The sequence below is a fragment of the Rahnella sp. R3(2024) genome, assembly GCF_042920125.1.
Classification (GTDB): domain Bacteria; phylum Pseudomonadota; class Gammaproteobacteria; order Enterobacterales; family Enterobacteriaceae; genus Rahnella; species Rahnella rivi.
Window position 1 is genome coordinate 4,435,731 of the sequence record NZ_JBHGBU010000001.1, and the last position, 99,381, is coordinate 4,535,111.

86 protein-coding genes and 3 pseudogenes (1 of these 89 cut by a window edge) are annotated in these 99,381 nt (G+C 54.7%); 49 read left to right on the forward strand and 40 right to left on the reverse strand.

Annotated features, from left to right (window positions below; genetic code table 11):
- The 5 genes in view from ABSH60_RS20120 to ABSH60_RS20140 are tightly spaced (each overlapping or abutting the next) and all read right to left on the reverse strand, a layout consistent with a single transcriptional unit that may run on beyond the window.
- Positions 1-303: the beginning of an ABC transporter ATP-binding protein gene (locus ABSH60_RS20120; protein ID WP_056770682.1), read on the reverse strand. The gene continues 483 nt to the left of window position 1, outside the view; the window shows 303 of its 786 coding nt (coding positions 1-303); its start codon is at positions 301-303; its stop codon lies off the left edge, out of view.
- Positions 300-1,130, reverse strand: coding sequence for an ABC transporter ATP-binding protein (locus ABSH60_RS20125; protein ID WP_056770680.1), 831 nt, complete (start codon positions 1,128-1,130; stop codon positions 300-302). Before ABSH60_RS20125 ends, ABSH60_RS20120 begins: the two co-directional genes overlap by 4 nt.
- Positions 1,130-2,056, reverse strand: a complete 927-nt coding sequence (locus ABSH60_RS20130; RefSeq protein WP_183847070.1) for an ABC transporter permease — start codon at positions 2,054-2,056, stop codon at positions 1,130-1,132. Before ABSH60_RS20130 ends, ABSH60_RS20125 begins: the two co-directional genes overlap by 1 nt.
- On the reverse strand, positions 2,053-3,066 hold the full coding sequence (locus tag ABSH60_RS20135) for an ABC transporter permease (protein WP_122095310.1): 1,014 nt from the start codon (positions 3,064-3,066) through the stop codon (positions 2,053-2,055). Before ABSH60_RS20135 ends, ABSH60_RS20130 begins: the two co-directional genes overlap by 4 nt.
- Complete coding sequence (locus ABSH60_RS20140) at positions 3,063-4,658, reverse strand: ABC transporter substrate-binding protein (RefSeq protein WP_056770667.1); 1,596 nt, start codon at positions 4,656-4,658, stop codon at positions 3,063-3,065. Before ABSH60_RS20140 ends, ABSH60_RS20135 begins: the two co-directional genes overlap by 4 nt.
- A gap of 250 nt (positions 4,659-4,908) precedes the next feature.
- Here ABSH60_RS20140 and ABSH60_RS20145 point away from each other — a divergent pair, with 250 nt between their 5' ends.
- Positions 4,909-6,021, forward strand: coding sequence for a dipeptidase (locus ABSH60_RS20145; protein ID WP_056770665.1), 1,113 nt, complete (start codon positions 4,909-4,911; stop codon positions 6,019-6,021).
- 95 nt (positions 6,022-6,116) lie between these two features.
- Here the strand turns inward: ABSH60_RS20145 and ydgH are convergent, their stop codons facing one another.
- The gene (ydgH, locus tag ABSH60_RS20150) at positions 6,117-7,070 is read right to left on the reverse strand and encodes a DUF1471 family protein YdgH (protein ID WP_056770662.1); all 954 of its coding nucleotides are present in this window, start codon (positions 7,068-7,070) and stop codon (positions 6,117-6,119) included.
- Between the two features lie 537 nt (positions 7,071-7,607).
- Between ydgH and pntA the strand changes: the two genes are divergently transcribed.
- Complete coding sequence (gene pntA, locus ABSH60_RS20155) at positions 7,608-9,137, forward strand: Re/Si-specific NAD(P)(+) transhydrogenase subunit alpha (protein WP_217202927.1); 1,530 nt, start codon at positions 7,608-7,610, stop codon at positions 9,135-9,137.
- Between the two features lie 10 nt (positions 9,138-9,147).
- Complete coding sequence (pntB, locus tag ABSH60_RS20160) at positions 9,148-10,539, forward strand: Re/Si-specific NAD(P)(+) transhydrogenase subunit beta (protein WP_056770657.1); 1,392 nt, start codon at positions 9,148-9,150, stop codon at positions 10,537-10,539.
- An 87-nt stretch (positions 10,540-10,626) separates the two neighbouring features.
- On the opposite strand, the gene uspE is transcribed toward pntB, so the two are convergent.
- From uspE to ABSH60_RS20180, 4 genes are all read right to left on the reverse strand, one after another.
- Entirely contained in the window at positions 10,627-11,586 is a 960-nt protein-coding gene (gene uspE / locus ABSH60_RS20165) for a universal stress protein UspE (RefSeq protein WP_056770655.1), read from the reverse strand.
- A gap of 134 nt (positions 11,587-11,720) precedes the next feature.
- Positions 11,721-12,476: an FNR family transcription factor gene (locus ABSH60_RS20170; protein ID WP_013575564.1), complete on the reverse strand. Its 756-nt coding sequence runs from the start codon at positions 12,474-12,476 to the stop codon at positions 11,721-11,723.
- Between the two features lie 476 nt (positions 12,477-12,952).
- Positions 12,953-14,173, reverse strand: a complete 1,221-nt coding sequence (locus ABSH60_RS20175; protein ID WP_056770652.1) for a hypothetical protein — start codon at positions 14,171-14,173, stop codon at positions 12,953-12,955.
- An 82-nt stretch (positions 14,174-14,255) separates the two neighbouring features.
- Positions 14,256-15,083, reverse strand: a complete 828-nt coding sequence (locus tag ABSH60_RS20180; RefSeq protein WP_390975544.1) for a mannosyl-3-phosphoglycerate phosphatase-related protein — start codon at positions 15,081-15,083, stop codon at positions 14,256-14,258.
- A gap of 283 nt (positions 15,084-15,366) precedes the next feature.
- Here ABSH60_RS20180 and apbE point away from each other — a divergent pair, with 283 nt between their 5' ends.
- A complete protein-coding gene (apbE, locus tag ABSH60_RS20185; protein ID WP_390975546.1) occupies positions 15,367-16,416 on the forward strand; it encodes an FAD:protein FMN transferase ApbE in 1,050 nt (349 codons plus the stop codon).
- 111 nt (positions 16,417-16,527) lie between these two features.
- On the opposite strand, the gene glgX is transcribed toward apbE, so the two are convergent.
- Positions 16,528-18,810: a glycogen debranching protein GlgX gene (gene glgX / locus ABSH60_RS20190; RefSeq protein ID WP_056770644.1), complete on the reverse strand. Its 2,283-nt coding sequence runs from the start codon at positions 18,808-18,810 to the stop codon at positions 16,528-16,530.
- Positions 18,811-19,278: 468 nt separating this feature from the next.
- Here glgX and ABSH60_RS20195 point away from each other — a divergent pair, with 468 nt between their 5' ends.
- The 3 genes from ABSH60_RS20195 to cbl all read left to right on the forward strand — a co-directional run bounded on the left by ABSH60_RS20195 (position 19,279) and on the right by cbl (position 23,188).
- Complete coding sequence (locus tag ABSH60_RS20195) at positions 19,279-20,949, forward strand: fibronectin type III domain-containing protein (RefSeq protein WP_390975548.1); 1,671 nt, start codon at positions 19,279-19,281, stop codon at positions 20,947-20,949.
- A gap of 212 nt (positions 20,950-21,161) precedes the next feature.
- Positions 21,162-22,106 carry an NAD(P)-dependent oxidoreductase gene (locus tag ABSH60_RS20200; protein WP_390975550.1) on the forward strand — a complete coding sequence of 315 codons (945 nt, stop codon included), beginning with the start codon at positions 21,162-21,164 and terminating at the stop codon, positions 22,104-22,106.
- Between the two features lie 122 nt (positions 22,107-22,228).
- Positions 22,229-23,188 (forward strand): HTH-type transcriptional regulator Cbl, encoded by a 960-nt coding sequence (gene cbl, locus ABSH60_RS20205; protein WP_056770637.1) that lies wholly within the window; start codon positions 22,229-22,231, stop codon positions 23,186-23,188.
- A 60-nt stretch (positions 23,189-23,248) separates the two neighbouring features.
- On the opposite strand, the gene ABSH60_RS20210 is transcribed toward cbl, so the two are convergent.
- Positions 23,249-23,620 carry a YebF family protein gene (locus tag ABSH60_RS20210; protein WP_183847087.1) on the reverse strand — a complete coding sequence of 124 codons (372 nt, stop codon included), beginning with the start codon at positions 23,618-23,620 and terminating at the stop codon, positions 23,249-23,251.
- A gap of 228 nt (positions 23,621-23,848) precedes the next feature.
- Here ABSH60_RS20210 and ABSH60_RS20215 point away from each other — a divergent pair, with 228 nt between their 5' ends.
- Positions 23,849-24,754 carry an NAD(P)-binding domain-containing protein gene (locus tag ABSH60_RS20215; protein WP_390975552.1) on the forward strand — a complete coding sequence of 302 codons (906 nt, stop codon included), beginning with the start codon at positions 23,849-23,851 and terminating at the stop codon, positions 24,752-24,754.
- 101 nt (positions 24,755-24,855) lie between these two features.
- A complete protein-coding gene (locus ABSH60_RS20220) occupies positions 24,856-25,869 on the forward strand; it encodes an isopenicillin N synthase family oxygenase (RefSeq protein ID WP_056770626.1) in 1,014 nt (337 codons plus the stop codon).
- Here the strand turns inward: ABSH60_RS20220 and ABSH60_RS20225 are convergent, their stop codons facing one another.
- From ABSH60_RS20225 to ABSH60_RS20235, 3 genes are all read right to left on the reverse strand, one after another.
- Positions 25,870-26,919 (reverse strand): efflux RND transporter periplasmic adaptor subunit, encoded by a 1,050-nt coding sequence (locus tag ABSH60_RS20225; protein ID WP_390975555.1) that lies wholly within the window; start codon positions 26,917-26,919, stop codon positions 25,870-25,872.
- A gap of 47 nt (positions 26,920-26,966) precedes the next feature.
- Positions 26,967-28,694 carry an MFS transporter gene (locus ABSH60_RS20230; protein WP_390975557.1) on the reverse strand — a complete coding sequence of 576 codons (1,728 nt, stop codon included), beginning with the start codon at positions 28,692-28,694 and terminating at the stop codon, positions 26,967-26,969.
- A gap of 189 nt (positions 28,695-28,883) precedes the next feature.
- A complete protein-coding gene (locus ABSH60_RS20235; protein ID WP_390975559.1) occupies positions 28,884-29,342 on the reverse strand; it encodes a MarR family transcriptional regulator in 459 nt (152 codons plus the stop codon).
- 200 nt (positions 29,343-29,542) lie between these two features.
- On the opposite strand from ABSH60_RS20235, the gene ABSH60_RS20240 reads away from it, so the two are divergent.
- Positions 29,543-29,956 (forward strand): VOC family protein, encoded by a 414-nt coding sequence (locus tag ABSH60_RS20240; RefSeq protein ID WP_122095298.1) that lies wholly within the window; start codon positions 29,543-29,545, stop codon positions 29,954-29,956.
- A gap of 155 nt (positions 29,957-30,111) precedes the next feature.
- Here ABSH60_RS20240 and gap read toward each other — a convergent pair whose 3' ends face one another.
- Positions 30,112-31,122 (reverse strand): type I glyceraldehyde-3-phosphate dehydrogenase, encoded by a 1,011-nt coding sequence (gene gap, locus ABSH60_RS20245; protein WP_183847097.1) that lies wholly within the window; start codon positions 31,120-31,122, stop codon positions 30,112-30,114.
- 78 nt (positions 31,123-31,200) lie between these two features.
- Positions 31,201-32,178 (reverse strand): helix-turn-helix domain-containing protein, encoded by a 978-nt coding sequence (locus tag ABSH60_RS20250; protein ID WP_390975562.1) that lies wholly within the window; start codon positions 32,176-32,178, stop codon positions 31,201-31,203.
- A gap of 208 nt (positions 32,179-32,386) precedes the next feature.
- Between ABSH60_RS20250 and ABSH60_RS20255 the strand changes: the two genes are divergently transcribed.
- The 3 genes and pseudogenes from ABSH60_RS20255 to ABSH60_RS20265 form a co-directional block, all read left to right on the forward strand.
- On the forward strand, positions 32,387-32,992 hold the full coding sequence (locus ABSH60_RS20255; RefSeq protein ID WP_056770600.1) for a transglycosylase SLT domain-containing protein: 606 nt from the start codon (positions 32,387-32,389) through the stop codon (positions 32,990-32,992).
- Between the two features lie 128 nt (positions 32,993-33,120).
- Positions 33,121-33,489 (forward strand): cupin, encoded by a 369-nt coding sequence (locus ABSH60_RS20260; protein ID WP_390975564.1) that lies wholly within the window; start codon positions 33,121-33,123, stop codon positions 33,487-33,489.
- 173 nt (positions 33,490-33,662) lie between these two features.
- Positions 33,663-34,142: pseudogene (locus ABSH60_RS20265) on the forward strand (helix-turn-helix domain-containing protein); the annotation flags it as partial.
- Between the two features lie 169 nt (positions 34,143-34,311).
- On the opposite strand, the gene arsH reads toward ABSH60_RS20265, so the two are convergent.
- The gene (arsH, locus tag ABSH60_RS20270; protein ID WP_390975566.1) at positions 34,312-35,016 is read right to left on the reverse strand and encodes an arsenical resistance protein ArsH; all 705 of its coding nucleotides are present in this window, start codon (positions 35,014-35,016) and stop codon (positions 34,312-34,314) included.
- Positions 35,017-35,102: 86 nt separating this feature from the next.
- Here arsH and ABSH60_RS20275 point away from each other — a divergent pair, with 86 nt between their 5' ends.
- The 5 genes and pseudogenes from ABSH60_RS20275 to yqfB all read left to right on the forward strand — a co-directional run bounded on the left by ABSH60_RS20275 (position 35,103) and on the right by yqfB (position 38,435).
- Positions 35,103-35,423 carry a metalloregulator ArsR/SmtB family transcription factor gene (locus tag ABSH60_RS20275; RefSeq protein WP_217203597.1) on the forward strand — a complete coding sequence of 107 codons (321 nt, stop codon included), beginning with the start codon at positions 35,103-35,105 and terminating at the stop codon, positions 35,421-35,423.
- A gap of 71 nt (positions 35,424-35,494) precedes the next feature.
- Positions 35,495-36,379, forward strand: a pseudogene (arsB, locus tag ABSH60_RS20280) (arsenite/antimonite efflux transporter); the annotation flags it as partial.
- Between the two features lie 44 nt (positions 36,380-36,423).
- On the forward strand, positions 36,424-36,849 hold the full coding sequence (gene arsC, locus ABSH60_RS20285; RefSeq protein ID WP_390975568.1) for a glutaredoxin-dependent arsenate reductase: 426 nt from the start codon (positions 36,424-36,426) through the stop codon (positions 36,847-36,849).
- A gap of 137 nt (positions 36,850-36,986) precedes the next feature.
- A pseudogene (locus ABSH60_RS20290) lies at positions 36,987-38,093 on the forward strand (Fic family protein); the annotation flags it as partial.
- 36 nt (positions 38,094-38,129) lie between these two features.
- Positions 38,130-38,435, forward strand: coding sequence for a N(4)-acetylcytidine aminohydrolase (yqfB, locus tag ABSH60_RS20295; RefSeq protein WP_390975839.1), 306 nt, complete (start codon positions 38,130-38,132; stop codon positions 38,433-38,435).
- A gap of 44 nt (positions 38,436-38,479) precedes the next feature.
- On the opposite strand, the gene ABSH60_RS20300 is transcribed toward yqfB, so the two are convergent.
- Positions 38,480-39,121, reverse strand: a complete 642-nt coding sequence (locus ABSH60_RS20300) for an HD domain-containing protein (RefSeq protein ID WP_390975570.1) — start codon at positions 39,119-39,121, stop codon at positions 38,480-38,482.
- A 115-nt stretch (positions 39,122-39,236) separates the two neighbouring features.
- Between ABSH60_RS20300 and ABSH60_RS20305 the strand changes: the two genes are divergently transcribed.
- Complete coding sequence (locus ABSH60_RS20305) at positions 39,237-40,193, forward strand: helix-turn-helix domain-containing protein (RefSeq protein ID WP_390975572.1); 957 nt, start codon at positions 39,237-39,239, stop codon at positions 40,191-40,193.
- Positions 40,194-40,212: 19 nt separating this feature from the next.
- Here the strand turns inward: ABSH60_RS20305 and ABSH60_RS20310 are convergent, their stop codons facing one another.
- Positions 40,213-40,782 (reverse strand): DNA-3-methyladenine glycosylase I, encoded by a 570-nt coding sequence (locus tag ABSH60_RS20310; RefSeq protein WP_390975574.1) that lies wholly within the window; start codon positions 40,780-40,782, stop codon positions 40,213-40,215.
- Between the two features lie 300 nt (positions 40,783-41,082).
- Here ABSH60_RS20310 and tus point away from each other — a divergent pair, with 300 nt between their 5' ends.
- Positions 41,083-42,018: a DNA replication terminus site-binding protein gene (tus, locus tag ABSH60_RS20315; RefSeq protein ID WP_056770569.1), complete on the forward strand. Its 936-nt coding sequence runs from the start codon at positions 41,083-41,085 to the stop codon at positions 42,016-42,018.
- 53 nt (positions 42,019-42,071) lie between these two features.
- On the opposite strand, the gene fumC is transcribed toward tus, so the two are convergent.
- Positions 42,072-43,469 (reverse strand): class II fumarate hydratase, encoded by a 1,398-nt coding sequence (gene fumC, locus ABSH60_RS20320; protein ID WP_217203605.1) that lies wholly within the window; start codon positions 43,467-43,469, stop codon positions 42,072-42,074.
- Positions 43,470-43,718: 249 nt separating this feature from the next.
- Here fumC and manA point away from each other — a divergent pair, with 249 nt between their 5' ends.
- Entirely contained in the window at positions 43,719-44,897 is a 1,179-nt protein-coding gene (manA, locus tag ABSH60_RS20325; protein ID WP_390975577.1) for a mannose-6-phosphate isomerase, read from the forward strand.
- 137 nt (positions 44,898-45,034) lie between these two features.
- On the forward strand, positions 45,035-46,573 hold the full coding sequence (locus ABSH60_RS20330; RefSeq protein WP_390975579.1) for a DUF945 family protein: 1,539 nt from the start codon (positions 45,035-45,037) through the stop codon (positions 46,571-46,573).
- A gap of 89 nt (positions 46,574-46,662) precedes the next feature.
- Here the strand turns inward: ABSH60_RS20330 and ABSH60_RS20335 are convergent, their stop codons facing one another.
- Genes ABSH60_RS20335 through bcsR form a run of 5 tightly spaced genes read right to left on the reverse strand, consistent with a single transcriptional unit; the run spans position 46,663 to position 55,849 of the window.
- Entirely contained in the window at positions 46,663-49,959 is a 3,297-nt protein-coding gene (locus tag ABSH60_RS20335) for a cellulose synthase subunit BcsC-related outer membrane protein (RefSeq protein ID WP_390975581.1), read from the reverse strand.
- Between the two features lie 4 nt (positions 49,960-49,963).
- Positions 49,964-52,303 carry a cellulose biosynthesis cyclic di-GMP-binding regulatory protein BcsB gene (bcsB, locus tag ABSH60_RS20340; protein ID WP_390975583.1) on the reverse strand — a complete coding sequence of 780 codons (2,340 nt, stop codon included), beginning with the start codon at positions 52,301-52,303 and terminating at the stop codon, positions 49,964-49,966.
- Complete coding sequence (gene bcsA / locus ABSH60_RS20345; protein WP_390975585.1) at positions 52,303-54,915, reverse strand: UDP-forming cellulose synthase catalytic subunit; 2,613 nt, start codon at positions 54,913-54,915, stop codon at positions 52,303-52,305. The genes bcsB and bcsA overlap by 1 nt, the downstream gene beginning before the upstream one ends.
- Positions 54,912-55,637, reverse strand: a complete 726-nt coding sequence (bcsQ, locus tag ABSH60_RS20350; protein ID WP_390975587.1) for a cellulose biosynthesis protein BcsQ — start codon at positions 55,635-55,637, stop codon at positions 54,912-54,914. Before bcsQ ends, bcsA begins: the two co-directional genes overlap by 4 nt.
- 2 nt (positions 55,638-55,639) lie before the next feature.
- Complete coding sequence (gene bcsR, locus ABSH60_RS20355; protein WP_056770546.1) at positions 55,640-55,849, reverse strand: cellulose biosynthesis protein BcsR; 210 nt, start codon at positions 55,847-55,849, stop codon at positions 55,640-55,642.
- 204 nt (positions 55,850-56,053) lie between these two features.
- On the opposite strand from bcsR, the gene bcsE reads away from it, so the two are divergent.
- The 5 genes from bcsE to fetB all read left to right on the forward strand — a co-directional run bounded on the left by bcsE (position 56,054) and on the right by fetB (position 61,079).
- Positions 56,054-57,655 (forward strand): cellulose biosynthesis protein BcsE, encoded by a 1,602-nt coding sequence (gene bcsE, locus ABSH60_RS20360; RefSeq protein ID WP_390975589.1) that lies wholly within the window; start codon positions 56,054-56,056, stop codon positions 57,653-57,655.
- A 1-nt stretch (position 57,656) separates the two neighbouring features.
- Positions 57,657-57,887 (forward strand): cellulose biosynthesis protein BcsF, encoded by a 231-nt coding sequence (bcsF, locus tag ABSH60_RS20365; protein WP_122095278.1) that lies wholly within the window; start codon positions 57,657-57,659, stop codon positions 57,885-57,887.
- A complete protein-coding gene (bcsG, locus tag ABSH60_RS20370) occupies positions 57,884-59,527 on the forward strand; it encodes a cellulose biosynthesis protein BcsG (RefSeq protein WP_390975592.1) in 1,644 nt (547 codons plus the stop codon). Before bcsF ends, bcsG begins: the two co-directional genes overlap by 4 nt.
- A gap of 123 nt (positions 59,528-59,650) precedes the next feature.
- The gene (gene fetA / locus ABSH60_RS20375) at positions 59,651-60,322 is read left to right on the forward strand and encodes an iron efflux ABC transporter ATP-binding subunit FetA (RefSeq protein WP_390975594.1); all 672 of its coding nucleotides are present in this window, start codon (positions 59,651-59,653) and stop codon (positions 60,320-60,322) included.
- On the forward strand, positions 60,309-61,079 hold the full coding sequence (gene fetB, locus ABSH60_RS20380) for an iron efflux ABC transporter permease subunit FetB (protein WP_056770531.1): 771 nt from the start codon (positions 60,309-60,311) through the stop codon (positions 61,077-61,079). The genes fetA and fetB overlap by 14 nt, the downstream gene beginning before the upstream one ends.
- 52 nt (positions 61,080-61,131) lie before the next feature.
- On the opposite strand, the gene ABSH60_RS20385 is transcribed toward fetB, so the two are convergent.
- Together ABSH60_RS20385 and ABSH60_RS20390 are read right to left on the reverse strand one after the other, a co-directional pair.
- Positions 61,132-61,827, reverse strand: coding sequence for a GntR family transcriptional regulator (locus ABSH60_RS20385; RefSeq protein WP_056770529.1), 696 nt, complete (start codon positions 61,825-61,827; stop codon positions 61,132-61,134).
- 200 nt (positions 61,828-62,027) lie between these two features.
- Complete coding sequence (locus ABSH60_RS20390) at positions 62,028-62,678, reverse strand: NAD(P)H-binding protein (protein ID WP_390975597.1); 651 nt, start codon at positions 62,676-62,678, stop codon at positions 62,028-62,030.
- A gap of 320 nt (positions 62,679-62,998) precedes the next feature.
- Here ABSH60_RS20390 and ABSH60_RS20395 point away from each other — a divergent pair, with 320 nt between their 5' ends.
- On the forward strand, positions 62,999-63,325 hold the full coding sequence (locus ABSH60_RS20395) for a type II toxin-antitoxin system RelE/ParE family toxin (protein ID WP_390975599.1): 327 nt from the start codon (positions 62,999-63,001) through the stop codon (positions 63,323-63,325).
- Positions 63,322-63,624, forward strand: coding sequence for a helix-turn-helix domain-containing protein (locus ABSH60_RS20400; protein WP_390975601.1), 303 nt, complete (start codon positions 63,322-63,324; stop codon positions 63,622-63,624). Before ABSH60_RS20395 ends, ABSH60_RS20400 begins: the two co-directional genes overlap by 4 nt.
- Here ABSH60_RS20400 and xdhC read toward each other — a convergent pair.
- The 6 genes from xdhC to ABSH60_RS20430 form a co-directional block, all read right to left on the reverse strand.
- Positions 63,617-64,405: a xanthine dehydrogenase accessory protein XdhC gene (gene xdhC / locus ABSH60_RS20405; protein WP_390975603.1), complete on the reverse strand. Its 789-nt coding sequence runs from the start codon at positions 64,403-64,405 to the stop codon at positions 63,617-63,619. The two genes, ABSH60_RS20400 and xdhC, sit on opposite strands and share 8 nt — an antisense overlap.
- Positions 64,406-64,416: 11 nt before the next feature.
- Entirely contained in the window at positions 64,417-66,816 is a 2,400-nt protein-coding gene (gene xdhB, locus ABSH60_RS20410) for a xanthine dehydrogenase molybdopterin binding subunit (RefSeq protein WP_390975605.1), read from the reverse strand.
- Positions 66,809-68,212: a xanthine dehydrogenase small subunit gene (gene xdhA / locus ABSH60_RS20415; RefSeq protein WP_390975607.1), complete on the reverse strand. Its 1,404-nt coding sequence runs from the start codon at positions 68,210-68,212 to the stop codon at positions 66,809-66,811. The genes xdhB and xdhA overlap by 8 nt, the downstream gene beginning before the upstream one ends.
- The gene (locus ABSH60_RS20420) at positions 68,209-68,847 is read right to left on the reverse strand and encodes a TetR family transcriptional regulator C-terminal domain-containing protein (protein ID WP_390975609.1); all 639 of its coding nucleotides are present in this window, start codon (positions 68,845-68,847) and stop codon (positions 68,209-68,211) included. The genes xdhA and ABSH60_RS20420 overlap by 4 nt, the downstream gene beginning before the upstream one ends.
- Positions 68,844-70,196 (reverse strand): guanine deaminase, encoded by a 1,353-nt coding sequence (guaD, locus tag ABSH60_RS20425; protein WP_390975611.1) that lies wholly within the window; start codon positions 70,194-70,196, stop codon positions 68,844-68,846. The genes ABSH60_RS20420 and guaD overlap by 4 nt, the downstream gene beginning before the upstream one ends.
- Positions 70,197-70,316: 120 nt before the next feature.
- A complete protein-coding gene (locus ABSH60_RS20430; protein ID WP_390975841.1) occupies positions 70,317-71,489 on the reverse strand; it encodes an ROK family protein in 1,173 nt (390 codons plus the stop codon).
- Between the two features lie 306 nt (positions 71,490-71,795).
- Between ABSH60_RS20430 and ABSH60_RS20435 the strand changes: the two genes are divergently transcribed.
- From ABSH60_RS20435 to ABSH60_RS20455, 5 genes are all read left to right on the forward strand, one after another.
- Positions 71,796-73,046 (forward strand): extracellular solute-binding protein, encoded by a 1,251-nt coding sequence (locus tag ABSH60_RS20435; RefSeq protein WP_122095267.1) that lies wholly within the window; start codon positions 71,796-71,798, stop codon positions 73,044-73,046.
- Between the two features lie 61 nt (positions 73,047-73,107).
- On the forward strand, positions 73,108-74,010 hold the full coding sequence (locus ABSH60_RS20440) for a carbohydrate ABC transporter permease (protein ID WP_056770501.1): 903 nt from the start codon (positions 73,108-73,110) through the stop codon (positions 74,008-74,010).
- Positions 74,007-74,846, forward strand: a complete 840-nt coding sequence (locus ABSH60_RS20445) for an ABC transporter permease subunit (protein ID WP_390975614.1) — start codon at positions 74,007-74,009, stop codon at positions 74,844-74,846. The genes ABSH60_RS20440 and ABSH60_RS20445 overlap by 4 nt, the downstream gene beginning before the upstream one ends.
- A 26-nt stretch (positions 74,847-74,872) precedes the next feature.
- Positions 74,873-75,826 (forward strand): PfkB family carbohydrate kinase, encoded by a 954-nt coding sequence (locus ABSH60_RS20450; protein ID WP_390975616.1) that lies wholly within the window; start codon positions 74,873-74,875, stop codon positions 75,824-75,826.
- Positions 75,827-76,915 (forward strand): ABC transporter ATP-binding protein, encoded by a 1,089-nt coding sequence (locus tag ABSH60_RS20455; RefSeq protein WP_217203620.1) that lies wholly within the window; start codon positions 75,827-75,829, stop codon positions 76,913-76,915.
- A 59-nt stretch (positions 76,916-76,974) separates the two neighbouring features.
- Here ABSH60_RS20455 and ABSH60_RS20460 read toward each other — a convergent pair whose 3' ends face one another.
- Positions 76,975-78,006 carry a DUF3829 domain-containing protein gene (locus tag ABSH60_RS20460; RefSeq protein WP_390975619.1) on the reverse strand — a complete coding sequence of 344 codons (1,032 nt, stop codon included), beginning with the start codon at positions 78,004-78,006 and terminating at the stop codon, positions 76,975-76,977.
- A 370-nt stretch (positions 78,007-78,376) separates the two neighbouring features.
- On the opposite strand from ABSH60_RS20460, the gene ABSH60_RS20465 reads away from it, so the two are divergent.
- The 5 genes from ABSH60_RS20465 (at position 78,377) to ABSH60_RS20485 (ending at position 82,703) form a co-directional block, all read left to right on the forward strand.
- The gene (locus ABSH60_RS20465; RefSeq protein ID WP_390975621.1) at positions 78,377-79,822 is read left to right on the forward strand and encodes an MFS transporter; all 1,446 of its coding nucleotides are present in this window, start codon (positions 78,377-78,379) and stop codon (positions 79,820-79,822) included.
- A gap of 47 nt (positions 79,823-79,869) precedes the next feature.
- Positions 79,870-80,925 (forward strand): aldo/keto reductase, encoded by a 1,056-nt coding sequence (locus tag ABSH60_RS20470; protein WP_217203623.1) that lies wholly within the window; start codon positions 79,870-79,872, stop codon positions 80,923-80,925.
- Between the two features lie 123 nt (positions 80,926-81,048).
- Positions 81,049-81,798, forward strand: coding sequence for a bifunctional NADP-dependent 3-hydroxy acid dehydrogenase/3-hydroxypropionate dehydrogenase YdfG (gene ydfG, locus ABSH60_RS20475; RefSeq protein ID WP_136376525.1), 750 nt, complete (start codon positions 81,049-81,051; stop codon positions 81,796-81,798).
- Between the two features lie 18 nt (positions 81,799-81,816).
- Positions 81,817-82,329, forward strand: coding sequence for a hypothetical protein (locus ABSH60_RS20480; protein ID WP_235533376.1), 513 nt, complete (start codon positions 81,817-81,819; stop codon positions 82,327-82,329).
- Positions 82,326-82,703: a MarR family transcriptional regulator gene (locus tag ABSH60_RS20485; protein WP_056770475.1), complete on the forward strand. Its 378-nt coding sequence runs from the start codon at positions 82,326-82,328 to the stop codon at positions 82,701-82,703. Before ABSH60_RS20480 ends, ABSH60_RS20485 begins: the two co-directional genes overlap by 4 nt.
- Before the next feature lie 78 nt (positions 82,704-82,781).
- On the opposite strand, the gene ABSH60_RS20490 is transcribed toward ABSH60_RS20485, so the two are convergent.
- On the reverse strand, positions 82,782-84,077 hold the full coding sequence (locus tag ABSH60_RS20490) for an NCS2 family permease (protein ID WP_056771944.1): 1,296 nt from the start codon (positions 84,075-84,077) through the stop codon (positions 82,782-82,784).
- A gap of 310 nt (positions 84,078-84,387) precedes the next feature.
- Between ABSH60_RS20490 and ABSH60_RS20495 the strand changes: the two genes are divergently transcribed.
- Positions 84,388-85,293, forward strand: coding sequence for a LysR family transcriptional regulator (locus ABSH60_RS20495; protein WP_056770472.1), 906 nt, complete (start codon positions 84,388-84,390; stop codon positions 85,291-85,293).
- Here ABSH60_RS20495 and ABSH60_RS20500 read toward each other — a convergent pair.
- Complete coding sequence (locus ABSH60_RS20500; RefSeq protein WP_183848176.1) at positions 85,290-85,616, reverse strand: YnfA family protein; 327 nt, start codon at positions 85,614-85,616, stop codon at positions 85,290-85,292. The two genes, ABSH60_RS20495 and ABSH60_RS20500, sit on opposite strands and share 4 nt — an antisense overlap.
- 134 nt (positions 85,617-85,750) lie before the next feature.
- Between ABSH60_RS20500 and ABSH60_RS20505 the strand changes: the two genes are divergently transcribed.
- Both ABSH60_RS20505 and ABSH60_RS20510 read left to right on the forward strand, forming a co-directional pair.
- A complete protein-coding gene (locus tag ABSH60_RS20505) occupies positions 85,751-86,119 on the forward strand; it encodes a DUF1283 family protein (RefSeq protein WP_056770469.1) in 369 nt (122 codons plus the stop codon).
- Positions 86,120-86,165: 46 nt separating this feature from the next.
- A complete protein-coding gene (locus ABSH60_RS20510; protein WP_056770466.1) occupies positions 86,166-86,459 on the forward strand; it encodes a DUF1161 domain-containing protein in 294 nt (97 codons plus the stop codon).
- A 132-nt stretch (positions 86,460-86,591) separates the two neighbouring features.
- Here ABSH60_RS20510 and ABSH60_RS20515 read toward each other — a convergent pair whose 3' ends face one another.
- Positions 86,592-87,290, reverse strand: a complete 699-nt coding sequence (locus ABSH60_RS20515; RefSeq protein ID WP_056771936.1) for a FadR/GntR family transcriptional regulator — start codon at positions 87,288-87,290, stop codon at positions 86,592-86,594.
- A 197-nt stretch (positions 87,291-87,487) separates the two neighbouring features.
- On the opposite strand from ABSH60_RS20515, the gene uxuA reads away from it, so the two are divergent.
- Positions 87,488-88,672, forward strand: a complete 1,185-nt coding sequence (uxuA, locus tag ABSH60_RS20520; RefSeq protein ID WP_390975626.1) for a mannonate dehydratase — start codon at positions 87,488-87,490, stop codon at positions 88,670-88,672.
- A gap of 104 nt (positions 88,673-88,776) precedes the next feature.
- Here uxuA and ABSH60_RS20525 read toward each other — a convergent pair whose 3' ends face one another.
- Entirely contained in the window at positions 88,777-90,288 is a 1,512-nt protein-coding gene (locus ABSH60_RS20525; protein ID WP_390975627.1) for a YchO/YchP family invasin, read from the reverse strand.
- Positions 90,289-90,652: 364 nt separating this feature from the next.
- Here ABSH60_RS20525 and ABSH60_RS20530 point away from each other — a divergent pair, with 364 nt between their 5' ends.
- The 3 genes from ABSH60_RS20530 to ABSH60_RS20540 are packed head-to-tail and all read left to right on the forward strand — an operon-like array spanning position 90,653 to position 94,413.
- On the forward strand, positions 90,653-91,402 hold the full coding sequence (locus tag ABSH60_RS20530) for a gluconate 2-dehydrogenase subunit 3 family protein (protein WP_056770454.1): 750 nt from the start codon (positions 90,653-90,655) through the stop codon (positions 91,400-91,402).
- 15 nt (positions 91,403-91,417) lie between these two features.
- Complete coding sequence (locus ABSH60_RS20535; RefSeq protein WP_122095257.1) at positions 91,418-93,181, forward strand: GMC family oxidoreductase; 1,764 nt, start codon at positions 91,418-91,420, stop codon at positions 93,179-93,181.
- Positions 93,178-94,413 carry a c-type cytochrome gene (locus ABSH60_RS20540; RefSeq protein WP_390975630.1) on the forward strand — a complete coding sequence of 412 codons (1,236 nt, stop codon included), beginning with the start codon at positions 93,178-93,180 and terminating at the stop codon, positions 94,411-94,413. The genes ABSH60_RS20535 and ABSH60_RS20540 overlap by 4 nt, the downstream gene beginning before the upstream one ends.
- Before the next feature lie 88 nt (positions 94,414-94,501).
- Here ABSH60_RS20540 and ABSH60_RS20545 read toward each other — a convergent pair whose 3' ends face one another.
- Positions 94,502-94,921, reverse strand: coding sequence for a hypothetical protein (locus ABSH60_RS20545; RefSeq protein ID WP_056770448.1), 420 nt, complete (start codon positions 94,919-94,921; stop codon positions 94,502-94,504).
- Positions 94,922-95,237: 316 nt separating this feature from the next.
- Here ABSH60_RS20545 and rstA point away from each other — a divergent pair, with 316 nt between their 5' ends.
- Genes rstA through ABSH60_RS20560 form a run of 3 tightly spaced genes read left to right on the forward strand, consistent with a single transcriptional unit; the run spans position 95,238 to position 98,775 of the window.
- A complete protein-coding gene (rstA, locus tag ABSH60_RS20550) occupies positions 95,238-95,969 on the forward strand; it encodes a two-component system response regulator RstA (RefSeq protein ID WP_056770445.1) in 732 nt (243 codons plus the stop codon).
- Positions 95,966-97,291 carry a two-component system sensor histidine kinase RstB gene (gene rstB, locus ABSH60_RS20555; RefSeq protein WP_056770441.1) on the forward strand — a complete coding sequence of 442 codons (1,326 nt, stop codon included), beginning with the start codon at positions 95,966-95,968 and terminating at the stop codon, positions 97,289-97,291. Before rstA ends, rstB begins: the two co-directional genes overlap by 4 nt.
- 2 nt (positions 97,292-97,293) lie before the next feature.
- On the forward strand, positions 97,294-98,775 hold the full coding sequence (locus tag ABSH60_RS20560; protein ID WP_122095256.1) for a carboxypeptidase M32: 1,482 nt from the start codon (positions 97,294-97,296) through the stop codon (positions 98,773-98,775).
- Positions 98,776-99,381: the final 606 nt, after the last annotated feature.

The following is a 99,381-nucleotide window of genomic DNA, read 5'->3' on the forward strand; positions in this document are numbered from 1 at the left end:
GCCGTAGGGATCCTGAAAAACCATCTGCACGCGGCGGAAAAAACGCTTCTGCCGGACGGGCGTCTGGTCTTCACCGCCGATGACCATTTCGCCGGACCATGACTGATTCAGCCCGGCCAGCGCGCGCAGAATGGTCGATTTCCCCGAGCCGCTTTCACCGACAATGCCAAAACATCCGCCGGGGGCGACGCTGAAACTGACGCCTTTCACCACCTCGGTATCGCCGAACGCAATGCGCAGATTGTTGAGGATAATCTTACTGTTATCGAAAAAATCAATGTGTGTTGAGGCGTGTTCTGTCATGAGGTTTTCCATGCTTCATCACGTACCAGCACCGGCAGCCTGTCCCGAGGATGTTTCAGAGACGGCAGGCATTCCAGCAGCCCGCGCGTGTACGGATGCTGCGCGTTGAGTAAGTCACCGGCCTGTAAGGTTTCCACAATGCGTCCGGCATACATCACCGCCACCCGGTCGCAGAATTTTGACACCAGCGGCAGGTCGTGGCTGATCAGAATCAGCCCCATTCCGCGGCTGGACACCAGATCGTCGAGCAGTCGTAAAATCTCGGCCTGCACCGTGGCATCCAGCGCGCTGGTGGGTTCATCGGCAATCATCAGCTCGGGGTCGGGCGCCAGCATCATCGCGATCATGACGCGCTGGCCCATGCCGCCGGAGACTTCATGCGCATAACGTTCGGCCACTTTATGCGGATCACGGATGCGCACCTGATCGAGCAGTTCGATGGCGGCGTTCATCGCCTGTTTTTTTGTGCCGCCTTTGTGAGTTAGCCAGGCTTCCGCCACCTGTTTCCCCACCGGCATCACCGGATTCAGCGAGTATTTCGGGTCCTGTAAAATAAAGCCCACGCGTTTACCGCGAATTTGCCGCATCTGCTTTTCACTGGCATGACGCAGGTCTATGCCATCGAAAGAGAGCGTTTCGGCCCGGCAATGGGCGCTGGAAGGCAGCAGGTTCATCAGGCAACGGGCGGTCAGGGATTTCCCTGAACCGCTTTCGCCCACGATGCCAAATTTTTCTTTACCCAGTGACAAAGAGACGCCGCGCACGGCATCAAAACTGCCGCTGTTAGTTTTAAACGTAATGTGCAGATCTTTGATATCAACCAGCATCATTGCTCCTTAGGATCGAGAACGTCACGCAGCCCGTCGCCGAGGAAGTTAAACGCCAGAGATGTCACAAAAATGGCAATCGCCGGAATTAACGGCACCCACCATTCGCTGAACAGGAACCGGCGGGCGGTGGCAATCATCGCGCCCCATTCCGGTGACGGAGGCTGTGCGCCCATGCCCAAAAAGCCCAGACTGGCGGCGGTGATAATGATGGAACTCATGTCGAGCGTGATACGCACCACCAGGCTCGGAACGCACAGCGGCATGATATGACGCAGTACAATACGGGCCGACGTTGCGCCGGTCAGCCGGCAGGCGGCGATGTAATCAGTGCCGCGCACCTGCATGGTTTCCGCGCGCGCCAGACGGGCATACGGCGGCCAGGCGGTGAGGGCGATGGCCAGAATGGCGCTTTCAATCCCCGGCCGCAGTGCGGCGACAAAGGCCAGCGCCAGAATCAGACGCGGGAAGGCGAGGAAAATGTCGGTGACGCGCATCAGCAGGCGATCTACCCATCCGCCCGCATAACCGGCCACGCAGCCAATCAACAGGCCGAGCGGAGCGACGATCGCCACAACGATAATCACCATGCCCAGCGTGATGCGACCGCCGTAGAGAATCCGGCTCAGGGTATCGCGGCCCAGCTCGTCGGTGCCCAGCCAGTGCAGGGAGGACGGTTTGGCTAAGCGGTGCGCCAGATCCTGCGCACCCGGATCATACGGCGTCAGCCAGGGCGCAAAAATGGACAGCAGCAGAACAATCAGCACCGTGAAAAGACCGGTGACAGCGAGTGGATTTTTGCGCAGGCCGAGCCAGATGCGGTAACGGCGTCCCCACACGGCCTGCGTGCGGGTCAGCGGCGTATCCGCCAGCAACCAGGCGCGGCTACCGGCGCGGGGTGGCGATGTAACAGGGAGTGAGGTCATTTTACGCGGGGATCCAATAGTCGGTAGAGAAGGTCGGCCAGCAGGTTGAGCAGCACATATATCGCGCCGATCAGCAGCGTGGAGCCGATCACCGGGTTCATATCCGCATTCATCAGTGAGACGGTGAGATATTGTCCAAGACCCGGCCAGGAGAAGACGTTTTCAGTGACCACCGCACCTTCCAGCAAACCTGCATAGGTCAGTGCCAGAACGGTGATGAGCTGAACGCCGACGGTCGGAAACGCATGTTTCCAGATCACACGCTGCGCTGATAACCCTTTGGCGCGGGCGGTGATCACATACTCGCCGCTCAGGGCGTTCAGCATAAAGGTGCGGGTCATGCGGGTGATGTAGGCCATGCTGAAATACGCCAGGATCAGCACCGGTTGCGCCATGTGCGCCAGTGCATCGCGGAACGCTCCCATGTCCCCGGCAATCAGCGAGTCCACGGTTAACAATCCGGTGACCTGAGGGATCATGTCCTGATAAATGATGTCCTGACGTCCCGGCCCCGGCGCGATACCGAGCACGGAGTAGAAAATCAGCAGGCTGAGCAGGGCCAGCACAAACACCGGCAGCGAGTGACCGGCCAGACATACCACACGGATGGTCTGATCAATCCAGCTGCCCTGACGGGTTGCAGCCCAGACGCCCAGAGGAATGCCGATCACGGCGGCGATAATGATCGCTGCCGTGGCCAGTTCCAGCGTTGCGGGGAAGAACCGGGCGATATCGGTGGTGACCAGATTGGAGGTCAGGGCGGAACGGCCTAAGTCACCGTGAAACACCTGACTGATGTAATGGAAGAACTGCAACCAGAGGGGCTGGTCCAGCCCCATTTCATGACGAACCCGTTCGACGACTGCCTGCGGGGCGTTATCGCCAACCGCAGCCAGAACCGGATCTGTCGGCATCACGCGACCGATAAAAAACGTCACCACCGACAGACCAAACAAAGTAAGACAAACGCTGATGCAGGTACTCAGATAGCCATTGAGTCTCTTGCTCACGCTTTCACAACCTTCTCGTAAGGGCTGGTGTTCATGACGGTTAATGCCACGCCGGAAATCACATTACGGCAGGCGGCGGTATTGGTCGGTTGCAGCATGATGATAAACGGGCTGTTTTCCATATGTCTGGTCTGCAATTCTTCATAGAGTTTGATACGGGTGGCCGGATCGGACTCTTTCAGCGCTTTGGTGCTGAGATCGGAAATGCTTTTGTCCTGCCAGCTGCAACGCCACGCCAGCGTGCGGCTTTTGGCAGCATCGGTGTTATCCGGGTTGCTGCAGAACGCTTCGGCATTTGAGTTCGGATCAAAGTAATCCGCGCCCCATTGGGTCAGTGCCAGTTGCTGCTGACGCGCACGCATCTTGGTCAGCACCTGACGGCTCTCGGCGGCCAGTAAGGTCACTTTGATACCCACTTCGGCGAGGTTCGACTGCAAAGCCTGCACGATGTCTGATGAAGGTGAAGCGGAGTAGTGATCCAGCGTGATTTCAAATCCGTTCGGGAAACCGGCTTCGGCCAGCAGGGCTTTCGCTTTAGCAACATCACGTTTGTACATAATGGTGTTCACCGCCGCCGGGAAACCTTCAGGCAGGAAACTTTGATGGATTTTGTGCGTCAGCGGCACGATGTGCTGCTGAATATTTTCGTAATCCACTGCCCACTTAAGCGCCTGCCAGACCTGCGGTTTAGCCAGGTTCGGGTGCGCCGTGTTAGCAGAAAGCATGTAAGTGCCGGCGATACCTTTGCGCACCAGGGTGAAGTTTTTGTCGTTCATCAGCGGACGCAGCTGTTCTGTGGTCAGGTTGCGTGCGATATCCACATCACCTTTTTGCAACATCAGCAGTTGCGCAGAAGGATCGACGATGTGACGCATGATGATGCGCTGGATGTTACCCGCGTGCGGGTTGTTTTTATTGCTTTCAAGAATGACGGATTCGCTGACTTTCCAGTCGCGCAACTTGAAAGCACCGGAACCGGCACTGTTTTTCTTCAGCCAGGCATTGCCCAAATCGTCACCTGCCTGATTCGCCAGACAGGCCGATTTCTGCACGATGCTGCCGACGTTGGCGGTCAGGCAGTACAGCAGGAAAGATTCAGACGCAGGTTCAGCAGTTTTGATCACCAGCGTTTCGGCATCAGGCGCGGTGACCATGCTGTCTACGTTGTCTTTGGTGTAGCCAAACTGATTGATGATATAGGCCGGGCTCTTGTCGAGTTTCACCACACGTTGCAGGGAGAACGCGGCATCTTCTGCGGTGACCGGTTTGCCATCGGCCCATTTGGCTTTGGGATCCAGTTTGAAGGTGAAGGTTTTTTTGTCGTCAGACGCGGTCCAGGACAGGGCCAGATCGCCTTCGATTTCGTCCGGGGAGGCCAGCTTTGGTTTCACCAGTTGCTGATACATATTGCCGGTAATTTCACTGCCAACAGATTCGAAGCTTTCATGCGGATCCAGACTGGTAATGATGTCGAGCTGGATAGCCATCACCAGTATCGAGGCTGGCGTGGCAGCAAATACCGAATCAAATTTCAGGTAAGACAAAGCGGGTATTGCGGAAAAACCGGTAACGAATTGACGCCTGGTAACCATAACTACTCCCATCGTGTTGATATATAAAAGTAAAATTAAATATTACAGTGGCTAACCCTTGACTTCACCGCAGGCAACTGGCTTAAATGAAAAACCGTTGCTTTGCACCCTTCGACATTTCATATCGAAAAAACTAATGTGAATGACGACAGACTTGTTCCTCTTTAGTGCAACATCGCAGTGGTGATGCACTTCCTGCGGGCAACTCGCCGTTGTCTCAGTCACGCTCAATCAAAGGTAGACCTTTTTTATGAATAACGTAGCGCACGGATCTGAAGAGCTAATGCCAGTTTTTGATGGACATAACGACGTTTTGCTACAACTTTGGACAGAACATCGTCAAAATCCTGAGCATGCATTCCTCCAGGGCCCGGCCAGCGGACAAATGGATCTGCCTCGCTGCCGTGAAGCAGGCTTTGCTGGCGGGCTTTTCGCCGCCTGGGTACCGACTCCTGATGTCGATCTTGCAAAGACCGTGCCCGATCGCTCGGTGGATACGCAATTTCTGCTGGAAGGTACTCAAAAACATCCCGATTTTTCTCCGACGCCTTCTTTCGATTTTGCACGCGACGTCACGTTTGGCATGATGGCGTTTCTGTTGCGCATCGAAGAGCAGTCACAGGGAAAGGTGAAAATTTGTCGCACGGCGCGGGATATTCGACATTCAATCGATAACCACGCATTAGCTGTGGTTATGCATATTGAAGGCGCGGAAGCGATTGATGCCGATCTTTACAATCTCGACGTGTTGTACAGCATGGGATTGCGGTCACTGGGGCCGGTGTGGAGCCGCCCGAACATCTTCGGGCACGGTGTGCCGTTCAAATATCAGACCTCGCCGGATATCGGGCCGGGCCTGACCGATGCAGGCATCCGCCTGATTAAAGCCTGTAATCAGAAACGCATCATGATTGACCTCTCGCATCTGAACGAAAAAGGATTCTGGCAGGTCGCGAAACTCAGTGATGCGCCGCTGGTCGCCAGCCATTCCAATGCGTTCAGCATTTGTCCGCAATCGCGAAATCTGACCGATAAACAACTCGGCGCAATCAGGGAGAGCCAGGGTTTTGTGGGGCTGAACTTTGCTGTGCCGTTCCTGCGGGAAGATGGCAAACGCAGTGATGACACCGGCACCGAGATCATGGTGCGACACGTGGATTATCTGGTGGAACATCTGGGTGAGGATGGGGTGGGCTTTGGTTCAGATTTCGATGGTGCGTCAATGGCGCCGTTTATGTCTGACGTTGGTGGTCTGCCGGTGCTGGTGGAGGCATTAAGGAAAGCAGGGTACGGGCAGGCATTGCTTGAGAAGATTTGCTACAAAAACTGGATCAACGTGCTGGAAAGAACCTGGGGCGAGTAATGCCCCGGCATCGGCATCACGTCCGTATCGCACAATCAGATATAAAAAAAGGCAGCTATCAATAGCTGCCTTTTTGCTGTGTGCTGGCGTCAGACTTATTTGAAGAAGTCAGCGCTCACGGTCAGGTTACCACCGCTCTTGTTCTGCCACTGGCGGGTAATGTGGTAGAACTTGGCACCTTTCGCCGCAGCACGGTTCGCAACTTCCTGCGAAACATCCGTCGTGCTGTTGAAGTGACCGGTGAAGGTAGCGGAATCAAACGGAACCATCTGTGCTGCGGTAACGTCGTTCACTTCCTGAATTTTAGCACCGTTAGTCGCGGTGACAGTGTAACGTTTACCGGTAGACGTCTGGGTTTCAAAGAAACGACCCACTTCGCGGCTCGGGCTGCCTGAAGAGGCAACACCAGGGATTTCTACTTTCTTCGCGGCTGCACCACCGGCGGCCAGTGCGGCTTTACCTGCTTCAGAATCTGCAGGGATAGCATCCGGATCCTGAACAACACGTTTCGCGGCATCTTTTTTGTAGATGAACGCGGTGATGTACTGGTTGCCGCCGCTGTTGGCATCAATCTGGCGAACGATGAAGAAGGAGTAAGCCCCTTTGTCTTTCGCTGCTTTAGTGATGGCATCATTTACGTCTGGCTGGCTGCGATAAAAACCGCTGACTGTCACGGTGTCAAAAGGCTCAAGCTGATAGGCCACATCTTTAGGCAGCTCGACCACGCCGTTGATCACACGGTAATTTGTGTTCTTGCTCACTTCTGGCGCATCTTTTTTATAGATATCTGCAACGACGCGCCAGTTGCCGCTATTGTTAGAAGAGTTGGTGTCCTGAATATAGAAATAATCCGCACCCAGTGTATCGGCGCGGCGTGATACGGCATCAGCCGCATCGCCAAGCGTGTTAAAACGCCCGGAAATAACAATGCGATCAAAGGGTTTGATGGCTGCTGCTTTCTGCGGGCTTATTTCCTGCGCGGCGTGAGCAGCAGACAGCGCAGAAACAGAAAACAGGGCCGATACGATGATCGTTTTTGTCAGCTTCATAAAAAATCCTTTCACCTTGCGCAGTAATGTTGAAACGTGCTGAATTCTTGATGTGTAACAGGTTAGCGGCCGATTATTGCATGTAACAATGCTGAGTGTCTCAGTAATTTATGGCAATTATGCGAGCGTCAACGCGGTGACACGGTTCTTTTTTTGCTGACCATAACTTATATAAGTTTAAGGAATAATCCAAGTAGTGAAATTAATGTTAATTATTCACTATTTTCTAACTTTTATGCCCGCCCGGAGCGGTCTGCAAGCGTGAAGGGCAGAGTGATAGATCTGGTTTCACTGGCGGATTAAAGAGAATTAAACACGTGTTTCTCAGGGTTTGCAGCAGGTTTGCGGCCCATATCAATTTTTTTATTATTAATTACCTGACTATCGCTGCGATACGTAGATTATTGATTAGATATTCAGTAGGTTATAACCAGCCTGAAAAAATACTCTCCGGCGTTCTTCATAAGCCAGCAGGCTGGTAAATAAAATGTTATGACGATGACACAAATCATCAATGAAAAGGGTGAAGGGAATACTATGCGTATTGGTGTACCAAGAGAGCGGTTGACCAATGAAGCCAGAGTCGCAGCCACACCGAAAACGGTGGAGCAGTTGCTGAAACTCGGCTTTACGGTCGCTATCGAACAAGGTGCCGGGAAGTTAGCCAGCTTTGAGGACGCCGCTTATGAACAAGCGGGTGCGTCTGTGGTCAGCGGCGAAGAAGTATGGCATTCAGATATCGTTTTAAAGGTGAATGCACCTGAAAACGACGAAATCGATAAATTACAGGCAGGTACCACGCTGGTCAGCTTTATCTGGCCTGCACAGAACCCTGAGCTTATTCAGAAACTGGCTGACCGTCAGGTCACCGCCATGGCAATGGATTCCGTGCCGCGTATTTCCCGCGCACAATCTCTGGATGCCCTGAGTTCAATGGCTAACATCGCCGGTTACCGTGCGATAGTCGAAGCCGCTCACGAATTCGGTCGTTTCTTCACCGGGCAGATCACCGCCGCCGGTAAAGTGCCACCGGCCAAAGTGATGATTATCGGTGCCGGCGTGGCTGGCCTGGCTGCCATCGGCGCAGCAGGCAGTCTCGGTGCCATCGTTCGTGCTTTTGATACCCGCCCTGAAGTGAAAGAGCAGGTTCAGAGCATGGGTGCAGAGTTCCTCGAACTCGATTTTGAAGAAGAAGCAGGCAGCGGCGACGGTTATGCCAAAGTCATGTCAGAAGCCTTCATCAAAGCAGAAATGGCGCTGTTTGCCGCTCAGGCTGAAGAAGTGGATATCATCGTGACCACCGCGCTGATCCCTGGCCGTCCTGCACCGAAGCTCATCACCAAAGACATGGTGGCTTCCATGAAGCCGGGCAGTGTGATCGTCGATCTGGCGGCCCAGACGGGCGGTAACTGTGAACTGACCGTGGCGGATAAAATCACCACGACAGAAAACGGTGTGAAGATCATCGGTTATACCGACTTACCCAGCCGTCTGCCGACGCAATCTTCCCAGCTTTACGGAACCAACCTGGTCAACCTGCTGAAACTGCTGTGCAAAGAGAAAAACGGTGAAATCGAGATCGATTTCGAAGATACCGTGGTTCGCGGCGTGACCGTTGTGAAAGCCGGTGAAGTGACCTGGCCTGCGCCAGCCATTCAGGTGTCTGCGCAACCTCAGGCGGCGAAAGCCGCAGAACCTGTCGCCAAAGTGGAAGCCAAACCGGCCTCTCCGTGGACCAAGTTCATCATCATGGCCGTGGCCATTGTGCTGTTTGGCTGGCTGGCGAACGTTGCGCCGAAAGAGTTCCTGTCTCACTTCACCGTATTTGCGCTGTCCTGTGTGGTGGGTTACTACGTGGTCTGGAACGTCAGCCATGCCTTGCATACACCGCTGATGTCGGTCACGAACGCCATTTCCGGGATCATCGTGGTGGGCGCAGTGCTGCAAATCGGTCACGGTGGCTGGGTCAGCTTCCTGTCCTTTATTGCCGTACTGATCGCCAGTATCAATATTTTTGGCGGATTCACCGTCACTCAGCGCATGCTGAAGATGTTTCGTAAGAATTAAGGGGTAGCATATGTCTGGGGGTTTAGTTACAGCAGCATATATTGTTGCCGCTATTCTGTTTATTTGCAGCCTTGCGGGGCTCTCTAAACATGAAACGTCAAAACAGGGGAACATCTTCGGTGTTACCGGGATGGCGATCGCGTTAATCGCGACCATTCTCGGCCCTGATTCCGGTAACGTTGGCTGGATCATCGTTGCGATGGTGATCGGTGGCGCAATCGGTGTTTATCTGGCGCGCAAAGTCGAAATGACTGAAATGCCGGAACTGGTGGCGATTCTGCACAGCTTCGTCGGTCTGGCTGCGGTTCTGGTTGGCTTTAACAGCTATCTGGATCACGGTTCAGTGCCGATGGAAGGCGTGATGGAAAACATCCATCTGACGGAGGTCTTTCTCGGTATCTTCATCGGTGCAGTGACGTTCACCGGTTCCATCGTGGCTTTTGGCAAACTGCGCGGGATTATCTCTTCCAAACCGCTGGCGTTGCCACATCGTCATAAATTGAATCTGGCTGCGCTGGTGGTGTCTTTCCTGCTGATGGTGACGTTCGTGCGTACCGAAAGCGTGGGTCTGCAAGTGCTGGCTCTGCTGATCATGACTCTCATTGCACTCGGCTTCGGCTGGCATCTGGTGTCGTCGATTGGCGGTGCGGACATGCCGGTTGTGGTGTCCATGCTGAACTCATATTCCGGTTGGGCAGCGGCGGCGGCGGGCTTTATGCTCAGCAACGACCTGCTGATCGTGACCGGTGCGCTGGTCGGTTCCTCCGGTGCGATCTTGTCTTACATCATGTGTAAAGCGATGAACCGTTCGTTCATCAGCGTGATTGCAGGCGGCTTCGGCACAGACGGTTCATCAACCGGCAATGCTGAAGAGATGGGCGAGTATCACGAAGCGAGCGCGGAAGATGTGGCAGACATGCTGAAAAACGCCAGCTCCGTGATCATCACCCCTGGCTACGGCATGGCGGTGGCACAAGCTCAGTATCCGGTTCACGACATCACAGCGAAACTGCGTGCGAAGGGCATCAAAGTGCGTTTCGGTATTCACCCTGTTGCAGGGCGTTTGCCGGGCCACATGAACGTTCTGCTGGCAGAAGCGAAAGTGCCGTATGATATCGTGCTGGAAATGGATGAAATCAATGATGATTTCAGCGATACCGACGTGGTGCTGGTTATCGGTGCCAATGACACCGTGAACCCGGCAGCGCAGGAAGATCCGCGCAGCCCGATCGCCGGCATGCCGGTGCTGGAAGTGTGGAAAGCGCAGAACGTGATCGTGTTCAAACGTTCCATGAACACCGGTTATGCCGGCGTACAGAACCCGCTGTTCTTCAAAGAAAATACGCAGATGCTGTTTGGCGATGCAAAAGAAAGCGTTGAGAAGATCCTTCGCGCGCTCTGATAGTTATCAGTTCTATCGTTAACAGTAATGAAAAAGGCCAGTCAGATGACTGGCCTTTATTTTTGCGGAACCCCGGCGGCTCTGACGTTACTCGTCGTCGTCCTCTTCATCATCGTCCTGTGTGATCGGGCATTCGAAATCATCTGGTTTAATCGCCAGCAAATCGCACTTAAGATGGTCGATCACCTGTTCAGTGGTATTACCGAGAAATGCGGCTGACAGACCGGTACGGCCAATCGCGCCCAACACCACCACACCGGCTTGCAAATGTTCAGCCAAATCGGGGATCACTTCTTCCGGCAGGCCTTTTTCTACGTGAGTGAATTTTTCATCGATCTGGAATTTCTGCCGTAACGCTTTCATGGCAATCAGATGCTGACCACGGATGGCGTCGTTGTAAACGCTGGGATCAAAGTCCGGCAGCTCAATGGCGATATTGATCGGTGTGACAGGGTACGCGCCGACCAGATGGACTTCCGTCTGATTAACGTGAGAGGCCAGTTCGATACTTTCTTTCACCAGTTTGATATTAAGCGGATCGTGGTAGGGCTCTTCGCTGGAAAGGTTAACCGCGACGACGGCTTTACCGCCTTCTGGCCAAGGCTGGTCTTTCACCATCCACACCGGACACGGGCACTTACGCAGCAAATTCCAGTCAGTAGGGGTGAAGATAACGGATTCGAGGCGGTCGTGCTGATGGGCCATTTTTAACAGCAGGTCGTGCTGGGCAGAAATGACTTCCTGAATAATCGCTTCAAAAGGTTTGTTATGCCAGACCACTTTAACTTCAATCTGGATACCGGCCTCAATATAGTAGCGGCACTGCTCTTTAATCCATTCCGCCCGTTCGTTGATCACACTTTGTCGCATGCTCGTCCGTTCATCAGGCGACAGCATGGTGGTCATCTCATAGGAGAAATCATAAATAGACAGGAAAGCTTTGATCCGGCCACCGTTACGCTGCACCAGATAAACGGCGCGTCGCAGGGCGGGTTGATCATCCTGATTGGGGTCTATAGCAACGAGTAAATTCTGATACTTAGCCATGGGGACTCCTTAACACCTGTGAGAGAACAGCATTTCACTGTATTAAGTACAGAGTAAACCAAGATTAAGCAATCGGACAGCGGAGAAATTGAGTCGGATCAACAAATTATTCACTGATGATCCGACACAAAAATTTAAGCAGAGACGGGAGCAGACTGACCGGCTAATTGAGAAAGCATTTCATGATTCTCAATGGTGATGTATTTCCCTTTCACACTCAGCATTTCTGATTTCTGGAAACGGCCTAACAAGCGGCTGATGGTTTCCACGGTCAGACCGAGGTAGTTACCGATGTCGCCACGGGTCATGGTCAGGCGGAATTCACGCTGAGAGAAACCACGCTGTGCGAAACGGCGGGAGAGGTTATAGATGAAGGCAGCCAGACGTTCTTCGGCATTTTTCTTCGACAACAGCAGGATCATATCCTGATCGCCTTTTATCTCACCGCTCATCAGACGCATCATTTGCTGGCGCAGATTCGGCATTTTCCCGGAGAGATCATCAAGTGTCTCAAACGGGATTTCACACACCATGGAAGTTTCCAGAGCCTGTGCGAAACTCGGGTGCTGCAAACCGCCGATCGCATCAAAGCCGACTAAATCACCCGCCAGATGGAAACCGGTGATTTGCTCGTCACCTTGTTCGGTGATGGTGTAGCTCTTGATGGTGCCGGAACGGATGGCGTAAAGGGATTTCAATTCATCGCCAGCTTTGAACAGTGCCTGGCCTTTTTGAATCGGTTTTTTCCTTTCGATGATGTTGTCGAGCTGGTCGAGTTCATGCTCGTTCAGCGTGAAAGGAATGCAAAGCTGACTAATGCTACAGTCCTGACAATGGATCGCACAGCCACCAGATTGGATACGTCGAATAATACGCTTTTCCGGGATCATAAGAGTCACTCAGGCAATATTGATATGGGTCAATTTTAACATCTTTTGCGGCGAGTGATAAGTAGCAGAATGGGGCTAAAAGGGCGAAATGTTAAAAAACCACGATTTTTAACGGGTTTTTTTTCTAATTGTTTTGATCTGAACGAGGTATTTCGACGAATTGAGAATCAATGAGATTTAGATGTGGGTCAATTTATTCATAAAAATTATATAATTTTTTTAAGAATAATTTGTTTGAATCTAAACAAACCCATCTCAGAGTTATCTGCAGGCCGTTTTTTGATTATCTGCATCTTAACTTAATCTTTAAGAATACTGACAAATGCGCACGGATTATGACATAAATCCGGCTACCCGGCGATTATTGCGCATCCTCCGATTGTTTGTTTTGTTCGCGAATAAAGCCGGTGATTTGAAAGCAAAAAACGCTGCCAGGGCAGCGTTGAGATTTTTGGTTTTTTTTTAAGCGAGGGCGGTTACACGTCACCTTCGTTATCTTTTTCCACTGCTTCATGAAGGCGATCCAGCATATCGGGAAACGCCGACTGCACGCGACTCCAGCTTGGGATAAAGGGTTTTTCACTCGGCGTATCCACAAACGCCTGACCGGCTTCAATAATGGCGCCGGAGAACAACTCCACGGCGGATTCCTCGCTGTGGCGGTCGAAAGACAAACCGTTCATGCGCGCGTCATTCTCAAACCCGTCAATCATATCCAGCGCATTGCGATAGTAGGTGGCTTTCAGAATGCGGAAAGACTCGCTGGTGATATTCACGCCCAGGATCGCCATCTTACGATACAGCGCTTTAGTGATGTCGATGCTCATACGCTGCAAACCGTTAGTGGCATCATCTTCTGACATCGGCTGATGTTTATGGTCGTAATTATCGGCGATATCTACCTGACAGATGCGTCGGGTCGCCGTATTGCGGTGCAGTTCGGAAAGCACGCCAATCTCAAGCCCCCAGTCACTCGGGATACGCAGGTCATTAAGAACGTGAGTACGCATGGCGAATTCGCCGGAAAGCGGATAACGGAAAGTGCGCAGATACTCAAGGAAATCGGAGTGGCCGTAGACAATCTGCAGGGATTTCAGCAGCGGAAACACCAGCAGGCGGCCAACGCGGCCATTGAATTTACCGTCTGCCACACGGGCGTAATAGCCTTTACAGAAATCATAATGGAAATTAGGGTTTGCCACCGGGTACATCAGGCGCGCCAGCATATCGCGGCTGTAGGTGACAATGTCACAATCATGCAGCCCGACGACCGAGGTGCGCCGCGAGGCCAGCGTATACCCGACGCAAAACCAGACGTTGCGGCCTTTACCCGGTTCCATTGGCGAAAGATTTTCTTTTTTAAGCTCTTCATCCAGCGCTTTCAGACGCGGGCCATCGTTCCATAAAATACGGTGGCGCTGTGGCAGGCGGGAGAAAAATTCGCGGGCAAATAAAAACTGATCGCGGTCTGCGCGATCCAGACCAATAACAATTTCTTCCAGATAGGGGACTTTTGTCAGCTCATCGACAATTTTGGTCAGCGCCGGACCTTCAAGTTCTGAAAATAATGAAGGCAATATTAACCCCATTGAGCGGCGTCCCGAAAAAACCTGCAAATCGTATTCCAGTTCTTCCACTTTTCGGTTGGTCAAATTATGGAAATTAGTAATCACACCATCCTGATAAAAATCACTCATTCGATATTCTCCAATTTTAGAATTGATAAAATTATTGGAAACAAACAATTATCTGAAACGCACTCCCGCGACACTCTATCCCTTATTTTTCATTTAGCATTTCCCGCTGGCGGGACGAAATAAAATGATCTAAACCCTGAACCCAGCCGTGCGGGCCAAATTCCGTGGTGCGATAAACCTGAGCGGGGTGATGACGGCTCAGCGGCATCTCGTGGTGGTGATGGCCTTTAATGACCACGGCGTGATCGACCACTTCCAGCATCGAGAGATCGTTAGGCCCGTCCCCCAGTCCGATACTGATCGCCGGTTTACCGCGCTGGCGCTGATACTCAGCGGAAAGCCATTGCACCGCCGGGCCTTTCCCCGCATCAACGCCCATCACATGCCAGAAACGTCCGCCACGCGTCAGCGCCAGCCCTTCACGGGTGAGGCATTTTTTGAAATGTGCGAAATCCAGATCGTTACCAAACCAGATCAGAGGTTCGGAAGCTTCACGCAGCATCGCCAGCGCAGCATCCGCTTCGGAAAGTCCGGTCCAGAGGGCGACCTGCTTTGGCGTGACATCCCCGAAACCGCGAAATTCAAAATCGTAGCGGTGGCGTAATTCCTCCAGAGTGCGGCGGATATCCGCATAGCGCGCACCCATCATCGGACCCTGACCTCGCCAGTCTGGCGGAAGGTGGATCATGGCACCGTTTTCAGCAATAAAAGGGAGATGCGTCAGCTGGAGATCTGACTGCAATGCCGCCACTTCGGCGGACGTTTTACTGGTGGTCAGGATCAGCGGTATCTGCGCTGCGGCAAGCCTGTCCAGCCAGGGCTTCGCCGGTTGCCAGCTGTAATCATGGTGGTCGAGCAGCGAACCATCGAGGTCAGTAAAAATAATTAAGGGATCATCAAGGTACGGCATTCTTTCTCCTCAATTTTGTGGCAGAACAGACGTGCATTTTTGTTAACCCACTTCTGCTCCAGCAGCTAAGTATAGATTCAAAAATGATTTTTATGACCGGGCTAACCATTTCAGGATTATTTACCGGCAAGGGTAACGGGCAACATCAAAGCCGCAGACGGCTTTACCCGCAGGCGGTTTATGCGGATAATTTACGTCAGTTCCACTGCGGTTTAGATGTCATCCTTTACCATTGCGTTTTCTTTTTTTGCCCGGTTTCGGGCAGTCAGACGAGTCTTTCCTCATGTCTTTAACACCGGTTTTAACGCGCACCGCCTTTGTGCTTTGCGCGGTCAGTTTGTTATCTGCCTGCGATGGCAGCTCCACCGCGCAGGAGAGTGCGCTGGTCATTGAAGGTAAAACCATGGGCACGTTTTATCGTGTCAGTCTGGCAGGCGTGGATAAAAACCGGGAAGCGGCGCTGCGGGAGCAAATTGAAGCGCAGCTCAAAGAGGACGACCATCAGTTATCGACTTACAAAGAGGATTCGGTGCTGTCTCGTTTCAATCAGTATCAGGGCAACGTGCCCCAGCCGATCAGTGCCGGGATGGCTGACGCGATCGTCACCTCAATGCGTATCGGCACCTTAACCGGTGGTGCGATGGACATCACCGTCGGCCCGCTGGTGAATTTGTGGGGATTTGGCCCGGACAAACAGCCGGTGAAAACGCCGACGCCGGAACAGATCGCCGCAGCGCGTCAGCGTATCGGGTTACAGCATCTGAAAGTGATCCAGCAAAATGACGGGCAGTATCTGCAAAAAGATTTGCCGGGCATGTACGTTGATCTCTCCACGGTCGGCGAAGGTTATGCAACCGATCACCTGGCACGGCTGGTTGAGGGGAACGGCATCAGCAATTATCTGGTGTCGGTGGGCGGCGCGGTGGTTTCACGCGGACATAATGCGCAGGGAAATCCGTGGCAGGTGGCAATTCAGAAACCAACGGACAAAGAAACCGCGGTACAGGCGATTGTTGATTTGCAGGGCATGGGCATCAGTACCTCCGGCAGTTATCGCAATTATTACGAGCTGAACGGCAAACGTCTTTCGCACATCATCGATCCGGCCACCGGTTCGCCAATCACCCATAAGCTGGTATCGGCGACGGTGATCGCCCCGACCGCGCTGGAAGCAGACGGCTGGGACACCGGTCTGATGGTGCTTGGCACGAAGAAAGCGCTGGCGCTGGCAGAACAACAACATCTTGCGGTGTATCTGATCACCAAAGAGGGCGACATCTTCAAAAGCTATATGTCGCCGCAGTTCAAAGCCTATCTGAAAGATCCGCAGTAAACGTTATCGTCTTAAAGCGTGCCGTGCATTTTTTCACTGAGATAATCGGGAAATGCACGTAACGCCGAAGATGCTGCTTCAGATCCTCAATGCCTGAAGCAGCGCCGTGGTTCAGTGTTTCGCGGTACTGATCAGTTCAAACAGCACCACCGTGCGCGAAGTACAGATGTACTCGCGTCCGAAATCGAAATTATGCTCGTTCACATCATCAGGCTGAAAGGTATCGAAAATATGCCGCCAGCTCTCGCCATGCGCCACCGAAGGCAACACAAACATCACGTCTTTGTGAGATGCGTTAAACAGCAGCAGCACGGTACTCAGGGAACCGTGGCGCAGCAGGCCGGTGGGCTGGGCGCGGCCATCGAGCAGCATGGCGATGCATTTTGCGTGCGGATCTTTCCAGGCAGCATCGGTCATTTCCGGCCCCTGCGGCTGGAACCAGCTCACGTCTTTGACGTCGAGCTTTTCATGGATCGCACCGGTCAGAAAGCGCCCGCGATGTAAAATCGGGAATCGCTTGCGCAGGGCGATCAGCCGGTAGGTGAACAGCAGCAGGGACTGGCCTTTATCGCCGATGTTCCAGTTGACCCAGGCAATCTCGGTGTCCTGACAATAGGCATTGTTATTGCCGTTTTGCGAACGGGCAAACTCATCACCGGCCAGCAGCATCGGTGTACCTTGTGAGAACAGCAGCGTCGCCAGCATATTGCGCATCTGGCGCAGGCGAAGTTCGCTGATCTCCGGATCGTCGGTCGGGCCTTCCACGCCATAGTTGGCTGAAATGTTGTTATCGCTGCCGTCTTTGCCGTTCTCCCCGTTGGCTTCGTTGTGTTTCTTCTCGTAAGACACCCAGTCGTTGAGCGTGAAGCCGTCGTGCGCGGTAATAAAGTTGACGGAGGCGTAAGGCTTACGGCCGCGATGATTGAACAGATCGGCAGAACCGGAAAGCCGCGTGGCGAACTGCGCCAGCTGGCCTTCGTCACCGCGCCAGAATTTGCGCACCGTATCGCGGAAACGATCATTCCACTCCATCCAGCCAGGCGGGAAACCGCCGACCTGATAACCGCCGGGGCCGCAATCCCAGGGTTCAGCAATCAGTTTACACTGGCTGAGGATCGGGTCCTGACGGCAGGTATCGAGAAAACCGCAGCCTTCATCAAAACCATAGCTTTCACGCCCGAGAATGGTCGCCAGGTCGAAGCGGAAACCATCCACCTGCATTTCTGTCGCCCAGTAGCGCAGCGAATCCGTGACCATCTGCAACACGCGCGGGTGGCTGAGGTTGAGCGTATTGCCGGTGCCGGTATCATTAATGTAATAGCGTTTATTGTCCGGCATCAGCCGGTAATAACTGGCGTTGTCGATGCCTTTGAAGGACAGCGTCGGGCCGAGCTCATTGCCTTCCGCCGTATGGTTGTAGACCACGTCCAGAATCACTTCGATACCCGCCGCGTGGAAAGTAGCGATCATCTGCTTGAATTCATTGACGGTGTGCGTCGCCATATATTGCGGATGCGGGGCAAAGAAGCTCAGCGTGTTATAGCCCCAGAAGTTATGCAGACCTTTATCCTGCAGGTGCCGGTCATCGGTGAAGGCGTGGATCGGCATCAGTTCAACGGACGTTACCCCCAGCGAGCGGATGTACTCGACAATGTGCGGGGTGCTCATCCCGGAAAATGTGCCGCGCAGATGCTCCGGCACCGCCGGATGGCGCATGGTGTAACCGCGCAAATGCGTTTCATAAATCAGCGTTTTTTCCCATGGAATATGCTTTTTGCGCGAGCGCGCCCAGGAGAATGCCGGGTCAATCACCCGGCATTTTGGCAGGAAAGGGGCGCTGTCCGTATTGTCGAGGTGCAAATCCTTCTTATCGCTTTGCATGTCATAGGCGAACAGGGCGTCATCCCATTTCAGGTCGCCGACAATTTGTTTGGCATACGGGTCGAGCAGAAGTTTGGCCGGGTTAAACCGGTGGCCGTCGTGAGGCGCATAGGGCCCATGCACGCGATAGGCGTAAAGCAGGCCGGGGCGGGCATCCGGCAGATAGCCATGCCAGACCTCATCGGTGTATTCCGGCAGTTCAATGACGTCGTATTGCTCTCCCTCATCATTAAAAAGGCACAGCTCCACTTTGGTGGCATTGGCGGAGAACAAGGCGAAGTTCACCCCCAGGCCGTCCCAGGTTGCGCCGAGCGGAACCGGTAATCCTTCGCGCACGCGGGTGGTATGGCCGGAATCAAAGCTTCGGACGATTTCACCGTCGCTGTAAGGATGCATGATGCGCACGCCCAGCTCATCAACAGCGATGTTGACCTGAGCATTGGAGGGTACGCTGCGGACTTCTTCCGTGGTGGCCGTCGGTTGGGTGACTTTGCCGGATCGAGGTTTTGCCATTCGTTTCACACTCCTGAGCAGGTCAGTCAGAATAAATCCTGAAAAATTGAGCGAAAAATATCCGCAGCTCAAGGGGCTGCTTGTCTGTTGCTACCAAACCAGTGTAGTTGCACTTGCGGCATTTCCCCCACCGGTAGCCGATTAACCGCAAAATCAGTGACCGCGGCGTGACAAAAAAGAGGGGTATCACGTCCTGCGCACAAGCATCAGCGTGCGGCAAACATTCCTGAATGAGGTTTTTTTGCCTCTCACCGGCAATCACTTACAGAGGCTTTACTGACTGATATTAAAGCCTTCATTCCTCACGAAAATTTTTGATGAAGTGTGATTTTCTCTTTTGAAATCAGGCTCCGATACTGGCCTCAGAGAAAGCAGCGGTGAGCGATGAGACAACGAATTTTACCCCGCGCCTGCCGTTTGCTTTCCGTCACTTACCCCCATCTTCATTACTAATCGGAGTTATGATTTATGAGCACCACCAAACAAAAATATATGGTTTCTGCTGCATGGGAAAATGCAGATGATGTCTGGTCATCGGCGTGTTTCATTGACGTATTTAATATGACGGACACCGATCTGGCGTCCGGAAAAGTAGAATTCACCATCGACAATACCCAGAGCGCTTCGGCAAACCAAAATTTCGAATTTGAAACCTGGAGCAGCCCGATCAAAGGCAAGCTGATTGACGATTGCAGCGTGATCCCGGCGGGCGGCAAAGGCCGTTTTGCTATCATGATTGGCTGTAATACCGGTGTCAGCATCGGTAATCTGCCGCGCAGCTTTAAAGTGAACGGCGAAGCCGCCGATCTGGTAGCGGATACTCAGGCGCCGACGGTGCCGGCTGACGTAAAAGCCGTTGCCGCCGGGGCCGTGACCCTCAGCCTGGTCTGGACGCCTTCAACGGATAACGTGATGGTCAGCGGTTACGAAGTCACTTATACCGATACCAAAACCAAAGTCGCCAAAACGCAAAAAACCACCAGCAGCTCCATCACCCTGGGTGGCCTGACCGCGCAAACGGCTTACAGTGTTCAGGTTCGTGCTTACGATCTGGCCGGTAACTTCTCGGCGAAATCCTCTGTACTGAATGTCACCACGGATAAAACGCTGCCGGATGCGGGAGATTACTCCTTCAACCATGCTCCGTTTATGGATTTCACCGGCTGGCCAACGCCGCGTCCGAGCGTTTTCGGCAAAGACTCCGGCCTGAAAGCTTACACGCTGGGCTTTATCACGGCTGCCGACATGAATGCCGGTGAGGGGACGCCAAATTACCGTCCTTGCTGGGGCGGCCTGGTTACCATCACCGATGGTAATGTTTCTGATTACGGTCAGGAATTTACCGGTGATGCCACTGTGTCTGATTACGGCAAAGCAGATATCGCTGCATTCCGCGCCGCAGGTGGCGATGTGGCGATTTCCTTCGGCGGGGCGAACTCCAACTTCCTCGAAGAGCACATCACGGATGTCGGCGCACTGGCTGAACTCTATCAGGGCGTGCTGGATAACTATGCCGTGACGCATATCGATTTCGATATCGAAGGCGGCGCGTTGCAGCAGACTGAAATGCTCAAACGCCTGCTGGCAACCATGGCGGTGGTGCAGAAAAACAATCCGCAGTTGCAGATTGCGTTCACGCTGCCGGTAGACGGGCAAACGTCTGATGATTCACAGGGCCTGACGTCGTTCGGTATTGATTTCGTCCGGATGGTGCATGAAAACGGGATTTCTCCGTCCCTGTTCAACGCCATGTCGATGGACTTCGGCGACGTGGCACCGCCACCGGATATGTATACCGGCGTGGAAATGTCGATGCTGGCGATGCACCGTCAGATCAAAACCGTGTTCACCGAATGGTCGGATGCCAAACTGTGGCGTCGCATTGGTGTCACCCCGATGTTTGGCATTAACGACACCGGCCCGAGCTTCACTGTCGATCACATGAAAAAGCTGATCACGCTGGCGAAGAAATACAACTTCGGCACCATCTCCGGCTGGGATGCGACCCGCGATTACAACCAGGGGCTGGAAATGTGCCATACCAGCGACCACAACAACCTGTATCAATGTACTTATGAAGGCACCGAGTCTTACGCCTACAGCAAGATCATTGCCACGTATCAACATAAGGCGGTCTGAACCGCCAGTCAGGTCAGAGGTCAGTCATTTTTTCTGTGCAGTGTAACTTCGCCGGTGTGAACTCTTCACACCGGCTTTTTTTGTCTGCATCATTCTGCAAAGCTTAACTGCTGTACATGGCCGCAGCATTGGCTGATATTCATGCTGACCCGCCGCCAACAGGGCGGGCGCTGACACTTTTTGTCGTCTTTGCCGCAGAGAAAGGAGCCTTAATGACTATCGCGTTGCTCAGCCACGTCCCGCTGGATGCTGGCTATCCTGAACGGTTTGAAGCTGCCGGTTTTACCCTGCATTTCGCCACCACGCCCGCACAGCGCGAGACGCTGGATCCGCATATCGCGCAGCAGATCCGCGCCGTACTCACCATCGGCAGTATCGGCCTGAGTGATGCGCAGATGGCAGCGTTGCCACAACTCAGTATTATCTGTGCGCAGGGAGTGGGGTATGAGCACATCGACGTGGCGGCGGCGAACGCGCGCGGTATTCACGTCACCCACGGGCCGGGCACCAATAATGCGTCAGTGGCTGACCACACGCTGGCGCTGATGCTGGCGATCACCCGGCGCATTCCGCAGTTTGATGCGGCGGTTCGCGGCGGAGAATGGAACAAGTCACGCTGGAACGTGCCGGGCATGGCAGGCAAAAAGCTCGGCGTGGTGGGGCTTGGCAATATTGGTGCGCTGATTGCGCGGCGTGCCGCCGCCGGATTTGATATGGCCATCGGTTATCACAACCGCACGCCGGTGGAAGATTCGCCGTATAGCTATTTCAGCAGCGTACGCGAACTGGCGGGCTGGGCAGATTATCTGGTAGTGGCCACGCCGGGGGGAAAGAATACCGTCAGGCTGGTGGATGCGGATGTCCTGCACGCGTTAGGGGCTGAAGGTTTTCTGATTAACATTGCACGGGGCAGCGTGGTGGATACTGCCGCGCTTATCGCCAGCCTGAAACACCATCACATCGCCGGTGCGGCGCTCGACGTGGTGGAGGGTGAACCGCAGGTGCCGCCTGAATTACTGCGGCTTGATAATCTGGTGATCACGCCGCACGTGGCGGGACGTTCGCCGGAGTCGGTCGAAAACATGCTGTCGCTGGTGCTTGCTAACCTGAACGCGCATTTCGCCGGAAAACCGGTGCTGACCGCTGTGCCTGAGTAAATCCGCCCCTGCGCCGCCGCGCTCTATAGTCGTAAAAAGCATAAGTAACCGCTTTTTCTTATTTGGCTGGCATAGCCCGAGGCCGTAACAATAGGGTTTTAGAACAGACAGAGGCGACGGCGGTGAATTTTCAACAACTCAAAATTATCAGGGAATCAGCGCGATGCAATTACAACCTGACCGAAGTGTCGAACATGTTGTTCACATCGCAGTCAGGGGTCAGCCGTCATATTCGTGAGCTGGAAGACGAGCTGGGCGTCGAGATATTCATCCGTCGCGGCAAGCGTTTGCTGGGGCTGACCGAGCCGGGTAAAGAGTTGCTGGCCGTGGCCGAGCGTATTCTTAATGAAGCGCAGAATATCCGGCGGCTGGCGGATGTGTTCTCCAAAGAGGACGCAGGCGTACTGACCATCGCCACCACACATACGCAGGCGCGGTACAGCTTGCCGAAAGTCATCAAGGCCTTTCGCGCCATTTATCCGGGCGTGCGGCTGGAACTCCATCAGGGTTCTCCTCAGGAAGTGCTGGCGATGTTGCTCGGCGGGCAGGCGGATGTGGCGATCGCCAGCGAAAAGCTGATGAACGATCCGTCAGTCGCCGCGTTTCCGTATTACCGCTGGCATCACGCCATCGTGGTACCGCAGGGGCATCCGCTGACCTTACAGCACCCGATTACCTTGCAGCATCTGAGCGAACAACCGCTGATCACCTATCGTCAGGGCATTACCGGCCGTTCGCGTCTTGATGAGGCTTTCAGCCGCGCGGCGCTCAGCCCGGATATTGTGCTCAGTGCGCAGGATTCCGACGTCATCAAAACGTACGTTGAACTGGGGCTTGGCGTGGGGATTTTGGCCGATAAAGCCTACGAAGCGGCGCGTGACACCGGGCTGCAACTGATCAACGCCGAGCATTTGTTTGAAGCCAATACGGTCTGGCTCGGGCTGAAAAGGGCGCAGCTTCAGCGTAATTATGTCTGGCGGTTTATCGAACTGTGTAATCCGGGGCTGTCGGTGAATGACATTAAGGAGAAGGTCTTTGCATCGGGGCAGGAGAGCGAGACGGTGATCGATTATCAGATTTAACGCACCGGCGCTATAAGCAGTATCAGGCGGGGCGCCATCACACGCCCCGCAGGATTTCACTTAGTCAACCGTCGAATACTTCACATAGTGATTTGAGCAGTTGAAGTGCGCCACATAGCCCAGCGTTCCGTTCGGACCTTTCGCGCTGAACGGAATGTGATAGGTTCCCTTATCCTCTTTCGCATCATCACTGATAAAGCTCAGCACCGGCACGGAAGTGCCCATATTGTCTTTATCGTTGCCCCAGTTCGGGATGCGGTTTTCCATGTAGTCACGGGTGACGGTATCAATGGCGTTGCTCTTGCTGATCTGAGCGCAGGCGCCTTCCGTTGAACGCTGCATCCACCACGGATAGACATAAACTGAGCCGAGCATCACGACCATCATCAGGAAGATAACTGAAATAATTCCGATCAAAACAACTTTACTCATAGTGCTTCCTACTCCTGAAAATTCTCAGCCAAATCATAGACTGCGCAGAACATTCGATGTTATTTATCGAAGGAAAGCGCGTATGTTACGCCAGTTGGTCAGCAGAGGTTAAGTATTATCAGCCCTTCTGTTGCATTCCGTTACAGAAGCCGGTCCCGCCACACCCTTCGCGGTGTTAGCCTTTGAGCATACCGTCATTGCACACATTGATAGCACAAGGAGTTACACATGAGTCAGCAACCTGTTGTTCAGCCCTCCACCGTTGTTGCGGTACTTGGACTGGGCGCGATGGGCCATGCGTTTGCCGCAAACCTTATCAAAAAAGGGTTTACCACCCGCGTCTGGAACCGTACGCCATCCCGCGGGGATGATCTGGTGGCCGCCGGAGCAACGCGCGGTGCAACGCCCCGTGACACCGTGGAAGGGGCCGACGTCGTTATCACGATGCTGTCCGACGGCAAGACGTCGCTGGACATCTATCAGGGGGACAACGGTGTGCTTGCCGGGCTGAAGCAGGGCGGGATTATCGCGCAGATGGGCACGCTCGGCGTTGACGCCACCGAAAGCCTGATCGCCCTGATCACACAGCTTCGCCCTGACGTAGTGTTCTTTGACGCGCCGGTGTCCGGTACCAAAGCCCCGGCAGAGCAGGCGCAAATCGTGGTGCTGGCCAGCGGTGACCGGGAAGCCGGCGCGGCGATCGAACCGGTATTTGCGGCGATCTCTAAAGCCACCAAATGGCTGGGAGAAGCCGGTCGCGCCTCTAAAATGAAGCTGGTGGTGAATGCCTGGCTGATTGCCATGATGGAAGGTATCGCCGAAACCACGCAACTGGCCGAAGAACTGGGCTTTTCTACCGACGATTTGTGGAACGTCCTGGAAGGCGGCCCGCTGGCTGCGCCTTACATCAAAGGCAAAATGGACATGTTCAAAAGCGACGATTACACCCCGCAGATGCAACTGACCTGGGCGCTGAAGGACATCAATCTGGCGCTGGACGCGGGCAGTCAGCTGAATTTACCGGTGATGAAACGCATCAGCGAAACCTGGCAGGGCGCGGTGGGTGCCGGTTACGGCGATCAGGATCTGGCGGTGGTGTACCGTTACCTCGGCAATCACTCTTTTGAATCATAACTTCGCAGTATAAATCAGAGCATCTGGCTATTGGTCACCCGCAACAGCGCTGTGTTAGCGTCACAAACAGATATCTTCTTTTCACTGATGCGGAGTGAGCAATGAGCCAGCCTTCAAGCACTATCCCTCTGATCGACTTCAGCCAGTTCTCCGGCTCACCGGAACAGCGCGAAACCTTTCTGTCAGAGTTGCGTTATGCCGCCCGCGAGATCGGCTTCTTCTATCTTAAAAACCACGGCGTTGATGCCACCTTGTTGAGTGATGTGCAAAACGCCTCACGCCAGTTCTTTGCGTTGCCGGAAGAAGAAAAGCTCTCCGTGGCGATGATCAACTCTTCACATTTTCGCGGCTATAACCGCGCGGCGTCAGAAATTACCCGCGGCCAGCCGGACTGGCGGGAACAGTTTGATCTCGGCGCAGAGCGGCCAGTATTGCCGGTCAGTGAACGCACGCCGGCATGGGCCAGATTGCAGGGGCCGAATCAGTGGCCGCAGGCGTTACCGGAACTGAGGCCGTTGCTGCTGCGCTGGCAGCGTGAAATGACGGCCATGTCATTGCGTTTACTGCGCGCTTTTGCCCTGGCGCTGAAACTGCCGGAAAACGCCTTTGACCCGCTGTATGGCGAAAAACCCAATGAACATATCAAGCTGATCCGCTATCCGGGGCGTCCGGAGGGCGAGGGCAATCAGGGCGTCGGTGCACACAAAGATTCAGGATTTCTCAGTTTCTTATTGCAGGACGATCAGCGCGGATTGCAGGTCGAAGTGGAAGAAAATCAGTGGGTAGACGCCTTGCCGGTGCCGGGTACGCTGGTGGTGAATATCGGCGAACTGCTCGAACTCGCCACTAACGGCTATCTGCGCGCCACGGTACACCGCGTGGTGTCTCCGCCTGCTGCCGGTGAACGTTTATCGCTGGCCTTTTTCCTCGGCGCGCAACTTGATGCCGTGGTACCGCTGTTTCCGTTACCGGCGGAACTGGCGAAAGAAGCGCGCGGTGAGGCCAGCGATCCCCTCAATCCGCTGTTCCGCGATGTGGGCTTCAACTATCTGAAAGGGCGGCTGCGCTCACATCCCGACGTGGCGCAGCGCTACTATGCCGACGTCACGGGCTGATCAGATTTTCGGAGCACGAGCCGTATCAATACTGACTACCGCTGACATCCCCGGCCGCAGGCGATCGCTCTGTGGCTGACCAGGCTCCAGCTCAATCCGCACCGCGATGCGCTGGGCGATTTTGGTGAAGTTACCGATCGCGTTGTCGGCTTTCAGCACGCTGAATTCCGACCCCGCCGCCGGGGCAATGCGCACCACATGGCCTTTAAACGTATGATCGTCAAGCGCATCCACGGTAAACGAGGCCGGTGTGCCGACCGTCATCGCGGCCAGCTGACGCTCTTTAAAGTTGGCAGTCACCCAGACCATTTTCGGTGTGATCGACGTCATTTGCGTCCCGGCTGTCACATACTGGCCTAAACGCGCGCTGATTTCGCCGAGCTGACCATCAGAGGGCGCAACAATCCGGGTGTGCAGCAGATTGATTTTCGCCACTTCCACCTTCGCCTGCGCGGCCTTCAGGGCGGCGGCCAGCGACGCTTTATTGGCATCCACCAGAGACAGATCCTGACGGGCGATATTGACCGATGCCCGCGCTTTGGCGACACTGGCTTTGCTGGTCAGCAGGGCCGCATGTAACTCATCACCGAGGGTTTTGGACACCAGACCTTTTGCCAGCAGGGAACTGTTACGGCCGGTATCCAGTGCGGCTTTGCTTTCGCCCGCCATTGCGCTTTGCAGTTCCGCCTCGGCCAGTTGCAGGCTTGCGGCGCTGGAGGCACGATTTTGCTCAAAATTCTGCAAGGTCACCTGTTGCTGTGCGGCGGCAGCCTCAGCCTGCAATAACTCCTGACGGTAGGTGCTGTCGTCGATCATAAACAGCAGATCGCCTTTTTTTACCGGCATGAAATCCTGAACCTTGACCTCGGTAATGTACCCCGAAACCTGCGGGCTGAGCAGGGTGACATTGCCCCGCACGTAGGCGTTATCGGTGGATTCCACCTGCGAGCTGAACGGAAATAACTGCCAGCTGTACAACACCAGCATCACGCCCGCCATACCAAGACAAAGCACCACCCAAATCGACGGATAACGAAATACATTTTTCATCACTTTTCCCGCATTACTCTTATAGTTCGATAATAGAAACGAATGAATTACGCCACCGCATCAGCGGCTTCGCGTTTTTTGTCCTGGATCCGGCCGGCAATAATGTGCGCGCAGAGAACCGCAAAGCAGCCGAGCGACATATAAAACACCACCATGAACACATCGTTGTAGGCCAGCAGCCCGGCCTGCTGGCTCACTTTCAGGCTCAGTTGCATCACCGCTTCGGCGCTCAGTTGTGTGCCATCATTGAGCGACGGTTTCAGCAAATGGCTGTATTGCGAAAGCCGCTCGACCACCAGCGGGTTTTGCAGCGATATTCCTTCGGTCAGGACGCTGGAGTGAAACTTCTCCCGCAGAATTTGAATCGTCCCCAGAAAAGCGCCGCCCACCTGCGCACCGACGTTTTGCGTTGAGAGAAACACCAGCACGAAACTGATGATCTGGCTCTGACCGTATTGCAGTGCGCGGATAAAACCGAGCCATAAAGAGGTCGGCAGGAAGATCGCGCCGCCAAACGCAATCATGCCCTGAGTCAGATAAAACTGTTCAGGGCGGGTGTCCGTGGTCGAATGGGCGTCCAGCCAGGCCGCAACGGCAATCAGCGCGATTGAAAACAGATGGATGTAAACAATCCGGTTCGCCTTGTGGATGATGCTGACAAACACCAGACCGGCAAAGGTCGCGGCCAGAATGATGCAGAAAAGCGTCACCAGCTGATCGTTAAGCAATCCGAACAGATTCAGAAAGCCCACCATGCCGGTGGTTTGTTCGGAAAGCAGCATGCGCACGAACAGCATTGAGCCGGTAAACAGCAACATTTCCGGCGTCATCAGCCAGCGTAAATCGATAATCGGATTCTTACGGCGCAGCTCGACCATAAACGACAGCGTCAGCGCAATGATCCCGACCACCAGCACTTCGCCAATCCACGCTTTTTCCTGCCACCAGTAATAGCGGCCCATGGTCAGCACCACCGACATACAGGCCACGGCGGTGGCAATCAGCGGATAACTGATCCAGTCGGTGCGCTCGAACACTTTCACCCGTGGCGGATGCGTCAGCGGCAGGATCCAGATGATCGCCAGACAGATCAGCGACAGTCCGGATTCCAGCATCGTCAGCTGGTGCCAGTGCCCGAGATCGAGCAGATGCGGCGAAATGATGCGGGAAATAGGCAACGAAATCTGGCTGCCCGCCAGCCCGAAACATAATCCCGCCGTAAGCTTTTTGGCGGGCGGGAAAATTTCAAACATGTAAAACAACGCCAGCGGCCCGAGCGATGCCATCGCAAAACCCATCACGGCGCGCACGGCCACGGCCGTCTGAAAATCATGGGTAAACATCTGCGCCATCGACGCAAACGCAAAGAACAACAGGCCGTATTCCCCAAAACGACGGAACCCGAACTGGGTGCGGATTTTGTACAGCAGAATAGTGCCGGTGACGCTGGTGGCGGTGTACGCGGCGATCAGCCAGTAACTCTCCACGTTAGAAATGCCCAGCGATCCCTGTATCCCCGGCAGATTGGAGCCGACAAGGTTGATGCCAAGCCCCTGCGTCATACCGATTATCAGCGACGCCATCACGTAAACCGCAATCCGCAGACGCGGAAAACGCATCAGCCAGTGGCTGACCTGCACCGCAAAAGGATGGTGCGTGGAGGGCGGAACCGAGGCGGTTTCCGGTGGCGCAGGCGTCTCTTGTGCGGCGGATGCATCCTGTTGAGTCAATTCACCGGCGTCCTGCCGGATATCAGAATCAGAACGCGTCGTCATCGTTGTGCCATGTAAGTCGTTACCCAACTAGTTTGTAGCTTGCTACATAATGTAGTGAGGCATTTCAAATGTGTCTAGCTCAATTATTCATATCAGTGATATTTACAAATGCGAATAGCGAATAACCAATCAATGACAGACGTGATTATTGCGGAGAAAACGACGGGGCAGGAAAGGGGAAAACGCCACTCAAAGCGCGGCGATATTGGCAGTAATAGCAGCGAGAACGTCACGGGCGACGGCGATATTGTTTTCAGGAATGCCTTCCATCACGCGAATTAAAATGTCATCCGTCATACTGCGCACCTGATTCGCCAGTTCGGTCCCGGTTTGGGTCAGTTTGATGTCTTTTGAACGGCGATCGTTTTCGCCAGGGCAACGTTCCAGCAAACCGAGTTGTGCAAGGCTGTCAAACAGGCGGATTGCAGTAGGGTGCTCAACTTCCAGCAACGCCGTCAGCTCGCCCTGTGGCAAACGTCCTTTGGCGGCTTCGAGATGCAATAAAACCTGCCCGCGCGCGAGAGTCAGCCCGATGGTTTTGAAACGGGCATCGCAGTAAGTGCGCAACTGACGGCCAATATGAATGGTTTCCGGGAGGAAGCGCAGGGTAGGCGAAGCGGCTTCCGGGCGGGGGTGTAATGTGGTCACAGGATCCTCACAGTCGGTACTTTTGATGGCGTCAGGTTAGCAGGATATGTGACTTTTGCCACAAAAGAGAGGAATGAGGTGAAAATTTGAGACAACAGGAAGGCATAAAACCGCGACGATAATCTGTGTTTATCAGTTTCAGAAAGGTATTATTTTTAAAGCAATAAAAAACACATATGACCTACTCTGGAGAATAAATCATGCAACCTGTCATCAATATGATCACGCTTGGCGTTAAAGATTTGGCCGTCGCCACGGAGTTTTATCAACACGGATTAGGCTTTCCAAAAGTCGTTATCGATTCCGACGGAGTGAGTTTCTTTGAGCTGGCAGGGGCGTGGTTATCGCTGTTTCCGTGGGAGGAGCTGGCGAAAGATGCACAGGTGAGTGCCAGCGGTGAAGGTTTTCGCGGTATGGCGCTGGCGCAAACCGTTGCCAGCGAAGCGAAGGTGGATGCAATCCTCAGGCAGGCAGTCAAAGCCGGAGGCACGCTAATCAAGCCAGGCCAGAAAGTGTTCTGGGGCGGATATTCCGGCTATTTCGCCGATCCGGACGGACATCTGTGGGAAATAGCCTATAACCCGTTTATGAACATCGGGCCGAAGGAAGAGTAAACGGGCAGGGCTTTCATCAGCGCATTTGAAGAAAACGCATCTGCTTAGTTACAACATACAGGTTATGGCGTTTAAAATTATCATCGTCGTCTGTGGTATCAGGCAACATGCTTATTACATGACGTTGCCTGATAAAGTTTAGCAGAAACAGAGGGTTATAAACCGCGTTTTTCCATCATTACCGCCAGATCAACCAGGCGGTTTGAGAATCCCCATTCGTTATCGTACCAGGCTAAAATTTTCACCAGTTTGCCGCCGATAACCAGGGTGGAAAGCCCATCGATGATGGAAGAGCGCGGATCTCCACGATAATCGCTCGAGACAAGCGGTTCATCACTGTACCCGAGGATGCCTTTCAGCGGGCCGGATTCAGCCGCCTGACGGAACGCCGCATTGATTTCTTCAACCGTCGCTTCACGTTTCAGGTTCACCGTCAGATCGACAATCGATACCACCGGAACCGGTACGCGCAGGGAATAACCGGTCATACGGCCGGCGAGTTCCGGGATCACTTTACCGATGGCCTTCGCCGCGCCGCTGGAATACGGCACAATCGACACAGCCGCGGCACGCGCACCGCGTAAATCTTTTTCCGGCTGGTCGTGAAGCGCCTGACTGTTCGTGTAAGCGTGGGTGGTATTCATTAAACCATGCTCAATCCCGAAGGTCTGATGAAGAACCTGCGCCGCCGGAGCCAGACCGTTAGTGGTGCAACTGCCATTACTGACGACTTTGTGTTTAGCCGGGTCATACTGATCATCATTAACGCCCAGTACGAGAGTGATGTCCTCATCCTTACCCGGTGCGGAAATGATCACACGCTTCGCGCCGCCGTGCGTAATGTGCACTTCGGCTTTGGCTTTATCCGTAAAGAAACCGGTGGCTTCAATCACGATATCCACCCCTGCGCTGCTCCACGGAATCGCGGCCGGATCTCTTTCTGAGAATACGCGAACCGTTTTGCCGTCCACCCGTAACTCGCCTTCGCCTGCTTCGACGGTGGCGTTTAACGTGCCTGCGAGAGAATCATATTTAAGAAGATGGGCAAGGGTTTTACTGTCGGTGAGATCGTTGATCGCCACCACCTGAAAGTCATCGCGTCCCAGAGCGGCGCGCAAGACATTTCGACCAATTCTGCCGAATCCATTGATACCAACGTTGACCATGATGCACTCCTTAGTTTACGGAACTGCATTCACTGTATGCCGGTCGCATGATGGCGTAAATGACAATAAAAGATCTATTTACGCCAATTTGCGCGAACAGAAACGGTCGCGATATTCAGAAGGGGTAAGTTGCAAATTTCGTTCGAAAACACGGCGCAGATTCAACCCGCCACCGAAACCGGTCATCAGGGCAATCTGTTCAATGCCCAGCGTGGTTTGTTCCAGTTTCTGTCTGGCGGCATTCAGGCGGATCTCCTCGACATATCTGGCCGGCGTGACGCCGGTTTCACGGGTAAAGACGCGGGTGAAATTACGCGGGCTCATGGCGACACGTTCAGCCATTTTCTCCACGGACAAATCCGCCGTAAGATTCTCCGGTAGCCAACATTGAAGATCGCGGACAGGGCCTTCAGCGGCCTCGTTTAACAAGTACCGGCTGAACTGAGCCTGATTGCCGGGCCTGCGCAGAAACATCACCAGGTCCTGTGCCACGTCGCGAGCCAGGCTATAACCGTGATCATCCTCGATAAGGGCGAGGGTGAGATCAAATCCTGAACTGACGCCGCCGGACGTCCATACGTTGCCGTCCTGAACATAGATCGGCCCGCGCTCGACAATGATGGAAGGGTATGTCGATTGCAAAGTATCGAGTAGCCGCCAGTGCGTGGTTGCATGGCGACAATCAAGAAGCCCGGTTTGAGCCAGCAACATCGCGCCGCCGCAAATAGAAACCACGCGTCCGGCATGAGGCGCCGCACGCTTCAGCCACTGAACCACATCCGAACCTTCTTCTTCGGTCAGGCCTTTGCCGGTGATAAGGACAGTATCGCGCGGAACCTGCGGGTCGAGATCGCACAAACGATGATCGGCCAGCAGATTTAGCCCTGAAACCCCATGAACGACGCGGTGCGGTTGCGTTGTTGCCACCGTGACCTGATAAGCCGGTTTTGGATCGTCTTCAGACCTCAGGCGATTTGCCTGCATCAGAATATCGGCGATACCGGCCGCTTCAAATAACATGCCCCCGTCAGGGACGATAATCAGAAATGTATGCATGGCATTAAAAATACTTTCTGTACTAAATAAGTCAAGGAACGCTGCCTGAAAATCAAAAAGAGCAGGGCGCAGCGAGTAACATTTCTCGGACAATCATCCGTCAGTCACTCGCAATTTCTGTAAAAACGCCAATTAATACATGACCCTCCGTGTCGATAGAGGTATCTTGTCTGCGCCATTAATCCCTCCAGCTAAACACGGGTATTTCATGACGTCATTACTCAAAAATCCGACCCGCGCAGGCATACTGATTATGCTGATGATCCTGGCTGGCTGCTCGGGAAAACCACACTATAAAAAATATGACTCGCACGCTTTTGACGATGAAATTGAAGATGCCGCTGACAAATACAAAGTTGACCGAAAACTGGTGAAAGCCATTATTCAGGTCGAATCCAGCTACAATCCGAAAGCGGTAAGCCCTTCAAATGCCATCGGTTTGATGCAACTGAAAGCCTCTACCAGCGGCTGCGACGCTTACCGTTATAAAGGAAAACGGGGTTGCCCGGACGATGATGATTTGCTGGATCCTGAAACCAATATTGATTTGGGCACGGCATATATCAGCGCATTACAGCATCAGCAACTAAACTGGATTAATGATCCGGTCACACGCCGTTACGCCACAGAAGTGGCTTATGCCAATGGTGCGGGAGCATTGCTGCGGACATTTTCCAGCAACCGCCAGACCGCCATCAGCCTGATCAACCAGCTTTCACCGGAAGCATTTCACTGGCATGTCCGTCAGTACCATCCGGCAGCGCAGGCGCCAAGATACATGGCGAAAGTTGAAAAGGTTTACGCGGGTTTATAACGAATAACACATCACATCAGAGAGTGCGCTACGTAAAATCTGCAGCATTATGGTACTGCTCATTTCTCAGATTTCACGTAGCGCGATCATTTCACATGACGAATTTTTGCCGATAAAGAGGAAATCTCATGACAGGTAATATGTTTGCTGATTTTCCCCATGATGTCGCCAGCCGAAATGCCGAATCCTTCGAAGCCTTGTTAACGCATCAAGACGTACGCATCGAGCGGATCATTTCAACCGGTCAGTCGAGCCCGCCGGATTTCTGGTATTGCCAGCCACAAAGCGAGTGGGTGATACTGATGCAAGGTTCGGCAGGTTTGCGACTTGAGCACGAACCGGATGAACGTGTTTTACAAGCCGGGGACTTTATGAATATTCCCGCATACTGCAAACACCGCGTCGAATGGACAGACGCGAAAGAAACCACGATCTGGCTGGCCATTCATTATGGTGATGAAAAGCCAGAGAATAAGGCAGGTGAGGTGTCACGGTAACGGGTTAAAGAATGGAAAGCTCAAATGCAGTTCCTATTTAACATAATCATGATTATGCGCACCGAAGTTGTAAGTCCCATTTGATAATGTCACTTTTTAGCTAGTTTATAATGTCACCCAGATACGGCGCATTTTTCCACCTTTCTGGGAGATCTCTTCTGATGCTGGTAACCATGTCCAATAAAGAACTTCACCGCTTGCCGGTGATCCAGGCCGTTGTTGAAAAGCGCCTGCGTCGCCGTGATGCCGCCTCTCAGCTGGATCTCACTGAACGTCAGGTACAGCGTCTGATGAACCGCTTCCGGGAGTCCGGTGCTGCCGGGCTGACGAACACTCGTCGCGGTATGCCCGGAACTCATCGCGTTGATGTTGCACTGCGCCATCGGATACTGACGCTGCTACGTGAAAATTACGTCGGTTTTGGCCCCACACTTGCCGCAGAAAAGCTTCAGGAGCGCCATGGGATTTCCGTTTCTGTCGAGACGTTGCGCTGCTGGATGACTGCCGACGGTCTCTGGGTGCCGCATGCCCATCGGCGACCGCGAGTTTATCAGCCCCGTTATCGACGCGACTGTTTGGGTGAACTCATTCAAATCGACGGTTCACACCACGACTGGTTTGAAGGACGTGCCTCCAAGTGCTGCCTGTTGGTGCAGGGTAAACCATAATAAAAACATGGACTTTAAGTGCCCTTTCTAACTTGCAGATCAAGGTGACACTTTAAAACTGCATTGACAGAGGCTGTAGTAGCTAAATTGAGATGTCCGCTTATGGCAAAGTTAAAATGTCTGCTTTATTGTCGTTCTTTAGCCTGTCTGCCTGTCAGATTTTTGCCTGATTGACCCTTGTAGAAAGTTCCTGATGGTTTTCTTTCCTTTCGCTGTAGCGGTCCGCCAGATAAGCTGCATGCCCTTTCAGGATTAACGTAATTTTGAACAACTCTTCGGCAACGTCCACAATTCTGTCATACCAGGCTGAGGGTTTCATGCGTCCTTCATCATCAAATTCCTGCCATGCCTTTGGCACTGACGACTGATTGGGAATGGTGAACATACGCATCCAGCGGCCAAGTATCCGCATCTGATTTACCGTGTTAAATGACTGTGAGCCGCCACAAACCTGCATCACGGCCAGCGTTTTACCCTGGGACGGACGAACAGCACCTTCACTCAAGGGTATCCAGTCAATCTGGGCCTTCATCACCGAACTCATGGCTCCATGCCTTTCCGGAGAACTCCAGACCATTCCATCACACCACCTGACCAGTTCGCGGAGTTCAAGCACTTTAGGATGACTGTCCGGCGCATCATCAGGTAACGGCAGGCCAGATGGATTAAATATTTTCACCTCAGCGCCCATCCTTGCCAGCAACCGCCCCGCCTCTTCTGCTACAAAACGGCTGTAGGAACGTTCTCGTACCGATCCGTAAAGGATAAGAATACGCGGCATGGTTTCAGCGCCGTTCAGTAGATTACTGGCAATGGCCTCATCAAAGCACCCCGGTTCTATTGCTGGTAAGCGCGTCATAAAAAACTCTCCCTTTTGTAAGCTATGCTTTAAAATTTATCACATATGAAATATCATATGTATTGTTAATTTTATCGAGGTTAAGCATGCTACAGCCTGTTCAGCTTTTTAAACTGCTCGCCGATGAAACCCGTTCGACTATCTTACTGCTTCTCAGGGAATCCGGAGAAATGTGCGTCTGTGACATCTGTGGTGCCACAAACGAGTCTCAGCCAAAAATTTCCCGCCACATGGCTCTTTTGCGTGAGTCAGAGCTGGTCATCGACCGCCGTGAAGGAAAATGGGTGCATTACCGACTGTCACCCCATATGCCTGCATGGGCTGCCGGAATCATTGACATAGCCTGGAACTGTGAACGCGAACACATACGCAACAAGCTCCATAGCGCAGCATCGTCCTCGTGCTAAAGTCGATGTATATATACGAATAAGCAAATATGAATGGGGTTTCTGATGTTACTGGCTGGAGTTATCTTTTTGTGGCCGCAGGGTTTATCGCTGACACGGCCAGCCTGCCGCTGATTGTCTCGAATCTGGTGAACATCGTCTCAGCGGATTTCTTTAAGCTTGGTTTCTCAGAATATGCAGCCGTGATGGTGCCGGTAAACCTGGCGGCCATTGCGACTACGCTTGTGATGTTGCATCTGTATTTCCGCAAAGACATTCCTGCCGTTTACGACGTTTCCCTGCTGAAAGAACCAAAAGATGCGATCCGTGATTTCGCGACTTTTAAAACCGGCTGGCTGGTTCTGGTTTTGCTTCTGGTGGGGTTCTTTGGGCTGGAGCCGCTGGGCGTTCCTGTCAGTCTGGTCGCGGCTGTTGGTGCCCTGCTCCTGTTTGCTGTGGCGAAGAAAGGTCATGCCATTAACACAGGCAAGGTGTTACGAGGTGCGCCATGGCAAATCGTTATCTTCTCGCTGGGTATGTACCTGTTGGTCTACGGATTACAAAACGCCGGACTGACCCATTATCTTTCATCTGTGTTAAATCAGCTGGCAGAGCAAGGATTATGGGCGGCAACGCTGGGTACTGGCTTCCTGACAGCCTTCCTGTCCTCTGTAATGAACAATATGCCGACCGTGCTGGTCGGGGCACTGTCGATTGATGGCAGTACAGCAACCGGTGTTATCAAAGAAGCGATGATTTACGCCAACATCATCGGTAGCGATCTGGGGCCTAAAATCACCCCTATCGGCAGCCTGGCAACATTGCTGTGGCTGCATGTTCTTTCGCAGAAAAACATCAAAATTACCTGGGGATATTACTTCCGGGTAGGAATTGTCATGACGATCCCCGTACTGTTTGTCACGCTGGTAGCACTGGCACTGCGGTTGTCTGTATCACACTCACTCTTAAACCCATAACCCCAGAATGAGTCGCTTCCGGGGTTCAACCAGAGATCATGACTATGAGCAATGTGACTATTTATCATAATCCTGCCTGCGGGACATCACGCAATACCCTTGAGATGATCCGCAACAGTGGGATTGAACCCTCGGTTATTCTGTATCTGGAAACACCACCCACCCGCGAGGATCTTATAAAACTGATTGCAGATATGGGGATCACGGTCCGGGCATTGCTGCGTAAAAATACAGAGCCTTATGAACAGTTAGAACTTGATAAAAATACACTCACTGATGATGAACTGATCGACGCCATACTCGCTCACCCAATTCTGATGAATCGTCCCGTTGTGGTCACGCCACTTGGGACATTGTTATGTCGACCATCAGAGATGGTACTCGACATACTTCCGGAATTTCAAAAAGCAGCGTTCACAAAAGAGGACGGCGAAAAAGTTGTTGATAAAGAGGGTCATCGGCTGATCTGAAAGTCACTTTTCTCGTACAAGCCATGGGTGTTTACCGGAACATTTGTTTGTCAGACCCATTTATGAGCCGTTTACAATCCTTATTCGGCTCGTATAATGAGCCAATTAACGTCACTCATCGGCTCACAGGAACGTCAATGGATAACCGGGAATGGATTTGGCAATCACCTGACTGGCCTCAGTTCAATTGGGATGACGATGTCATTCAGCCACAACTGCGTCAGACACGCCTGAAAATGGGCAAACTGGTCGGTAAAGCGGAATCTCGCCCCGGGAAGGATGCTGCTGAATATTCTCTCGATGCGATGCTGAGCAACATTCTTGCATCATCCGCCATCGAGAATGAGCGGCTTGACGCCCATTCTGTCCGTTCTTCGCTGGCCAAACGTTTTGGGTGGACCTGGCATCTTCCGGGAACCACGACGGAACGATCAGAAGGTTTAGCCAAAATGATGATGGATGTATTCAATCCCGGCGCTGGCGAGCTGACTGAAACCCTTCTTTTTCAATGGCATTGCTGGTTATTTCCGGAGCCGGCCCCGGCTTTTTTAAGACGTGGAGATTGGCGCGGTGACGCAACAATGCGTGTTGTCTCAGGCCGGATCGGAAAGGAAAAGGTGCATTATCAGGCTCCGCCACGCGAACAACTTTCCGCTGAGCTGACGGCGTTTCTGCAATGGTATAATCAGTCACGATATCGCGCCGCTCTGGATCCCCTTCTTCGCGCTGCGCTGGCTCATTTCTGGTTTATCACGTTGCATCCTTTTGAAGATGGAAACGGCCGGATCACCAGGGCACTGACCGACATGGCGTTATTCCAGGCTGACCATGAAAGTGTGCGTTTGTATGCCGTTTCGGAAGCCATTCTGAACCATCGTAAAGAGTATTATGACGTGCTGGAAACCACACAGCGCGGAACGATGGATTTGACGGTCTGGCTTAGCTGGTTTCTGAAAATGCTCGAAACCAGCGTAGATACGGCGATCATGCGCATTGATCAGACGCTGGTTAAAACACTTTTCTGGCAGCTGCATCACAGTAACGGACTGCCCGCTGAACAGGTTAACGTTCTGAATCGTCTGCTGGACGGAGGCGAAAACGGGTTTGCCGAAGGGATCAACGCGGGTCAGTATCAGAAAGTGGCGAAAGTCAGTAAAGCGACAGCTACCCGCCATCTGGCTGATCTCGTTGCGCGGGGCTGTCTGACAAGAACCGCAGCGGGCGGACGCAGCAGCCGGTATAAAATCAACGACACCTTTTCACACCCTAATGGAAACTTTATGAAAAACATCACTTTTTATGGTCGCTTTGAGGCGGACATTCTTGCAGGCCGTAAAACGATTACACTGCGCGAAGCCAGCGATGCAAACTTTTCAGCCGGTGATAAGGTGCGGGTAAGCCGTTATGAAGATAATGTTTTTTTCTGCAATATCGAGATTATCAATGTGACGCCGGTGCAATTTGACGCGCTAAATGATACCCATGCGTTGCAGGAAAATATGACGTTGCCGGAACTGAAACAGGTCATCAGCGAGATTTATCCGGGGCTGAAAGAACTGTTTATGCTCGAGTTTCGTCTTATTTAACGCTAAAAACACGCCGTGCTGAAACCGGCGCGCCCTGCTCTTCTTCAGCCCTGCCAGCGTGACTGACGGATAATGGAACAGAAATTCCCCCTGATAAATTCAGGTTCTTTATCTGCAATAACGTCTGCTTTTACATTACCAAAGGTCGTTTGCGGCTTATTTTTTATGCCGTCATAAAATGCCTGAATAATATCTTCTTTAAATGTCGCCGTGCGGGGATGTGTATTCACCACCGCATGGCGAACGTCCTCTTCATACGCCTGATAATTGATGCCCAGTACGTCCATTTCCACTCCTGCCGTGACCAGCGCGATCACCGGATCCATAAACTCGGGTATACCGGGCGTGGTATGCAGCGCGATGGCGGTCCAGACTTTGTCGATGTCCTGCCCGCTGATGCCATATTGCTGCATGAATTCCCGCGCGGTATTGGCACCGTCCACTTCAAAACGTTTATCACAGCTGCAGTGTTCGTGAGTCAGCCCCATGTCATGGAACATGCAGCCAATATAAAGTAACTCGTGATCAACGTTTAACTGACGAGCCTGCCCGGCGAGCGCGGCCCAGTAATATACCCGGCTGGAATGATGAAACAGCAATTCCGATTCGCTATCGCGAACCCGTTCTGTGGCGTCGCGGCACATTTTGCTGTCAGGGATACGGATGCCATTAATTGTGAGACTCATGATATTTCTCCTGTGGGATTGAATAAACCCAGCGTAAGCCGCAGTATGAATGTCATCAATCGACGTAGTAATACGATTTAAGACATTACGCCGTTCTGCGACAGGAAAACGATCAATGCCCAAACACATCATTATTCTGGCCGTCCCCGGCGTACAGATGCTGGACGTTTCCGGCCCGATGGATGTTTTCGCCGAGGCCAATCAGCAGCGTGGCCGCGAAGTGTATAAACTCAGCGTGATGGCGATAAACGACCCGATCGTTACTTCGTCTTCAGGCACACGGATCCTGGCCGACATGATTCTGGACGCCCCGCTTCCCGATAATCTCGATACCTTTCTGGTCGCCGGTGCGCCTTCACTGAACACGTTTTCGAGCGACGATGCCTTAAAGAATAATCTCTGTCGCTGGAGCCATCATGCACAGCGTTTTGGCTCAGTGTGCAGCGGAGCCTTGTTGCTTGCCGCCGCAGGACTGCTGGATAACCGCCGCGTAACCACTCACTGGGCGGTTGCGGAAAAACTGAGTCAGGAATATCCACGGGTGTGTGTCGAAGCAGACGCTATTTTTATCGCTGACGGCGAACTGCGCACAGCTGCCGGTGTGACGTCCGGGCTGGATCTGGCGTTAAGTATGGTTGAGGAAGATCTCGGGCGGGAAACGGCGCGCAATGTGGCCGCTCAGCTGGTGATGTTCTTCAAACGCCCCGGCGGGCAGCTTCAGTTCAGCCGTCACGGTCAGGCATCGCTGAGTGGCCGCGCCGCGTTGCAGGATGTTCAGCGCTGGGTGCTGAGTTCCCTGGACCAGCCGCACAATGTCAGCACGCTGGCACAGCATATGGGGCTGAGTGCCCGCCACGTCACGCGGTTATTTAATCAGGAAATGAAACAATCACCGGCAGAATGGCTGGAACAGCAACGGATATTTCATGCCCGCCAGATGCTCGAAACCGGCGGTCTGGCCATGAAACAGATAGCCTCGCAATGTGGATTTTCCAGCGTGGATATCTTACGGCGGGCCTTTATGCGCCAACTTAACGTGACACCGTCACAATATCAAAAACAGTTTTTATGACTCACTATAGCCCGATAAATCAGGCCTCTGCGGCAACCTGCGCCCGCCTGAAACACTCAGGACGGTGAGTGTTGATAAGGCCGGTGGCTTCCATCCAGGCATAAACAATTGTCGGACCGACAAACTTAAAACCGCGCTTTTTCAGGTCTTTCGAAATACGTTCTGACAGCGCATCTTTGGTGGGCACCCGCCCCACATGTTGAATGGCTTTACCGCCGATCTGCGTCCAAATCCACTCACCGAAATCTTCGTCGGCCTGCTGCATTGCCAGATAAACCCGCGCATTGTTTATCACCGCCGTAATTTTACTGCGTGAGCGGATGATATCGGCGTTGTTCATCAGCTTTTCGATATCATCTTCGGTGAATTCAGCGACTTTTTCCGGCTCAAACTGGCAGAACGCGAGACGCAATGCCTCACGTTTTTTCAGCACAATCCGCCATGACAGCCCCGCCTGAAAGCCATCCAGCATCAGTTTTTCCCACAACGCACGGCTGTCGCGCACGGGTTTACCCCATTCGTTGTCGTGGTAGTGAATCATGAGATCGTCCTGGAGATTCCAGGGACAACGGACGGGAGCATGGGTCATGGCGGAACTCGGGCTGATGGGTTTTGCGTAGTCTACCCGAGAACGGTCTTCATTATTCAGGGAAAAAATAACCCTCGCACGCCCCTGTGGTTTTATGAATTTTATTCATGATGGTTTCATGAACCACCGGCAGGGTTCAGCAAATATTCATGAACCCTGCTGATTAACCCCGATTTTTACTCTCCCTTGATTTCCCTCCCAGGCGCCTTAAAAACAACCGCTGCACATTTCCCCGAAGGTTAGGTGTGCACATTTAATTATAATACTCTACACTGTATGTTGTAACTAACCGGAGGGGATATGGCAGATTATGATTTGATCGCTCGTATGAATGGCTGTTTTAACGAGCTGGAAATGGCGTTGCACGACCTGGGGAATTTCCTGAGCAGGCTGGAATTACTGCAGGCGCGGGTGTTTGCCTTGCCGGACATCGCTAAAGGCGAAGAACATAATCCTGCGGATAAGATTTCTGTTACCCCTTATCTCGGTGAAGCCGCGCAGGAGATGGCGTTGCAGCATTTTCAGCGGCTGTTCATTCATCATAATAACGAGAATATCAGCAGCAAATCCGCGGTCCGGTTGCCCGGCGTGCTGTGCTATGCCGTTGACCCCGCAGAGCACCAGTCTGCCCTGCTGCTGATCGAAGAAGTGAACAAACTTAAGGCGGAACTTGAGCACATTGTCACCGTTGAATCCGGGCTGGCCCGCGAGCAGCGTTTCGAGTTTGTGCACACCCATTTGCGCGGCCTGATTACCCTCAACGCCTATCGTTCCGTGACCTTTTTAAATGACCCGGATTCGGTGCGCTTTGGCTGGGCCAACAAGCACATTATTAAGAATGTCAGCCGGGACGAAGTGCTGGCGATGCTGGAAAAAAGCCTCAATGCCGGACGCGCCGTGTCGCCGTATACCCGTGAACAGTGGATGGAAAATATCAACCGCGAAATGATTGATGTGAAACGGCTACCGGAACATGCCGCGCTGAAATTTAAACGTCCGGTGAAAGTTCAGCCCATTGCCCGCGTGTGGTATCGCAACAGTCAGAAACAGGTGCAACACCCCTGCCCGCTGCCGCTGATCGCATTGTGCCTGCGTACGCCGATGATGCAGGTACCGAAGCTAGGCGAATTGCCGGATTACGACGTCACCGCCATCAAACACAAGTACAAACCGCAGTCTCAGCCGCTGAGCCTGCTGATCAAACGCCTGCATTTATATACCGACCATCCGCTGTAAATGAAAAAGGTCCGGCAAGCCGGACCTTTCTGGTGCACAGGTATCAGGGAAACTTATGCCTTCATGCTGCCGACCATGGCTTCCGGTCTGACCCATTCGTCGAACTGTTCTTCGGTCAGATAACCGAGTTTCAGCGCAGAACCTTTCAGGGTCAGCCCTTCTTTATGGGCTTTCTTGGCGATTTCCGCCGCTTTGTCATAACCGATATGGGTATTGAGCGCCGTCACCAGCATCAGCGATTCATTCAGCAACTGCGTAATGCGGTCACGATTTGGCTCAATGCCGACGGCACAGTGTTCATTGAAACCACGCATTCCGTCGGCCAGCAAACGGACAGATTGCAGATAGTTGTGGATCACCAGCGGGCGGAACACATTCAGCTCGAAGTTACCAGAAGCGCCACCAATATTGACGGCGACATCATTTCCCAGCACCTGCGCGCAAAGCATGGTCATGGCTTCACACTGCGTCGGGTTCACTTTGCCTGGCATGATCGAGCTTCCCGGTTCGTTTTCCGGAATGGAAATCTCGCCAATGCCGCAACGCGGGCCGGAAGATAACCAGCGAACGTCGTTGGCGATTTTCATCAGCGAAGCCGCGAGGCCTTTCAGTGCGCCATGCCCATGCACCAGCGCGTCGCAGGTTGCCAGTGCTTCGAACTTATTCGGCGACGTGACGAACGGCTGTTTGGTCAGGTCAGCCAGCGCTTTCGCGACGCGAACCGCATATTCAGGGTGCGTATTCAGGCCGGTACCTACCGCCGTGCCGCCCAGCGCCAGCTCCGCGATGTGCGGAATACTGTTTTCAATGTGCGTGACATTATGCGCCAGCATCGCCACCCAGCCGGAAATCTCCTGGCCCAGGGTCAGCGGCGTGGCATCCTGTAAATGTGTCCGGCCAATTTTAACGATATCGCGATAGGCTTCGGCTTTCGCTTGCAGCGTTTTGTGCAGCACTTTCAGCTCAGGCAGCAGCGTTTCACGCAGTTCAATCACCGCTGCGACGTGCATCGCAGTCGGAAAAACGTCGTTGGAACTTTGGCTTTTGTTGACGTCATCGTTCGGATGCACTTTACGCGCTTCGCCGCGCTCACCGCCGAGGATCTCACTCGCCCGGTTCGCCAGCACTTCATTCATATTCATGTTGGTCTGGGTGCCGGAACCGGTCTGCCAGATGGAAAGCGGGAACTCTTCAGGATGTTTATTCGCCAGCACTTCATCGGCAGCGGCAACAATGGCGTCGCCCCGCTCGGCGGGCAGCAAACCGAGATCCATATTGACGCTGGCGGCCGCACGTTTGGTCAGGGCCAGCGCGTGGATCAGCGCCGTGGGCATTTTTTCAGAGGAAATACGAAAGTGTTCAAGCGAACGTTGCGTCTGTGCGCCCCAAAGCTTATCTGCCGGAACATCGATAGGCCCCATTGAGTCTTTTTCAATGCGAGTCGCTGTCATTGTTGTCTCCTTAGATAGTTATTTTCGAATGAGTGTCTGTGTTTTGTGCAGGATTTTCAGCCGCCAGTTGCGCTCCCACGCGTTCATCAGCGGCCTGACGAGTATAGTGACATATAAGGCAAGCGTATTACCCGTTCCTTTTACATTGAAGAGATTGCGCCATCACCGCACTTTTTGACCCTTCACAGTTGTAAAGGCCGCCCCGTCATTGTTTACTAGCGGGTAGAATTTTCCATTCAGGATGAAGCAATGCAAAAGATGCATAACGGTGTACAAAATTACGCCTGGGGCAGTAAAGACGCGCTGACAGAACTTTATGGCATTACCGATCCGCAAGATCGTCCGATGGCGGAATTGTGGATGGGTGCTCACCCGAAAAGCAGCTCTCAGGTTGAGAATGCCGCCGGTGAGACCATTTCCCTGCGCGATCAAATCAGTGCCAATCTTGAGGGGCAGTTAGGTAAAAAAGTCGCCAAACGTTTTGGTGAACTGCCTTTCCTGTTCAAAGTATTGTGTGCCGATCAGCCGCTGTCAATTCAGGTTCATCCAAGCAAAGGCGCAGCCGAGCTGGGTTACGCCAAAGAAAACGCCAACGGGATCCCGCTCGATGCGGCTGAACGTAACTATAAAGATCCGAATCACAAGCCGGAACTGGTCTATGCCCTGACCGAGTTCCAGGCCATGAACGGTTTTCGCGAGCTGCGTGAAACCGTTTCCTTGCTGCAACCGGTCGCCGGTGCCCATCCGCTGATTGCCAGCTTCCTGTCTTATCCCGATGTTGACCACCTGCGTACCCTGTTCGCCGGGCTGCTGAGTCTGGAAGGCGACGATAAATCGCGGGCGCTGGATGTGCTGAAATCCGTCCTCAACGATCAGCGCGGCGAGCCGTGGGACACCATCCGCAGCATCGCTGAATTTTATCCGCACGACACCGGCCTTTTCTCTCCGCTGCTGCTGAACGTGATTACCCTGCAACCGGGCGAAGGCATGTTCCTGTATGCCGAAACGCCGCACGCCTATCTGAAAGGAGTGTCGCTGGAAGTGATGGCGAATTCCGATAACGTCCTGCGCGCAGGCCTGACGCCGAAATACATCGATATCCCTGAGTTGCTGGCTAACCTGAAATTCAATGCCAAACCGGCCAGTGAATTGCTGACAACGCCGGTGGAAAAAGGCGCGGAGCTTAACTTCCCGATCCCGGTAGAAGATTTTGCGTTCTCCATCCACAGCCTGTCTGCAGAGCCGCAAACGCTTGAACAAAACAGCGCGGCGATTGTCTTTTGTATCGAAGGCCAGAGCGTGCTGGTGAAAGACGGCCAGACGCTGGTGCTCAATCCGGGTGAGTCCGGCTATATTGCGGCCAATGAATCGCCGGTCAGCATAAGTGGCAACGGGCGCATTGCCCGCGTGTTCAATACCCTGAGTTAAGTATCCGGTCATTAAACGAATTGGGGCTAATGGCCTCAATTTGATGATTTTTTTACTGATTGAGCTACACTCAGGAGACTAATAACGCCGCAAGGCGTTTTTTGTTTTCGGGACATTTCATAAGGATAAACAGAGATATGAAGAAGTCGTTAGTCGCTGTAAGCGTCATTGTCGTCCTTGGCGCAGCCTGGACAGGCGTCTCGTGGTACACGGGTAAACTCATCGAACAACATATGGATGAAGAAGTCGCGGCGGCCAACAGCCAGCTGCAGACTGCTTTCCCGAAAGCCGGTCTGAAAGTCAGCTATCAGGATTACCAGCGCGGCGTGTTCAGCAGCAAATTGCGCATCGTTTTGCAACCTGATGCCGCTGCGGCCACCGCAGGTACCAGCGCACTGAAAACCGGTGATGAAATCGCGTTTATCGAAACCGTCGATCATGGCCCGTTCCCTGCCGCTCAGCTGAAGAAATTCAACCTGATCCCGAGCATGGCCTCGGTGCATTCCGAACTGCAAAACACCCCAACGCTCAAACCGTTGTTTGACGTGACCAAAGGCCGCTCGCTGATCACCGCGGATACCCGCGTGTCTTACAGCGGCGCGAGCGCTTCGGCCATCGACATTATCCCGGTGACCTACCAGAAAGAAGAGAGCCAGCTGCAATTCTCCGGCGGCACCATCAATGTGGATGTGGATAAAGAGCTGACGGCGATGAAGCTGAAAGCCGACATCGAAAGCCTGGCGATCACCTCTAAAAACCAGTTCGGTCAGCTTGAAAAAGTGACGCTGGCCGGTTTGAACATGGACAGCGATACCCAACAGGGTAAATTCCAGGTCGGCGTGGGCGATCAGAACCTGAGCATCAAACAGATTCTGGTGAACGTTGACGGGAAAGACGCGGGCTCCCTGGATAACTTCAAACTGGTGAGCAAATTTGCTGAAAACGGCAATAACATCGGCGGCCAGCAGGATTACACCATTGATGCGCTGAAAATTCAGGGTGCTGATTTCGGTTCTGCCAAACTGACGCTGAAGCTGGACAAACTGGATGGCCCGGCCCTGAAACAGTTTGCTGATAATTACAATCAGCAATCCCGCGCCCTGCTGATGCAACAAGGTGAACTGGATCCTGCGGTTTACCAGCAACAAGCCGCCGATATGCTGCTGGCGAATCTGCCACTGCTGCTCAAAGGCAATCCAAGTATCAGCATTGCACCGCTGAGCTGGAAAAACAGCAAAGGTGAAAGTACCTTCAACCTGCATCTGGATCTGAAAGATCCGGCCGCTACACCTGCGCAAACGCAGGATCAGATGTTGTCTAATCTGGTCAGCAAAATCGACGCTAAACTGAATGTTCCGCTGGCGATGGCGACCGAAGTCACCACTCAGGTGGCTAAACTGGAAGGTTACAGCGGCGATGACGCCACCAAGCTGGCACAGCAGCAGGTTCAGGGTCTGGCAGCCATGGGTCAGATGTTTAAACTGACCACGGTGAAAGATGACACCCTGACCAGCAGCTTCAGCTATGCGGATAATCAGGTGGATCTGAACGGTCAGAAGATGACGTTGCAGGAATTTGCCGGTATGTTTGGCCTGTTCGGCGGCCCGACTGCTCAGCCACAGTCTGAAGCCCCTGCGCCTCTGGCACCGCCAGTCGCTCCGGTTCCGGCTCAATAATTCTGATACCGCCGCATTAAACGTTAAGTACGATAAGAATGAAAAGAGGGGAATGTCTTCCCCTCTTTTTTTATGCCTGAACCTTTCGCTTATTTAAAATCAGCATACGGCGTTAAAGGTTGCGGCGGCAGATCCAGACTGCCTTGCCAGCCCCCCATCGAATACCTCGCGTACAGTAAATAATGGCTCGGCGTGTAATCTTTCGCCTGCTGAATGTCGATACCCGCCCCGACCGTCCAGTGGGCGCTGACCCTTCTCTCCAGCAAGGCCTGCACGGTGTAGCCGAAACCGGAACCGCTGCTGCCGGACTCAACGGCACTTTTATCCGTTAACGTATCGGGGATCAGACTTTGGATCGGGTAACGTTTTTGGCTGCTTGTCGATGACTGTGACCAGGAAACCGAGCCGCCCAGTTGCCATGACCAGTTTTCCGTGCGCTGGCGATAATTCACCGGCACCGCCAGCGAGAAATAGCGCTGCGGGCTGTAATACCCGCCTTGTCCCAACGTGTAACCGCTGAGATCTTTCTGGTAATGCCAGACCATCGAACTCAGGCCGACGGTCGCCCGGCGGTTATCCTCGTTGATGACCTTATAGTAATAGCCGCCCATCAGCCGCTCACGGGTGTTGTCCGCCACATTCTTACCGGTCAGCTGATGCGCACTGATGTCTGCCCAGACGCCGTTGGCTTCGCCCTGATCGTAACTCAGACCGAGGCTGGCACCGGTGGCGCGAACGCCGCCCCAGGTGGTATTGGTGCCCGGATCTTTCGCTCCGGCAAAGGAGAGCAGTGAGCTGGAGATCGGGCGGCGCGAGACGGTGGTGGTCCAGCCGAGTGTATCCCAGTCGCCGCTGTATGCCAGCCCGCCGACCCAGTCAACCACCGGGAAGCCGAGCGGCGTGGTGCCCAGATCCCCTTTCCATTGTTCATTTTCCCAGCCCGCCGCCAGACTCAGGCCATTGGCGTTCTGACTGCGATAACGCCGGCAAACCTGATCGGTACAGGTACCAAAGCTCTCTTCAAAGTTACCGTTCTGATGATCAAACGTTCCCGCATCCATCCGCACCCAGTCAGCGCGCAGGAAACCTCTGCCCTGATACACCGGCATATCGGCCTGAAACATCGTGGTATTGGCGGTCAGGTCGGATTTACCCGGCGTACCGCTGGACGCCCAGGAGTCGGTATCCACCGTGAAGCTGACGTCCTGCTGACGGTACAAATCATGGGCATCGGAGCGGATGCCGCGTTTAAGCCAGTCATCCCCGGCCTGCTGACGTGTCAGTCGGGTGTAACCGTCGTTATCTTCCGGCACCTGCGCCGTGATGCCGCTGGCCACCATCGCCTGCGCGTAATCCTGGCGGGCGAGATCGGGCTGACCGAGCTGTTGTTCAACGTTCGCCGCATTACGGTAAATCAGCGCTTTATCCTGCCCTGCGGGTTGCTGGCGGGCGGCCATTTTGAGTGGCTGCAATAACGCATACGCCCTGCTGGCTTCGCCGACATCCAGCCAGGCCGTCGCCACCCGGCGCTGCTGATTAAGACTCAGCCCGTCAGCCGGCAGATCCGCCTGTTGCAGACGCTGTTTCGCCAGTGCGGTATCGCCCGCCGCCAGGGCAGTGTCGATACCTGAAAGTGTTTTATCGAGCCGGATGCGCTGTGCCATTTCGCGCATATTGGCGTCCCATTGGTTCTGCGGCAACGTCTGTAAGTGGCGCAGCGCCGCTTCATCGCGGTCAGAACCCGAGAGGTAAAGCGAATAGGCATAGACCTGCTGCGGATCGGCCGGTTTTTTCGCCGCCAGCCGGGTAAATGCGGCATCTGCTTTGTCCGGATGCCCCGCTTCACGCAGCGCACCGGCGTAGTGATATGTGCTCCAGACGTCGTCCGGGGTCAGGGCCAGCACCTGCGCGTAAAGGGTGGCGGCCTGATCCCACTGACGTGCTGCCACCGCTTTTTCCGCCTGCGCGGTCAGCACATCGCTTTGCAGGCTTTTCTGACGATCGCTGAACGTTTGCCGGGAAGCGGCAGGCAAAGTACTGAGATAATCGAGCGCTTTTTGCGGTGACTGCCGCTGATAAATGTTCACCAGCCCGCGTTCGGCGCTGCTGTTGTTGGGTTCCAGCGCCAGCGCACGGCGATAAGCCTGTTCGGCGAGCAGATCGTTTTTACGTGCCACGGCCACATCACCGAGGCCAATTTGAGCCCAGGGATCGCGGGCGTCGATGTGCTGAGCCTGCTGATAGGCGCTTTGCGCCCGATCTAACTGCCCGGCCTTGAGCGCGTTATCGCCCTGCTCAATCCTGAGCCAGTAGCTGTTGGTGTCGATCAGGCTGTTCCATTTACTGGTGTTATAACCATCCTGTTCGGCTGCCCTGGCGCGCTGGAACATTACCAGTGCCTGCTGACGGTTGCCGGAACGGGAATACGCCAGCCCCATCGCGCCGAGCACTTCAGCGTCGTTAGGTTTTGCCTGCAAGGCCTGACGCAGCGGCGCAATGGCCGCCGTGGAGCCGCCTTTTTCTATCTGCGCCAGCCCTTTGATCCGTGCCTGATAGTGAGGATCGGCAAGCATCGCCTGCTGTCTCTGGAGTTCCTGTTGGGCGGCGATCACCTGAGGGCCGGTATCGAAGGTGGCGATAAACGCCTGCAACGCATCGACACTGGCATTCGCCACCGGCTGCGCCCTGATGCGCGCCAGCCATAAATCTGCGGCAGGCGACCGCCCTTCATTGGTGGTGGCAACCTGTTTCACCAGCGCGACCCCACCGGCGTTGTCACCGGCATCAAACGCCATTTGTGCCAGTTGCAGCCGCAACTGCACATCACCGGGATATTGTTGATTGAGTGCCTTAAGCTGCCCCTGCGCACGGGCTTTCTGACCCGGTAACCGGGCGACCAGTTGCCAGTATTCCACGGCGAGATCGAGGGTTGGCGGCTGCCCCTGAAATAACGCATCGTACTGCGCTTTGGCTTCGTCGAGACGTCCGGCGGTCGCCAGTAAGCGCGTTTGCTGGAGTTTCTGCTGCATGTCCGGCGAGGCAATCCGCAGGCTCAGCTGCGCCTGCCGGAAGTCGTCAGAATCTGGCGCGACCTGCTGAATTTTTTGCAATTGCTGTTTCGCACCGGCCTGATCCCCTTCGCGCAGTAACAGCCGCAAACGGGCGGAAAGCACCTGCGGATTCTGAGGATCCATCAGTTCCAGACGAAAAAGCGACTGACGCACCAGATCTTCCTGATGGCTGGCTTCACCGACGCGCACCTGTTCCAGCAACCACTGCTCAGGGGAAACCACCGGTGCGGCCCCGGTCTGTGCGCTCAGCAGCGCCAGCCCCAGTGTCAGGGCCAGCCTGTTGAATGTGAACGGCGTCTTGCGTGGGGTGTTCACGGGCTTATTCCTGATCGTCTTCATACAAACGACGACGGCTCAGGGCACGCAAGCCACTCCACAGCAAAATAGCCGCGAGAATCACCACGACAACCGCCATCACCGCCAGTAAAACCGGATGTGTTGCCAGCGCATTCCAGACGCGCTCCCACCACGGCAGATGCCCCACGTAATAGGTATCGCCGACTTTGAGACTGGTGGTACCGGAATCACGCACCACCGCCACCGAGCCGTAAACCAGCGCACGCTGTTTGGTGTCCTGCAAAGACTGATTGAGCATGTCAAAGCCCTGCTGACCATTCGCCATCAGGGCAACCACGCTGCGTTGTTCGAAATACGGCGACTGGAAACCGACAACCGCCGCCACAGGGCCCTGTGCGGTGATCTGCGCACTGGCATCGACGCGGGCATCGCTGGCCGGTGCGGCGTTATCCGGCAGCGGTGTCTGGCGGATTGGCGTGTTGATCGCATCCCGTGCCGCATTGATCAGCAGATTGGCTTTTTTATCATCGCGCATACTGTCATCACGTAAATCCGCCGGTAATTCACCCACCACCAGCAAATCGGCATCCGTTGATTTGGCTTTCGCGGCATCTTCGGTCAGGCTGACGCTCAGCGCCGGATAACCGGTCAGCGCGCCGATATTCCCCAGCGCATTAAGCAGCGTGGTCAGTTGCACCGGCTGCGGTTGCGGCTGAACCAGCAGCAGCGTCTGAGACAAATCCGCCATGCGGCTGAACGGGAAACCGGCATTGGCAAAGGCGCGTAAATCCGGCATCGCCATAAAATGACGATAACCGGAGAAATCGATGGTGGAGCTATCGTCGATCACCACGTGATTCGGCACGGTGGTATAGGTTTCGCAACGTCCTTCGGTGCCGCTCGCCAGCAGCGAGGTGTAATCAAAATCAAAGCGCATCTGGTTGACTGCGCCGAGTTTCAGCGCCGGAATGTTCAGGTCTTTGCTGCCATCGAGCAGCCCCTGTAACAGCGACAAATACAGTAACTGAGAATCTTCATCGTGACCGGTTTTCAGGGTCAGATCCTGCATAAACTGGTTATTCAGGCTGATGCTCAGCCGTGAGGTATTTTTCAGCTGCGGCGAGGTATAGCGGTATCTGAGACGCATATCGATACCCGAACTGTTGATCAAAAACAGATCCGGCGGCAGGTTGATGTTCAGGGTGATCGGGTTTGGCTGAATGCCGTCAGACTGCAACTGTTCGGCATACTGTTTCAGTTCACCAAAGTTCATCGGACGATCGGTGCGTACCCAGTTTGGCGCGTCATACGGCTGACGGGCCTGAACCTGCTCCACTTTATCCACACCCACGGTCTGCCCGCGGAACAGAATATTGCCCTGAGCGATGCCTTTTACCGCCGTCAGCAGATCCTGATCGTCACGGCCCAGAATCAGCAGCATTTTAACGTACGGGTTATCCGCCCGGCTGATCATCTGCACCACCGGCCCTTTTACCGGCGGCATCTCTTTGAGGAAATCAGGGCGTTTGTCGTTAGTGGCAAAGACCACCGCATGGCTGTCCGGCAGCTGGTTATACAGGGCCGGGAATGACTGACCGCGCCACTGCGCTTTGGTACCAAACCAGGACGCCAGAATGGCCGCTGCCTGTTGTTGTGTGGCATCCGGCGAGGCGGCAAACACCATCGGCAAATCCAGCGGCCGGCTGTCGCGGGCATCGAAGAACGGCACCGGGAAATGCGCCAGATCGTTGCTCAGCGGCAGCTTCTGGTATTGCAGGCTGAGCGAACTGCCCTTACCAAGCTCCAGCCACAGCGTGCTGTTAGCCGGGTTTTCACAGATATTCTGATAATGACCGATAAACTCCAGACGGATGCGGTTGAAGTCGGTCACATAGCGCGGGTCAATCACCATTTGCAGATGATTTTTCTTGCCGAGCTGGTCTTTATCGATGACTTCAACGCCCATCAGCTGATCGTTGAGATAGACCTTCAGATGCGACTGGACCGGAATGAGCGACGGCGACGGCGTGAACTCCAGATTCAGCGTCGCCTGCGTCACCACTTCGTCGCTGCGCACGCCGAACTCGATCTGGCCGTTGGGCTGGATGCCGCGCAAGGTTATCGCGCCCGGCGTCGGTGCCACATCGGCAAACGGCAGCGTCAGGCTGCGCACCGGTGCGCCAGGGATGATCATCGGGTTGACCGCAGGCGCGACCATCGGCAGTGCCACCTGTGGCGGCGTCGCAGCCGTTTGCGGCAATACCGCAGCCGTGGCCTGCTCGCCATAAGCAGAGGCCGCAGAACCCAATGCCAGTGTCATCAATGCGGATGCCATCAAAGTCGTCAAAGGAAGTCTTTTCATTATTTTGTCATCATCAGGGTTGATTCATCAGGCTGAACGGACAGCGGCGGGTTACGCGGCGCAAAAGAGAGCAACCAGCGGCCAAACGTCTGGGTTTTGGAGGCCAGTGGCCGGTAGCGCTGCGGGGCGATATCCAGCATTCGCATATATCCGCGGATCCCCAGCCCCAGCACTTCCCGCAGACTTTCCATCGGTTTGTCTTCCGGGAAGCTGTCTTCGCGTAATACCCAGCTGTCTGCCCGGGCAAAGGTACATTGAATAAAATCGATGTGTTGTTGTGTGGTTAACGGCAGAAGTTGCATCCCCATACTTTGGCCGAAGACACGGCTGACCTGCACCGGGAAGGCATACTCCTGCTGGCCGCGATGCAGAATCAACGTGACGTTGTCACCGGCATTGAAATAACGGGCACTCTCCGTTTCCAGCCCGACGCCGTTGTCGGAGTAATCCTGTACGGTACACACATACAGATGGCCGTCAGGGCGCAGCAGCGACGCCGGCATTTTGGCGTCTACGCGGTGCGCCTGACGCACCTGCTTGGATTCAAACGCCACAGCGATCGCCCCGCCGAGAATGATCATGTTGTAAATCACCCATGCCATGCTCACCAGCACCGTCAGCAATTCATCCGCCTGACCATAAATCGCGCGATAAATACCAAAGAACAGCCCGGCCAGATTAAGCAGCATCAGCACCTGATAAGGACGGCTGATTTTCCAGTCGACGTAAGCGTGTTTATTCAGCCCGCCTTTCGCGGTGACGTTAAAAGTGCCGGCGTGAGGATTAAATAACGCCACAGTCGTCGGCCTGGCGATGTACCAGGCCAGCACGGTTTCGTAAATCTCGTTCCAGAATGAATGACGATATTTGCCCTGCACGCGGGAGTTGGTCAGGCTGGCGTGGATCATGTGCGGCAGAACATACAGCGCGATGGCCAGCGCAGGCGCGTAAATGACATAGGCATGCATCAGCAGGAAAGCCAGCGGCGCAGTCAGGAAGATCAGGCGGGGTATACCGGCCAGAAAGTGCATCATCGCGTTGGCATAACACAACCGCTGCGCGAGTTTCAGGCCTTTGCCGAACAGCGGATTATCCAGACGGAATATCTGCACCATGCCGCGCGCCCAGCGGATACGCTGGCTGACGTGCGCCGCCAGGCTTTCCGTTGCCAGCCCTGCGGCCTGCGGAATGCGGATATAGGCCGAACTGTAACCGTGGCGGTGCATACGCAGCGAGGTGTGGGCATCTTCGGTGACGGTTTCAACCGCAATGCCGCCGATCTCATTGAGCACATCACGCCGCAACACCGCGCAGGAGCCACAGAAGAAGCTGGCATCCCACAGGTCATTGCCATCCTGCACCAGCCCGTAGAACAGTTCGCCTTCGTTAGGCGTACGCCGCATACGTCCGAGGTTTCGTTCGAACGGATCCGGCGAAAAGAAGTGATGCGGCGTCTGCAACATGCTGAGTTTTTTATCTTTAAAGAACCAGCCGACGGTCAGTTGCAGGAAAGAACGGGTCGGAACATGGTCGCAGTCAAAAATGGCCACCAGTTCGCCCTGCGCCTGCTTCAGCGCGTTATTAATATTCCCGGCTTTGGCATGTTCATGGGTTTCACGCGCGATGTACTTAATGCCAATCTCATGGGCGAAATCGGCGAACTCCGGCCGGTTGCCGTCGTCCAGCAGATAAATCGTCAGTTTGTCGCGCGGCCAGTCCAGCCCCAGCGCCGCATACAGCGTCGGTTTCACCACGCTGAGATCTTCGTTATAGGTGGGGATCATTAAATCAACCGTCGGCCAGACGCTGACATCCGCAGGCATGGGCACCGGCTTACGGTTCAGCGGCCAGATGGTCTGCACATAACCCAGCACCAGCACCGTCCACGAATAGGTTTCGGCCAGCAGCAACAGCAATCCGCAGGTCAGGCTCAGCGGATCGTCCCAGTTCAGGGTCGAGGTATAGCGCCACCACAGGTAGCGACAGGAAATGGTCAGCGACAGCACAATCAGCATCAGCGCCGGGAAACGGCCAGGGATTCTGCGGATGATCATCGCAATGCTCCACAGCAGCACCACGAAAACAAACTGCGCCGGGTAACCGAACGGCTGAGAAATGCAAAACATCGCCAGCGTCAGCGCCACCAGACCTGCCAGCAGTATCAGCACCCGTTTTGCCACGCGGTTCATGGTGCTGACGCGGCGCACCACTCTGGCTTCCAGCGGATTTTGTTCCACCTTCACCGGCAGCGCTTCCAGCCAGCTGTAGAAGCGGTCGCGCAGCCGCTGCGGCCAGCGGGTGTAAGTGAAACGTTCGCGCAGGCCGTTGGAGGGAATGATGACCATCAGCCACAGGCTTTGCAGCAGGTAACGTAACGGGTCGGCCAGTTTCGGGCGGTCGGCAGAAAGTTGCGGATACCAGCGGGCGCGTTGTCCGCTCACCCGTTGCCACGACGGCGATTCAAACCGTAAAAACAGCCAGCTCAGGGCGATGCAGAACACCATGGTCGCGGCGGCAACCGGTGACGCGTGATGGCTGCGGTAGTGGCGATAGCGGCTCTGCAACACGGAGATCACCGGCGGGACCAGCAAAACGTTCAGCAGGCGGCTCATGCGCTGGCGCTCCGCCGATCGTCATGGCTGCGCAAATTCAGCAGGCACCAGCTTGCCAGGGTATTGAGTTCCCGGCTGATCTTGCTGTTGGGATCCCACTCGCCTACCGGCTGTTTGGCCGCCAGCGATTCGGCCATCGATTCGTCACGGTGCAAAACGGTCGGCACCAGCGACGCCAGCGTTTCCTGCCAAAGCAATAAAATGTCCTGCTGCAGTTGGCTGGAGGTCATGAACTGATTCACCAGATAACGGCCATTGGCCGGCAGCGCGTGCTGATGTAAACGCACGTGCGACTGCGTATCGGCGTGCAGCAACATCAGCGTGGCGTCGGCCACCGTCTGCGCAGGCAAAGGGTCCGCCGCCGGTGAATCGATGAGGATCCAGTCATACACGCCGGTGTTTTTCAGCTGGCGAATCGCGCGCGGCCAGTCAAAAGGTAATGACAAATCGCCACAAGGCCGGACATTGCCATAAGGCAGAAAATCGAGTCGGGGATGATAACGCAGGGCCGATGCCTGCCAGGCGGTACCCGCATGATGTGCAGCACACCAGCCGCGGGACTGTTCAAACGGCATACCGAAATGCAGGCGCAACAAGTTATCCGGGGAGAAGTCGATCACCAGAACCTTTTCATTGAGCTGTGCAAGGGCCCAGGCCAGCGCAGCCGTCACGCAGGTGGTGCCCGTGCCGCCCCGAAAACCCTGTAACGCGATAACGGCCATGATTATTTTTTCTCCGCGTCAGGGGGCGACAGCTCGTCGAGTTTTGCCAGTTCGGCCAGCAGCGGCCAGCGCGACATCAGTTGCGGAATTTTTTCTTTGCGGCCGATATCGACATAATTTAATTCAGAGACAGAAAAATAGTGACTCAGTGCATGAAAATCGTTGTCTTTACTCGAATCGGATTCGTCTGAGTCTATAATATTGGCGCCCAATGGACCCCCTCCCTGCATTCAATCTCGCACTGACGCCACACCACGCAAAAATTGCCCTGCGGGGTTAGGCATTTTAGTATCAAAACATTATTGTGAAGATTTATGATTATTTAATGTAGCAATGATAGAATTTATTATACTCACATTTAGATTGTGTCCCTAGCAGACTTTTAATCGAACCCGAATACAAGCAGATATAACTCTATGGCACCCTCCTTTTCTTTAGGCATGTCGCAATTCTGGAATGGATTAGCGGAAATGCAAATTCGCGGTCTTTACTGGGTCAATGCAGACAGCCAGGAGGCCGCCTATCGGCTCTGCGGGCAGGTTATTGAGGCACAACATGACGTTGCGCCGGTCAGCGTGGTGTTTCCAGAGCACAATTTAATTTGCACGAATGAAGAAAACCGGCTAGAGGCTGACGATGTTATTTTAACCAGCCTGACAAAGCCGCGCAAACAGGTGGCTTATTATCAGCTCGGCAAAAAAATGAAAGCCCTGCTGGCATTGCCGTCTGATATTCATCGTTTACCTAACTCAAATTCGGCATTATTGATTTTATTGATCCCCGCGACTTCGTGCCTGGCATTAAACGATAAACAGCTCACCCGTTGGGTACGCGAAATGAGTATAGCCTGCGATAATAAACGCAGCAGCTGTCTTATTATCTGCTATGGCAGCGGTATTAATACCGTTAAAACCCGTCTGCATTTATACCACCGGCAAATATGTGGCCTGGCCGAGATTAAAACGGACGTTCAGCCCAATCAGTGGGGGGTTTCCTGGTGGCATGACAATGTCATTTCACAAGCCAATACCCTCTACCCGCTGACCGTACGCGAAACCGGCTGGGAAATTCAAAAAAACACGCCCACCCTGGTTGCCGGGCAAACCGGTGACGATCAGTGGATGTTGCTGGCAGAACGCAGCGTGCTGGAAGGCGCACCGCCGCTTTCTGAGCGCTGGTTCCTGTTCGATGATAATGCGACGTTAGCCGAAAGAGCGGCGCATGCCCGCGCGGCGACGGTGGTTTTTGCCCTCGGCGGCAACGATGAAGTGGAAGTGATCGCGCGCCAGATCCACCGTCTGCGGATGCAACGCGGCAACAGCCTGAAGATTGTCATTCGCGAAATGAACTCTTCGCTGCGGTATGTCGATCAGCGGCTGTTGCAGGCCTGCGGCGCCAATCTTGTGGTACCCCACGCGGCACGGCTGTCCAATTTCCTCACCCTGCTCGATGATCTGCAAAACCTCAGTTTCACCCGCCACGTGCCGGAAGATATCGAGGTGCTGCTCGACAGCCGGTTACCTACCCATCACAAAGGCTATCTGCCCTTACCGGCGTTCTGCACCGTGATGAAAGATATCTGGACGCACGCCTCACTGGCCACCGAATCACGCGGGATTTTGATCTCCCTGCGCCCGGCCAGTGGCATCAGCCCGCAGCAGGCGATGTCGCTGTGTTCCCTGCGTCGCGACGGCGACATTCTGACGGTGACAGAAAAACACCTGTATCTGTTCCTGTCTAACTGCCAGGTCAGTGATGTCGCAAGCGTGCTCGATTTCCTGTTTACTTTGCCGGTGAAAGAAGTGTTCACCAGCCAGACATTCTGGAGCCAGGAACGGGATATTCAGACCGAGGTGCGTCGCCTCGCGGCCAAACCGCCAATGGCGCAACCGGTAGCAGGCGCGGAAGCCTTTGTGACGCATAAAACCGAACCCCTGAAACGCGCGCCTGTCCATCAGCCCGTCGCTGTCACGCTGGCCGTCAGTGATTCACCCGTCATCAAGACGCCGGAGTTATAAAATGTCTGTCAGCGATATCATTGAGATTTTTATATTAGCGGCGATCCTGTTTATCCCGCTCGGTTATGCCCTGCGCAGCCGTTTACCGCGCTGGAAAAACAGGCTTGCCACACGGTTCCTGCGGCCGCGCTATCTGACCCCCATCACCCTCAGCACGGTGAACAAACATCGCCAGCGCACAGCAAAAACTGATACTTCTCTCGCCACCGGGAAATCCAAATCGTCACTATGAAAGAATCACAACCTTCCGCACCCCGTCTGCGGGTCTGGCAATCCTGGCGCGGTCTTGGCGCATGGAACTACTACTTTCTGCTCAAATTTGTGCTGCTGGCCCAGGGCTACCTGAATTTTGATGCGCTGAGCAACCTGATTTTCGCCGCCGTACTCCTTTTCCCGCTGCCTTCGCTGCGGATGCACCGCTGGCGGCAGTGGGTGGCTTTGCCGTTTGGTCTGGCGTTGCTGTATCACGACACCTGGCTGCCGGGCTGGCGTTCCATTGTCAGTCAGGGCGCAGATGTCACCGGATTCAGCATGGGTTATCTGCTGGAGCTGGCCGACCGCTTTATTAACTGGCAGTGGATTGGCGTGGGTTTTGCGCTGCTGGTGGGCTATCTGTTCATCTCGCAGTGGATCCGCCTGACGACCTTTACGGTGGCGGCATTACTGTGGGTAAACCTCAGCTTCCTGGTCACGCCGTTGTTCACGCCCGCCGCAGTCACGGCGGCGGTGGATAAACCGGTCGCCGCGCAACCGGCAGCCTCTACCGCCACGACGAATACGGTCAGTGGCCCGCCGACGGATGCCAATCTCAGCGCCTATTTAGAGCAGTTCTACCAGAATGAAAGCCGCCGCAACGTCCGCTTCCCGGATGCCCTGCCGGCCGATGCCCAGCCCTTTGATCTGCTGGTGATCAACATTTGTTCACTGGCATGGGCAGATCTGGATGCAGTTAACCTGTCCAGCTCACCGCTGTGGTCACGCTTTGATTACGTGTTCAGCCGTTTCAACTCCGCCACGGCTTACAGCGGCCCGGCGTCTATCCGTCTTTTGCGCGCCAGCTGCGGTCAGTCGTCTCACCATAATTTGTATCAGGCTGCCGGGCAGCAATGTTACCTGTTCGACGATCTGGCGCGTCTGGGCTTCACGTCCCAGCTGGCGATGGATCACACCGGCGAGTTTGGTAATTACATCGGCAACCTGCGCGACGACGCAGACATGAAATCGCCACTGATGTCGCAGGCCGGTCTGGGGCATGAACTGACCTCTTTCGACGGCTCACCGATTTTCAACGACGGGCAGTTGTTCTCCCGCTGGCTGGAGAATCAGCAAAAAGCCGGAACCGCGCGCACTGCGACCTTCTTTAACCTGATCCCGTTGCACGACGGCAACCGTTATGTGGGCAGCAATAAAAGCGCCGACTACCGCAGCCGCGCCCAGACGCTGCTCAGTCAGCTGAATACCTTTATGGATCAGCTTGATAAATCAGGCCGCAAAGTGATGCTGGTGGTGGTGCCGGAACATGGCGCCGCGCTGGTCGGTGACAAAATGCAGATTTCCGGTCTGCGCGATATTCCCAGCCCTGGCATCACGCACATTCCGGTGGGTGTGAAATTTTTCGGCATGCAGGCACCGCACGGGTCAGCACCGATAAAAATCGATACGCCAAGCAGCTATCTGGCGATTGCCGACATGGTGTCCCGCGCCGTTGACGGCAAGGTCTTCACCACACCGTCAATGGACTGGAAAACCTTCAGCGCCAACCTGCCGCAGACGCCGCTGGTGTCTGAAAATGAAAACGCCGTGGTGATGGAATATCAGGGGAAAATCTATATCCGCCTGAACGGCGGCGGATGGGTACCCTATCCGAGTTGATTGCCTGCTCATCTTCCTCACGTCCTCCCTCTTCGCCGGGGGAGGAGCAAACCCCGCTCCCCCACAAAAACGCAAAACAGTGATATTATTCACACATTCAACACATTACCCCTGGATATTTCCATGTCTGCTCCTCCGGATTTACTTCGCCTGAACGATGTCGCGTTCACACTCAATGACACCCCGCTTCTTGAGCCTGTTTCTCTGACCCTCAATCCCGGTGAATTCACCCTGCTGACCGGGCCGTCGGGCAGCGGTAAAAGCACGTTGCTGAAAATCATTGCGTCGCTGTTAAACCCGACCGGCGGCAGCATCTACTTCAAAGGTGAAGACATCAGCCGGATAAAACCGGAGGTGTATCGCCAGCGGGTGTCGTATTGCTTTCAGACGCCGTCACTGTTCGGTGAAACCGTGTTCGACAATCTGGCGCTGCCGTACCAGATAAGACAAAAAAAGGTGGACGAGGCACTGCTTCGCGCCTGGCTTAAACGCGTCCACCTGTCTGAAGATATGCTGACCAAAAATATTCAGGAACTCTCGGGGGGCGAAAAACAGCGGGTCGCCCTGCTGCGTAACCTGCAATTTCTGCCGGATGTGTTGTTGCTTGATGAAATCACCAGCGCGCTGGATGAAGACAACAAAGAAAACATCAACTCGATCATTGCCAGCCTGACAGAACAGAAACAGCTCGCCGTGCTGTGGGTCAGTCACGATCAGAATGAGATCCGCCACGCCAAAAACGTCATCACCCTGTCACACACTTCGCCTGAGAACGCCGTCAATGAATCAGCATAATATTACTAACGAATCTCTGGCCCTGGCGCTGGTTCTGGTGGTGGTCGCCCTGCTTATCAGCAGTAAAGAAAAACTGGGGCTGGAAAAGGACATCATCTGGAGCGTGGCCCGCGCCATCGTGCAACTGGTGATCGTCGGCTATGTGCTGAAATACATTTTCGATCTCAACAATGGCTGGCTGACGGTGCTGATGGTGTTATTTATCTGCGTGAATGCGGCGCTGAATGCCAGAAAACGCAGCCGCAACATTGATAACGGGTTTGTTATCTCGTTTGTCGCGATCACCGCGGGCACCACGCTGACGCTGACGATTTTGATCCTGACCGGATCCATTGAATTTTTGCCCATGCAGGTCATCCCGATTTCCGGCATGGTGGCGGGGAATGCGATGGTGGCGGTGGGATTGTGTTACAGCAATCTGAATCAGCGGTTTCTCGACAATCAGCAAAAAATTCTTGAGATGCTGAGCCTTGGCGCCTCGACCAAAATTGCGTCAGGGAGGATAATTCGCGACAGCATCCGTGCGGCGATGATCCCGACCGTGGATGCGGCGAAAACGGTGGGTATTGTCAGTTTGCCGGGCATGATGTCCGGGCTGATTTTTGCCGGTATCGACCCGGTAAAAGCCATCAAGTATCAGATTATGGTGACATTTATGTTACTGGGCACCGCCAGCTTATCGACCATTATTGCCGGGTACCTGGCCTGTCAGCGTTTCTACAACGATCGCGCTCAGCTGCGCCGCCTTAAGTCCTGATAATGCCCTGTTGCGCCCGCGTTCTGCGGGCGCTGTCTGCCGGTGTTACGCGCTATAAATCGGACAACACCTGCCGCAGATTCACTTCTGTGCTGGCGGCATCATCAAGGTCTAAAACGCCTTCGAGATCGTCCAGGTGTTCCAGCATGATGTCTGCCGCCTGAGCCGTGTCTCCCGCTTCCAGCGCGTTAATGATCGCTTCATGTTCATCGCACTGGCAGGAAGGCACTTCATTGCGCTGGTACAACGCGACAATCAGAGAGCTGCGCACCATCAGATTCGACAGGATTTCGCTCAGCACCTTATTGCCACAAATCTCGCCGAGGATCAGATGAAACTCACTCAGCTCGCGCACAATGGCGCGGCGATCTTCTGATGCCGTGGCATCGCGTTCGTTGCGCATGTGACTGCTGATCCGCTGACGATGTGAACGCAGGATGTCCGGCGTAATGCTTTCCACAATCGCCCGCTCAATAGCCCGGCGGGCAATGAACACTTCCCGCGCTTCCCGTGCCGTGGGTTGTGCAACCATCGCCCCGCGGTTGGGTTCAATCGTCACAATGCGTTGCATCGCCAGACGCTGAAGCGCGACCTGTACGTGATTACGATTGGCGTTGAGGGCTTCAACCAGCTGCGACTCCACCAGACGCGTGCCCGGCCTCAGCCGTTGCTGCCCGATGGCTCTGGATAGGATTTCGGTGATTCGCTGAACTTCCAGTTGTTTCGCTGTTGTAGTGTGAGTGCTCATGGAATGGGATATTGCCTCTTGTGCCTGTCTTTCTATTTGCGCCGTCTATGCGCGTAAATTAGCACTCTTCCTGAACGATTTCAGTCGTAAATCATGCACTACCTTGTAACAAAACAACACACCTGAGGCATTGCTCTTAACATACAAATGCGCTCAGCACTGCTTTCCCGCGATCAAAAAAGCAGTGCTGGCGTGGCGGTTTACTGCGTCACAGCGTCTCTGACCGGCGTATCACCGCCGCGAAGTTCCCACTGTTTGCCAACGGACGAGGGGGCATTCAGCACCGCCACGACCACCAGCGCCACATCTTCGCGGCTGACGTCGCCCCTTCCGGCGTGCTCGTTGAGCGTCACCAGGCCGGTTGCCGGATCATCCGTCAACGGCCCCGGACGCAGAATGGTCCAGTCCAGCCCGCTTTTGCGCAGTTCGATATCGGCATCACGTTTGGCCTCGACATACGCTTTCCAGACCGGATCGGTATCGGGTTTCAGCGGTTTATCCACATCCACCGCCGAGATCTGAACATAGCGGCGAATGCCTGCAAGCTGCGCGGCTTGCGCCAGCAACACCGAGCCTGCGTAATCGACCGTGCGTTTACGCTCTGCCGTCGAACCGCCACCGGCACCGGCGGCAAACACCACGGCATCTGCACCCTTAAGCGCCGTCGCCAGCGCCTGCGCTGTAGTATTTTCGATATCCAGCAGAACGCCTTTGGCGCCCAGCGCGTCCATTTGCGCAAGCTGTTCGGTTTTACGCACAATCCCGATGGCTTCAAGGCCCTGCGCACGCAAATGTTTGATGATCAGTTTGCCTATCTGACCGTGTGCTCCCACGATTGCAACTTGAGTCATTACGCCTCCTGACGTTTTCATTTCAGTTCCCTTTAACTGTAGCACATCAAATTTCACGGTTTATTAGCGCACAGAGCCGCAGGCTTTGCGTTGATCAGACTGATTTTCCAGCCCTCACCGATTTTTTGCGAGACATCGCGAACGAAAACGCTCTCCTCATTCACAACCTGTAAAACCTGTTCAGAATGCCCGTTCGTCAGCGTACGAAACGGCGGAACCCGGCAAAAATGTGAACCCGGTTCCTGTTAAAAAAAGAATCATAAATGATTACTTTCCAATTAAAGGGAGAGTCATCATACTTCACCGCAAGGAAAGCGATTGTGTACGACGTAACCCTGTTACCCGGCGCTAAGAAAACACTCCTTAAATTGCCTATGACGCTCTATGCCGCAGTCGTTGATGCACTGGAAGACCTGGAAAACTATGGTGCTGACCTGCAAGAACCCTTAGTCAGATATGTTGGAAATGGATTACGAGAGATTCGGGTTACCAGCCGGGATGGCCTGGGCAGAGCGTTTTACTTTTTTATGAAGGGGCGGCGTATTTATGTCGTCCATATCCTGCATAAGAAAACGGATAAGACGCCTCCCAACGATTTAGCGCTGGCTATAAAACGCATGAAAACTGTCAAAAGGAATGAAACATGATTGACGATGATGATGACTATGAACTGATCCCCTTTAGCGTTGTGAAAGCGGAAGCGATGAAGAATCCCGAATTTGTCGCCGCGTACGCCGCTCACAAAATGCATAAAAAGATGGTGGCAGATCTTAAGGCCATGCGAATTGCCGAATCGCTGACGCAGGAAGATATTGCAAAACGTACCGGCATCAAAAAGCAAAATATCAGCCGCTTTGAAAACGGTGCTGCTTGCCCCACACTGAATACCGTCAGCCGTTACGCCGTCGCGCTCGGCGGTACCTTTGAATTTAAAAAACTCAGCTGACCGCCTGCCCGTGCGCGCTGTAGGCTGCGATAAACTCCCCGGCAATTGCCACGGCAATTTCTGCCGGGAGTTTGCCGCGCACATCCGGTAAACCGACCGGGCAGCGCATTCGCGCCAGCTGTTCATCCGAAATTCCTTTCCCCGATAACCGGTAATCGAAGCGTTTACGCTTGGTGTCGGAGCCTATCAGCCCGAAATAACGGAAATCCCCCCGCTTCAGGATGCGTTCGCTCAGGGCGAAATCCAACTGGTGATCGTGCGTCAGCACCATGAAATAGCTGCCAGCGGGCATTTGTGCCACTGTTCCTTCCGGTTCTTCATCCACGATGCAGGTGATGTGCGGATCCACCTTCGCAGGAAACTCACTGGCGCGCGCATCGACCCAGGTAATGCGGCAAGGCAACGTGCTGAGGATATTCACCAGCGCCCGCCCGACGTGCCCCGCGCCGTAAACCACCATATGCGGCTGCGGTTGCCCGAGCGGTTCGAGCAACACCGACGCCATACCGCCACAACATTGCCCCAGCCGCGCCCCTAACGAAAAACGTTCAAAACGGCTGGTTTGTGCGCCCTGCTGCAACATCTCGCGGGCAATCGCCGTGACCTGAAATTCGAGGTTACCGCCGCCCAGCGTATAAAATTGCTGCCCGGCGGTGATCAGCATTTTGCTGCCCGCATCGCGCGGCGTGGAGCCCTGATTTTCCACCAGCGTCGCCACCACGCAGGGTTCCCCGCGATGTTGCAGGTCCTGTAAACGGGTGATCCAGTCATCTGTACGCATGAAAACCTCCGTTAGCCGGTGACGCGGGCGGTGGCCGGCTCAGGATAAGTGACAACGTCACCATGAAACATCAACTGATTGACCGCATTCAGCACTCTTTCCGGCGTGGCAGGCGCATCCAGATGCGGATGTACGCGGTAATCCGCCAGGCTGGCGACGGCATCTTTGATCGCACACCAGACTGAAATCCCGAGCATAAACGGCGGTTCGCCCACGGCTTTGGAATGGAAAACCGTGTCTTCCGGGTTCTTGCGGTTCTCCACCAGTTTCACGCGCAGATCCTGCGGAATGTCGCCAATGGCCGGAATTTTGTAGGCTGCCGGGCCGCTGGTCATTAACCGCCCCTGGTCGTTCCACACCAGTTCCTCCGTGGTCAGCCAGCCCATGCCCTGCACGAATCCGCCTTCTACCTGACCGATATCAATGGCCGGATTCAGCGAATCACCGACGTCGTGAAGGATGTCCGCACGCAGCAATTTGTATTCCCCGGTCAGGGTATCGACCAGCACTTCCGCGCAGGCCGCGCCATAGGAGAAGTAATAGAACGGGTGCCCGGCCGCTTTGCTGCGGTCGTAGAAAATCTTCGGCGTTTTGTAGTAGCCGGTGCTGGAGAGCGGCACCTGATTCAGCCAGCACTGGGTGGCGACCTGCTCAAAACTGAAATACAGATCTTTCACCCGCACCTGACCGTTACTGAAGGTAATGTCCGTTTCCTGCGCATCATGAAGGCGCATCAGCATTTCAGTCATGCGACCTTTGATGATCTCCGCGGCGTTTTGCGCGGCTTTACCGTTCAGGTCTGCGCCGGAGGACGCCGCCGTCGGCGAGGTATTCGGCACTTTACCGGTATCGGTGGCGGTGATCTGAATCCGGCTGATATCCACCTGAAACACTTCGGCCACCACCTGCGCGACTTTGGTGTTCAGCCCTTGTCCCATTTCGGTGCCGCCGTGGTTGAGCTGAATGCTGCCGTCGGTATAAACCAGCACCAGCGCGCCCGCCTGGTTAAGAAAACTGGCGGTGAACGAAATACCGAATTTTACCGGCGTCAGCGCCAGCCCCTTTTTCAGATAGCGGTTACTGCGGTTAAATTTCGTGACAACGTCACGCCTTGCCGTGTATTCCGCGCTCTCTTCCAGCTGTTGGGTCATCTCCTGCAGCAGATTTTGCCCGACCGGCTGGTGGTAATGCGTCACGTTGCGGCTGTCGTGACCGTAATAGTTATTTTTGCGCACGGTCAGCGGATCCATCCCCAGCTCGCGTGCAATGTGATCGACAATATGTTCAATCGCCACAATGCCCTGCGGGCCGCCAAATCCGCGGTATGCGGTATTCGACGCCATATTGGTTTTGCAGCGGTAACCGGTGATCAGCGCATCACCGAGGTAATAGGCGTTATCAGAATGGAACATGGCGCGGTCAACAATTGAACCGGAGAGATCCAGCGAATAACCGCAGTTGGCGGCCAGTTTGATGTCGATACCGTGGATCACGCCGTCATCGGTAAACCCGACGTCATAACTGACGTGGAACGGATGACGTTTACCGGTGATCAGCATGTCATCCTGACGCGCCAGACGCATTTTCGCCGGACGTCCGGTCAGATGCGCGGCCAGTGCCGCCAGACACGCTGTGCCCGCTGCCTGCGTCTCTTTGCCGCCGAAACCGCCGCCCATGCGGCGCATATCGACCACCACTTTGTGCATTGGCAAATCCAGCACCGAGGCCACCAGTTTCTGCACTTCGGTCGGATGTTGTGTCGAGCTGTACACCAGCATCGCGCCGTCTTCGCCGGGCATCACGGAGGCAATCTGCGTCTCAAGATAAAAATGCTCCTGCCCGCCAATTTCCAGCTCGCCCTGCAAACGGTGCGGCGCACAGGCCAGCGCCATTTCCGCGTCACCGCGTTTATGCTGATGCGGCTCTTCCACGTAATGTTCCAGCGCCAGCGCCTGTTTCACGGTCAGAACGGCGTCACGCGGCTGATATTCCACTTTCGCCAGCGCCACGGCGGCACGGGCGGCCTCCATGGATGTTGCCGCCACCACCAGCACAATCTGACCGACATACTGCACGGTGCCCTGCGCCATCAGCGGATCGCCAACGGTGAGTGGCGCGATATCCGGGTTGCCGGGCACATCTTCTGCGGTCATCACCCGCACCACGCCCGGCACGGTATAACAAGGTTCAGTATCGATATGCAGAATATCGGCGTGCGCATGCGGGCTGAGCAGCGGCACCAGGTGCAGCTGACCGGGGAACTCCAGCCGGTCATCGACATACACCGCTTCGCCGCTGACGTGTTTATCCGCACTTTCGTGTTTCTGGCTTTTGCCGACGCCGCTCTGTAACCCGGCGCGAAACTGCGCTTCCATCTCCGCCTGAGACAGTGAAGGTTTGGATTCAGACATAGTGAGTTACCCGCATCAGTGTTTCAGGAGAGGTCATTTCGATATGGCAGCGGCGCAGCAGATTTTTCGCCACCTGCATGCGGTATTCGCGGCTGGCGCGGAAATCACTGATCGGTGTGAAATCCTGCGTCAGCGCCTGGCAGGCACGCTCGACGGTGGCCGTCTGCCACGGCTGGCCGAGCAACTGCGCTTCGCAGCAGGTGGCCCGTTTCGCCACTTCCGCCATCCCGCCGAACGCCACGCGGGCATGGATCACCACGCCGTTTTGCACTTCGATATGCAAAGCAGCGCAGACGGCGGAAATGTCATCCTCAAGCCTTTTCGACACTTTATAAACCCGCAACTGACGCGCCGCCGAAGTGTTGCGCGGGATGCGGATTTGTTCGATAAATTCGCCGGGCTGTAACGCCGTTTTGCGATACCCGAGGAAGAACTGATCGAGCGGTAATTCGCGCTGTTCAGCGCCACGCCGCAGCAATAAAGATGCGCCCAGCGCCAGCAGCACCGGCCCGCCGTCACCGATCGGCGACGCGTTAGCGATGTTGCCGCCAAACGTGCCCTGATTGCGGATTTGCTGTGAGGCAAAACGCTCAAGCAACTCGCCAAATTCCGGGAATTCATCATGTAAAACCGGCATGCATTCGCTCAGCGGTGCCGCTGCGCCAATATGAATAGCCTGACCGGTCAGCGTAATGGTTTTGAGTTCGGGGATATGGCTCAGTGAAATCAGCTTCGGCAGGCGCTGATAGCGTTGTGTCACTTCCAGCGCCAGATCGGTGCCGCCCGCCACCAGACGGGAATCCGGCTCAGCAAGATAGCGTTGCGCCAGTTGATCAAGGCTTACCGGCTGTTCAGTGGCGGACATCGCGGCGAGTTTTGCCAGCGTTTGCAGGGCATCAGCATCAAACTGATCCGGCTCGGGGGCGTCACAAATGGCCTTCGCGGCATCCATGATCGGCCGGTAACCGGTGCAGCGGCACAGGTTGCCGGAAAGCGTTTCCTGCACGCCTTCCACCGTGTAAGCGGGCTTATTTTTCTCCATCGCAAACAGCGACATCACAAAACCCGGCGTGCAAAACCCGCATTGCGAGGCGTGATTGTCCACCATCGCCTGCTGAACGTGATGCAGTTTGCCGCGATGCTTTAAATCTTCCACGGTGATCAGCTGTTTGCCATGCACGGCGGGCATGAACGTCAGGCAGGCGTTGACGGTGCGGTACTGCAACTGGTCACCCTGTTTTTCCGCCAGCACCACGGTGCAGGCACCGCAGTCACCGGAGGCGCAACCTTCTTTCGTGCCGCAACGTCCGGCGTCACGGCGCAGGTACTGTAAAACGGTGGTATCGGCGGGCAGATTTTCCGTGTGGATCCTGCCGTTCATCAGAAATTGGATCATACGGCACCTCCTTTTTTACAGCCGTTTAAAATCAGTGTCGTGACTTCATCGATAATGTGTTCGCGCGCCTGCTCATCGCCCTCGAAATTGCCGTACATGTGTTTCACCTGCACCGCGAAATCAGCGTAATACTGCGTCACCGCCCAGATATGCATGATGAACAGACGGGCATCCAGCGCGCGGATTTTCCCCTGCACAATCCACTGCTGGATCAGGTTCTCTTTGCCGGCAATGTTCTGCGTCGCCTGTGGCCAGTATTTCTGTAAATAGTGACCACCGCCGAGCACCTCGCCGGTGAAGATGCGTGAGAGTTCCGGCTGATCGAACGAGAAGTTGAGTTTGTTGCGGATATAGCGGCTGAGCACGTCTTCCGGCTCGCTGACAGACGGGTCAAACTGAATGATGTCGCCCCAGACTTTCAGCACTTTCTGCAAGAGTTCTTCGTAAAGCTCCTCTTTCCCCGCGATGTAATAGTGCAACTGGGCTTTTTTGATCCCCGCGCGCTGAGCGATGGCCTGAGTGGTCGCGCCCTGAAAGCCTTTTTCACTGAATTCCGCAATCGCCGCCGCGTGGATATTCTCCAGGGTACGTTCACGTGCAATGCGGACTTTGCCGCCGGTGTCATTGTTCATCATGCTGAACGCTCCCCCTGCAAAGCATCACGCGCATAGACCTGTTCGCCATCCACATAGGTGCTGTACACATTGCGGTCATCGCCCAGCGTCATCAGCACAAACAGCTTTTCGGCCAGCGTTTTGCTGTTGCCGGCGCGCAGTTTTTGCAGCGCACTGACGCCCGGCTCGAGCACCACGAAATCCGCCTCTTTACCGGCGTTAAAATTGCCAATTTTGTCGTCGAGATGCAGCGCCCGCGCGCCGCCCAACGTGGCGTGATAAAAGGCTTCGAAAGCGGACAGCCGGTAGCGCTGAAGCTGCCCGACTTTATAGGCTTCCGACAAGGTTTCCAGCATGTTGAACGTGGTACCGGCACCGACGTCGGTGCCCATGCCGACGCGCACCTGCTTCTGCCAGGATTTCTGCAAATTGAACAGGCCGCTGCCGAGAAACAGGTTGGAGGTCGGGCAAAACGCGATGGTCGAATCGGTGTCGTGCAGGCAATCCCATTCGCTGTCATCCAGATGCAGGCAGTGCGCAAACACGCAGCGTTCGCCGGTCAGGCCGTACTGATGATAAACGTCGAGATAATGCTGATGTTCGGGGTGCATTTCTTTCACCCACGACAACTCCGCGACGTTTTCGCTCAGATGGGTATGCATGTACACATCGGGGAACTCCTGCCTGAGCAGCCGCACCTTCTGCAACAGTTCCGGCGAGGATGTCGGGGCAAAACGCGGCGTGAGCGCATAACTCAGGCGCTGACGGTTGTGCCAGCGCGCTATCAGCGCGCGCGTGTCGCGTTCACTTTGTTCCGGCGTTTCCAGCAGGGCGTCGGGGGCGTTTTTGTCCATCATCACTTTGCCCGCCACCAGCCGCATATTGATATCTGCCGCTTCTTTAAACAGCGCATCGACGGATTGCGGATGTACGGTGCCGAACACCAGCGCCGTGGTGGTGCCGTTGAGTAACAGCTGATCGAGGAAAAATTTCGACATGCGCTTTGAATAGTCAGCGCAGTGATATTGCTGTTCGGTGGGGAAGGTGTAACGGGTCAGCCACTCGAGCAGTTGCTCGCCGTAGGCGCCGATCATTTCGGTTTGCGGATAGTGAATATGCGTATCGACAAAGCCCGGCAGGATCAGCTTGTCGCGGTAATCATCGATGTCCAGACCGGCGGTTTTTTGCGCCCGCGCCAGCCAGCCCTCGCCTTCCTGCCAGCTGCCCAGCCAGACGATATGCCCGCCGCTGAGCAACATCAGGCCGTCTTCGATATAACGCACCTGCGCTTCAACATCTTCCGGCGTTAACACCGGTTCGCGGATATCAAAGAAATTGCCGCGTACCGCGCGGGTGATGATCTGACTCATGGCATAGTCCTTCTCTGCAACATTCATATTCACGTTTGATAACAGAACATTTGCAAAGCTTATGCCAAATCTGACCAACCGGTCAGACCGTCCGGATGTTTTTTACTTCGGACAGCAACGCTACTTCAGCAGCACTTCATACTGCGGGTTGAATTCGTCGAAGATCGGCAGCGCCGCCGCACCGAGCGCAGGGGTGTCGCTGCCAGACATGCCGAGGCGTATGCGCGCACTCTGCGCATAGCGGCTGCGCACCGAATTATACAGCGGCGTCAGGCGCTTAATCAGCTTCTCCACCAGCGCTTTCGGCATGGTGCCGCCGATGATCACGCACTGCGCATCGAACACACATTCCATAATATTGATGGCCTGCAACGCCGGTTCCACCGCCGTATCCAGCCACTGATCGAAGCGTTTTTCATCCACACTCAGCAGGTCTTCCGGCATCGCCGAGGCCGGATCCAGCCCGCAGGCTTCGTACGCGGCCTGCAAAGAAAGGTAACGTTCGAGGCAGCCTTTGTTGCCGCAATAGCATTCGCGCCCGCCCGGTTGCACCACAATGTGGCCGACTTCGCCCGCATTGTGTGCATGGCCGGTATAAATTCGCCCGTCAGTGAAGATGCCTGCGCCCAGACCGGTACCGATATACAGATACACAAATGAGGTTAATTGCTTGGCGACGCCGTGAAAACGTTCACCAATAGCCGCCACCGTCGCATCGTTTTCCAGCGTCACCGGCCAGCCGGTCGCGGCGCTTAAACGGGCTTCAATATCAACGTTATCCCAGCCGTGCAGCGTGGTCGGCCCCTGTGAGGAAATCCCTTCCACGCCAAACGGCCCCGGCATCACCACGCCGACGCCCAGAATTTTTCGCCAGTCAATTTTCACCTGTTGGCGCATTTCTTGCAGAACCTGATCGATAAGAGCCAGCGTGGGCTCTGGCTGCGGTTTCTGCACATGGAGCAGTTTGCGAAAGCGAACGGTTCCTGTCAGATCCACCAGCACAATCAGCAGCGACTGATGATCAAGATGGATGCCGATGGAATAGGCGCTGTCAGGATTGAGTGTCAGTGGCGTTGCTGGTTGACCACGGCCTCCCGCACGGCGCGGCAGGTGGGAGGAGAGAATGCCCGCCTGCTCGAGTTCGGTGGCAATGTTGGAGACGGTTTGCGGCGTGAGCGACGTCAGCCGGGCAATTTCGGCACGGGTCAGTTCACCGTTAAGGCGAATGGCTTCGATCACCACCCGACGATTGTGAGCACGGGCGTGCTCGAGATTGGTGCCAGAAGTTGTTATCACATCCCTCTCCGCGGTGAAGACCTTGCGGGCAGTATGTGGCGAGTGATTACAGCAATCAAATTGATTTTATAAATAACAGAGTATGAATATGACGGTGGCATCACAGCTTTGAATGTTATTGCCATGTTAATAATAATCGTCAGTCACTATTCACTTTACGCTGTTTTGATATTCGCCTTAAAACCCGGTAGCACAATCCGGCAGGGACGCAGGGACTGGCAGAGTTATGCCTTCCCATTTTTTTTAGCCGATTAAAGCAATCAAATTGATTTAATAAACTTAACCCTGTTTCGGAGAATGACGATGAGCCTACGATTTACCCCTGCGGCCACCCTGTGCGCCCTCTCTGCCCTGACTCTTGGATATTCTGTCAATGCGCTGGCCCAAACCACCCTCAGCGCCCTGTTTATGACGCAGGCGGCGTACAGCGAAGCGGATATCCGCGCCATGGCCGCTGATTTCACTAAGCAGCATCCGGATATCAAAGTGAATCTGGAATTCGTGCCGTATGAAGCGCTGCACGACAAAATCGTCGCCGCACGCGGTGCCGGTGACAAAGGTTATGACGTGGTGTTGTTCGATGCGATCTGGCCCGCCGAATTTAACAAATACGGCCTGTTGCAGGACGTGACGGCGCGTATTCCGGCGGAGGAAAGCAACAAGATTTTTGACGGTGCCATTTCCACCGTGACCTATAAAGACAAACGCTGGGGCATGCCGTGGATCCTCGACACCAAATATCTGTATTACAACAAAGCCATGCTGGCAAAGGCCGGGATCACCACGCCGCCCGCCACCTGGGCTGACGTTGAGAAACAGTCTGCGATCCTGAAAGAAAAAGGCATCGTCAAATATCCGCTGGTCTGGAGCTGGTCACAGTCCGAAGCATTGCTGTGCGATTACACCACCCTGGTTTCCGCGTTCAAAGGTGATTTCTACAAAGACGGCAAGCTGAACTTTACTAACTCCGGCGCCATGAAAGCCATCAGTTACATGAAAGAGACGCTGGATAAAGGGCTGACCAACCCGAACTCCCGCGAGTATCTGGAAGAGGACGTGCGTAAATCCTTCTCCAACGGCGATGCGGCTTTCGCGCTGAACTGGACCTACATGTACAACATGGCCAACGATCCGAAACAGAGCAAAGTGGCGGGTGACGTCGGTGTGATCCCGGCACCGGGTGAAACCGCAGGCGGCGCGTCCGGTGTTAACGGCTCGATGGGGCTGGGCATTGCCAAAGCCAGTGCGCACCCGGATCAGGCGTGGGAATTCATCAGCTACATGACCTCGCAGCCGGTGCAGAACAAATACGCCAAACTGAGCCTGCCAATCTGGAAATCCTCTTATGACGATCCGGCAGTGCAAAAAGATCAGGAGCAACTGATTGCGGCGGCGAAAACCTCGCTGAACGTGATGCTCTCGCGCCCGGTCACGGCGGATTACTCCCGTTTATCCAATATCTTGCAGCAAAATATTCAGGCGGTTTTGCAGGGGAAAACCCCGGCACAGGACGGTATGGAAGCCGCAACCCAAGCCGCTGATCGTTTACGTTAATTTCACGACCAACACCAAAAATACCCGCCATAGCCTGACTATGGCGGGACGGGAAAACTGAATGCTGACATTACCGCAACGTGAGAAACGTCAGGCCTGGTTGCTGCTCGCGCCCATGCTTTTGATGATGTTCTTACTCACCGCCTGGCCGCTTGTCCGTACGTTGTGGCTGAGTTTTACCGATGCCGGTCTGATTGGCGACGGCTCTGCGCCCAACTGGGTGGGCAGCGAGAACTTTTTGTATGCGCTGACCGACCCTGATTTTCGTGCCGCACTCTGGCGCACGCTGTATTTCACCGTGGTGTCGGTGGTGATTGAAGGCATCATCGGCGTACTGGTGGCGCTGTTGCTGAACCAGCCATTTTGGGGACGCAGCGCCCTGCGCGTGCTGGTGATTTTGCCCTGGGCACTGCCGACCATCGTCAACGCCACCCTGTGGCGGCTGAATTTCAATCCGGATTACGGCAGCATCAACGCCCTGCTTTCCCAGCTCGGGCTGATTGATACCTACCGCAGCTGGCTGGGGGATCCGTCTTCGGCGATCAATGCGGTGATGTTCGCGGATATCTGGAAAAACTACCCGCTGATCACCCTGCTGGTGCTGGCGGCGTTACAGACCATTCCGGAAGATTTGTTCGAAGCCGCACGGCTCGACGGCGCATCGGCTTTCCGCCGTTTTCGCAAAATCACTTTACCGGCGATTGCCGCACCGCTGGCCGTGGCGCTGATCCTGCGCACCATTGATGCCTTTAAAGTCTTCGACATCATTTATGTCATGACCCGCGGCGGCCCGCTCGACAGCACCAAAACCGTCAGCTTCTTTGTCTATCAGGAATCGTTCAGTTATCTGCGCGCTGGCAGCGGTGCCGCCTACGCGATACTGATGACCTTAATCTGCGCCCTGCTGATCACGATTTACATGGTGATGTTGCTGCGCCAGCGCCGTTCAGGGAGCACAGAATGAAACAGAAAATCCGGCTCGTTTTACGCTATTTCGCCGCACTGGTGCTGGCCCTCTCGATTCTTGCCCCCCTGCTGTGGATGTTCCTGATGAGCGTCAGCTCAGCGGAAGATCTGACCCGCATTCCGCTGGAATGGCTGCCGCGTCACTGGGATTTCAGCCGTTATGCCAGCCTGCTGACCTTAGAGGCCGGCACGCCGGGCGCGCTGTTCCTGCATGCGCTTGGTAACAGTTTGCTGGTGGCCTGCGGAGCCACACTGGTTTCGCTGCTGCTGGCGATCCCGGCCGCTTACAGCTTCTCTCGCTATCCGGGCCGTGACGGCTGGCTGTTCGGCAGCCTGGCAATTTACATGGTGCCACCGGTGGCGTTCGTTCTGCCGCTGTACTTCATCCTGCAACAGCTGACGCTGCTCAATACCCACCTCGGGCTGATTCTGGTGTATTGCTCGATGATCCTGCCGTTCCTGACCTGGATGCTGAAAAACCAGTTCGACGCGCTGCCGGTGGATATCGAACAGGCTTCCCGCCTCGACGGGCTGCGCTACTGGCAGGTTTTGCTGCGCATCACCCTGCCGCTGGCAAAACCGGCGCTCGGCGCGTCGGCCATGTTTGGCTGGCTGCTGGCCTGGGATGAATTTTTCTACGCCCTGCTGTTTACCAACAATATCGACGCCCAGACGCTGCCGGTCACCATTGCCGGGTTCACCGCCGGGCGCGCCACCGATGACGGGCTGATCGCCGCCGTTGGCATTCTTGCGGCCATCCCGCCGCTCTTTATTGCGCTTTGGCTGCAAAAAACCATGGTCAGCGGGTTAACCGCCGGCGGCAGCAAAGGCTGATTATGAACACCAGGGAATTCTCATCAATGACAACCAGACCGCAGACCCGCGCCACGCTGTATGTGGCGGGCAACATCAACGTGGATTTGATTATGAGCACGCTGCACGCATGGCCGAAAAAAGGCACCGAAGCGATGCTCGAAAGCAGTTCATTGCGCCCCGGCGGTTCTGCCGGAAACTGCGCGCTGGCGCTCTCCGCCCTCGGATCCCCTTTCCGGTTGGTGGCCAATCAGGGCAACGACCAGTTCAGCGGCTGGCTGGCGGGCATGTTTCCTGAGAGCGCCCCAGGCTGGCCGACCTGCGACTGCGAAACCTCGCTGACGTTTGGCGTTACGCACCCTGATCACGAAAGAACCTTTTTCAGCAATCAGGGGCACATCGTGCGCCTTTCCATGCAGGACGTGCTGGCGCAAATCCCTGAAACGGCGCAGGCCGGTGACTGGGTATTGCTGTGCGGCACCTGGCTGTGTACGGCGCTTTATGCTGACTATCCGCAACTGCTGGCCGTGCTTAAGCAGCGCGGTTATCAGGTGGCGGTGGACAGCGGCTGGCCGCCGGAAGACTGGAGCGATGCGCTGCGTGATCAGGCATCAACATGGCTGCCGTATTGTGACGCGCTGCTGCTTAATGAAGTGGAAACCCTCGGGCTGGCGGATGCGGCCACGCTGGATATCGCCGCGCTGACGCTGCTTGCGCAGATGGCGGAAAACGCCTTTTGCGTGGCGAAATGCGGCCCGGAAGGCGCGCGGCTGTGGTCGAAAAACCTGACGCTGCATCAGCACGCGGAACCGGTCGATGTGGTGGATACCATCGGTGCCGGAGACAGTTTTAACGCCGGATTTTTATCCGCGCTGATTTATGGCCTGCCGCCTGCCACGGCGCTGCAATGGGGTGTCCGCGTCGCCGGTTGCGCGATTGGCAGTTCCCCGCGCCGTTATCCTGACTGGCAATCGCTTTTTGGCCTTGTGGAGAAAATCTAAATGGCTCTGGTAGAACTGGTAAAAGTCGCCAAACATTATGGCAAAGTGCAGGTGTTGAAACCGCTGGATCTGACCATCCCTGACGGCAGTTTCACCGTGCTGGTTGGCCCGTCGGGCTGCGGAAAATCTACCCTGCTGCGCCTGCTGGCCGGGCTGGAATCGCTGTCTGACGGCGACATTCTGCTCGATAAACAGCAAATCAATAATTTCGACCCGGCCGACCGGGATATCGCCATGGTATTCCAGAGTTACGCGCTGTATCCGCACCTGACGGTGGCCGAAAATATGGCGTTCCACATGCAGGTTAAAAAAGTGCCGAAAGCCGAGCAGCAGGCCAAAGTGCAACAGGCCGCCAAAGTCCTGGGGATCGATCACCTGCTCAAACGTCTGCCGAAAGATTTGTCCGGCGGCCAGCGCCAGCGTGTCGCCATGGGCCGGGCGCTGGTGCGAAATCCGAAAGTGTTCCTGTTCGATGAACCCCTGTCTAACCTTGACGCCCAGCTGCGCATGGAACTGCGTGCTGAGATCAAATCGCTGCATCAGCAGTTTCGCACCACCACCGTGTACGTCACGCACGATCAGGTCGAGGCCATGACGCTGGCCGATAATATCGTGGTGATGAAAGACGGATTTATCGTGCAACAGGGTGACCCGCTGTCGATTTACGACAAACCGGTTAACACCTTTGTGGCGCGGTTTATCGGCTCGCCGCCCATGAACCTGCTCAGCGGCGTCTTCCGGAATATTGACGGACAGCCGGGCGTGGCCTGCGATCAACTGTGGTTCGCCCTGCCGGAGAAATGGGCATTGCAGGCGCGGCACGCCGAGGGAAAACCGGTCACCCTGGGGCTGCGTCCGCACGACTTAAAACCTGTGCCGGTAAGCACGCAGCCTGCCGCCACATTGCGCTTGCTGGAAGTCACCGGCGAAAGCAGCCTGCTGCACATCGACTGGAGTGGATTCCCGCTGCACGTGCAGTTTGCCGGACGTGCCCGCGTCAGCGCCGACCAGCCGTTGTATCTCGAGGCCAACAGCGAAGCGATTCATTTGTTTGATGTGACAACAGGAGAACGGCTGGCGGAGGAATAAAAGGTAAAGACCCCCGACAAAACGGGGTCTTTATTACTGCGATAACCGGTAAAATTTGATTATTGCAGAAGGTTAAAACTCGCGATCATTTCATTATTGGCTTTCATCGCATGATTAAAGGTTCCTTCAACCATCGCTGATGATTGCTGGTCAGTGAGCTGTGCCTTTTCCGCTTCGGTGAATGGCTGGTTATCCCGCACATGATTAATTCGCTGTTGCGCGGCCAGCACATATTCTTCAATATTTTTAATCAGCTTGCTGTAGTCCTGCGGTTTTTTCGCGGTGTTGGCGGAAGGCTGCTTCATCACGTCAAGAGAGGCCTGTATTTCGCTCATAATACGCGTGGCAGATTCGGCTGAAAATTTATCCTGTACCAGTATCGCATTCAGCTTTTTAGCATTTATCACGATGGACAAAGCATGATAGCGGACATTTTTACCCTCCGATTGTTCGATTTCCTGCAAACGGGCGAGTTGTTGTGCATCGTTAGCGGTATCAATTGCGCTTCTGAATGCCACAGAGTCTGAATTATATGATTTTAGTTTATTCATAAATTCAGCGTGTGAAGTTTTTCCTTTCAGGAAGGCATCTTTCTTATAATCCTCTTGCCGATAATATTGACTCAGAGAATTCATCACCTCACTCAAACTGTTTGCTGACTTTATGAAATTAAGCGCAGCATGATCCAGTTCTGGAATACCCGGTTGCCGTTCAGCTGCCAGTGGCATTTTATTATTACAAAACTCTAATAATTTGCTATTAACAGGACTCATTCCCGACACTTCAGTTTCATTCCCTGCAGGCCCCTGATCAACATCTTTTACCCAGCTTGAATATTGGTTAAAAGAATGATTAATTCCCGCATCCAGCAGGCTGTAGCATTTAATATAGATCTGCAATTTTGCGGCAATGACTTCAGGAGTCGGTTTTTCTTCTTTTTTCTGAGAAGTGGCATCCATCTTTGCTGAAACTGTCGACACGGTTTTGAGCGAAGCATCGGCAGACTTAGTGTCCACTTTTTTATCATCGCAACCTGATAACATAGCTATAACTGATGAAAAGAGCACTGTATATAAAAATTTATTATTCATGGCGAGACTACTTTAATTCCTGTGGGGTAAGAAACAATCGAATGCATTAATGAATGTCGCCTACTTATATAAAATATGAATACAAGGATCGTTCCATACATCGATTAATCAATATTACTGTCAACAGACAGGTCGCATATTATGAGTCAGCAGGCAAGGAAAGTATATTCAATATATCTTCAATTATATTAATCATTCATATTACTGACCTCATACATTAAATGTCTCTTCTGTATCAGACAGATAAAGAGTAAGTCATTATTTATGGCGGGAATGGTGATGATTTAATTTTCCTCTTATTCACCGTTGACGCCACACCCCGATGCGCTATGCTCAGACATTGCCTGTTTCATTAGCGCGCTTACCTTCTATGAGCTTCTTCTCAAACAAAAAATTCTCGCTGCCGCCCGGTTCTGCCTTGCCATTGCTGGTGGCAGGCGCGTTCTTTATGGAAAACCTCGATGCCACGGTGATCGTGACCGCGCTGCCACAGATGGCGAAAGATTTCGGGGTGCATCCGGTGGATATGAATATCGGTGTGTCGGCGTACATTCTGACGCTCACGGTCTTTATTCCCGCCAGCGGCTGGATTGCAAACCGTTTTGGCACCCGCAACGTCTTCTCGCTGGCGCTGGTGTTGTTCACTCTCGCCTCGGTGTTATGTTCCGCCAGCACCAGCCTGCCGACGTTTACCGCTGCCCGAATGTTGCAGGGCTTTGCCGGTGCGCTGATGGTGCCGGTCGGGCGGTTGGTGGTGCTGAAAAACACCCGGAAATCGGATTTGATCCGCGCCATCGCCACCATCACCTGGCCGGGGCTGGTCGCCCCCATTCTCGGACCGCCGCTCGGCGGATTTATCACCACCTATTCCTCATGGCACTGGATCTTTATCCTCAACGTGCCGCTCGGGTGTATTGCTCTGTGGTTTAGCCGGAAACTGATCCCTCTTATTCCCGGCGAAAAAGGCGTGCCCTTCGACGTGACCGGATTTGTGCTGACCGGGATTGCCTGCCTCGGGCTGATTTTCGGGCTGGATAAATTCAATGAAGGGCGTATCGACTGGAAACCTTTCGCGATGATCGGCGGCGCGCTGTTGGCCGGAGCGCTGGCCATCTGGCATTCCCGCCGGGCGGCGCACCCGTTACTGCCGCTGACGGCGATGAAAATCAAAAGTTACGCGGTCACTATTTACGGCGGTTCGCTGTTTCGTATCGCCATCGGCGCCCTGCCGTTTCTGCTGCCGCTGATGTTCCAGCTCGGTTATGGCATGAGTGCTTTTAATGCCGGTTTGCTGGTGCTCGCGGTTTTTGCCGGAAATCTGGCGATGAAGCCTTTTACCTCAGCGATTTTGCACCGCTTCCGCTTTAAGTCGATTATGCTGGTTAACGGCCTGATCAATTCTGCGACCATTTTTGCCTGTGCGCTGTTAACGCCAAACGTGCCGACGGCGCTGACGCTGCTGCTGTTATTCGCCAGCGGCATGAGCCGCTCGATGCAGTTCACTGCCCTCAATACGCTGGCCTTTTCGCAGGTGCCTTCTGAACAAATGGGGGGCGCGAATACGCTGTTTAACACCGCGCAGCAGCTTTCTACCGGGCTGGGTATCGCCATCGGCGCGCTTTCCCTGCGCATCGCCGGACATTTTCTGCCCGCCAGCGACACGTTGCAGACCGGCACGTTTCATATTGCTTTTATCATCATCGGCCTGTTTTCTCTGGCCGGTACGCTCGACAGCCTGACGCTCGACAAAACGGCAGCCGATGAAATACGACGCAAAAAAGAATCTGTAACCCCACCGGCTGTACCGGAAAAATAATGGCGCAGCCAGACTGAAATTACGTATCCGAAAAATGGAGTTAAACCATGGAATACCGTCTGTTAGGCCGCTCTGGCCTGAAAGTTTCAGTTTTAAGCCTCGGCACCATGACATTTGGTGGTCAGGGCAAATTCGCAAAAACCGGGCAAACCGACGTTGAGGCCGCTCAGCGTCAGATAGGATTATGTCTGGATGCCGGTATCAATCTGTTCGATACCGCCGATGTTTATTCAGGCGGTGAATCAGAAGTGATCCTCGGTAAGGCGCTCGGCGACAAACGCCATGACGTGCTGGTCGCCAGTAAAGCCCGCTTCCCGATGGGCGAAGGTCCGAACGATCGCGGTTCGTCACGTCATCACATTTTGCGCGCCTGCGAAGCCAGCCTGAAGCGTCTGAATACGGATTATCTGGATTTGTATCAGTTGCATGAATGGGACGGCCTGACGCCACTGGAAGAAACCCTGCGCGCGCTCGACGATCTGGTCAGCAGCGGGAAAGTGCGGTACGTCGGTATCTCTAACTTCTCCGCCTGGCATGTGATGAAAACGCTGGGCGTGGCCGATGCCCATCATTATATCCGCCCGGTCAGCCAGCAAATCCATTACACCCTGCAGGCCCGCGAAGCCGAATACGAGTTGCTGCCCGCCGCGCAAGATCAGGGGCTGGGTACGCTGGTCTGGAGCCCGCTGGCAGGCGGCCTGCTCTCCGGTAAATATCGTCGCAATCAGGCTGCGCCGGAAGGCACCCGCCATCTGGCAGACTGGGGTGAGCCGCCGGTGCGTGATGAAAGCGCGCTGTACGATGTGGTTGATGTGCTGGTCAGCATCGCCGAAGCCCGTGGCGTTTCTGCGGCGCAGATTGCGCTGGCCTGGCTGATTGCCCGCCCGCAGGTGACCTCGGTGATTGTCGGAGCGCGTAATGAATCTCAGTTGCAGGACAACCTGCTCGCCGCCGGGTTAACCCTCAATAATGAAGAAATTGAACGACTTAATCAGGTCAGTCAGTTGCCTTTGTTGTATCCTTACTGGCACCAGGCGCAGACGGCACCGGATCGTTTGTCCGCAGCGGATTTATCGCTGATTGCGCCCTATCTGAAAAAGTAACGGCAATAAAATGAAACGTAACACGGTCGGCAGAGAGTGCCGGTCGTGTTATTTTTGTGTTAATACTGTGAAGGTCTTTTTGAGTGCACTGAGCACCTTGCTTAAATATTGAGGATTACCGGGATGATTATTTTTGTTACCGGCGCCACTGCCGGATTTGGTGCAGAAATCGCACGCAGGTTTGTCAAAGAAGGTCATAAAGTGATTGCATCTGGCCGCCGCAAAGAGCGTCTGGACGACCTGAAAGCCGAACTGGGAGACGCGCTGTACGCTGTTGAGCTGGATGTCACTAACCGCGCATCCATTCAGGATGCCATCGACAGCCTGCCTGCTGACTGGCGCAACATCGACGTGCTGGTCAATAACGCCGGTCTGGCGCTTGGTCTGGAAAAAGCGGATAAAGCGTCGCTGGAAGACTGGGACAAAATGATCGACACCAACACCAAAGGGCTGGTGTACATGACCCGCGCCGTCTTGCCGGGCATGGTTGAGCGCAATACCGGGCATGTGATCAACATCGGTTCCACTGCCGGTAACTGGCCGTATGCCGGGGGTAATGTCTACGGCGCGACCAAAGCTTTTGTGCGTCAGTTCAGCCTGAATCTGCGCACCGATCTGCACGGCACTCACGTTCGCGTCACCAACATCGAACCGGGCCTGTGCGGCGGTACTGAATTCTCAAACATCCGCTTTAAGGGTGACGATGAGAAAGCCAGCAAAACCTACGACAACACCAACCCGCTGACCGCCACTGACGTTGCCGAATCCGTTTTCTGGGTGTCCACGCTCCCTGAGCACGTCAACATCAACAGCATCGAAATGATGCCAGTCAGCCAGTCTCTCGCCGGATTGCAGGTCCATCGCGAAGAGTGATCTTGCTTCCTGAACCTGATGAAAAATAATGAAAAGCAGCTCAGGCTGCTTTTTTTATTGGTTTATTTTGATGAAAAGCGGCATTTTGCACCTGAATTGTGCTGGTTGTATTTCGCACAAAGAGTTATGATCACCTCACAACACACAGGTTCTACTATGGAAGCCAATTTTGAGAACGGACTCGAATACTTACTGGAACTTAATGGCTGGATTAACTACACCACGTCAGGTTACTGGTGGAAAATTGAAGCCCGGCGCGTACCGAAAACGGTGACGGTTCCCCACGGCATTCGCTATAACCTGACTCTGCATGATAATCACGATCAGCGGGTGTATGGAATGGATAACAGTCATGCAGTGATCTCAGGCAAACGTGGCGTTTATCACGGCAGGTCCGTGACCTACGATCATCTGCATAAGGGAATCAGACAAAAAGGAACGCCCTACATGTTTACATCACCCTGCCAACTGCTTGACGATTTTTGGCAGGCAACAGACTCAATAATCAAGGATGTTAAGAGGTCCGAATGAAAGCACTTATTGGCGTAATGCCGGAAGAGATGGTTCGTCAGCGTATGCTGGCTATCCTTAAGGGCGACTATAAGCCAGCGGCGGATGAACCGAAAATTTGGTACAACTCACTGGCCGCACTGGCGCAGATCCTCAGCCCGGACAATATTGCATTGCTCAGCCTGATGTATGAGCGCAATCCGCAAACCCTGACAGAACTGGCGACACTTTCCGGGCGACATAAGAGCAACTTGTCCAAAACGCTGAAAACTCTCGAGAATCGTGGGTTTGTGAAGATGGTGGCTTTCGGTGCCAGGAAACGCCCGGTCGCGCTGTTTACGGAATTTGATATCCGCGTCGAGAATTTTCCCTCCGCCGCCAGAACGGCAGCCTGACTGACGGGTATGCCACTCACAAAAAAAGGCGCGGCAAACCTGCCCGCGCCCTCTTCTTACTGATGTCTGACGTAACGGTTACGCGCTCAGCCAGCCCAGTTTGATCACGAACAGAATCGACAGCACGATCAGCGCAGAATTCAGCTCACGCCAGCGGCCGCTCAGCAGTTTACACAGCGTCCAGGTGATGAAACCAAACGCGATACCGTTGGCGATGGAATAAGTGAACGGCATGGTCAGCGCGGTCACGGTGACCGGTGCGGCGACCGTGATGTCTTTCCAGTCGATTTCAGCCAGGCCGGAGGTCATCAGCACCGCGATAAACAGCAGCGCAGGCGCTGTGGCGAAGGCCGGAACGCTGCCTGCCAGTGGTGCGAAGAACAGGCTCAGCAGGAACAGGATGGCAACCACAATCGCAGTCAGACCGGTACGGCCACCGGCGCTGACGCCCGCCGCCGATTCGATATAACTGGTGGTGGTTGATGTCCCGAGCAGCGAACCGAACAGCGCAGCGGCGCTGTCAGCCACCAGCGCACGGCCCATTTTCGGGATGTTGCCGTCTTCGTCTGCCAGACCGGCACGTTTGGTCACGCCAATCAGGGTGCCGGAGTTATCAAACACATCCACAAACAGGAAGGCGAAGATCACGCTAATCAGCGAAACGTTGAATGCGCCTTTGATGTCCAGTTGCATAAAGGTCGGCGCGATAGACGGCGGCATCGACATAATTCCGCCGAAGGCTGAATAGCCCAGCGCGATCGCCAGCACGGTAACCGCCAGCACGCCGATCAGCACCGCTCCGGTGACTTTTCGCGCTTCCAGCACCACGATCAGGATAAAGCCCAGCATCGCGAACAGCGGGCCCGGTTTCGTCAGATCACCTAACCCCACCAGCGTAGCCGGGTTCGCGATCACGATACCGGCATTTTCCAGCGCAATCAGCGCCAGGAACAAACCAATACCTGCGGCAATGGCCGAACGCAGCGGCAGCGGAATACTGCGGATAATCCATTCGCGGATTTTAAAAATAGATAACGCGAAGAAAATACAGGCGGAAAGGAAAACGGCACCCAGCGCAATCTGCCACGTGTAACCCATATGCAGAACCACGGTGTAGGTGAAAAAGGCGTTTAACCCCATGCCCGGCGCCAGCGCGATCGGGTAGTTGGCGATAAAGCCCATCAGTGCGGAACCGATTGCGGCAGCAAGACAGGTTGCCACGAATACCGAACCTTTATCCATCCCCGTCGCGCCCAAAATAGACGGGTTAACAAACAGAATATAGGCCATTGCTAAAAACGTAGTCAGTCCTGCCACAATCTCAGTCCGCACGTTAGTGCGGTGAGCTTTTAACTTAAATAGTTTTTCTAACATGAGAAGGAATCTCTTGGTCGCATGATCACTTTTGATCTGGCGATCAAATAGCGCACGCTTGTTATTAGTGTTGTTATTCAAAACACGCCCGCGCGCCCGCAGTGAGGATGCCACAATTCGCCCCACTGCCTGATACTGATAGCGGAACACGAGCTGAAAACGTGTTTTGACGAACCCTGTCATTGCCACTTTGCACATAAAACAACCTGAGGACATTGTTTTATAAAGGGGCATCGCACAATCTAGGAAAAATGAGTGATGCAGTCCATAATAGATATCTCACTTATTCACTGCATAAATTAGTACACCCATGTCGCCATTCTCCCGTTTTTCGCAATATTTTACCGAGGTCGCCCGAACAGGAAGTTTGCGCAAAGCGGCGGAAGTGCTGCACGTCTCGGCTTCAGCCATCAACCGGCAAATTTTACAGGCCGAACAGACGCTGGAAACCCCGCTGTTTGAACGGCTTCCCACCGGGCTGAAACTGACGTCGGCGGGTGAAATCTTGTTCGATGACATTCGCCGCTGGCGAAAAGAATTTTCCCGCACCCGTGAGAGGTTTGATGAAATCCAGGGATTACGGCGCGGTCACGTCACGATTTCGATGATTGCTGCGCTGAGCGAAGGCATGGTCGCAGAACTGATTGCCGACGTCGGCAAGGAACACCCTTATCTGACCTTTGATATCCGCATTGAAGACAGCCGCAATATCAGCGAACAGGTGAGTTCCGCAGAAGTGGATTTCGGTTTGTTGCTTGATCCGGTGGAACATACCGGGCTGGAAGTACGGGCGTTTGCGGAACTGCCGATCGGCATCGCCATGCCGGTCGGGCATGAACTGTCTCATCAGACGTCGCTGTCGTTCAGCGATATCGCCGCTTACCGGCAGATCATTCCGTCTGAGCCGCTGATGGTCAATGCCCGCGCCAAACTGCTGTACAACCGTTATCAGTTGCTGGAAACGCCGTCGATCGTCTGTAATGACGTGCGCATGATGCGCGAACTTATCCGCAAAGGTGCCGGGGTCGGCGTGCTGAGTTTATTAGATGTCCTGCCCGATTTGCAGGAACAGCGGCTGGCGTTTGTGCCGTTGCAGGGCCGTACCGCTAAACCGCTGACGCTGGCTTTGTGCGTCGCCCCGCGCAGGCAACTTTCCCGCGCGGCGCAAATGGTGATTCAGAAAGTCATCGTTATGATGGAGCAGTTAACGCATTAAGCGGCTTTCCAGCCGGAAATAATAATCAGCATTCCCGCCAGCGCCACGCAGGCCCCCAGCCAGTCGGTGGTGCTGAGTTTCACGCCATCCACGACGCGCAGCCACAGCATCGCCGTCATCACGTACACGCCGCCGTAAGCCGCATACACTCTGCCGCTGGCCGCCGGATGCAGCGTGAGCAGCCAGACAAAAGCCGCCAGGCTGAGCGCCGCAGGAAATAAAAGCCATGCGCTGCCGCCTTTGCGTAACCAGAGATAAGGCAAAAAACAGCCGATAATTTCCGCCAGCGCCGTCGCAAAGAACAGTAAAGAAGTTTTGAGCATCATATTTGTCAGGTTTACAGTCCGTAGTTCAATCACAAATCAATGAGTTCACTGTCAGAGGATGACGTCATTGAGCGGGATGTTATAATTGATATATTCGCCTGAGCGATGTGTAAAAATAAAAGGATGAGCTAATGAATACAACGTTTATGTCCCGACTGACCCGCAGCGTATTGCCGGTTGCCTTGCTGGTCATGACAGCGGGCTGGCAGGCCCCTGCACTTGCAGCCACCAACTGCGCGGGCGGAACCTGTGTCTTTGGCGGTACCGGCAATGATGCCATGACCAACGAAGAAGCACGTCAGAGCAAAGAGCAGTGGAATGAAACCCAGCGTCTGCGCGCCATGAAAAACCAGCGCAACGAGAAAGATTTCTCCAAGTACGACAACTCGGTTGATCTGCGCGACAAGTGCGAAGCCAGCCAGAATATCAATGCCTACTGGGAACCGAACACCGAGCGCTGCCTCGATCGCCGGACCGGTCGTCAGTTAATGGCGCCGTAATCTGCTAAACTCATTGATACGTTGATTTTCATAAAAGGAATGAATGATGAAAAAGACACTTTTAGCCGGTCTTGCGGTGGTCATGCTGGCCCCCCTCGTCGCACAAGCTTCCTGTGAAAGCGTGAAGGCAGATATTACGTCGAAAATCGTTGCAAACGGTTTGCCGGAGTCCGGCTTCAAACTGGACATCGTACCTAACGATCAGGCAGATCAGGCCGGCGGACAGGTGGTCGGGCATTGCGGAAACGACAGCCAGAAGATCATCTACACCAAAACCGCGGACGCGGGCGATGAGACAGCCTCAAGCCCTAAAACCGGCACCAGCCAGGACTCTCAGTAGTCTTCGGCAGCACCGGCCAGACGATGTCGGGCTGATGAACGCTAACCGCGTCATCCCCTGACACCGAAATACCCTGGGGAGCTTCTGCTCCCCTGATTCCTTTTCTCCCCCCCATTTCTCACACGCGACCACTCACCCGGCAAACAGCTGATCGTATACGTGCTGAAGATGCCTGCTCATCCGCGCTTTGGCACCCGCGCCGTCACGCGCCAGAATCGAATCCAAAATCCCCTGATGATCCGCGTTCATCTCACGCGCAAAATCCACCTCGGTATAGTGGCTTTCAAGCCGCATAAACCGGCGCGACTGACGTTTATCCCACAGGTATCCCATCATATCGTGCAGCACTTCGTTGCCGGTCATTTCGCTGATCATCAGATGGAAACGGCGGTCGGCTTCGAGGAAAGCGTCATTATTGGCGTTCAGCTCGTTAAGCTCGCGGGCAATCTCTTTGAGTTTCGCGCGCTGGTCGTCAGTGCCGTTGATGGCCGCCAGTTCTGCGGTCATGGCTTCATAAATCTGACGCGCTTTCACTAATGATTGCAGGCTGAACTCCTCTTCTGCGGGCGCGGCGTGAACCACCGGCGAGCCGTCCGGCAGGGGATTGCTGACGTACACCCCGTTGCCGGTACGAATTTCCACCCAGCCGGTGATCTCCAGCGCAATCAGCGCTTCACGAATAGAGGAGCGGCTGACGCCCAGTTGTTTGGAGAGATCGCGCTCCGAAGGGATCATCGCCCCCGGCGAAAATTGCCCGGTCTTAATACAGTTAATCAGGACATTAGAAATCTGGCGATACAGCCGTTCGACTTTCAGTGTAGGTAATTCCATTGTTTTCTCCGTGCTGGTGCTGAATCCCAGATTTGTTATCCCGATCACATTAATCATCGGTTTGATGCTGAATCATATGTTGGTCTGATGGCCTGACCAGCAGACCACCGGACCATGCCGTGCACTAAGATTGAACTTATCACCGGCCATGCGTCAACTACATTGGCAAGCATCAGTAAAATAATTAAGGAAATCAGATGGAACAGACATGGCGTTGGTACGGCCCGAAAGACCCGGTATCGCTTGATGATGTGCGTCAGGCTGGCGCAACCGGCGTGGTCACCGCCCTGCACCATATTCCGAACGGCGAAGTGTGGCCGGTTGAGGAGATCAAAAAACGTCAGGCTGAGGTGGAAGCGAAAGGTCTGGTGTGGTCAGTGGTAGAAAGTATTCCGGTGCATGAAGAGATCAAAACCCGCAGCGGCAACGTTGAGCAGCACATTGCCAACTACCAGCAGTCAATCCGTAACCTCGCGGCCTGTGGCATCGACACCGTCTGCTACAACTTCATGCCGGTTCTGGACTGGACGCGTACCGATCTCGGTTATCTCCTGCCGGACGGTTCCCGCGCATTGCGTTTCGATCACATCGCCTTTGCCGCCTTCGAATTACATCTTTTGCAACGTGAAGGGGCGACATCCTCTTACAGCGCTGAAGAGCAAAAACAGGCTGCTGAGTATTTCGCGGCGATGACTCAGGCAGAAAAAGACACCCTGGTCGCCAACATTATTGCCGGTCTGCCGGGTGCGGAAGAAGGCTACACGCTGGAACAGTTCCGCGCGCGTCTGGCGACTTACGACGGGATCGACAAAGCCAAACTGCGTGAAAACATGGCGCATTTCCTGCACAGCATTGTGCCGGTGGCAGAGGAATGCGGATTGAGTCTGGCGGTTCATCCTGACGATCCTCCGCGCCCTATTCTCGGCCTTCCGCGCATTGTCTCCACCATTGAAGATATGCAGTGGCTAAAAGACACGGCAGACAGCATCCATAACGGTTTCTGTTTCTGCACCGGTTCTTACGGCGTGCGTGAGGACAATGATTTAGTGAAGATGATGACCACCTTCGCCGATCGCGTTCACTTCATTCATCTGCGCGCGACGCAGCGTGAAGAGGTACCGGGAAGTTTCCATGAGGCCGACCATCTGGACGGTGACGTTGATATGGTCGCGGTGATCAAAGCCATTCTGACCGAAGAGCAAACCCGCCGCCGCGCAGGAAATCAGCGCGCTATTCCGATGCGCCCGGATCACGGCCATCAGATGCTGGATGATTTGAACAAGAAGACCAATCCGGGCTATTCCGCTATTGGCCGTTTACGCGGGCTGGCGGAACTCAGAGGGGTTGAACGGGCACTGAAGGTCAGTTTCTTCACAGAGTAAGCCATCTACGGCTGCGCACGCATTAGCTGCCAACATCGTCTTAACTGCGCCACCCTCCCCTTCATCACCGGGGAGGTTAGCGCACCTTCTCTCAGACCCTCAGATCAAAAATTCAGACCGGCGTCGTTACCGTATTGCGGCTGTGCGGCCAGCGGCGGCGCGACGGTCAGCGTGATCCAGTTCGAGGTCACTTTCTGCGATTGACTGTCTTCCACCGTAACGGATAAGCGATAGCTGTTACTCGCGCCCGGCGACTCATCCCACGGCGGCACAATCACACTCCAGCCTTCGGCGTTGCGGTTATTGGCTGGCGGCGTCAGGCTCAGCGCCTGGGTATCGCCCTGCCAGCTCAACGCCACGACAGCATTCAGTGCGCGTAATTGCAATTTCAGCGGAACCGTTTCCCCCGGCTGTAACGTCCACGGCGGCGTGGCGAGGAAGACCGACAGGGTTTTGCGCTGCTTAAACTCCATCACCGGCATATTATTACGATCGACCATCGCCATCCGGCTGCCGCGCAGCGAGTTCGCCGCCGCCACATTGCGCGCCGACAACTGCTGATCCAGCGGAACGCCGAGACGATAGTTGAGCGTCAGTTTTACCAGATCCTGATTATCGCCATCCTGACCGGCCTGATGCTCGGCCATTACCGTTACCAGCGGCACCGGCGTGTAATTCAGCCCGAATGACACCGCCGACGGATTGCTCTGTCGCGTGCCGTTTCCGAACAAATCCACCTGATTACCGAAATACTGCTCATAACTGAGCGATGCCCCAAGCTGGCGATAAAACGGTAAATACCCTTTGGTGGTGATGTCGTACCCGCGCGCCTGCCGACGCTGCTGGGCGGAGGTACGGCTGTCCGCTTTATACGAGGAGATCGGATGATAATAGTTGGTGGAGAGACGCAGATAGTCTGACCAGGCTTCCGCCCCCAGACTGCCGCGCGTGAGCTGATGATCGAAATCGTTATCGATGAACGCGTTGTAGCCCAGCATCCACGCGCCGGTGTTGATGCGCTGTCCGACGCCGAAATTCCCGACCGTGGCATCGCTCGCACTCTGCAAACCGATCTGGCTGTACACCAGATTATTATCGGTATTGTACAGCGGGCTGAAAAGCTGCCCGGAGCTGCCGTCAAGATTATGTCCGGTCATATCCAGCGTGGTGCTGACGGTGCCGAGCGGTGACAGCAAACTGTTGGTTTCTTTCTGCACCAGCTTCGCCGCCTGACCCAGCGCCAGATTTTCTGCCTGCAGGCGCAACGGATCGTCACTGTCTGCCGTGGTGGTGCCAAGCTCTTTGAGGGTCGTCGCCAGTTGCTTTTCGGTTGCGGTCGGGCCGGAAGCACTTTTGATGTACTGGCTGCCCAGGCTCGGCAAGGCCGCAGGCTGAGCGCCGCCGGTATTGAAGGCTGACTGCTGGTCACTGGCGGGCAGGAAGCCCGAAAGATCGTAACTGAGGTTAAGGGCGGCGGAATTGCTTTCAGCCGGGTCTGCCGTCAGCGCAAAGGCGCCGCCAGCATAAAAACTCCCTGCCCCGGCGATAAGCACGGAAAGACAGGAAGGTCCCGAACGCTTCAATAAATATGAAAAAAAATCTGTGACGTTTGTCATGCCTTGCACATTTTGCCAGTGAGAGGTGATCTTAGCTGACAGGCAGCATATTTCAACCCTCAGGCCACGAAAGGCCACATCAGCCTTCCCGTCCTGATGACCGCGACGGATTATCCCCATGAACTTAACGGTTAAAATGTAAACATTCGTCAATTGATCGTCTAAAATTACAACATAAAAAACCATTCACACACATTTCATAACATTTTTAACATTCATTCTATTTATCCTTACCCGGATTTATCACTTATCCTTAGCATGTTAACGATTATCACAACGCCACCCGACTGCTTTTGCAGCGCGTTGTTGATAGCACGCCTGACCGCCCTCTGTAGCGATTTTCTATAACAAACAGGGAACATAAATGAGCAAAAAAACCTTGCCCGGGGTAACCCGTCGGCAAATTCTGTCGTTCACGGCCGCCTCCGCAGTGCTGGGCGCCGCCAAAGCCGCCAATGCGGTGACGCTCAAAGGTACGCCCGTGTGGAGCCCCTTCGACGCCAGCCCGCCTCCACAGATTGAAACCGACGGCTGGGTGTTTTTCACCGATGCCGAAGCCGCCACCCTGGAAGCCATTGTTGATCGTCTGGTACCCGCCGACGATCTGAGCGTGGGCGGAAAAGACGCCGGTTGTGCCGTGTTTATCGATCGCCAGATGGCCGGTTTCTACGGTACCTATGCCCGTCTTTATATGGAAGGCCCTTTCCAGGAAGGCACGCCGGAACAAGGCGATCAGTCACCGCTGGTTCCGCAGCAGCGCTACCGCCTCGGCCTGGCCGCGCTGAACAAACTGACCCAGTCACAGCATCAGAAGTTGTTCAAAGATCTGCCCGGCGACCAGCAGGACCAGATTTTGTCCGGTCTGGAAAGCGGAAAAATCGCTCTCGATGGGATCGATTCCAAACTGTTCTTCGCCATTGTGCTGAAAAACACCATGGAAGGATTCTTTGCCGACCCTATTTATGGCGGCAACCGCAACATGGTGTCGTGGAAAATGCTGGGCTTCCCCGGCGCACGTTATGACTACCGTGAATATGTCGGCAAACATAACCAGAAACTCGATCTGGAACCGCTGAGCATTTCAGGCGGCGACGCGTGGAAAATGAAGAGCTAAGGGCAGAACACTATTATGGCAAAGAAATTACCCAAAACTGACGTGGTGGTGATCGGACTCGGCTGGGCCGGTTCCATCATCGCCAATGAATTGTGCGACGAAGGTCTGAACGTGGTGGCGATTGAACGCGGCCCGTGGCGCGATACCGCACGCGATTTCAATGTGGCGACAGTGACTGACGAACTGCGTTACAACTCCCGTCAGGAACTGATGTTACGCACGCGCCAGAACACCATCACCATCCGCAACAACCCGGCGCAAACCGCCTTACCGATGCGCGAATGGGGTTCATTCCATCCGGGGAACGGCACCGGCGGCGCGGGCAACCACTGGGCCGGGATCACTTTCCGCTTCCAGCCGGATGAATTCCGCCTGAAAAGCCACCTCACCGAACGTTACGGCGCAAACGCCATCCCGGAAGAGCTGGTGTTGCAGGACTGGGGCACCGACTGGGATGAGATGGAGCCGCATTACGCCTCTTTCGAACGTCTGGCCGGGGTTTCCGGTAAAGCCAGCAACGTGAAAGGCGAACATCATGACGGCGGTAACCCGTATGAAGGGATGCGATCGATTGAGTACCCGACCCGCCCGATGGATCAGCCTTATGGCCCGACGCTGTTCGCCGAAGCCGCGCGCAACATGGGTTATAAAGCCTTCCCGGTGCCCTCTTCACTGATTTCCGAGCCTTACACCAACCCGCTCGGCGTGAAAATGGGGCCATGCACCTACTGCGGTTTCTGCACCAACTACGGCTGCGCGAACTACTCGAAAGCCAGCGCGATCACGACCGTTTTACCGGCGCTTGTCCGCAAAGAGAATTTCGAAGCGCGCACCAACTGCGAAGTGATGCAGGTCCTGACCGACTCCACCGGCAAACGTGCCACCGGCGTTATCTACATTGATTCCTCCGGCGACGAGTGGGAACAACCCGCCGATCTGGTGATTGTCAGCGCGTTTACCTTCGAAAACGTCCGGCTGATGCTGCTTTCCGGCATCGGCAAGCCTTACGATCCGGTAAGCCTGAGCGGCACCACGGGCCGTAATTACGCCTATCAGACCGCCAACGGCGTGCAGCTGTTCTTCGACGATAAAAACTTTAACCCGTTCATCGGCGCAGGCGCGGTCGGCATGGGTATTGACGACTTCAACAACGATAACTTCGACCACAGCGGGCTGGGTTTCTTCGGTGGCGGCAGCATCCGCGTCACGCCAATCGGTGGCGCACCCATCGGTTATCGCCCGGTTCCGCCAGGAACGCCGAAATGGGGCAGCGAGTGGAAAAAGGCGACCGTCGCCAACTACCTCAGCTCAATGTCGATCGGTTGTGAGGCCAGCAGCTACACCACCAAAACCAACTATCTGTCGCTTGATCCGAACTACAAAGATCGCCTTGGCCGTCCGCTGCTGCGTGTGACGTTCGACTTCCCGGAAAACGATCTGAAAATGGCGGCGTATTGCACCGGCAAAGTGGCGGAAATCGCCAAAGCGATGAATCCGCGCCAGCTGGTGGCAAACCCGATGAAAGGCCACTGGAACGGCACGCCGTATCAGTCTTCCCACGTTGTCGGTGGTTTCGTGATGGGTGCGGATCCGTCCACCAGTTCGGTGAACAAACACCTGCAGGTCTGGGATGTGCCTAACCTGTTCGTAGTCGGCGCCTCTGCCTTCCCGCAGAATCCGGGTTACAACCCGACCGGCACCGTCGGCGCGCTGGCCTTCAAAGCGGCTCACGCGATCCGTAATTTCTATCTGAAAAAGCCGGGAGAGATGATTGCATGAAAAAGTTAACCTCCTTCTCACTCGGTTTACTGGCACTGAGCGTTTCAGGGCTGGCCCATGCCGCCGGTGACGGATCGTTCGAGCAGGTGGAACGCGGGCGCTACCTGGCGACGGTCGGCGACTGCGCCGCCTGCCATACCGCTTCCACGCCGGATGCCAAACCCTTCGCTGGTGGCGTGCCGATTGAAACGCCGTTTGGCCGTTTAGTGGGCGCAAACATCACGCCGGATCCGGAAACCGGTATCGGTAAATGGAGCTTCGACGACTTCCAGCGCGCGATGTCTGAAGGGATCGGCCACGGTGGCAAACGCCTTTACGGCGCGATGCCGTTTACCGCTTACACCAAAGTGACCCGTGATGATAACGCCGCCATCTGGGCTTATCTGCAAACCCTGCAACCGGTGCATCACGAGGTTGAAACCAACCAGCTGCCGTTCCCGTTCAACGTGCGCACCAGCCTGATGGGCTGGAACTGGCTGAACTTCAACAAAGGCGAATTCAGGCCGCAGATGGATAAATCCGCAGAATGGAATCGCGGGGCATACATTGTTGAAGGTTTAGGCCACTGCGGCACCTGCCATACGCCGAAAAACATGATTGGTGGTGACAAGGACAGTGAATTCCTGCAAGGCGCCGTGGTTGAAAACTGGGTCGCGCCGGACATCACCACCAACAAGCACACCGGCGTGGGCAACTGGACGCAGGAAGACCTGATGCAATATCTGAAAACCGGTGTAAACCGTTTCGATATCGCCTCAGGACCGATGGCGGAAGAAGTGACAAATTCGTCGCAGCACTGGACGGATGCGGATCTGAAAGCCGTGGCGGTTTATCTCAAAGACAGCGGTCATGACAGCGGGAATAACGCACCGGCGCCGGTGAAAGCCGATGACAGCGCGATGGTCGCCGGGAAACACATCTATGCCGACCGCTGTTCTGCGTGCCACACGCCGGACGGTAAAGGTCAGGAGGGTCTGTTCCCGCGTCTGGCGGATTCTGCGCTGATCAACCAGACCAATGCCACCTCGCTTATCCACGTGGTGCTGGCGGGCAGCAGGCCGGTGGCGACGGACAGCAAACCTACCGCGCCGTCAATGCCGTCGTTTGACGCAAACATGAGCGATGCGGACGTGGCGAACGTGCTGACCTACATCCGTAACAGCTGGGGCAATGCGGCTGCGCCAGTGGCAGCGTCAGACGTGAAAGATGTGCGGGAAACGCTGAAGAAATAAACGTGCTGTACTGAAAATGACAAAGGCCGCACTCGCGGCCTTTCTTTTTTGTCATGTCGTCGTCACTGAACTGTTACAAACTGTGAAATCAGTGCTGCGGCGGCATCTGCATAATTTGTACAAACAGATGATCGTTATTCTGGCTGAGCTGTACCAGATGTTTGCACTCAACCTTAATTGCCGTGAGCTGATCGTCTGTCAGGGAATACGGTAAATTAATATCGATGTTGTACATGCCCTGCTGCTCCGCCAGTTCAATCAGACGGACAATATTCGTCTCGTCGCTGACCTGGGTAGAAACGACCTGCAACGCCAGCGCCCGCAAGGATTCTTGCTTCGAGTTATCTTTTTGAGAACGGGATTTTAACACCATGCCAAAGAACGGCATCACACCATAAATGGCGTCAACGAAACTCCATTTCTTTTTACAGGATGCGGACAAATATTCCATGTAGTCAAAGGACGCTTTTTGACTGCGCGCATCGGGTACCAGGCGGTTTTCATTCATCCCCTCTTCCTCTTCCTGGTCAGGGCCTGTTCAATTGAACGTCTGAAGGCGTACTCGGCGATATAGAGCAAATCAATGCATATAGACACGATTATTCACCTGTATAATGGCATAGTTCACCGACACTTTTCCAGTCAGTTCAGGCGCTTTCACACAGTGACTGTAGCAGGCCGAAAGTGCGGAGACTGAAAATTCAGACTTAGTCGACAGAATCGCCTGAATTGTGGAATGCGTGCCGCAAGAGTCATTGCCGCCCATAGCGTCGGACGCGCGCTCACGCTATGCTAATCACCGGATTTTTAACAGCAGCAACCTAATGAATAAAATCGTTTTTGTAGAAGATGATGCTGAAGTCGGCAACCTGATTGCCGCCTATCTGGGCAAACATGATATCGACGTGCTGGTTGAACCCCGCGGCGATACGGCGCAGGCAAGAATTGAGAAAGAAAAACCCGATCTGGTCCTGCTCGACATCATGCTTCCCGGCAAAGATGGCATGACGTTATGCCGTGATTTGCGCCCGGTCTTTCCCGGCCCGATCGTGTTGCTGACGTCACTGGACAGCGACATGAATCATATTTTATCGCTGGAAATGGGCGCGAGTGATTACATCCTGAAAACCACACCGCCTGCGGTGTTGCTGGCGCGTCTGCGTCTGCACCTGCGTCAGAATCCGTCGCCGTCCTCGCAAAGCGAACAGCCGGTTCAGACGCTGACCAGCGGTAACGCCCTGCACTTCGGCCAGCTGTGTATCGATCCGGTGAACCGTCAGGTCACGCTGGTGGATGAAACCATCGTGCTCTCGACCTCTGATTTCGATCTGTTGTGGGAACTGGCGACGCACGCCGGACGCATTATGGATCGCGAAGCCTTGCTGAAAAATCTGCGCGGCGTCAGCTATGACGGGCTGGATCGCAGCATCGACGTGGCGATTTCCCGCCTTCGCCGCAAACTGTACGACAACACGCTTGAACCTTTCCGCATTAAAACGGTGCGCAATAAAGGCTATCTGTTTGCCCCGAACGCCTGGGAGTCTCTTCAGGAATGAGAAAGCTTTTCGTCCAGTTCTTTCTGTTACTGCTGGTCTGCTTTATGGTCATGGCGATGCTGGTCGGCCTGGTGTACAAAGTCACCGCCGAACGCACAGGCCGTCAGTCCATGAATGACCTGATGAAAAGCTCGCTGTACCTGATGCGCAGCGAACTCAGGGAAATCCCCATTAAAGACTGGAACAAGACCATCAATACGCTGGATCTTAACCTGTCTTTCAAATTGCATATCGAGCCGCTCGGTAAACGTAAACTCAGCCCCGAACTGGACAAACGGTTAAAAGAAGGCGAAATCATCGCACTCGACGATGAATATACCTTCATCCAGCGTGTTCCCCGCAGCCATTACGTTCTGGTGGTCGGCCCGATCCCCTATCTGTTTTACATGCACGAAATGCGGCTGCTCGATCTTGCGCTGCTGATGATCATTGGTCTGTCGCTGGCGTTGCCGGTTTTCCTGTGGATGCGCCCGCACTGGCAGGATTTACTGCGTCTGGAGAACTCGGCGCTGCGCCTCGGCAACGGCCACCTGGATGAACGGGTGAATTTTGATTCAGCCTCCAGCCTGACCCGCGTTGGCGTGGCGTTCAACCAGATGGCGGATAACATCAGCACGTTGATCGCCAGTAAAAAACAGCTGATCGACGGCATCGCCCACGAACTGCGTACCCCGCTGGTGCGCCTGCGCTACCGTCTGGCGATCAGCGAAAACCTGCCAGAGTCGGAACAAAACGCCATCAACCGGGACATCGGCCAGCTCGAAGCGCTGATTGATGAACTGCTGACTTACGCCCGCCTCGACCGCCCGCAGGTCGCGCTGCATCTGGAAAAAGTGAATCTGGCTGACTGGCTGGAAGACAAAGTGGATGATTTCCGCCTGATCAACGCGCAGAGGACAGTGGCTTTTGAGGCGCCGCAAAACATCGATTTCGGCGGCGTGGATTTACGTCTGATGGAGCGCGTGCTGGATAACCTGGTTAACAACGGTTTGCGCTACTCGCAGAAAATGATCCGCATCAGCCTGTGGCTCGATGGCGAAACGGCCTGTCTGCAAGTTGAAGATGACGGCCCCGGCATACCGCCGGAAGAACGCCTGCGCGTATTCGAACCCTTTGTCCGCCTGGATCCGAGCCGCGATCGCGCCACCGGCGGCTGCGGGCTGGGGCTGGCAATTGTGCACTCCATTGCCGTCGCGTATCAGGGGCGCGTCGCCGTCGACAGCAGCACGCTCGGCGGTGCCAGTATGCGTTTCAGCTGGCCGGTAAAACCCACTTTCAATCTGGTTGTCGAACAACCAGACCAATACCATGAAGGGAGCTAATAATGACCATCGCGTATAAAAAATTGCACGACACCTTCGCCCGTTTATCCCGTTTCGGCCATTTATCTGCGATTGCCGGTTGGGATGCCGCGGCCATGATGCCGCCCCAGGGCGGGCAGGCGCGTTCAGAAGCGCTGGCGGAACTGAGCGTTCTGACGCATCAGATCCTGACCGCAAAGCAGGTCGGTGAATGGCTGGAACAGGCGGGTGGCGAGCAACTCAATGACGTTGAGCAGGCTAACCTGCGCGAAATGCGTCGCCAGTATCAGCAGGCGGCCCTGCTGCCGGAAAGCCTGGTGCAGGCAAAATCACTGGCCGGTGCCCGCTGCGAGCAGGCATGGCGCATTCAGCGTAAATCCAACGACTGGGAAGGTTTCTCTGAGAACCTGAAAGAAGTGGTGAAACTGAGCCGTCAGGAAGCGCAGTTCCGAGCCGAAGCCGCCGGGATCAGCCGCTATGACGCCCTGCTCGATTTATACGAACCGGGCATGACATCGCAAAAGCTCGACACCCTGTTTGGTGATCTGAAAACATGGCTGCCGGATCTGTTGCAGACCGTGGTGGAAAAACAGAAATCAGAAAGCCGTATCACACCGCAGGGGCCGTTTGATATCGAGAAACAGCGCCAGCTCGGCCTGAAAGTGATGGACCGTCTCGGTTTTAATTTCGACGCCGGTCGTCTTGACGTCAGCGCCCACCCGTTCTGCGGCGGCGTGCCTCAGGATGTGCGCATCACCACGCGCTACAATCAGGACGAATTCCTCAGTGCCATGATGGGCGTTATCCATGAAACCGGTCATGCGCGTTATGAGCAAAACTTGCCAAAAGAGTGGCTCGGCCAGCCGGTATCCAATGCGCGTTCGATGGGCGTTCACGAATCCCAAAGCCTGTTGTTTGAAATGCAACTCGGTTGCAGCGAACCTTTCCTGAAATCCGTGTATCCGCTGGTTATCGAGCAGTTCGGCGAGCGTCCGGGTCTGGATGAACGCAACTTCATGACGCTGAACCAGCGCGTCCAGCCAGGCTTTATCCGCGTGGATGCTGACGAACTGAGCTATCCGGCACACGTCATCCTGCGCTACGAGATCGAAAAAGCGCTGATGGAAGGCGACATTGAAGTCGATGATATTCCAGCCTTGTGGAACAGCAAGATGAAGGAGTATCTGGGCATCGATACCGTCGGCAATTACCGCGACGGCTGTATGCAGGACATCCACTGGACCGACGGCGGTTTCGGCTACTTCCCGACGTACACGCTGGGCGCAATGTACGCCGCGCAACTGTTCCAGACCGCCAACACCGCCATTCCTACCTTGCAGGCTGACATCGCACGCGGCGACCTGACGGCGTTGTTCCAGTGGTTGCAGCAAAATATCTGGCAGCACGGCAGCCGTTTTACCACTGACCAGCTGATGACCAATGCTACCGGCGAAACCCTGAATCCGGCATTCTTCCGGGCGCATCTGGAGAGCAGATACTTGTAAGTGATGGGGGGGTACACTTTAACTTCAACTTCAACTTCAAGGTCAAGGTCGTGGGCGCCGGCCCACACCGGGTTAAGGGGCGTAAACGCGCCCCTTAACAATCCTGCGTTTTTTTAACTGCGCGCTGTCGCTCGCGGGCTATGTTTCAGACACTCCGGCTATTGCCGCAAACGCCGCCGCTTCGCGGTACTCTCATTTCAGGTTCGAACCCGCTCGGAAAAAACCTCGCGGTTTCTCACCGTTCATTCGACGTCGTTTTGAGCGCGGCCAAAGGCTATGTAAAACGAAGGTTTTTCTCCTCCCCCTGCGATGTGGGAAGAGAAAATCAGAACCAAACACATTTCCTTTGATTTTGAAATGCCTTTGGCCGCGCTCAAAAATCACGCTGGAGGGAGTGGTGGAAAACCGCGCGTCTGTTTGCGCGGGTTGTAACCCGAGCGGAGGGCACCGCGCAGCGGCGGGATTTTGCGGCAATAGCCGGAGCCGCTGGAATATAGCCCGCGAGCGGCAGCGCGCAGTGAAAGAGCCCGGGGGGTCTTGGGGGGCGGCGGCGATAGGCCGCCCCCCAAGTCGGTGTGGGCCGACGCCCACGACCTTGAACTTGAC

Coding starts and splice junctions, on each gene's coding strand:
- ABSH60_RS20125 (WP_056770680.1), bottom strand. CDS start 1,130: ATGCTGGTTGATATCAAAGATCTGCACATTACGTTTAAAACTAACAGC.
- ABSH60_RS20130 (WP_183847070.1), bottom strand. CDS start 2,056: ATGACCTCACTCCCTGTTACATCGCCACCCCGCGCCGGTAGCCGCGCC.
- ABSH60_RS20140 (WP_056770667.1), bottom strand. CDS start 4,658: ATGGTTACCAGGCGTCAATTCGTTACCGGTTTTTCCGCAATACCCGCT.
- ABSH60_RS20145 (WP_056770665.1), top strand. CDS start 4,909: ATGAATAACGTAGCGCACGGATCTGAAGAGCTAATGCCAGTTTTTGAT.
- ydgH (WP_056770662.1), bottom strand. CDS start 7,070: ATGAAGCTGACAAAAACGATCATCGTATCGGCCCTGTTTTCTGTTTCT.
- pntA (WP_217202927.1), top strand. CDS start 7,608: ATGCGTATTGGTGTACCAAGAGAGCGGTTGACCAATGAAGCCAGAGTC.
- pntB (WP_056770657.1), top strand. CDS start 9,148: ATGTCTGGGGGTTTAGTTACAGCAGCATATATTGTTGCCGCTATTCTG.
- uspE (WP_056770655.1), bottom strand. CDS start 11,586: ATGGCTAAGTATCAGAATTTACTCGTTGCTATAGACCCCAATCAGGAT.
- ABSH60_RS20170 (WP_013575564.1), bottom strand. CDS start 12,476: ATGATCCCGGAAAAGCGTATTATTCGACGTATCCAATCTGGTGGCTGT.
- ABSH60_RS20175 (WP_056770652.1), bottom strand. CDS start 14,173: ATGAGTGATTTTTATCAGGATGGTGTGATTACTAATTTCCATAATTTG.
- ABSH60_RS20180 (WP_390975544.1), bottom strand. CDS start 15,083: ATGCCGTACCTTGATGATCCCTTAATTATTTTTACTGACCTCGATGGT.
- apbE (WP_390975546.1), top strand. CDS start 15,367: ATGTCTTTAACACCGGTTTTAACGCGCACCGCCTTTGTGCTTTGCGCG.
- glgX (WP_056770644.1), bottom strand. CDS start 18,810: ATGGCAAAACCTCGATCCGGCAAAGTCACCCAACCGACGGCCACCACG.
- ABSH60_RS20195 (WP_390975548.1), top strand. CDS start 19,279: ATGAGCACCACCAAACAAAAATATATGGTTTCTGCTGCATGGGAAAAT.
- ABSH60_RS20200 (WP_390975550.1), top strand. CDS start 21,162: ATGACTATCGCGTTGCTCAGCCACGTCCCGCTGGATGCTGGCTATCCT.
- ABSH60_RS20210 (WP_183847087.1), bottom strand. CDS start 23,620: ATGAGTAAAGTTGTTTTGATCGGAATTATTTCAGTTATCTTCCTGATG.
- ABSH60_RS20215 (WP_390975552.1), top strand. CDS start 23,849: ATGAGTCAGCAACCTGTTGTTCAGCCCTCCACCGTTGTTGCGGTACTT.
- ABSH60_RS20220 (WP_056770626.1), top strand. CDS start 24,856: ATGAGCCAGCCTTCAAGCACTATCCCTCTGATCGACTTCAGCCAGTTC.
- ABSH60_RS20225 (WP_390975555.1), bottom strand. CDS start 26,919: ATGAAAAATGTATTTCGTTATCCGTCGATTTGGGTGGTGCTTTGTCTT.
- ABSH60_RS20230 (WP_390975557.1), bottom strand. CDS start 28,694: ATGACGACGCGTTCTGATTCTGATATCCGGCAGGACGCCGGTGAATTG.
- ABSH60_RS20240 (WP_122095298.1), top strand. CDS start 29,543: ATGCAACCTGTCATCAATATGATCACGCTTGGCGTTAAAGATTTGGCC.
- gap (WP_183847097.1), bottom strand. CDS start 31,122: ATGGTCAACGTTGGTATCAATGGATTCGGCAGAATTGGTCGAAATGTC.
- ABSH60_RS20250 (WP_390975562.1), bottom strand. CDS start 32,178: ATGCATACATTTCTGATTATCGTCCCTGACGGGGGCATGTTATTTGAA.
- ABSH60_RS20255 (WP_056770600.1), top strand. CDS start 32,387: ATGACGTCATTACTCAAAAATCCGACCCGCGCAGGCATACTGATTATG.
- ABSH60_RS20260 (WP_390975564.1), top strand. CDS start 33,121: ATGACAGGTAATATGTTTGCTGATTTTCCCCATGATGTCGCCAGCCGA.
- arsH (WP_390975566.1), bottom strand. CDS start 35,016: ATGACGCGCTTACCAGCAATAGAACCGGGGTGCTTTGATGAGGCCATT.
- ABSH60_RS20275 (WP_217203597.1), top strand. CDS start 35,103: ATGCTACAGCCTGTTCAGCTTTTTAAACTGCTCGCCGATGAAACCCGT.
- arsC (WP_390975568.1), top strand. CDS start 36,424: ATGAGCAATGTGACTATTTATCATAATCCTGCCTGCGGGACATCACGC.
- yqfB (WP_390975839.1), top strand. CDS start 38,130: ATGAAAAACATCACTTTTTATGGTCGCTTTGAGGCGGACATTCTTGCA.
- ABSH60_RS20300 (WP_390975570.1), bottom strand. CDS start 39,121: ATGAGTCTCACAATTAATGGCATCCGTATCCCTGACAGCAAAATGTGC.
- ABSH60_RS20305 (WP_390975572.1), top strand. CDS start 39,237: ATGCCCAAACACATCATTATTCTGGCCGTCCCCGGCGTACAGATGCTG.
- ABSH60_RS20310 (WP_390975574.1), bottom strand. CDS start 40,782: ATGACCCATGCTCCCGTCCGTTGTCCCTGGAATCTCCAGGACGATCTC.
- tus (WP_056770569.1), top strand. CDS start 41,083: ATGGCAGATTATGATTTGATCGCTCGTATGAATGGCTGTTTTAACGAG.
- fumC (WP_217203605.1), bottom strand. CDS start 43,469: ATGACAGCGACTCGCATTGAAAAAGACTCAATGGGGCCTATCGATGTT.
- manA (WP_390975577.1), top strand. CDS start 43,719: ATGCAAAAGATGCATAACGGTGTACAAAATTACGCCTGGGGCAGTAAA.
- ABSH60_RS20330 (WP_390975579.1), top strand. CDS start 45,035: ATGAAGAAGTCGTTAGTCGCTGTAAGCGTCATTGTCGTCCTTGGCGCA.
- bcsB (WP_390975583.1), bottom strand. CDS start 52,303: ATGAAAAGACTTCCTTTGACGACTTTGATGGCATCCGCATTGATGACA.
- bcsA (WP_390975585.1), bottom strand. CDS start 54,915: ATGAGCCGCCTGCTGAACGTTTTGCTGGTCCCGCCGGTGATCTCCGTG.
- bcsQ (WP_390975587.1), bottom strand. CDS start 55,637: ATGGCCGTTATCGCGTTACAGGGTTTTCGGGGCGGCACGGGCACCACC.
- bcsE (WP_390975589.1), top strand. CDS start 56,054: ATGGCACCCTCCTTTTCTTTAGGCATGTCGCAATTCTGGAATGGATTA.
- bcsF (WP_122095278.1), top strand. CDS start 57,657: ATGTCTGTCAGCGATATCATTGAGATTTTTATATTAGCGGCGATCCTG.
- bcsG (WP_390975592.1), top strand. CDS start 57,884: ATGAAAGAATCACAACCTTCCGCACCCCGTCTGCGGGTCTGGCAATCC.
- fetA (WP_390975594.1), top strand. CDS start 59,651: ATGTCTGCTCCTCCGGATTTACTTCGCCTGAACGATGTCGCGTTCACA.
- fetB (WP_056770531.1), top strand. CDS start 60,309: ATGAATCAGCATAATATTACTAACGAATCTCTGGCCCTGGCGCTGGTT.
- ABSH60_RS20385 (WP_056770529.1), bottom strand. CDS start 61,827: ATGAGCACTCACACTACAACAGCGAAACAACTGGAAGTTCAGCGAATC.
- ABSH60_RS20390 (WP_390975597.1), bottom strand. CDS start 62,678: ATGACTCAAGTTGCAATCGTGGGAGCACACGGTCAGATAGGCAAACTG.
- ABSH60_RS20400 (WP_390975601.1), top strand. CDS start 63,322: ATGATTGACGATGATGATGACTATGAACTGATCCCCTTTAGCGTTGTG.
- xdhC (WP_390975603.1), bottom strand. CDS start 64,405: ATGCGTACAGATGACTGGATCACCCGTTTACAGGACCTGCAACATCGC.
- xdhB (WP_390975605.1), bottom strand. CDS start 66,816: ATGTCTGAATCCAAACCTTCACTGTCTCAGGCGGAGATGGAAGCGCAG.
- xdhA (WP_390975607.1), bottom strand. CDS start 68,212: ATGATCCAATTTCTGATGAACGGCAGGATCCACACGGAAAATCTGCCC.
- ABSH60_RS20420 (WP_390975609.1), bottom strand. CDS start 68,847: ATGATGAACAATGACACCGGCGGCAAAGTCCGCATTGCACGTGAACGT.
- guaD (WP_390975611.1), bottom strand. CDS start 70,196: ATGAGTCAGATCATCACCCGCGCGGTACGCGGCAATTTCTTTGATATC.
- ABSH60_RS20435 (WP_122095267.1), top strand. CDS start 71,796: ATGAGCCTACGATTTACCCCTGCGGCCACCCTGTGCGCCCTCTCTGCC.
- ABSH60_RS20440 (WP_056770501.1), top strand. CDS start 73,108: ATGCTGACATTACCGCAACGTGAGAAACGTCAGGCCTGGTTGCTGCTC.
- ABSH60_RS20445 (WP_390975614.1), top strand. CDS start 74,007: ATGAAACAGAAAATCCGGCTCGTTTTACGCTATTTCGCCGCACTGGTG.
- ABSH60_RS20450 (WP_390975616.1), top strand. CDS start 74,873: ATGACAACCAGACCGCAGACCCGCGCCACGCTGTATGTGGCGGGCAAC.
- ABSH60_RS20455 (WP_217203620.1), top strand. CDS start 75,827: ATGGCTCTGGTAGAACTGGTAAAAGTCGCCAAACATTATGGCAAAGTG.
- ABSH60_RS20460 (WP_390975619.1), bottom strand. CDS start 78,006: ATGAATAATAAATTTTTATATACAGTGCTCTTTTCATCAGTTATAGCT.
- ABSH60_RS20465 (WP_390975621.1), top strand. CDS start 78,377: ATGAGCTTCTTCTCAAACAAAAAATTCTCGCTGCCGCCCGGTTCTGCC.
- ABSH60_RS20470 (WP_217203623.1), top strand. CDS start 79,870: ATGGAATACCGTCTGTTAGGCCGCTCTGGCCTGAAAGTTTCAGTTTTA.
- ydfG (WP_136376525.1), top strand. CDS start 81,049: ATGATTATTTTTGTTACCGGCGCCACTGCCGGATTTGGTGCAGAAATC.
- ABSH60_RS20480 (WP_235533376.1), top strand. CDS start 81,817: ATGAAAAATAATGAAAAGCAGCTCAGGCTGCTTTTTTTATTGGTTTAT.
- ABSH60_RS20485 (WP_056770475.1), top strand. CDS start 82,326: ATGAAAGCACTTATTGGCGTAATGCCGGAAGAGATGGTTCGTCAGCGT.
- ABSH60_RS20490 (WP_056771944.1), bottom strand. CDS start 84,077: ATGTTAGAAAAACTATTTAAGTTAAAAGCTCACCGCACTAACGTGCGG.
- ABSH60_RS20495 (WP_056770472.1), top strand. CDS start 84,388: ATGTCGCCATTCTCCCGTTTTTCGCAATATTTTACCGAGGTCGCCCGA.
- ABSH60_RS20500 (WP_183848176.1), bottom strand. CDS start 85,616: ATGCTCAAAACTTCTTTACTGTTCTTTGCGACGGCGCTGGCGGAAATT.
- ABSH60_RS20505 (WP_056770469.1), top strand. CDS start 85,751: ATGAATACAACGTTTATGTCCCGACTGACCCGCAGCGTATTGCCGGTT.
- ABSH60_RS20510 (WP_056770466.1), top strand. CDS start 86,166: ATGAAAAAGACACTTTTAGCCGGTCTTGCGGTGGTCATGCTGGCCCCC.
- ABSH60_RS20515 (WP_056771936.1), bottom strand. CDS start 87,290: ATGGAATTACCTACACTGAAAGTCGAACGGCTGTATCGCCAGATTTCT.
- uxuA (WP_390975626.1), top strand. CDS start 87,488: ATGGAACAGACATGGCGTTGGTACGGCCCGAAAGACCCGGTATCGCTT.
- ABSH60_RS20525 (WP_390975627.1), bottom strand. CDS start 90,288: ATGACAAACGTCACAGATTTTTTTTCATATTTATTGAAGCGTTCGGGA.
- ABSH60_RS20530 (WP_056770454.1), top strand. CDS start 90,653: ATGAGCAAAAAAACCTTGCCCGGGGTAACCCGTCGGCAAATTCTGTCG.
- ABSH60_RS20535 (WP_122095257.1), top strand. CDS start 91,418: ATGGCAAAGAAATTACCCAAAACTGACGTGGTGGTGATCGGACTCGGC.
- ABSH60_RS20540 (WP_390975630.1), top strand. CDS start 93,178: ATGAAAAAGTTAACCTCCTTCTCACTCGGTTTACTGGCACTGAGCGTT.
- ABSH60_RS20545 (WP_056770448.1), bottom strand. CDS start 94,921: ATGAATGAAAACCGCCTGGTACCCGATGCGCGCAGTCAAAAAGCGTCC.
- rstA (WP_056770445.1), top strand. CDS start 95,238: ATGAATAAAATCGTTTTTGTAGAAGATGATGCTGAAGTCGGCAACCTG.
- rstB (WP_056770441.1), top strand. CDS start 95,966: ATGAGAAAGCTTTTCGTCCAGTTCTTTCTGTTACTGCTGGTCTGCTTT.
- ABSH60_RS20560 (WP_122095256.1), top strand. CDS start 97,294: ATGACCATCGCGTATAAAAAATTGCACGACACCTTCGCCCGTTTATCC.